This window comes from Clostridium punense (assembly GCF_017874425.1).
In the GTDB taxonomy this organism is placed as follows: Bacteria; Bacillota; Clostridia; order Clostridiales; family Clostridiaceae; genus Clostridium_J; species Clostridium_J punense.
In genome coordinates, this window is sequence record NZ_JAGGLL010000011.1 from 1 (window position 1) to 115,343 (window position 115,343).

The following is a 115,343-nucleotide window of genomic DNA, read 5'->3' on the forward strand; positions in this document are numbered from 1 at the left end:
TCCTTGTTTGCTTTCTTCCCATAATAATAACTCCTTTGATAAGTCTTAGAGTTATTATTGGGAAGATTAAGCTTGTTAATACTTTAAATTTCGGAGTGGTAAATCTATATATCATAGAAAGTATAAAATTAACATTGTACTCGTCTTCTATAGTATTATGAGAATTTAATAGATTTAATCTACAGTTTTGATCTTAATTTTAAGTTTATATATAATAAAAATACTTCATACATTAAGATAAAGTTAATCATTTTCGTACTTTAAAGAAAAATACTTTAACTTTTGATGTAACTAAGGCCTTCCAAAATGAGAATGTAGTTTATTCTTCTCCATAAAATTTTAGGGGAACTACCATAGAAGTAATCAATAAATTAAGTTTAAAATTTAACTCTATACATAGGTTGAATAAAATCCATAAATATAATTATAAACCTTATTTATTATCGGTGCAAATTTACTGGATTAAACTCAAAGAATTCATTATAATAATTATAGAGGGTAATGAGAGAATTTAAGGGATTTAAAATGCTTCACCATATATAATTAACTTATAGTGAAACTGAAAGGAGTTAGGTACATGGAAATATCAAAGATAAGAAGAAGCACTCCTGTGAAACAAGAAGGGATTTCTATAAGTAGCAAAAGTGATTTCTCTAAAAACTTTAACTTTGCACGTCAGCAAAAGTCAGAAGAAGAATTAAAGCAAATGTTTAAAGACATAAAAAACAAAGGAAATAGATTAGCAGTTTCTAAATGTTATGCAGATGTTAAGGCTTATAAAAGAGCTATAAAAGAATACTTAGAATCTATGCTAGCTTTTATGTATTCTGTAAAAAAAGACATAAGTTTTTGGCAAACTCAATATTATGTTACAGTTGAAACAGTTGATGAGAAACTAGAAGAGTTAACAGCTATGCTCCTTAGTGAGGAGAAAGAGAACCTAGATATTGCAGGAACTATTGATGAAATAACAGGTCTTATAGTAGATATATACAAATAGGCAAGTTTATCTATAGATTTAGCTTATAGCTTCATAGCTACTAACTTATCAAAGATTATAAAATCATAGGTTTAAAATTTTAAGAAACTCAGGGTAAAAGTGTGAGAGAATATGGGGCGTACTTCACGAAGAAAAGTGATAATATTTGAAAAATACTGTATAAAGGATGAGTTAGATGGAATTTTTACCACCAGGAAAAAGAATTAAGAAAATTAGAAAACAGCTTAAAATGAAACAAGATGATTTTCAAGATGAAAATATGACTAGAGGCTACTTTGGAATGATAGAGGTAGGTACTAGGAAGCTAAATAAGAAAACAGCAAGATTTATAGCACAAAAGTTGAATAAAAAAGCTGAGGAGTTAGGGGTAGAACTAAATATAGATGAGAACTACTTACTAATGTCTGAGGAAGATGAAGCAAGGAACTATTGTGAGGAGAAGTTAGAAAACAATCCTTCAGAAGGGGAAATTAGAGAAGTCATTTCGATTGGGGAAAAGTATTCTTTAAAGAAATCTAAGGCAGAGGCTTATAAAGCTCTAGGGGATATAAGATATAAAGAGCTTAAATTTGGAGAAGCATTTATTAGCTATAGTGAAGCCGCAGATGTATGTAAAGAAATAAATGAAAGTTTTCTTCAAGGTTATGTAAATAACAGACTTGGAATGTGCAAATACAATGAACTAGACTATGAAGAAGCTTTATTATATTATAATAGAGCAAGATTGACTGCAGCAGCTTCTAAGGATATTGAGGTTGAGACAAATGCAACCTTTAATATGGCTTTATGCTATTCAAGACTAGAAATGTCTGATGAGGCAATGGAAAGCATTGATTTATATCTTTCAAAAATTCAGGGACGAGAGGATTATAATGAAAAATATATTATAGCTAATATACTAAAAGCTAATTGTTTAGAATCTAAGGGGATGCTCCAAGAAGCTATAGAAATATTAGAAAATTTAGTTCAAGGCTTTGAAGGAATAAAAAAAATGGACGAGGCAGTTATTTATAACAATATAGGTGTGTTTTATCTAGAAAAGGATGAACTAGATGAGAGCCTTAAAGCTTTTAGTAAATCAGAGACCATAAGAATGGAATATGATGAAGAATACTTATCTCATACTATAATAGACAAGTCTAGAGTCTATATTAAGAGAGGCTTGTATACTGAGGCTATAATTCTCCTTAAATTAGGTGTTGATTTAGCAACTAGGTATAATGATAATAATTACTTACTAAGAGGATATTATTTACTTATAGATATTTATGAAAAACTAGATAAACATAAGGATGTTGAAGATATTTACTTTAAAATTTTAGGAATTGTTGAAAAAGTAAACAACTCCTGTGAAAAAATGAAGGTATACTTAAGTTTAACTGAATATTATATAAAGCAAAATAATATGGAAAAAGCTCTTAAGTATTTAGAAGAGTCTAAGAAGAATAATAGGTGTAGTTAAGTAATATAGAAGAATTAATGACCAATTAGAAAGAAACCTTAAGCTGGGAAATAAACTTTCAGCTTAAGGTTTTATATTTTTATATATCAAATTCAAACTTTTTAGATATACTGCTTAAATCCAGCCATTATAACTAGCATCTGAAGGCATTCTCAAGTCTCCTCTTGGAGATAAGCTTATAGTTCCAACCTTTGGGCCATCAGGAAGGCAAGAACGCTTAAATTGTTGAGTGAAGAACCGTCTTAAGAACATATTTAGCCATTTAGAAATTTCTTCTTCAGAGTAATAGTCCTTAAAGGCAGCCTTGGCTAAGAATAATATCTTTTCAGGAGTGGCTCCTTGTTTTATAAAGTAATATAAGAAGAAATCATGAAGTTCATAAGGACCCACTATGTCTTCTGTTTTTTGAGTTATTTCTCCATTTTTATCCTTAGGAAGAAGCTCAGGACTTACAGGAGTATCTAGGATATCAAGAAGAGTTTCTGACACTTTTCCGGAAAGCTGTTTTTCTGCTACGTATTTAACTAAATACCTTACAAGAGTTTTAGGAATAGAGCAGTTTACAGAATACATAGACATGTGATCTCCGTTATAGGTGCACCAACCTAAAGCAAGCTCAGATAAGTCGCCAGTACCAATTAGAAGGCCACCTTCTTTGTTAGCAAGATCCATAAGAATTTGGGTCCTTTCCCTTGCTTGAACATTTTCATAGGTGACATCATGAATTTCTGCTTTGTGGCCAATATCTTTAAAGTGTTGAAGTGAAGCTTCAACAATATTAATTTCTCTTAAATCCGTACCTAATTGATTACATAAATCTAAGGCATTGGTATAGGTTCTATCAGTAGTTCCAAACCCAGGCATGGTTATAGTTACAATATTCTTTCTTGGAAGTCCAAGAATATCAAAAGTTTTTACAACCACTAGAAGAGCTAAAGTAGAATCTAGTCCGCCAGAGATGCCAATTACTGCTTTCTTAGAGTTTGTATGGCAAAATCTCTTTGCAAGGGCAGAAGCTTGAATATTAAAAATTTCTTCACAGCGGACATCACGTTCATGCTCGTTGCTAGGAACAAAAGGATGTCTATCTATGTATCTATCAAAGGTGCTTATCTCTATATTATCAAAGGCAAAGTTAATATACTTTCCTTTAAAAGGACAAAAAGCTACACTATCTCTAAAACTTACATTCTTAAGTCTTTCAGCTTTAAGTTTATTTATATCAATAATTCCAGTGATAATTTCATTTTCCCTTTGGAATCTTTCATTTTCAGCAAGGGTAGACCCATTTTCAGAAATCATTAAGTGACCACTGAATAATAAGTCAGTGGTAGATTCAAAAACTCCAGCTGAGGAATATACATAAGCACTCATGCATCTAGCACTTTGATTTGAGATAAGGTTCTTTCTATAATCACTTTTGCTTACTAATTCATTTGAAGCAGAAAGGTTACAGATAATGTTAGCTCCAAGAATACTTAAATAACTACTTGGAGGAATGGTTACCCAAAGATCCTCACAAATTTCAAAGGCTATCTTAATATCACCACAGGTAAAAATTAAATTTGTTCCAAAGGGAATTTCCTTTTGAAAGGATAAATCAATAAGATCCGTATCCACATGCAAGCCACTGCTAAACCAACGCTTTTCATAAAACTCTGAGTAGTTTGGAAGATAGCTCTTAGGAACTATTCCAAGAATTTTTCCTTTGAAAATTATGTAAGCTGCATTATATAATAGATTATTGTGCTCAAAAGGAGCACCTACCGCTATTAATATATCCTTATCTTCAGAGTAATTACAAAGGTTTTCCAAGGCATTTTCACTTTTATCTAAAAGTCTTCTTTGAAGAAATAAGTCACTACAAGTATAAGAGGTTATTGAAAGTTCAGGAAAAACTATAACTTTACTCTCCTTAACTAAGCTGTCATCAATACATTTTTTTATGTTTTCTAAGTTGAAATCTACATCAGCCACTTTTGTTACCGGGCAAGCAGAGGCAACTTTAACAAAGTTCATTTTATTTCACACCTTTCACATTTTTATTCTTCTTTTTAGGAGAAGCTTTCTTTTTCATTACAGAGTAACCAAATTTCCCTAGAGGTTTATTGTTTAGAGAAAAATACTCGCCATGAGAATAAGAAATTAAATCTGCCTGCTCAAAATGTATTTTTCCTTTGTCATCAATTAAATCTTCATCTACATGGCAGCAAAGAACTTCAGCTAAAAATAAATCATGGCTTCCAAGGGGAGTTATGGATTTAACTTTGCATTCAAAGGCAATTGGACATTCTTTAATAATGGAAGAAGAAACTTCCTGTCCTGGTTCTAAAGTGAAGCCCATTTCTTTAATTTTATCTATTTGCTTTCCAGAACGCACACCACAGTAATCTACAGCTCTAACTAAGTTTTTTGAAGGTAAATTTACAATAAAGTTTTCGCTTTCTTTTATGTACTTATAAGAAAGTCTTTCTGGTCTTATGGCTACAGTGATCATAGGTGGTTTTGTACAAGCGGTTCCAATCCAGCCAACAGTAAATACATTATCTAATCCTTCTTTGCTCTTAGAAGTAATAAGCACCGCAGGAACGGGATTTAGCATTATGCTGCCCTTAAAGGTTGCTTTAGCCATTTTTATCACATCACTTTCTAATATTAGGATAAGGTATCTGAAAATAAATAAAAATTATGTTTATTCATTGTGATTTCATCTATGTATTATAACCTATATTGCATAGGTTTTCCATGTATAGTGAAATGTTAAACTAAGGGATGACTATATTATAAAAGTATTTATTAAAAGTTATTGATCTAGGTCAAAAGGTTCAAGAAGATAAGAAGTTAAAAATACAAGAATTTAAGAAGAAAAAAGGATAAGAACATAAGAAGAGAAGAAGACAACAATATAACGAGAAAAGAATATAAGAATATAAGAATATAAGAAGATATAGTGTTTATGCGGGTTTCAGCGATTGGAGAAAAAAATAGGGCTGAAAATAAGGTGTAAAATTAGGGGTATAGGATTGTTTTAAAAACAAATTAAAGTTGTGGAAAGGAGAACCTTTAAGAGGGCTATAATTTTAAATTTTATAAAATTCCGCTTATGATTTGGGGTTATAGGGTTTATAATTAGGTGAATAGTATTTTAAATTTGAGGTGTTAAGGATGAACATAAAAAAAGTAAGAGATTTAATTATTATTTCTATAGATGAAGAAAAAGCTATGGTAATTGCTTGTGATAGCTGTGGAAGTATTGGGAATAAGGAATATGATGCTTTAAAGGTTGAACCTTTTATTACTGGTAAGTATGGTGTAAGGGTTGGAATTTTAGAAGTTATGGCAGCTAATGCTCAAATAGTTACAGTTATAGATAATGTGTGTGCTGAAATGGAGCCAACGGGAAGAGAAATAATAAGAGGAATAGAAAGTGAACTTAGTAATGCAGGTCTAACTAATGTAGCTTTAGGGGGAAGCACTGAAGAGAATTTCCCAGCCTTTTCTACAGGCCTTGGAGTCACTGTCATTGGAATTGCAAATAAAAAAGATATTAAAGTTAACAGCATAGAAAAGAGTAGTGTAATTTATTCTATTGGTGTTCCTAAGGTAGGTAGTGAGTTGGACTACTATGATGATAAGGACATATTTCAGTATAACACCCTAAAGGAGTTATTATCTAAAGGTAGAGTTTATGAAATTGTACCAGTGGGGTCAAAGGGAATCTTGTATGAAGCACAGGAGCTAGCAAGAAGTAATAGTAGGATTTTCACCTTAGAGTGTGATTCCAATATTGATGTACATAGATCAGCAGGACCAGCAACTGTTGCCATAGTTTGTGTTGACGAAGCTATTGAGGAGGAGATAAAACATATTCCTAACAGCTATAAAATAGGAAGAATAAAATAGATTTCACAAAGTGGTATAAGCTCGTTTACCTTACAAGATGGTAATAGTAAAGGGCGTAGAGAGCTATGAGAAATACTAAATCTCATAAAAGTTCAGTACAATAAAAGGTGAGCTGTAAAGAAATTTGTATAGGTAACATAGGTTACATACACTTTTAATAAAAAAATATATAATTAGAATATAAAGAGTAATATTAATTATGTTCAGTAAGTTTTAATAAAAGTTTTAACTATATTGGTTTCTTAGTTAGTTTGGTTTTAGTTTATTAATTTTACTATATTGGGGGTAAAAATATATGAAAAGAAGAATTGTTGAAATAAATGCAGATAAATGCAATGGCTGTGGACTTTGTGTAACAGCTTGCCATGAAGGAGCTATCGAACTTATAGATGGAAAAGCAGTTTTAATAAGTGATATTTATTGTGATGGACTTGGGGATTGTCTTCCTAACTGCCCAACAAATGCAATTGAAATAATAGAAAGAGATGCAGAAGCTTATGATGATGATGCAGTAAAAATGAGAATCAGGGCTAAAAAGGCTATGGAAGCTCAAGGGGAAGAGGAACCACAGCAGGTTGAAAAAACATTGCCTTGTGGATGTCCTGGAACTATGGCTAAGACCATAGAAAAGAAGATAACCCTAACTCCTCAAATTCAAACTAAAGCGACAAATGAAGAAGGCTCTCCTTCTGAATTAATGCAATGGCCAGTGCAACTAAGGCTTGTACATCCAAATGCACCATATTTTAATAATGCTAATTTGTTAATTGCAGCAGATTGTACAGCTTATGCTTATGCAAATTTCCATAGAGATTTTATTAAAAGTCATATCACTGTAATTGGATGCCCAAAACTTGATGACAATGATTACTACAGACAAAAAATAGCTGAAATACTTATGAATAATAAAATAAAAAGTATTACAGTGGCAAGAATGGAAGTACCATGCTGCGGTGGAATTGTAAGTGCTGTTAAAACTGCAATGCTACAAGCAGGAGTAATAGTTCCTTATAGAGAAGTGACCATAGGAACCAATGGAGAAATTAAAGAATAAAAATTAATAGAGCATAATGCAACTGTAAAAAGGCAGGTAGATGTTTATAAACATCTACCTGCCTTTTTTTACTAGAATAGTAGGAATAACTTCTTAAATTTAAATTGCTAAAAATATAATATAAAAGGATTTAAGCATTTAAGTTCATGAAGAATGTTGTTTTAATACAAAATTATAATAAGGTGGAATATGAATAGGATTTAATTCAATATAAGTCAAATTTAATTAAAATTAAAACTAAAATAATGTAAATTATGTATTAATTAAAACAAGTAAGTGTTAATTTTATAATATAATACATGAGTAAGTAAATAAAATGTGACTAAAAGTGGAATATAAAATTATATGTTAATCGTGTAAAAAAATAATATCCATAAAAATGACGATAAATAGGGAAATAACAATAATATTGTTGAACATGTAAATTATGTTATTTAGATTTCGCGTATTTTAAATATCTATTAACTTATTGAGAAAATGTTGTATAAATACAAAATAACTTATAAAATTTATACATATAATGTAATTTTATATAAAAATATGTATAGATAATACATAATATGGAATAAAATGGTTATAATGCATTTAATGAACACTAGCATTAAAAACATAAATAAATTTGTAAGATGTTGCTGTGAATCCATAGGATTAAATTCCTAGTAAATATAATAAAACAACATATATTAGTTTAAAAGGGGTGGCAAGATGGACGTTATTCAACAAACAAATAGGACGATCCTATTTGAGGAAATAAATCCTCAAAAGTTAGATTTAATCACATTAATTGGGGACACCAAGGGGCTAAGTAGTTTAAATGATGACAAAATTAAGGAAATAAATGAGGCACTATTAGTTAGGAGCTTTGATGAATTTCTAGACAAATTTTCACCAGTTGTATATTCCTTTTATAATGCAACCAATCAAAAAGTTATGTACACATTAAACAAGCCAGAAAACCTTCCAGAGGGATATGTAACAGAAATACCCATAAACCAGTCCAATGACTTTCTAAAAATGTTATTTACTTTAATTGATACGAAAAGTGCCCAAGGAATTGCTAACGTAGATTTTAAGTTTGAAAAATTATTGGATATGATTTCTCCAAAAAAAGTAATGGATGATATTAGACAATCAAGAAAGGAAATCCAATATCTTTATTCAAAGTATGAAAATCTAGAGGAAGAAGATCCAAGTAAACTAGATTTAGGGGACAAGCTTAATTATATGTTTGAAGAAGCAAGTAGTAACTATAACAATATAATGGCTATGATTCCACTAGCTATTGAGGATATTAAAACAAGACTACTTCTAGGGCAAGAAGATAACAAAGCAGATAATGTAGAGCTTAAAATTGGAGCTTTAAGCATGGGTGAAAATGGAGAACTTAAAATTTTAGAAGCTCCTAAGAATGAAGAAACTTCTTTAGTAGTTTTAGATGATAATGCAAACTTAGGTTTAATAGAAGCTTTTGAAGAAGACTATGATGCAGTTAATGATGTTAAATCAGATTATGTGAAAAGTCTTGTGGTAAGAACCTTCTGCCCATTAGCATCAACTATGGAGAGTAGAATTGATGTAGAACTAGAAGTTGCAAATTATAATACGTATCTTGAGTTTTACAAAAGTGCTAAAGATGACTTTGTGAAAACAGTAAAACCTTTAGTTGAGAAGCTAGTAGGAGTAAAGATGTTCTTTGAACAATATAAAACTAAAAGTAAAGGAATGCAACCTTCATTACTAGTTACTAATACACCAGTAAATAGATTAATTAATTCAAATAACCTACCTAGACTTACTACCTACCTAAACACAGTTAATGATAAAAATGATTTTACTAATACAATTTGGTTTGGAATAGTTCCTTCTGTGGAATTAGAAGGGTATGGAAAGAGCAAGGTTAGAAGAGAAAGATTTAAAGGAAATACTCAATCAAATAAGGCAGAGGGAAATTCTATGGAGGATTTAGCACTGCTTTTAAATACAGTGAAAAATTACAGGATACAGGTATTCTTTAGTTTCCAAACAGGAGAAGATACAACCTTTAATCATGTAGCAACTGCAGGAATTGATAGATTTATGGAGAAATGCCTGCCATTAACTCGTAAAGATTACAGTGAGTTTGCAATACCTTGTGTACCAAACTTTACAATAATTCCAAAGGATAAGTCAGGAGTTGTATTAGACAATAAGATGATAATAACAGATGGTGGTACAGCTCAGTTATCAAAGGAAAAAGAAGATATAATGAAGCTTTGGATTGAGGGGGTATATATAGGAGGAGCCTATGTTGCAGCAGGAATTGTGGCTGCATACCAGTGTCCAGAATTCCTAAGAGAAGCCTATAAAAATACATCCTATGAATACCCAGGGGTAAGGTTTGACATTGAATCAGGAGACAACTCTTTAAGGGTAACTACTACCTTAGCAAAAGAGATATCAGGGTTTACCAATGAAATAAAGAGTTCAATAAATAGGAAAAACTTTGGTTTTGTGTTTTCTTCAGACAATGCACAAGTACAAGGAAAAGATATAAAACAAATAACTGTTTACAAATCAAGAAGTTTACTTACAACAGGTACTGATTATGAATCTATGTATAAAACCTTAGTTACCACTTATATAGAAAGAATGCTAAGATTCCATACTAATGATTTTAAACAAGATAACATTGTGAAGTTCTTTAGTAATAACCCAAATAGCATGAAGAGCAAGTGGTTAGCAAATAAAGGACATATAAATTCTATTATTCAAGAGGGCGACGATATTAGCTTCTCTATGGATGAAACTAGTGGTACATGCAATATTAACATTGTATTTAATGGAAATGTTAAGAATTTAGAAGTTGAGATAACTAGAAGCGTAGCAAGTTAGCAGGTAATCACTAAAAATTAATTTAGTTAATTAGTGATAGCAGCTTTTGCTGCTATCACAAATTATAAATATCAATATAAAGGGAGGAAAAGAGTATGGGATTTAAATTAAAAGTTGAAGGTGCAGAAGCTATTGACTTAGGCATTGAAAACATCCTTACAGTAGAATTTAAAACTGATACACCAGACGATTCAAATGCACGTTCTACTGACCTTGGGACAACTTTAGTTGTTAAGGGGAAAATATTAACACCAGTGGATGGTGAGGCTGCTGACAGCACAATGAAGTTAGCACAATGGTCACTTGTTCCAGCTGAAAAAGCAGATTGTTATAGAAATGTAACAGTAGATGTTATTTCAGCATCACAAGTAGTAAGACAAATTAACCTACCAAATGCTTTTGTTGTAAATTACATTGAAAGCTATGGGGATGAAGAAGGGGTAGGAACTTTCAGTCTTTACCTAAAACAAAAGAAAGACAAAACTGCTATGGTTAAGTTCCAAGGCGGATTTGGAGAATAATAAACAAGAAGAGGAAATGTTATGTACGACATAGTTAAATATGGTTCTGTAGCAGTATGTGCTTTGGTATTAATTTATGCCTTTGCTAGTTCTGCAAAAAAGAAAAAGAACAAATAAGAAAGAAATTTAAAATTAATAAAGGGGAGTGAAAAAATGGGATTTAAAGTTACTATTGAAGGCGCAGAAAAAATTGAACTTGGTATTGAAAGTGTAAGAAAAGTGGTTTTAAAGACTGATACACCAGAAGATTCAAATGCACGTTCTAAAGATGTTGGAAGCACTATGGTTATTAGTGGAAAAATACTAACTGCTTTAGATGGAGAAGAATTTGATGGAACAAGACAAATGGGAGTTTGGTCTTTAATTCCAGCAGAAAAAGCAGATTGCTATAGAAAGGTAACTGTAGAGGTACTTTCAGCAGATCAAATAATTAGAAAAATATTCTTCCCAAATGCTTTTGTAGTTGATTACAAAGAGCATTATGGAGATACAGAAGGCGTTGGTACTTTTGAGCTTGTAGTTAAGCAAAAGAAAGACAAGCTAGATCAAGTAAAAATTGAGGGCGGATATAGCGCTTAATTAAATTAATTATAGGAGAGTTTCTCTCCTATAATTTCTCATACAGGCTTAATTTAAAGAGTCTAGAGAAAAGTTCTAGCATCATAGGAAAAGCTTTAGTTGGAAAGTTAACTTTTATAATATAGAAACCTAATTTGAAGTCATTAGGGCTTACTGATAAAAAGCCCAAATTTAAAGAGGTAGACTATGAAAAATTATTATGAAATATTAGAGGTATCAAAGGATGCCACTCGGGAGGAAATAAAAAAGGCCTTTCGAAAACTTGCTAAAAAGTATCATCCAGATACCAATGTTAATGATGCTACTTTAACAGAAAAGTTTCATGAGATAAATGAAGCATATAATGTGCTAAGTGATGAAAAATTAAGAAATGAATATGATGATAAACTCGTAAATAAAGGATCTAAAAGGGAAGACCAAAAGAGCAAAAGGGGTAATGGTAATCAAGGGGCTAAGGCTACAGATATAAAAAGTGCCATGGAAAACTTAAATGCCCAATTTGAAAATTTCTTTGGTTTTAATGCCAATAGTAGTGAAGTAAAGGAAGACTTTTTAAATAAAGACCAAAAAAATCCTTTAGATACATCACAGATTTTTAACAGTTTTTTCAGTACTAAAAAAAAGTAATGGAGTGAGTTACTTTGGAAGATTTAAATTTAAAAAAGAAGACTAGGGAAAATGGATTATATGCAGGAATAGAGTTAATCAATTTGTGCATAGGAATTATTCTAACTTTAATATGTATTTTAATTTATATAACTATTGATTCAGTATTAATTAGAAGCTTATTAATAATAGCTTTTATTGCTTTTGCAGCAGTAGTATTTTATCTGCTATTTAAAAGCACTCATAAACAAATGGTTTATTCTCCTGAGAGGATAAAAAATATAGCTTTAGTAAATGAAGATAATGAAATTATAAAACAATGGGAAGTTAACGATAAAGTCTCAGTGCTTATTGGGAAAAAACAAGCAAATAGTGATATTGATTTAAGTTCTTCTATATATTCAAATTTTATAGAAGAGGAACATGCAGTGTTAAATTATGCTGGAGGACAATGGTATGTGGAAGATTTATCCCTTAATAATGGAGTCACCATACAAAAAAAAGAGGATGGAATCCAATATAGGGTAGTTAAACACAGTCCCTGCAAAGTTAAAAAGGGAGACATATTATTTATTTCAAAAGCAAAGCTTTTACTTAGATGAAATGGAGTGAGATAAATGAGCCTTATTAGATGTCAAAATGGACATATGTTTAGTGAAAGACGCTATGGAACAATATGCCCATATTGCAATATTGAAACTGCAACAAAGGAAAATAACATACCACAACCAGACCCTCTAGAAGTAGAAACGGATCTTTTATATCAGGAAATTAATCCAGTTTGTGGTTGGCTTGTATGTATTGAAGGTGCTAGGGTAGGAAAGGACTACAAAATTAAAGCTGGAAAAAACTTCATAGGAAGAGCGGAGGACATGGATATACAAATACTAGGGGACAATGGGGTATCAAAAAGAAACCACGCAATTATAGTTTATGATCCAAAAAAGAAAAACAGTGTACTACTTCCAGGTGATTCCTCAGGAATTGCATACTTAAATGGGGAAGCGGCGTACATGCCTACAGAGTTATCGCCCTATGATGTTATTGAACTTGGGAAAAGTAAATTTTTATTTGTAGCCTTTTGTGGAGAACACTTTGAGTGGGAAGATAATGGTTAGGAGAAAAGGCTATGGTAGATATAATAATTAGAAATAACTATTTAGTTTTAGTATCATTAATAGCTTTATTAATAATTTTGCTTTTAGTTAAAAGTATCCTTATTAAAGCATTAAATAAAGAAAGTTTACAAATTCAAACATCATCTACCATTGGTAAAGAAGAAATTCAAGAAAACTGCTTAGATGTTATAAGAGGAGAGTTAGGTACTTTAGCAGTGTTAGGGGATGGTCTTGGAAAAAATGAAGCAGGAAGAATCTCCAGCATCATTAGCGTTAGAACTATAGGTAAGAACTTTTTAAAACTAGAGACTATGGATAAATTAGAATACTTCTTTAAAAGAGCTTTCAACGAAGCAAATAGAGAAATTTTAAAAAGAGTAGAGAACAACCAAGGCGGTACTAGCATTGCAGCTGCAATTATAAAGGATAATCTTTTATATTATGCTCTAGTTGGCAATATCAGTATAGCAGTGTTTAGGCAAGGGGAACTGTTTAAATTAACAGAAGGCCACACCATTAATGTGTTAGCAAAAAATAAATTTTATGAAGGAAAAATAAGCAAAGAAAGTGCATTACAAGTAATAAAAGAGAAAAAACTTTTATATTACTTAGGCCAAGAGGAGTTTGAAAATATGGAGATGTTTGAAACTCCTGTAAGGTTGCAAAAGGGCGATATAGTGGTGTTAATGAATAAGGGGATTTATGAGGGAGTAACTTGGACTCAACTTGAAAATATTATTGGTGGAAACAAAAAAGATTTATCATTAGCAGCCGCTAAAGTAATTCAAAGTATTAGGAGAAAGAAAAACCAATATTGTAATAATGGAAGTATCATACTGATGAAATATGTGTAATTAAATAAGTTTAGGGCGTGAAGAAATGAGAAAATTGAATTCAAAATTTAAAACCAATTTTATATCAGAACCTGGTACCTTTCTACAGAACAAGGATTACTTTGGGTATGTGGAACTTGATGACTTTGCTTGTTATGTTATAGCAGATGGCATAGATGATGCCTTAGAGATGGAAAGTGCCCAAATAGCTGTAGCAAGCATTATAAGAAATTTTACAGAAAAGCCTTCTATGAATAGAAGGTATATGAAAAAAATCCTGGATAAGGCCAATGAAGAGCTAATAATGCAAAGTAGAGAAGTGAGATTAAAGGCTTCTCTCACAGTGGTTATCACTAACTACAATAAAATTAGATATGCAACCATAGGAAACACTAGATTTTACTTATTTAGAGCAGGGTTTTTAAGACACAAAAGTGAAGACCAATCTGTAACTAGTATTTTATCCCAGGAAGAAGATATTTCACTGGATAAAATATCAAAGCATAGTGAAAGAAATAATTTATATTGCTATTTAGGACAAAATAAATTAAATAATCCTTACATATCAAAAAAGTTAAAGTTAATTGATGGGGATATTATTGCACTATCAACTAGAGGCTTATGGGAAAATGTAGATGAGCAAGAATTTACTGATGCCATAGATGGAGCAAAGGATCCTAAAGAATTAACGGATAATATTGAAGATATGCTGCTTTCAAAGCAGCTTGATACTATAGAAAACTATACCTTAGTAGCAACTTATGTGGACAAGGTGTATATAGAGCCTAATAAAAAGGCTTGGATAAAAAAAGCTATAATTGCAGCTATACCAATTTTGATAGTTTTAATTATTGGGTTAGTTATATGGAACATAAATAGGCATAAAAAGATAGATAATATAGAACTTATGAATAATCACAAAGTCAATGCAGCTGAATATGTGGAAAATGGGAATATTACAAAAGCTAGTGAGGAATATAAGTTAGCTTTAGATATTGCTAATAAATATAAACTAAAGAAGGATAAAGAGAAACTTGATAGTTGGCATAAGCATATTGAGCTTATTTTAGATGCTGACGGCAAGCTAAAGGAAAAGAAGTATGAAGAGGCTTTAGAAAAGTATTTAACTGCCATGGATAAATCTAATAAGGTAGATAATGTGGCAGAAAAATATGTATTGCAAAAGCTTGAGGTTACAAGAAATTCAATCAAGGTTATGGATTATATGAACCTGGGGGATAAAAGCCTTGAAGCAGGAAATTTAGTAGATGCAGAAGCTGCATACAAACAGGCAAAGAACTTAGCAACGGATTATTACCTTAATGACGAGAGAAAAGAGGCAGTTGAAAGATTAGAAAAAATCTATGCCCAAAAGGCAGAAGGAGAAAAAGACGCTAAGGATAAGGCTGAAAAAGAAAAGAAGGAAGAGGAAGATAAAAAGAAGGAGAACCTAGCTAAGGAAGACAAGGCTGTGGAGCATATAAAAAAGGGAGACATAAGCTACAGTACAGGGGATTATATTAGTGCAAAAATGTATTACATTATGGCTAAACAAGTTTATAAAGAAGCAGGTTCTAGTGAAGTTATTGCCAAGGATTTAGAAGCAAAAATACAATTGATGGATAAAAAAATCAGTGAATCTTCAAGCAAAAGAGCCAAAGCTGATAGGTACGAAAAGGACGGAGATGAAAAATATATTAAAGAAGAATATAGTGCAGCAAAGGTATTGTACCAATTAGCAAAAGATATATATGAAAGTGAAGGAATGACAGAAGAAGGAAGAAAGGTTCAAGAAAAGCTACAAGCAGCAGAAAGAGCTATGGCTAAAAGCTAGGGTGATAATATGGAAGAGGAAATCTATAAAAAATTAAATAGTATACAAGATTTAAAGGATAGGGCTCTCCTTAAAAAGGTCTTAGGTAGTGTGTTTACTTCCCTTCAGCAATATGGAGAAGACAGGTATAACCAACTAGAACACAGGGTTTTTAATGAATGTGAATACTGTGAGGAAGATTACAATTTATTTTGCACCATAGTAAACAAGGAAGAAATAGACCCTACTGACGAGTTCTTATATCCAATGATTCAGGAGGATTTGAGGGATAAAATATATGATGCTAGTGAAATCATTGATAGCATAAAAAATAAGGAAGAAATTAATATTTTCAAAGTATTTTTAAAGTGCAATTATCCGACATTTAGGGACATAATTTCCCAGGAAATTGTTTTTAACGGCACCATTGAAACCCAAGGAAGAACCTATGAGGGAAGATTTATTTTAAGAGAAAATAAAGAATATTGGAATTTAGTGGAGACGCTGTACAAAGGGTTCATAGATAACAATGTACCTTGGACCACAATAAACAATCCCTATATTTCAAAGATGGCAGATGTGGTTCTGGTAAGCTGTGAGGAGGCCATAGAAAAGGAAAAGACAATAACTAAAATATCTGTAGATTTTGGAGAATACGCCAAATTTATTAACTATAATATGGTTCCTCTATGGAATGTGAGGGCGTTAAGACTAAAAAGCATTGGGTTTCCAATGCCCTGTGAGGATAAAATTAACTATGAACATACAATTATGCTAAAGGAAGAGTACAAAGATCATAGCTATATTGTAGAGTATAAAAATTACAATATAGACAACATAATTAGAAGAAAAGATTCCTTAGTAATATGCTGCCCAAGTGAAGAAACACAGCTATGGGATGTATGGCAAATAAGATCAAGGCCTAAAACCACCTTTGAAAAATATAGTGAACCCTTAATTTCTAATAGTAGGGGTACTAGCTTCACTCATAGGTTTATAACAAAAAATGCACGAGTAATAAAAACAAAGGGAGAAATTATAAGAATTATAAACTCCTTTGAGGCTTCTAGTATTGTTGAGTTTCAGTATTTAACTCTAGAACAGGAAAAGGATAACAGAACTTGTGACACCTATGAACTAAATTATTTTATCCAGGATGAAATAAGAGAAGAGGAAATAAAAAAGCATATGATCCTATATTTTAAGCAAAAGGATAGAAATAATTATTTGATTTACGATATTTTAAGCTTTTTGGTATCAGAAATTCAATTACACTATCCAGAATATAAATGTGAAGGTAGATTAATATGAATTATATATGGGATGTACTGTTAAAAGCCTACAATGAAGGCATACCAAGAGAAAACATAAAGTTTTTGCCAGCAGCTGTGTATAGCCCTTATATGGAAATAGCATTTACAGATGTTAATACAAATTCTCTATTAGAAGAAACCGCCATTGAAATAAATCCCTACTACAGATTCTATGAGATTTTTAAGGATTTATTTCATGTGGACTTAGAAGAAAGCAAAGAACTAAGAGAAGTGCTTTTTGATATAGTAATTCATTACCTAGGTGAATTAGATTTAAAACAGGGATTAACTAAACAGGAGTTTTATAAAAGGTTCATAATGACAGATATTATGAAGGGTTTATATGGGGAAAAGTTGCGAGAGACTGCTGAGGATTTAAATTCTTATGAAGTGAACTCCTTGCTTAATTCTATGATAACCCTATATTCCACAGGAACCTCTTTACATTTATTTAAGAAAATAACAAGAACCATGTTTAAAAATAGCATTATTTATGTAAGTCAAGATAACCCTAAGGAGCTATTAATATATTTAGGTGAATATATTAATGAAAAATCCAAGAAGAAAATAGACATGATAATTAACTTATTCCTACCTATTAATATGAAGGTAGATTTGTATTGGGAAAAACACTTTGGAATTCTTGGGGTAGAAGAAACTATGAAAATTAATGAAATAGTAATAAATTAGTAGAAAGTTAAGGATGATAGAATGAGCACATATTCATACAGGCTTTTGAAAGATAATAAAAATGGAGAAGTTACAAGAAGAACTTATAAGGAAAGAGAACTAAGGGTAATGACTACCTTTCAGCTAAGGGAAATATGTAATAGGGAAAAAATTGTTAAAAGCATTATTAATCCTTTGGATAAAGAAGAATTAATAAGGCTTATTATGAGATATAGAGGAGAAGAAGAAAGTCTTTTTATAAGGGAATATGCAGAAGGTGGAATAGATAGAGTTGAAAGTTTTCTAAAAAAGGTAGATAGGATAGAAGTTTTTGGGGAACCCCTACAATATCCAACCAAAATCACAGCTTATGAAGATGTGAATATGGAGATTTTTGATAATTACCTCTTGAGTAGTAATAAAGAATTAAAAGAAGGAAACTTGCTACTAGTAGACAGCAATTTTCACCTTTGTGGAATCTTTAATGTGATAAAAGATAACTTAGAAGGAAAAGAAAAGTTTTATATTACAAGAAGCTCTTCTATTCCTCTAAAGGAAACTAAAAATAAGCACTATAACTTATTATACCTAGAGGAAAAGGATTCAGAAAATATTTATCACATTTACTATAATGAAGAAGATTTAATACCAAGTAATATAAAGTTTCATTCTTTGCCCCTTCTACAGTTTGAAGTAAGGAAAATTGAAGATACCACTCTTCCCTTAGCCATTGATTTTGGAACCTCTAACACCACTGCTGGAATTTATTCAAGTAGTGAGGCAGCTTATGGGTTAATGGGTAGTATCAATGAAGCTTCAAAAGAAATTCAGTTTGTAAAGGTGGTGGACTCAACCCAAAAACAACTGGAAGTCACCCCTTTAATTCCAAGTGTGGTAGGAGTTAAAGCCGTAGAAAATGAAAAGGTGAAGTACTATTTTGGGTATGAAGCCATAAAAATATCTCAAAAGTCCTATATAGATGATGGATTAACAGTTTTTTATGACATCAAAAGATGGATAAATGACTTTGAGAGAATGGAAATAATTACAGACAGCACAGGGAAACGAGCATTTATTCAAAGAAAAGAAGTAATAAAAGCTTATTTAGAATATGTGATAAACCTGGCAAAGCAAAGATTTAAATACAACTTTAAATATATACACATCTCTGCCCCTGCAAAGCAAAAATACAAGTTTAACATGCTTTTTAAAGAAATACTAAAAGATTATGAAATTGAAAGTGAAAATACCCTAGAAGAAGGGGCAGCAGTGTTATTTAACACCATATCAGAACTTATTGAAAACAATAAGTATTCAGAGGGAGAAAGATATAAAGCTTTAATAATTGATTGTGGCGGTGGCACCACAGATTTATCCTCCTGTGAGTTTAGCATACACAACAATAGAGTATCCTATCAAATAAACATTGAAACTGCCTATGAAAATGGGGATACAGACTTTGGAGGAAATAATCTTACTTATAAAATACTGCAATTTATAAAGGTTTTAATGGCAGAAAAACTTACAAAGGGCACCCTAGAAGCTAGGGCTTCTATCTTAGAAGGTTTTGATATAGATATATTCAGAGCAGTAGACGAAAATGGAGTTTTGCCTCTTTATCATAGGTTAAATGAAGAATACCTTAAGGCAGAAACAGTAATTCCAACAAGATTTAAAGAGTATGAAAACAGAAGCACGGAAGATTATTATAAGGTAAAAAGTAATTACTACCTACTCTTTGATATAGCTGAAAGGGTAAAAAAGGAGTTTTTTGATAATCCAAGTTTATTAAGGGTATTTTTAACCAGTGAGGACAGAAAATTATCAGAAGAAACCACTACCATTACCTATGATAAATGGAAGCTGTATTCTTTGAAAAATAGTATTTTGGAAGTTCCTAAGGAAGGTCCAGAAATAAATTTAAGTGTTTTTGAAATTAATACCTTATTTAAAGCTGATATATATAGCATCATAAAGAGGTTTTTAGAAAAATTAGATAGGGAAAGAAGACTCTTTGATTTTTCTATAATTAAGCTTACAGGACAGTCTTGTAAGGTAGAGATTTTTAAGGAAGCCTTAAAAGAATTTATTCCTGGAAGATTTATTCAAGCTAAAAGAAATAAGAAAAATACTAAGGGAGATTATGACTTAAAGCTTGCCTGCCTTAAAGGATCCTTGAAGTATTTGCAGGGGAAAAAGTTTGGTTACACTAAGGTTACTTTAAACACAAAAAAACCTACCTTACCTTATGTGATAACTGCTTTTACCCATAGAGGAGAAGAAAAGGTATTAATCCATGGAACTGAAAGAGGAAGAAATAAGGGAACCATCTCTAGGTTTATGGAAAGGATAGTTTTAAAGCTATATCTTAAGGATAACAATGGACTCATTAGGCATGAGTATGATTATAACGTAAATATTGAGGACTTTAAACCTGTTACGGCAGAAGAAATACTAAGAAAGTATGGACATGCTATAAGTCAGCAGGAAACAGACACTATTGTCAACGATGAGGTTAAATTCTTCCTATGGTCAGTACAGGAGGAATGGGGTTTTTCACTAGTACCAGTGTTAAGGCAGGAAGAAGGACTATTTATTGGAAAAGAGGGATTTTTCTCCTTTGAGAATGATCAATGGGAAAAGAACTTTTTCGACGGATTAAAATAAGGCAGCTGAAAATAAATAACAAGTGAAAGCTAGGAAGGATATTTCCAGTTACACAAGGATACTGATTTGTTTTTCAACATGCCTAAAGGGGAAGGAGGAGATAAGTTGTTTTTAAATACTTATCCATTATTTAACCATGGTAGAATACTAAAACTTGAGATGCTAGAACAACTTAGAGATTTCCCAAGGGATTTATTCAATATATACAGCCTTCAGTATTCCAATGGAGTAATAAGTGGCTGTGATATAGGGGTGAAAGGGGAGTATATAGTTGTTACTAAAGGCATAATTAAGTATGAAAATGTGCTTTATGTATTAAAAGAAGACTATATGATTCCCTACAGATACACAAACAGTCTAGCCTTACTAAAATTAAGGTTTCTAGGAGAAACCAAAAACAGTGATTTTATAAGGTATACTACTGAAATATTTATTGATGATAATTTAGACCTTAATGAGGATGAAATGGAACTTTGCAGATTTAAAGTAAAAGAAGGTGCCATATTAAGGATAGACTATGTAGACTTTGAGGACATGTCAACAGAATATGACACTGTTAACCTCATTAACTGTCCCTATGCTGGAAGTGGAAAAAGCACCTTATCCCCCCGCATATTAAAAGCCTTTGCTAAAGAAGCTTTTAAGTATGAATTAAGTAATAGCTTAGATATAAGTTTTTCTATGATGTGTCTGCAAGAGGGACGTGCTATTGAAAGGGATTTAATAACAAGCTACATTTCCTCAAGACTAAAAATTAGTAATAGGGATTATTCAAATAGTGAGATTTATGAGTACTTAGTAAGAATTTTAAATCACATTAAACAGGGGAGAGAAACATTTGGAGGCTATGGAAGTATTGAGTATAAGAGAATATTAGTGGATTAGATGGGATTTATGAGAGGGTAGATAAAGATAAGACATTTGCAGAAGAGTAGACTTAATATGATTCTTGCAGGTGTCTTAATTAATAATATGAGGAGTGACGGAATATGTCTATAGATGAGAAAATTGCCCAACTGGAAATGGCAAAAAAGGTACTAGAAAAAGAAAAAAGAGAGGCAGCATTAAAAAAAGAAGACCTTACAGATGGGGAACATCAGTTAGAAGAGCAAAGGCAAATTAAAGAAGCCATAGAAAATGGATACTTAGAAATGTACGGGAAAAAACTCAAATTTTCAAGAAGAAAATTACTTGGAGAAAATATTGAAATGCCTGTAATAGAAGACTATTTCAAGTTAATAGCTGATACTGAAGAAAACTTTATCCAGAGCCAGGAAGAAGAAGGAGTTTCAGTTATGATTAATGCTTTGCCTTCAGATGGTCCAATGAATTCTAAAGATTTTAAAAAGGGAATGGAAGATAATTTTAAAACTATGGGTCTTTATGTTGAGTGGGTAAGGGAAGATGAGGTGAAGTTAAAAAATAATAGTATAAAATACTTTACATTTACAACACCTACAGCCTTAGGCACTGTTTATAATATGATTTTCTTCTATAAGAAGAAAAATAAAATTATTGTAGGAAACTTTAATTTCCCCAATAAGGATATTTCCATATGGGAGAAAATATTCACCGGAATGATAGAACTTATAAGTATATAAATTTAAGGAGGGATTGTATGTCTATGAATGTTATAGCTTACGACAATCTTAGAATAAGCACTTTTGATCTTGAATATCTAAAAGAGTTAAAAATAACTAATGAAATTAATAACCATGCAACTTTGGAGTTAATAGGAATATTACCATCAGATAAAGGAGAAGAAGACTTATATTCTACGGAAGAGGAAACTCCAATAGATGTATATTATATTGACAATGGAGAGAAAAAATCAATTTTTAATGGGGTAATTTCTAAGGTTAAAGTCACAGTAACTAAAGAAGTATATTACCTTTATGTTAAAGCATATAGCAACACTTATTTAATGGATATTACAAAAAGAAGCGGTTCTTTCCAAAATATCAAGATGAGCTCCCATGAGCTCATCAATAAAGTCATGTCTAGGTATAGTAAATCAGATGTAATAATAAACATTCCCAATAAGCCTATAGGAGAATTAGTTGTACAGTACAATGAGACAGATTGGGAATTTTTAAAAAGGTTTGTATCAAGATATAATGCTGGAATACTTCCGGAAATTCATGTTCCTAATACTAAATGTTACATTGGGGCAGAAAAGAACTCCAAGGAAGAGAAGGTTGATGTTCAAAGTTATACAGTTTATAAACAGTTAGATGTATTTAACCTTATGAAGAAAAACTATCTTAGTGATGCAGTGGAATCAGATTATGTAATTTATGAAATACAAACTCCAAACATTTTGAAGTTAGGAAGTAGAGTTAACTTTAAAAATTCAGTTTTTTATGTTGGAGCTTGCAATGAGGAATTAATTAATGGGGTTCTTTGCAACACCTATAAAGCTCAAAAACTAAATGGATTAAGACAGAAGCAGCTTTTCAATATGGAAATCGTTGGAGCATCTCTTGATGGCCAAGTTATAGATGTAAAAAGAGATAAATTAAAAATAAAACTAGACATAGATGAGAATCAGAGCAAAGAAAGCGCTTACTGGTTCCCTTACTCTACCATGTCTGCTTCCCCTGATGGTAGTGGATGGTATTGTATGCCAGAAATAAATGACACCGTTAGGGTTTATTTACCTACTAAAAATGAGAAGGAAGCCTTTGCTATAAGCTCAGTAAGTAATTACGATGGGGCAGGGGGAAGCGATAGGATGGAAGACCCTAGTAATAAGTATATTAGAACAAAAGATGATAAAGAAATGAGGTTTACTCCTCAGGGAATTGAGATAAATTCTAATAGTGGTCAAGCTGTTGTTAAGTTAAATGAAGATGGATCTATAAGCATCATTGGGAGAAATACTGTGAACATCACAGCGCAAGAAACAATAAATATAAGAGCAGAAAAAACTCTTACTGTTACAGCAAAGGAAAGTGTAGCCTTAAGTTGTGATAAAGGGGGAAGCATCACCTTAGCTGAGTCAGGAGACATTTTACTAAAAGGAACTGAGGTTAAAAACAATTAAAAGGAGGCTGTAATAATGACAAGGGAAGAAGCACTCCTCCATTATTATGATAATTATGTAAATGAAGCTTTGGAAAAGAATAAGGAAAAGTTTCTTAAGACTTTTGAGGAAAATAAGCTTTGGATAAAAGAAATAGTAATAAGCTCTACTAGAAAAATCAGTGAGGCAGTATCAGCAAAGCAATTAGATAGTTCTTATGATACCATGTATATTAATTTTTCCTTGCTTAGAACTAGCGTTATAAACAAACAGTATAAAGTTTTAATTAGTGCTTACAACAGAAATTGGTATTTAGATGAAGACCCTACCCACATGACAATAAGTTTCTATCCAATATTAAGTGTTGTTGATGAGCTAAGGGAGTATTTAGAAGAAAAAAGAAAAATTTATGTTAACAAAATAGAAAACTTTCATATTAATGAAATAGTGTTAAAACAAGTATTTGAATACTTTACACACATGGAATTGTTTGTTACCACATTTCTTCAAGATTTAGATGATGAACGTTGGTTTCAGAGTTTAAATAAAACAGAAGAGTTTTTTATTAGGTGGGGAGAATACAGAGATTTAACCCATATTGTTTATAAGTTTGATAAGAAAGAAAAAAATCAAAGTGATTTTGAAAAATTAATTATTCAACAGCAGGAGAATGATGAGGAATTGATATTTTCATCATGGCAGAATCTTAGTTTTGAGAATATTGGATGTTTTGAAAAAAATCTTATGTTTTCAAACTTTAAAAGAAGCACTTTAGAAAATTCTGAATTTATAGGGTCAACTCTTTTAGGGGTTAACTTCAAGGAAAGTAAACTTTTAAATTGTGATTTTTCAAGGAGTTTATTAGACAATGCTAATTTTAATAATTCCACCCTTGAAAAAGTTACCTTTAAAAACTCAATATTAAAAAATGCTGATTTTACCTATGTAAATCTTAAAGAAGTGGATTTTGAAGATTGTGATTTAACGGGAGCAAAGTTTTTAAAAAAGGATATACCCTTTATAGGCTTATCACCATGGCAACTTCAAACCATAATCATAGAGGAGGCGTAATATGCAGTATTTTTCAATAGGCCAAGACAAACAAGTACAGAATTGCATTTCCTTTACTGATTTTAAAACTGATGAACATGCAATTTTATTAAAAGAAGATGCAGATACCTTCAATGATATAACCACAATTTTTGTAGAAGGACAAGGTGACAGTTTATACCCAGACTTCATTGAAAGTCCAGTCTTTCTAGTATCTGATGAACTTAAAAAAGTATTAGCAATGTATGATGATACCTTAATATTTAAAACAGTAATTTTGTCAAACTTAAAGGAGCAAAGCCAAAAGATATATTGGCTATTGCTAACAGACATTTTAGACGCTTTAAGTGAGAAAACAGAGTTCTATAAAAATGGGTGGGAAAAGCATATTGTTATAGATCATAAAAAAGTTCAAGGATATAAGGTGTTTCAAATTAAGGGGTTAAAGAAAAGTCGGTTGTTTATACATTTGGATGTGGCAGAAAGCATGCTGAGAAGAAACTTCAAATGTATAGAGTATAGGGAAATTGAAACTGAGATAGATGAGGTGATTTAGATGGAAGAAGCAATGGTTGAAGGGGGCGGCACCCCCGCAGAAACCTACGTAGTTCACGGAGCACAAATATATTGCACTTGTGGATCACGATTAAGTAGGCTGGTAGTACCATTAAGCCATGGCACTTTTATACATGATATACCACAGCTTAGAATATCAGATAGTGTTCCTATAAAAAATGTTCAAGTATTTGGGGTATGCAATAATCCTAATAACCCAGCTGTAAAAGCAGCAGCACAAAATATCGTAAATAATATTCAAAATAGAAAAAAGGGATTCATGGATAGGGTTTTAGACTTGTTTACTAAAAAGCCAAAACTTGAGGTAAATGATGACCTAGTAAAAAAATGTGTTGCTCTATGCACTCCCATAATTACAATACAGTGGATTGGTGGAAAAGATGATGTGAAAATTGACGGAGAAAAAGCATTACTAAGTACCTGCAAACTATCTTGTATTTATGGAGGGGAAATCCAAATTGCTTGTGATGGGCAAAGAAAGTAGTAAAGGGAAGGAGGGATCCTATGCAATATAATTTTAAGGGTTTAAAAATTGAGCTACCATACCAGCTAGAACATATAGAAGATGTAACTTTAATAGAGACATTAAATGATCATATCAGAGTTTCTATTAAGGCTTTACTTTTAGAAAATAAACAGGATGAATATATAAATAGCAACACTGAAAATCATAATATTATAATTTACCAGTATGATGAGAAAAAAAATAAAGAGGAAGTTATATTTAAGGGGAATGTAATTAACTTAAAGTTGAACCATTATGGAAATCTAAGTGAGGTAGATATTCAAGCTATTTCCTTTACTTATCAATGGGATATAGAAAAGAAGAGTAGATCTTTTCAAAACTTGGATTTAACCTATAAAACTTTAGTAGATAATGTACTAGCCTCATATGAAAAAAGCAGTTGGCTGGATTTTAGTACAAATGGAGAGGTTATAAGGGGATTAATCGTTCAATATGATGAAACGGACTGGGAATTCTTAAAAAGAATAGCTACTCATTTTAATACTGTGCTCGTGCCTGAGGGCACTGCGGCCTTTGGAAGAATTACTTTTGGTATACCAGAGCTATTAAAGTATAACACTTTAAATCAGGAAGATTATGAAGTAGTTAAAGATTTAGAGCTTCTTAAGAATAATAATCTAGGTGAAACTCAGGATTCAATAAGTTGGAAAATAAGAGGGGCTGATAGGCTTCATTTAGGTGAAAATGTCATATGGCAAGGAATCTTATGTCAAGTTACAGAGGTTCTCCTAAAAACAGAGAAAGAAGAGCTAATTTTTACTTATACCGTTAAACCTAAGGATAGCATAAAACCTATACTAAAGTTTAATCCAATACTTAGTGGAATGAGTATCTCTGCAATAGTAAAGGAAGTAAAAGGTACCTCTATAAGAGTGCAATTATCCATAGATGATAAATATGATGATTCAGTAAATAATAAGTTTTTCTCCTATGCAATAGAAAGTAATGAGTGGTATTGCATGCCTATAAAAGGAAGTAAGGTTAATATATACTTTCCAACAAGAGATGAAAAGGATGCTATAGCTGTAAATGCTATAAGAACTATGAGTAATGGAAGTAAAACACAAGATCCTAGATGTAAGTCCTTTTCTAACGATTCAGGTTCTGAAATGAAAATGGATGGAGAAGCTATTAACTATTCCACAGGTGGAGTTAATATTAAGCTAGATGAACAGGGAAATGTAAGTATTAGTGGAGATAGTATTATTATTAATGCAGCTGGGAAGCTTCAATTAGGAATAAAGGACGTAGCACCAGATGAAACTCCCTTTATACCAAATAATATAAGCTTATCTGCTAAGGAAGGAATATACTTAAGCAAAAGTCCTTTTGACGGAGTAGATGAAGCTTTAGCCATATCTGTAGCTGACAGGACAGATTTAATAGCTGCTAATATATTTTCAGATGGTTCTACAAAAAATCCTCCAGCTGAAACCTTTGATGACTCAGAGTTAAGGGCACAGGATGCTAAGGATATGCAGGCAATTAACCAACAAGCTCAAGCTGAAGTAGAAGCAAAGCTTCAGGCTGGTAAAAGTAAGTTTGGCTTCGGTGCAATTGCCCTAGCCATAGGAGGAGCTGCCTTATTTGCAGCAGCAACTGTATTAACAGGGGGAGCTGCTATAGCCATAGCAGTGGCCGCAGGAACTACAGCTATGGCAGTAGGTGCTAGTGAAATGGCTGAGGGGGCTTCAGACTATACAAAAGCACAAAGTGGAGATATGTCAAAATCCTATAATTTCATGAGAGATACGGTATGTGGAGGAAATGAAACACTTTATAACATTATAAAGTATGGTTCAGTTTGCATATCAGCAGGGGTAGTATTAGTCGCCTTTGGGGCCCCAGGGGCTCTTACTAAAGCTATAGGAGACGGCGGATTTAGAACCGCCTTTAACTTGGTAGGAGACCTTCTTGATGATGGAAAAATAAATAAGGGCTTAGAATATTATGTTAAAGACGTTACTCTTTCTTTAGCAACAGCAGGACTTACAGTAAAGGCCACAAAAGTAATAAAAGCAAATGAAAGCATGAGTTGCAAACAAAAGTTATTTGCAAATACAGGATTAGATACTCTTACAGATACTGTATATCAGTTTGGATGTGGAGAAGATATAACACCAATCAAGAACTTTGCAAGCTCATTTTTAAGTAATTTTATTTTCTCTGGTGACCCAATAAATGTTGCTACTGGAAGCCTTTATATACCATCAGTGGATTTAGTATTGGCAGATTTGCATGGAGATTGGAAGCTGGAGAGGCAGTATAATTCGGGTCTAGAAAGAGTAGGAGTATTTGGTAAGGCATGGACTTTCTCCTATGAAAGCAAGCTTCAAAGAAAAGAAGAAAACACAATCTCAATGCTTTGTACAGATGGACATTTAGAAACCTTTAACCTAGAAGATAATCTTTGGAAAAGTGAGAAGGGTAATAGTTTAAGATACAGATTAAGAGAAGATAAGATAAAAAATCAGTGGTGTTGTGAGGATTCTGTAGATAGATTAACCTATATTTACAATTCCATGGGACAACTAATTAGTGTGGTGGATAAAAATAATAATAAGATTGCCATAGATTATGAAGGAGAAAATATTAATACTCTTACAACATTTTCAGGACATGTACTTAGGTTCACTTATGAGGATAATAAGATAATACAAGTTGAAGATGTTTTAGGAAGAAAAATACAATATAGATACCATGGAGAATGTTTAACTCATGTATGTCATGTGGACCACGGTATTACAACCTATACCTACAATGAGGAAGGTTATATAAGTGCTATAAAAGATCAAAATGGAAACACCTATACTAAAAACTATTTTGATGAAAAGGGTAGGGTAATAAAACAAAGGTATCCTGATAATAGTGAATGTATAGTAGAATATGAGGATGAAAATAGAAAAAGCTCCTTCTATTTCCCTATAAGCGGCAGAGTAGAAACCTATCTTTATAATGAAAATAATCTAGTGACAAAAATAATTTACGAAGATGGTAGTTCTACTGAATATGAGTACGACCAGTGGGAAAACCGCATTTTAGAAAGAGATAGAAAAGGCAATGAAAGCCGTAAGGCTTATAACCAGTATGGAAATCTAGAAAAAGAAATAAGTGCTGAGGGACTTATAACTAACTATATTTATGATGAAAATAATAACTTAATAAAAAAATATGACACCTTAGGTGGAGAAACTCAATATTTTTATGATGATAATGGAAACATTATAGAGGAAAACATAAAAATTGAAGTAAACAAGTGGCAAAGTATAAAGTATGAGTATGATTTATATGGAAGGATAACAAAGGTTAAAGATCCTTTAGGTAATATAACTACTTATGAGTATGAAGGAGAAGGAATTAAACTCCAAGAACCAAAGGTGGTTAAGGACCCAGAGGGAAACATATATGCCTATGAATATGATGAAGTAGGAAGAAATACAGCTATAACTACAAGCTATGGCACCGTAGAGTTTGGCTATAATACTTTAAACTATGTAACCTTCATTGAAGATGCTAAGGGTAACATTACAAGAAAATACTACGATAAGATGGGTAACTTAATAAGACTTGTAATGCCAAAGGATTATAATCCAACCTATGACAATGGAAATGCTTACGAATATAGATATGATTACTTAGATAGGTTATTAGAAATAAAAGATCCTTTAGGAAATGTAAAAAGAAATCTAAGAGATAGTGAAGGAAATATTATTAAGGAAATAAATCCAAACTATTATGACCACTCCTTAAAAGATGGCATAGGACTTCAATATGTCTACGATAAGGACAACAGAAGAATAAAAACCATATACCCAGAGGGTGGTGTAGAAAGAGTATTTTATGATGCTAATGGAAACATAGTAAAAAGGGTAACTCCAGAGTATTATGAGGAAGAAAAAGATGATGGAGTAGGCTTTACTTACACCTACGATAGTGAAAATAGGCTTACAAAAATCATAGCACCAGATGGAACCTTAGAAAAAACTTATGTATATGACAGCTATGGAAATATAATTGAAGAAATAGATGCTAAAGGAAATACAACCTACTATAAATATAATTTAATAGGACAAGTTATAGAAAAAAGAGAACCTGTGGAAGAAGAAAATAATGTGGTGTTATATAGTTTAACCCTATTTATTTATGATGAAGCAGGAAATAAAATCACTGAACGAAGAAGCAGAGATTTTGTAGATAGTAAAAGCTATTCAAATTATTATCATGAGCTTCACTTTGCCTATGATAAAAATAATAGACTTATAGAAGTTAAAGATAATAGCGGAGCAAAAATTAAATATGGATATGATTGCTTAAATAATAAAACCTATGAAGCTTCAAGGATAAATGAAGATAATTACAGAAGAATTTACTATAAATATGATAGTATAGGAAACCTAGTTGAAAGAAAGCAAGAAATCAAAGAGGAAGACACAACAAGGAAAAATAGTGGCAGAGCAGTTTTTGCAATTACCACCTATGAGTACGATAAAAATGGAAATATAATCGGCATAAGCACTCCTAAGGGACACAAAATAAAGCAGTGCTATGACAGCTTAGATAGAGTTACAGTTAAAGAGGAAATAGATAAGGAAAGTGGAATATTTAGAAGGTATGAGTATGGGTATGATAAGTCAGGAAATATAACTTTTATAAAGGATACCAATAATAACACTAGAAATTATAACTATGACTATCAGCATAGACTAACTCATTTTACAGATGAAAATGGGCACACTACTAGATTATTTTATGATAAAAACAGCAGAATAATAAAGGAAGTATTGCCAGAACAATATGATAAAGATATAGATGACGGAGCAGGAGTTACTATAAAGTATGATCCATGGGATAGAGTTATAGAAATAAGAAATCCTTTAGGACAACTTACTAAGGAAAATCATTATGATAGCTTAGGAAATATAAAAGAAGCAGTGGATGGCTTAAATAACAAAGTGGAATTCACCTATAACTTAGCTGGATTAATGAAGAAGGTAATCACTCCAAATAGCAGAGAAAAAGGAAGAGCAGCTCAAAGCTATAACTATGATTCAAGAGGAAACATCATAGGAATTTGTGATGGAAATGGCAATGAGACAAAGTACAACCTAGATCACTGGGGAAGAATAACAGAAATAATAAACCCAGATGGTTCTGTAGAAAAATACACCTATGATTATGCAGGAAATATAAACAGTACCCAAGATGGCAATGGAAATATCATAGAATATGTTTATAACAGCATAAATAAGGTAAAAGAAATAAAGGACCAACAAGGGGAAAGTAAATACTTCTATTATGATCTAGAGGAAAACCTAAAGGAAACTGTAGATAGAAATGGAAATTATCTATACTATGGCTATAATATAGATAGAAACATAACCTACAGGAAAGATGGACAAGGAACCCTATGGGAAACCTTTGAATACAACAAGGATGGAACCTTAAGCCTCGCAAAAACTCTAGGCATGGCCTATAGCTATAGTTACACAAAGGATTTAAAACTAAAATCAAAAGCTACCTGTGGAAGAACCCTATTAGCTTATGAGTACAACAAAAATGGCAATATTGAAAGTATAGAAGATATAAGTGGTAAAGCTGCAAGATATAGCTATGACAATGCAGGAAGAGTAGAAACAGTCTATGACAATGATAAAACAATGGCTTCCTATAGCTACAACAGTGATGACACTATCAGTTCCATAGTTTATGGAAATAAAGTTACAACTAAATATAGTTATGATGGAGATAAAAACATAACTAGCCTTTTAACTGAAACCTCAACTGGAGAAGTTCTCCTAGACTATAACTATGTTTATGACTTAAATGGAAATAGACTTCAAAAGGTAGGCAGTAAGCACCAGAGCCATTATACTTACGACAGCTTAAATAGATTATCTTCAGCAAGATATAAAACACCAAGTAAGTCTTTAGAAGAAAGCTTCACCTACGATAAGGCAGGAAATCGCTTAAGTAAGACTTCAAATAACATAGTAGAAAAGTATAAATACAGTGCTAAAAATCAATTACTAGAAGTAGAAAGACCTACAGGTACAATAAAATTCTCCTATGATAAAGAAGGAAACTTAACTAAGGAGCATCACCCAGAGGGAATAACTTCTTATAACTACAACAGCTTTAACCAAACAACAAAAGTAGAAACAAAAGAAGGAAATACCCTAATAAGTAGATATGATGCAGAAGGTCTAAGAGTAGAAATAGAAGAAAATGAAAGACTTACAAGATTTATATTTAACAAAGAAAATATAATAGCAGAACTTGATAAAGATAACAATGTAATAGTAAGATTAACTAGAGGGCATGAAGTAATAGGTAGTGAAATAGAAGAAACCAGATTCTACTATCATCAAGAAGACCAAGGAAGCACCGCCTATATAACCAATGAAAAAGAAGAAATAGAAAACAGCTACTTCTATGATGCCTTTGGAGTTTTACTTGAAGCAACTGAAAAAGTTCCAAATAGAATAACTTACACTGGTCAGCAATATGACTCAATAACCCAGCAATACTACCTAAGAGCCAGAAACTACAACCCAGTAATAGGAAGATTCACACAAGAGGATACCTATAGAGGGGATGGGTTGAATCTATATGATTACTGCCATAGTAATCCAGTGATTTATTATGATCCTAGTGGGTATATGTGTAGTAAATCTCAAGCTTCTGCTGGTGGTGGAAGTAAGGGGGTTACGCAAGATGAGATAGTAGAGGGTAAAAAGGTAGTTAATAATAGAATAAATAATATGATTGAAAACATGACAGAAGGAGAAAAGTCAAGGACTACTTATGGCTCAGCATTAGTAAAATTAGAAGATGGTACTACTGAAATGTGGGTTAGTTCAGCAGGTAAAAAAGGATATGTACCACCAAGGATTAGAGGAAATGATAAAGTTATAAAGAATAAATCTTTAGAAGCAAATAGTATTAACAGATTTAATGATGCTGAACAAACTATGATCAGAGAAGCAAATGAAGTAGGTGCTGAAATAATATCAATAGGAGCAACAAGAGATATGTGTCCTGCATGTCAGGCTGTTGCAAAGGAAAATGGAATAATTGGTAGAGTTACAACACCATTGAAGAAGATTAAAAAGTAGGAGGAAGAAATATTATGAATGAATTATATAAACAAGAGGTATTAGAATTAACAGAACTACTTAGGGATGATGAAGAATGGGGAGATTTAAGAGATATATTAACTGAAAAAGGATTTAATCTAAGTCAGATTGCATTAGTTTCATTCATGGAAGATGATAAAGAAAATGAGTATGGAGTAATAGTAACTAAGGATATAAAGATTAGTGAATACTCAAGGTCAACTCAAGAAGGAAAGAATGATGTAGATAGTTTTAAATTAAAAGATATTACAAATCAAAAGGATGAAATAGATAAATATCCTCAAATTTCTGTAGCTATCGATATGATAAAAAATCAAGAGATATTATAATGAATGAATAGTTTAATAGAGCTTAACTGCATAATAAAAGAGGTTTTATAGATTAAGCACTTATCAGAAAGATTCATAAATACCAAACTGCATAATCTAAATATGCAGTGAAAAAGATGGAATGAACCAGCAGAAATTTAAGTAGGCTGGTTCATTACTTTTAGGTGGATAACATATACCAGACAATCATATTTTTCTAGAGGATATGTAAGAGTTAACTGAAAGAATGTTTAACCCAGTCGGTGTACCAGAACATGCTAGAATAGAGTGTTACAAGAAATTTTACAAGTTTACCTATGGTTTAAATTGATTAAAAAGGAGTTAAAAAATGCGTAAAGATGATTATGTTTCATTGTGGTTAGGAAATTTAGAATCACCAAAAATTTTATAGAAATACTTGGATATAAGATATACAAGAGATGGTGATATGATACCATCAAAATTTGCTAGAATATTTGGTATAGATAGATATGATGATGATTTTAGGGAGGCAAAGTATTTTAAGGAGCCTCTTAATAATATAAACAAGATATTAGAGAATTTTTCATACGATCACATTTTAATAAAATATTTTAAAGGGGTGGTCGGAGATAATTTAACCCAAAATTACAATACTATCATTTTGCTATATAATTTTGACTATGATGGAGAAATTCGTGAATATTCTAATGGAAATGAAATGATTAGCTTTATAGGTAAAACTAAGTATAAAAATTTGTATACTTAAGGAGATGTAGAAGTGAATAAGTTCAATTTTATGAAACAATATGTAGTTGAAAATGAGTCAGATGACATATGGAATAATAAGCATGTTTTTTTAAAGGTTGATGAGTTAGAAATAATAGAATCAGAATTTAGACTACAAAAAAAATTGCCAATGGAACTCAAAAAGTTTTATAGAGAAATAGGATATGGTTTTATTAATTGTGGAATGGGAAGCAATATAAATAGAATTATCTCACCTATTGAGATATATGATTTTTATGCAGGTATAAATGATTATGAAAATGACATTAGAAGAGAATATTATAAGGATTTTGACAAAATTATATTTTACGAAGTATCTGCAGATACGTTTATTACTATTGATATGAGAGATGTAGATAATGAAGGACAGTCACCAATATATTATTTTGATAAAAAAATTGCTAACTCATTATACGAGTTTATTAAAAACATAGATCAAGAAAATAATTTTTATTTAAAACACAGGAGTTGATTTTAAATAGGAATATTTATCAAAATAAATATAGCGGAAGTGTTTAGATAATTAGAATGAAGAATAACGTAGCTAGATATAACTTACTAGTGAAAATAATGAGAAAATATAATATTCCAAGAAGCAGATGGAATGTACAAGTGTATAGGAGGAATTAAAATGGAAGCACAAAATGAATTTAATAAGGCTTTAAAGTATTTAGATTTTGGTAAACTTGAAAAAAGTGAGGAGTGCTTAAAAAAAGCAATCCAGCTTGCTGAAAATGAGAATGATACAATAACTTTAATAAAAGCATTCTGTTGTTATGGGGATCTTTTATGCTTTATGGGAAAAAAGGTTGAAGCTAAACCATATCTCGAACGTGTAGTATCCTATAAATCAGATGATGATGTACTTGATTATGAAGTAAGTCGTGCAAAGGAGCTGCTTCTAGATATTTAACCTTGATGCTTTTGAACAATATGTTTAAGTAATATGGGATCCAGAAAAAGGTTGGATATTTAAGCCATATAAGTAGAAAGGAGAGAAAATAAATTATGGATAAAAATAATGAGCTTATTAATGAGTTTATTAATGCTTCAATAAGTTATGGAGAATACCAAAAGCAAGGAAATTCAAGAGGAATGGACAAACAATCTAAAATTATAAGTAAAGTTGTTGAAGATATAAAAAAACATGGACTGAATGAACTAAGAGCATTGAGTGGATATCTAGAACATAAAAACATATATGTAAGATTACAGGTAGCATTAAGCATTATACCTATTGAGCCCAATAAAGCTAAAAAGGCGCTGAATGAACTCAGAAATGAAAAAAGTTTAGTAGCTGTGGAAGCTGAAATGATATTAGAACAGCTAGAAAAAGGCATGCTATAAGTTTAAACCATTTTAAGTTTAGTAGAAATATGGCAGAGAAGAGAGAAATTATGGTTCAGAAAGAAAAAATGTGAGTTTATAGAAGAATGGTCTTTGATGCATAGCCACCAAAATATGATTAACTCTTGAAATAGTGAAAGCGTTAAAAATAATAGCAATTCAAATATAGAGCTAATAGCATGATTAATACCTAACTTTAAAGGCTAGCACATAGTTCAAAGGTTACTGAGTTTCAATAGAGAATAGACTAGATATTAAAACTTTTCATATAATTATTCTAGTTAAAGTATAGAAATTAAAGCTATTAAGGTTGATAAAGCTTAATTTCAAAAGGAAATAGGTAAATTTTACAAATAGTTAATAAAGTAGAAATAACAAAATGTTAAAATGGTAGTAATAGTAAAGAACTGTTGCTACCATTTTTAGACTACAAATTTTGTTCTAGTTGTTGGTTTATACTTAAAAACCGAATGAATTCACAATTCATAGTGGCAAAGAGGGGAGTTATTATGGATGGTTTAAACTGGACTCAAACTAAACGAAATGCTTTTTCTGCAATCTCAAGAGGGGAGTTAAAAACATTAATTAATATGATTGAAGATTGCCCTAAATTGCTAAATGCATTTGATACAAGTGGATATTCGCTTTTACACGTTGCTGCAGAGCAGAATAACAAAGATATTTTAGAATTTTTACTTAATAAGGGCCTTGATGTGAATATAAGTAGAAAAAACGATAATGGACACGTAACACCTTTGCATAGAGCAGTTAATAAAAATCTCATAGAAAATGTAACTTGGTTGCTTAATCATGGTGCTAAAATTGATGCAGGTATAGGAATTCATGCAACTCCGTTAATCGAAGCTGCTTTCAATGGATCTCTTGAAATGATTGAACTATTGGTTAAGTCAGGAGCAAATATAAATGCTTATTATTATGTAGGAGATGGAAAAACAAGAATGAAAGTAACTGCACTTGTTGCTGCTGAAATGGAAGGACATGACAAGATTGCTGTATATCTTAGAAACCAAGATATAAGTGAGGATAACCAAAATGAGGATAATGAGTCTGAGTTAAAAAGTAAGCATGATGAAATTCAAAATCATGTAGAAATGGTTTTTGGGAAGGTTACTAATACTTTATCAGAGATTGTTCCAGGTAGTAATGTAGCAATTAATCTAAATGTGATAGAAAGTTCAAATGATACTGACTTTATAACTGTTTTTACTACTGGCATGAGCGATATTCCTATGGATGATTCCATTGAGGCGTACGAAGAACGTTTTGCTGAATTAATTATTAAGTTACCTTCAAACTGGCCTATTAAGAAAAAAGATATTAATGATATGAACAATTATTGGCCACTAGGGTGGATAAGGAAGATTGCTCACATTCCACATATGTATGATGGATGGATTGGTGAGGGGATTATTATTCCTAATGGGGAGCCACCTAAACCATTTTCAGAAAATACAAATTTATCATGCATGATGATTTGTAAGCCAAATGGAAATATATTAGATAGATTAATTGATTCTAGTGGTAATATAATTAATTTTTATGTTCTTATCCCCGTATATAAGGAGGAACGAGATATGGCATTAAAAAATGGATATAAGTATTTAATGCAAAAAATGGTTGATGAAGGTATTACAGATGTTATTGATATAAAAAGAAAAAATGTGGCTTATTCATAATAAGAATAGTATATATTCACTTGGTTTAATTAAAGACTAAAGATAGTATCAATGGTTATTATAATTTTATAGGATAACTAATTAATCTGTGGGATGAAAATAATAATAAGCTCATCATGGATTATGAGGAAGAAAACATTAATACACTTACAATATTTTTAGGATATGTAACCAAATTCACTTATGAAGGCAATAAAATAATATAAGTTGAAGATGTTATACGAAAAATACAATATCGATACAATGAGGAATGTTTAATTCATGTATGTTACGTGAAAGACGGTAGTAAAGATTAGTAAGATGATTTGAAAGGCTTAAAATAAAGGGATTTTCCAGATTTGAGTTAAAACTTCAAAATCCAGAAAGTCCCTTTTAGTTATTTATTGGAAATAAGTCTACAAGGGATATATTTTATGTAAGCGGTGGAGGTGGAATATGGAGCTATATATAATTGGAAATGGATTTGATTTAGGCATGGACTACCAACAACATATTGGGATTTTAGAACATATTTAGAAAACATGTATCCTGAATTTTTATGTGCATTTGAAGAGCACTATTATATATACCCTGGAATGATAAATGAAGCAAAAAAGAAGTTATTATGGAATGAGTTAGAGGCTAATCTGGCCAATATAGATGAGGATATTATTATAGAAAATGCTTTAAGTATTGATATGAATTTGGAAAGTGGAGACGTTGGAATAGAAGATACTCTATATCCGTATTTTAAGGATGAGTATAGTTATATTCAGCAGTTAGCAAAATATCTTAAACAATGGGTTCGTACTATACGAATCCGAGATGTAGGGAGAAAAACTTCTCAGATAGACAATTCTAAAGAAGCTTTGTATATTACATTTAATTATACTGCGGTGCTTGAAACTGTATATAAAATCGCATTGGATAAAATTATTCATATTCATGGTTCTTTGCGAGAAAGAGATAGTGATCCTATTTTAGGTCATGGTAACAAGAGGAGAATAGAAAGAATACAAGAAAATAAAAAAGAAGCTGAACGATTATTTGATGAAAAATGGTCAAGTATTTGTAAAGTAGTGGAAGATTACTATAATCAAACTTATAAGGATGTTGGAAGGTATACTTTTAAGCTTATTAGTTTAACAAAAATAAAAATAGAAAAAGTCCATGTTATTGGGCATTCTGTTGCTGGTGTAGATCAGTTGTATTTTAAAAATATTGATATTTTTACTAAGAGAAAAGCGAAATGGAAAGTCTATTATTATAAAGATGATGAAAGACAGAAGTTATATAATAATTTACTAAATTGTGGAATAGGTAGTAGTAGAATTGAAATGGTACCATCTAATCAATTTTATGATATGCAAAACCACTGATACTAAAAAGTTGCAGGGGCAGGGCAAATGGATAATGTCCATAATTTTTTACAATATTTAAAAAGTGTAATGAGTATTATTTGGAAATTACTACTGGAGTGACCCAGTAGTAATTTTTTTTGTTTTAATAAATGACTAAATAATGAGATAGTGTAGTTTGTTAATGAGACCGATTGGGAATTTATTAAAAGATTAGCCTCACACTTTAACGCTCCACTTATTCCAGATAGTAAGATTCAGGGTGGAAAATACTATATAGGAATTCCCAAGTCAGGAAATACCTTTAACCTTGATGAATTTAATTACTCCGTTAAAAAAGACTTAAAATCCTACAAAATTAAATCAGAAAATCATATAAGTAGTTTAAATGAAAATGACCTTATAAGTTATGAAATATATAGCAATAAAGTGCTAGATTTATGCAGTAAGGTTAATTTTAAACAAAGGAGCCTTTATGTATATAAAGCAGAAATAGAAATACAAAACAGTGTATTTTTAAATAAATATGAATTGCGAGAAATGAAGGGTATATACCGTAATAAGCTATACAATTATCAACTAACAGGCGTATCCCTTTTTGGAAAGATTTTAGATGTGTCTAAGGATACCGTAAAGGTAGAGTTAGAAGTGGATAAAAAGCAATCCAAAAGTGAAGCCCAGTGGTTCCCTTATTCTACAGTGTACTCTTCACCGGATGGAAGTGGATGGTATTGCATGCCTGAAATTGCAGATAAAGTTAGGCTTTACTTTCCAGACCAGGATGAAAAGAATGCCTTTGTAGCAAGTTCAGTAAACCTATCTTCTTCAAAGGCTGAAAAGCGAAGCGACCCTGCTGTAAAAAGTATAGGAAATAAACACGGAAAAGAAGTGGTATTTAAAGAAGGCGCAGTAGAAATCATAGGCAATGGTCAGCTTCTAGTAAGGCTAACAGATGACGGTGGTATAGAAATTAATAGTAATAAAAAGATAGTGTTATCCGCAGAAGAGGATATAGAAATTAATGGTGGTGGAAAAATCTTAATTGAGGGTAAAGAGGGAGTAGATTTAACACAAGCAAGCACTAACCTAAAAATAAAAGATAATGTAACCATCAGCGGATCTAAGGTGAATATAGAATGATAAATGAAACGGAAAAAACAAATGCCCTACAGGACTTAATAAAAAATCATATATTGCCCTATGTAGAACAGGGAATTACAAGGATTGATGAAAGATACAAAAATGATAAGGAGTACATTGAAGGAGAATTAATAGCTTCTTTTCAGCAGCTTTGTAAAAGGGCTATAACTCTACAAAGCCATGGTAAAAAGGGAAATATTAAATATATATACATTTCCTTTTTACGTACAAGCATCATGGATAACACCTGCACCTATAGGTTAGATGCCTATGACGAAAAATGGTTTTTAGATAAGGAAGAATGTTATTCTCTATGGACTCCAGACTTTATATATGCTTCACTGTTTAGTCATATGGAAAAACTAGAAGAAAAAATAAAACACTATGGAAGAGCAATAACCCTTATGGATATTGAAAAGATAAAGTTCTTTGAGGCGGAGAAATACCATATTTTGACCCTTGAGTTTGTAAGAGAAATACTGCCAAGGCTTCTAGAAAGCTCAGTATTTAAGGACATGGAAAAGGCAGAGGATCTATGCATTATCATGGGAGAATATATGGATAAAGGTGAAGTTCTATACATAGGGAACCAAAGTAAAGAATTAACTTAAATATAAACCTACCTTGGTTCCCTTAAGGCTTTTAAAGATGCATAAGGGAAGTTTTTACAATGGAAGCCTATAGCAATAGTAGAATGGAAGGATAAATATGGATTACTTTTTATTAAAACAAGATGAAAGATATAACAATGTTCCTATGGTTTTAGATGTTATGAACAAAATTGATAAAAGGAACATAAATCTATTAAAGGCTGATAAAATTCAGGACACAATTATATTTTATGTTAAGGCTGATGAAGAAACTAGTTACTTAGACATTCTTCATAGACAGTTATATTTAGTATCAGAAAAACTAAAAAAGCTCTTGGAAAAATATGATTCTAATATAATCTTCAAAGCAATGCCCCTAATTGATTTAGAACATGAAAACCAAGAAAACTACTTCCTTCCCATATTTGAAGAAGTGGAAGCTCTTAGTGACAAGTGCGAATTTAACCTAGACAAAAGCGTAATTAAAAAATTAATATTGGACGGAAAGAAGATACAAGGAAAGAAGATCTTTAAAATAAGCCATGATAAGCAAACCTTAGTGGTTGTTAGGTTAGATATTGCTGAAAGCATACTAAGGAGAGATTTTACAGGAATTAAATTAGAAAAATTATCTATTGAGTAAAGAGGAGAGGTTAATAATGGGAGATAAAAGTGCTTATATCGTAAGAGGCGCAAAAATGCAATGCAGCTGTGGAACCCATAAAAGAAAGATTAATCTTCCAACTAGTCATGGTTCCTATGTTAATGGAAAACCAATGATGAATGAAAACGACAATGTAGTAGAGATAAACGTTCCCTATATGGGTATATGCACAGGGGGATGTCAAGTATCAGCACAAGTTGTGCTAATAGGAGAACATGGAGAAACCCTTACGGGGAAAAGATGTATACCAATGATTTTGAAAAAGTGGATGAACACAAAAGAAAATACCTTAGTAGATGGAAAGCCAGCCTTAACTACGAAATCTCAATTGATATGTGCTTATGGAGGAGTAATAACCTTTGTAACTGACGGACAACATGAAGAGTGAGGAAAGGCATCTTCAAAAAATAAATAAGTCAGTATGCTGGTCTATTTTGTGTTATACTGCGTCAACAGAACCTTTAGATAGCGCTGCTATCTGCGGAACCTGTTTTCTTGTCTAACCCAAAATATCCTTCACATCTTTGACTTATTATTTATTTTCAGATGCCTAAAGAAGTAAAATAGGGGGTAGCATGGGGATGATAGGGTTTCATAATATAAGGGTGAAATCACCCTATAATATAAAAATAATAGAAGATATAAAAATAGAATGCAGGTTAAATAACCACGGAAAACTTTATTTAAAAGCCATAATAGATGAAAAAGAGGAATTTAACCATGCAGTGCAAGCTACACTAAATGATGAAATACACCTATATGAGAAAAATGGACAAGAAGAAAAAACTATTTTTAAAGGATTAGTAGCCAGTGCTAAGGTGAAAAAAGAAAGTAATGTTTACCACTTAGAAATAGAGGGTATATCAGGGTCTTTTAAACTAGACACAAAACAAAAAAGCAGATCCTTTCAAGATATAAACAAAAAATATGCTGAAATAGCAAAAGAAGTGGTAAAAGACTATCCACAGCACAACTTTGCAGCTACCATAGGTGAGGGAGTTAAAATTCAGGTGCCTATTATACAGTATCAAGAAACGGACTGGGAGCTTTTAAAGCGGTTAGCTAGTAAGTTAAATTCTGTAGTGGTATGTGATATAATGGAAAAAGGTCCAAGGGTATACTTTGGGCTGCCAAAGGGGGAAAGTTACACCCTAGGAGATGATACCTTATATAGTGCTAAAAAGGATTTACTAGCTTTCAAAAAAGCCGGAGGCTATGAAGAAGGTCTTCATGACACTGATTTTTTCACCTATGAAATAGAAAGTTTAAGTAAGTATAACATAGGAGATGAAATAAACTTTAAGAAAAAGAAACTCTATGTAACAGAAATAAATGGTTATATGGAAGGCAGTATACTAAAGTTTAAATATATCTTATCAAGAAAAAATGGTATTGTTCAAAGAGAAATATACAACAATAAAATCAAAGGAATGTGTCTAGAAGGAAAAATACTAGAGGTGAAGAATGAATTAGTAAAGCTTCATCTTAATATAGATAAAACCCAAGAAAAATCAAAGGCATACTGGTTTCCATTCTCACCACCTACGGGGAATGTAATGTACTGCATGCCAAAGGTAGGAACAGATGGTACTTTGTATTTCCCAGAAGCTACAGCAGATAAAGCAAATGTCATAGGCTGTTCAAGAAAAAATGGAGGAAGTTGTAGTAAAACAGGAAATCCAAACAATAGATACCTAGGCACAGAACACGGCAGTGAGTTAGAAATAACCCCTTCGGCAATAAACATAGACTCAGGATCTAAAAAACCTTTAAAAATCACCATAGATGATAACACAGGAATCACCATAACAAGTCATAAAAAGCTAACTCTAAATGCTAGTCAAAACATAGCATTCTATACACCTAAAAAAGTAGTAATCAATGCTAAAACTCAGATATTAGCCAAGAAAAAGGATGCATTAAGTGGTTTTTCAATAGATAATGAGTTCCACTTCTTAGGCACTGATGTATCAGAAGAAGGTAGGGACAGAGAAACTTATAATAAATATACTGATGATGAACCACTACAAGGGCAACCTCCAAAAGCAAAAAATGAGGGGAAAAAGAAGAAGGGCTTTGATTGGGGGAAGTTAGCTAAAAATGTAGTTGCAGGTATTGCTGTAGTAGCTGTAGTAGCACTATCGGCAGCATTTGTTATATCTACATGTGGAGCAGGAGCAGCGGCTATTGCAGGTGGGGTTGCAGCAATTGCTACAGCAGCTGATGGTATTGCCACAGCTGCAGCTATAGGAGCAGCAACTATGGGGGCCATGGGGATTTATAACAAAGCAAAATCAGATATAGAAAGAGGAGAAGTTAGTGACGGTGAGGAGTTTGCAGATTCTGTTTTTAAAGATGCCTTTATAGGTGCTGTATGTGGAGCTTTATTTGAACCGCTTATAGCTGTTGTTGCAGGGGGAGGACTTGTGGGATTGCCTTCAACAGCACAAGTACTTAAAAACTTTCTTAGAGCCGCAGCAATTGGTGGTGGTTACAATTATACTTACTATGGATTAAGAGAAATGGTTGATGGACGTACCCCTACTATGCGCGGATACTTTAATGCCTTTAGTGAGGGAGCAGTATTTGGAGCAGGTTTTCATATTGGAGGAGCCTTAATTTCTAAACCTTCTCCATTTATTGAAAAAGGATCTAAGGGGGTAAGTAATGCTAGTAATACAGTGTGGGATAATATAAAGATTACTCAGCCTATGTATGAAGGAACTAAAATACCAAAATCATTTGAAATTACATCGGGTGGAGAAAAGTTCTGGGTACATCCAAATGGTACAAAACATATGGTTGAATATATAACAAAAGACGCAATGTCACACGGAATGCCTATGAATAGTCAAACTCTACTTTCAAGTTTTGAAAATTCAGTTTCAGGTGCAGTTAAACAAGGAATTAACTATGATAAAATTATGAATGTAGGAAATTGGGAATTGATTTTTAGTAAACCAAGAGGAGATGGATTATTACCAGTAATAAAACATGCTGTTTACAGACCATAACCAAATGAAAGGTAGATGTACAAGATGTTAAAAGTATTTAAACTTGAAGAAATTAAAAAGGAGAATGTTGAATTTGATATATATACACCAGTAAATATAGAATTTGGAGTGTGGAATATTTCAGAAGAACCAACTATATATTGGAGAACGGGAGATTTTTGTAACTCGTTAATAGAAATAGGGATAGGAAAATATAAGAAGGATATACGTTCCATAACGCTAACTATATGTAAAGATGTGTATGTAGTAGATAACTATGGCGAGAATAGCTTTAATAGATTTAAAGGAAGTCCAATATTAGAATTAGAAAATACTAATGATGAAACATTTACAGATGAAAATGGTACATTAAAAGTATATATAGAAAATACAAGTATAAGTGTAATATTTTCAGATAATAAAATTAATGATTGCTTAGAAAATGGTAGCGTTGATTTTTATTTAGATGACAATAAATCACTTATAGGTCTAAGAATTAATAATATTAGTGAGGATAATAAGGCTATGCTTAAAGAAGCATTAGAATAGTCTATAAGTTACTGCAGAACTAATAGATTTCTTACTTCACAATAAGGCATATTTTATTATCTTATTAAACGAATAAAAGAGAGACGGTAGGTTCACTGCATAATCTTAATACTGCAGTAAGCTGTAACAAAGGTAAAAATCAAATATATATTAGAGTAATAATGAAGGCTAATGCTGATAAAAAGGCGTTAGTCTTTTTTCTATGCCAAAAACATTGAAAGGGGTAAGAAGCAATGATAAATAAATTTGTATAGAGATTTAAAATAAATCTGGAGGTATGCGATGGTCAATTAAGGATGCCTTGAAATTATATAAGCAAATATAAAATCGCTGTAATCTGTTAGTGGTAATATAAAGGGTTACAGTGATTTGTAGTAGTGGCTTTATGTGTAAACTATACTACCTTGCACATAAGAGGTAGCAAGGCTCTATGCCCCCTAGTTTTAGTACACTCCAAAAAGCAGCAGGATCAATATCACTAAGATAGCACTCTAAATTACTGATATTTAACCTCTTAGCATACCTAATATCTGCTTTACCTGACTCTGTGATAGGGTGACGCTCTGAACAACTTATCGCTGAATAGGTGTAATCACTGATACACTTATCATAATCCACCGTGTGGTACTCATAAAGAATGCTGGTAAACAGGAGAAATGCTATTGTAAAATCAATAACTACATTAACTAATCAGCTACATGGACAAGTCTACTACAATTATCCAAGTTACAAGAAATTTTTCTGTGATGTCAATAGTAAAACTGCTTTGGTATTCTGGGAGAACTATCCTTCACCACGCCATCTAAAAGGAGTAACAGATGAAGATTTGGCAGAACTACTAAGAAAGCCAAGTCATAATAGTTGCTCAATAAGAAAAGCTAAGGAGATACTAGAGCTTGTTGAATCTGATGGTCATACTTTTAGAGATTATCATGATTCAAGAGATTTCATAATTCAAAGCATCGTAAGAGATATTAGTTTTAAAAGTGAGGAAATAAAAAAGGTAGAAGTTGAAATGGAAAAGTTATTAAAGCTATTGGGCTATAAGTTAGAAAGTATTCCCGGTATAGATATTGTAACTGCTACTAACCTTGCTGCAGGAATTGGAGATATCAATAGATTTCACAATGCTGACAAGCTAGCAAGATTTGCAGGGATTGCCCCCGTGAACTTTAGTTCAGCAGGTAAAGGGAAGGATAAGCAAAGCAAGCAGGGAAATAGACAGCTCTACGCAACAATCTACTTCCTAGCAGTACAACAAATACAAGTATCTAAAGGAAAGAAAACACCTAGAAATCCAGCATTCCTTGAATACTACAATAGAAAGGTCTCTGAGGGTAAAACTAAGGTACAGGCTCTAATTTGTGTAATGAGAAGACTTGTTAACATATTATACGGAATGATGAAGAACAAAACTGAATATGTAATGCCAACTGTAGAGTTGAAAGAAGCAGTGTAATACAATGGTGGTAACTGGTGGTAAAAGCTAGTTACCACCAAAAATTATTCTATATATAGTTTCAGCCCCAAGGGAGAGGTTAACACTGGGAATAGACCTCCTAATTTAAGTCCAGATGGAGCAGGGAGAAATGGTGCATTTAGAGAAGCTAAAAGAAAGATGGGTGTTCCAGTTAGTGAACAGCCAAAACAGGTTAAACCAAATGTTGATAAAAAAACAATAAGTCTCCAGGAAAACAATATGATTTTGGTGATGGTAAGATAATTAGAGATGATTCAAAAGGACATATTTTCCCAGATGACCCAACATAAAATAGAGGACCACATTTTAATGATCCAGATGGAAATCACTACGATTATTAGGAGTTATGAAATGAAGATATGGAAAGAATATGAATTAAACATTTTAAATTATTTCAAATATTTTAATGATGAATTAGATAGAAGAGGTAATAACATAGTACCAGATATGAGTGTAATTAGTCTTAATGCAAGTGGAATAGTAGGAAACGATGATAAACTTAGATTTATAACTGTATGTAGTAGTGAGATAAATTCCTTAGTTAATACTAATAATATATTAAAAGAGTATAAATTTTATCTCGTAGTTAATAAAAAAATAAAAGATATAAATTCAAAAGTAGAAAGTTACAAAAAAAATATGGAGGGATATGGATAGTAAGTGGAATTTAGGAGGCTTCGTTAAGGGGCCTGAGATGAAAATGGAAGCTGAAGGAGTTCCTTACTTTTCTAGTATTGCAGAATTTAATATAGAGAATTTCCCTCTTGCACTTGAAATTGTTTCAATTAATCCAAAACTTAATACAATCATTATTAGTAAGGCTAATGATATATTAACTGAAAAATATGTAGATAAAATATTCCACATATTATTTAATTGTGAAGCACAAGATTTAAAAGAAATTGATTATTATAACTTATCTATGCAATGTTGTAATGAAGGGGATATTGCAATTAGATGGGGGACTTCTTTTGAAGAGGTAGAAGCAGCTTTAATTTATAATTCTAAAATAACAAACATATCAATATAAACATAGCATCTTTTGAATTTGAAAAGGTAATAAGTGGAGTAATAATTTGTTAGATTAAACCTAGCACACCACTAACAATGGTCACTGCTGGGTTTCTTCTTTTAGCCCATCAATTGGTATACAAAATATTTAGAAATATATTTACAAGTAATAAAAATAGGTATATATCATAATTAACAAAACATAAAGGAGGTCATACATATATGGCAGATATTATTAACATCAGATTAACCAAAGATTGCCCAGAAGTATCAGCAATGGATGAGGCTGCAAAGGCTCTTGGCATATCAAGAAATGAAATGATTGTAAGGGCAATTACTATGATGGTGAACTTTGACACTACCTTCTACAAGAAACTTGAAAAATACAGTGAAAATATCAGAGTTCCAATACATCTAACAATCAAAAATACCATTATTAAAAGATGGGCACAGGATAATGCTAAAAAGGCTGTGTGGGTAACTAACAATGACTTACTTCTGGAATAGGCTTATAACGAAGATGGTGTTATTACCACAAAGGAACTTTACGAAATGATCTATAAGCTATCCTTTGAGGAAGAAGCTAGGGAAAGATTTAGATTGATTCAAGAGGATATTAACCATGGCATTGAGTTACGAGGAGAAGATAAAGCATTCTATGATGAATTCAAGCCAAAGATGGAGAAGGAAAGCCTAAGTGAAGGTAGTACATTTTGGGAAGGTGAAGCAGATGGAACAACCAATCAGATGTCTCCACTGCAACCAAAGACTTCTAGACGGTGAGTATGTTGTCGGAACAATGAAATGTTTTAGATGTAAAAGTATAGTTAATCTAAAGAAGGTAAGCTAAAAATGAATAGAGAGCATAGAGCCAATAGCATCCGCATAGACGAGATAGCAAGAGCCTAGCACAGAGTAATTCTAATCAAGGATTAGGATGAAATGATGTTAGACTCTTTTTTATTGGCACTACTGACTCTTGGAAAGGAAGTGAAACGAATGAGCGAGATACTGGAAATGGCATTAAGATATTCAGAAGTAGGAATAACAGTTATGCCGCTGCATGGTATTAAGGAAGATGGTTCTTGTACTTGTAGGAATGGCAGCAACTGTGCCAGTAAAAGCAAGCATCCCATGTTTAATGTATAACTGAAGAAATAGATGCTAAAGGAATTTCAACCTACTATAAATACAATTTAATAGGACAAGTTATAGAAAAAAGAGAACCTGTGGAAGAAGAAAATAATGTGGTGTTATATAGTTTAACCCTATTTATTTATGATGAAGCAGGAAATAAAATCACTGAACGAAGAAGCAGAGACTTTGTAGATAGTAAAAGCTATTCAAATTATTATCATGAGCTTCACTTTGCCTATGATAAAAATAATAGACTTATAGAAGTTAAAGATAATAGCGGAGCAAAAATTAAATATGGATATGATTGCTTAAATAATAAAACCTATGAAGCTTCAAGGATAAATGAAGAGAATTACAGAAGAATTTACTATAAATATGATAGTATAGGAAACTTAATTGAAACAAAGCAAGAAATTAAAGAAGAAGATCTAACAAGGAAAAACAGTGGAAGAGCAGTTTTTGCAATTACCACCTATGAGTACGATAAAAATGGAAATATAATCGGCATAAGCACTCCTAAGGGACACAAAATAAAGCAGTGCTATGACAGCTTAGATAGAGTTACAGTTAAAGAGGAAATAGATAAGGAAAGTGGAATATTTAGAAGGTATGAGTATGGTTATGATAAGTCAGGAAATATAACTTTCATAAAGGATACAAATAATAACACTAGAAGTTATAACTATGACTATCAGCATAGACTAACTCATTTTACAAATGAAAATGGACATACTACTAGATTATTTTATGATAAAAACAGCAGAATAATAAAGGAAGTATTGCCAGAACAATATGATAAAGATATAGATGATGGAGCAGGAGTTACTATAAAGTATGATCCTTGGGATAGAGTTAAAGAAATAAGAAATCCTTTAGGACAACTTACTAAGGAAAACCATTATGATAGCTTAGGAAATATAAAAGAAGCAGTAGATGGCTTAAATAACAAAGTGGAATTCACCTATAACTTAGCTGGATTAATGAAGAAGGTAATCACTCCAAATAGCAGAGAAAAAGGAAGAGCAGCTCAAAGCTATAGCTATGATTCAAGAGGAAACATCATAGGAATTTGTGATGGAAATGGCAATGAGACAAGGTATAACCTAGATGATTGGGGAAGAATAACAGAAATAATAAACCCTGATGGTTCTATAGAAAAGTATACCTATGATTATGCAGGAAATATAAACAGTACCCAAGATGGTAATGGAAATATCATAGAGTATGTTTACAACAGCATAAATAAGGTAAAGGAAATTAAGGACCAACAAGGAGAAAGTAAATATTTCTATTATGACCTAGAGGAAAACCTAAAAGAAACTGTAGATAGAAATGGAAATTATCTATACTATGGCTATAATATAGATAAAAACATAACCTACAGAAAAGATGGACAAGGAACCCTATGGGAAACCTTTGAGTACAACAAGGATGGAACCTTAAGCCTTGCAAAAACTCTAGGAATGGCCTATAGCTATAGTTACACAAAGGATTTAAAACTAAAATCAAAAGCTACCTGTGGAAGATCCCTATTAGCCTATGAGTATAACAAAAATGGCAATATTGAAAGCATAGAAGATATAAGTGGTAAAGCTGCAAGATATAGCTATGACAATGCAGGAAGAGTAGAAACAGTCTATGATGAAGACAAAACAATGGCTTCCTATAGTTACAACAGTGATGATTCTATCAGTTCCATAGTTTATGGAAATAAAGTTACAACTAAATATAGTTATGATGGAGATAAAAACATAACCAGTCTTTTAACTGAAACCTCAACTGGAGAAGTTCTTATAGACTATAACTATGTTTATGACCTAAATGGAAATAGACTTCAAAAGGTAGGCAGTAAGCACCAGAGCCATTATACTTACGACAGCTTAAATAGGTTATCTTCTGCAAGATATAAAACACCAAGTAAGTCCTTAGAAGAAAGCTTCACCTACGATAAGGCAGGAAATCGATTAAGTAAGACTTCAAATAACATAGTAGAAAAGTATAAATACAGTGCCAAAAATCAACTGCTAGAACTAGAAAAGCCTACAGGCACAATAAGGTTCTCCTATGATAAGGAAGGGAACTTAACTAAAGAGCATCACCCAGAGGGAATAACTTCTTATAACTACAACAGCTTTAACCAAACAACAAAAGTAGAAACAAAAGAAGGAAATACCCTAGTAAGTAGATATGATGCAGAAGGTCTAAGAGTAGAAATAGAAGAAAATGAAAGACTTACAAGATTTATATTTAACAAAGAAAATATAATAGCAGAACTTGATAAAGATAACAATGTAATAGTAAGATTAACTAGAGGACATGAAGTAATAGGCAGTGAAATAGAAGAAACAAGATTCTACTATCACCAAGAAGAACAAGGAAGCACCGCCTATATAACTAATGAAAAAGAAGAAATAGAAAACAGCTACTTCTATGATGCCTTTGGAGTTCTTTTAGAAGCAGAGGGAGAAGTTCCAAATAGGATAACCTATACCGGTCAGCAATATGACTCAGTAACCCAGCAATACTACCTAAGAGCCAGAAACTACAACCCAGTAATAGGAAGGTTCACACAGGAGGATACCTATAGAGGGGATGGGTTGAATCTATATGATTACTGCCATAGTAATCCAGTGATTTATTATGATCCTAGTGGTTATATGTATTGTGGATCTAAGAAGAATAGTTTTGATAAAAAGGGTAACATAAAGAGATTTGAGGTAACTGATTATGATGATTTTAGAAATAGATCTATAAAAGGTGACAACTTAGAAGGTCATGAGTTATTACAACATGCGTATTTAAGGGATCAATATTTGGCACCAAATAATTTATCTAAAAATAGACTTTCAAGTAATGCATCAAAAAATAATCCAGTTATTGCACTAGACAGAGAAACACATAAAATAGTTAATAAGCTGCAACAAGAAATCGTTCCAGTAACTGGAGTAAAAGGAAGGCAGCATATTGAAGCGAATATAAGAGTTTTAAGATACTTAAACATTCCAAGGAAAAAAGTTAATAAACTAGCTAAAAAAGCTGTGAAGCATGCTCTGGATTTAGGAATATTTTAAAATTTATGGAGGTACTTTGATATAAATGGAAAAGGAAAAATTGATAGCAGAACTATATAAAAATGTAAGAACAAGTGATTTTCTTAGTCAATCTTATGATATACTTGATAAGTTAAACCAATACAATGATTTAGATGATACTATAGAACCACTTATAAAACTAATAGAATCAAATTCAGATGTTGATTTTGGGAATCCAGGACCATTGGTACATTACTTAGAAGAACTAAATGAGGAGATTTATTTAGTTAAATTAATTGAATCAATTAGAAGAAATCCAACAGAGCATACACTATTTATGTTTAATAGAACAATAAACAGTTTAAATGATTACTTAAAGGAAGAATGTATTGGTATATTACAGTCAGTTGTTGAGTCGGCAAGTATACCATTAGATTTAAAGAATATAGCAAATCATTATCTTTCCTTCCAAAAGGGAAAAAATGAGGTCAACGAAACAGTGGAAGAAGTTGACATAGTCTTAGCTAAATCTTTAAATAATAAAAGTGATTTAATTAAAATAAAGAATATATTAGGTCTTGACATATCTATTAGAGAATTATTTGATTGTACAGGTAATTTACCAGTTACTCTTCTTAAATCAATTCCAATTGGGAGGGCAAAGCAAAAGATGAATGAGCTTGGTGATATAAGTTCAAAAATTCAACTTGTAAGAGTAAGTGATAACCAAAGTTAAAGTGCTGAATATAAAAAATATAAATGTAATTACAAAATCATATATTCGGTTTTAAATACTTAAAAATGCTGAGTTTAAGAGTTCTTAAGTCAGCAAGAAGTGTCCTTGTTATGCAACTACAACAATATAGTGGTATGAAACTAAAGCAAAATTTAAACGTATATTATAACAATAAGAGTCAATGATTCCTATAAAGAAGTATTGGCTCTTTTCTCATGAGAAGAAATGAAAACAGCTACTTCTATGATGCCTTTGGAGTTTTACTTGAAGGAATAGAAAAAGTTCCAAATAGAATAACCTACACTGGTCAGCAATATGACCCAGTAACCCAGCAATACTACTTTAGAGCAAGAAACTACAAACCAGTAATAGGAAGGTTCACACAAGAAGATGCCTATAGAGGAGACAGATTAAATCTATATGATTACTGCCATAGTAATTCAGTGATTTATTATGATCCTAGTGGGTATATGTATTGTGGATCTAAGAAGAGTAGTTTTGATAAGAATGGGCTAAGTGAAGCTATTGATGCTGGAAGTAACTCTCACCATCAAATGAATGGTAAAGTCATTAGAGGAGGAAATGTAATATTTGAACAAAACTATACAAGTGGTGGCGGTGTAGGAGGACATAGAGATGGTCTATTACATCATACTGAAAGAAAGTTTTTAAATGATGCTGACATGATAGTAGATGCTGGCGACCATTTAAGTATGGTGGGATCATTAGACCCGTGTAAACCAGGTTGTCAGCCAACAATAAGAAAATTCATTCAAGATAATGGAGTTACAGCTGCTTATAAAGCAACAGATACTGGAAGAGTTTTTACATGGAAGCCTTTTAATGATGTAAATTTAAAAGGAACAGTACTTCAAACTGTTACCGACAATAATGGAAATGTAATTGGGAAATGGAGATATTGGCAAAATAGTAAAGGATACTGGAAGAGAGCAAAATATTAGAAGTGAGGTAAAAGTATGCTACAAGAGATGTTTGATGAATTAAATAAGTATTTAATTGAAGTTCCCCAAAAAGTTGAAATATCAAAGATAAATCAAAAGGAGAAGCAATTAGGTTTAACTATTCCAGAAAGTATGAAAGATTTTTATGAGTATTATGGAAGTGATGGCACTATATTAAATGCGTTTTATATTTTTGATAAGTTGGAAAATGTTTGTATTGAAAATAAAGCATTAACATTTGGATATACACATCAAAAAATAAACAGATTAGGAGTAACTTTAGAAAGGTTAAACAGTAAATTTCAATCTATTAGTTTCTTTTCTGAGGAACTACATGATTGGTTTTCAGAAGGAGCAGTTTTTCCAGAAAGTTTTTTCTTTAACATTGCAGCATGGCAAATTTTAAATTTATTACCTGCAGTAGTTAGGATGGAACTTAAAAATGATGAATTTGAAAAATTGTGTCAGAAGAAGTTTGAATTTTTTAATGAAGATAAGAAGTATGTTAAAGGGTATAAGATAATAGCATGTAAATATAATAGGATATTAGGGTGTTATTTACGTGAAGATGAGGAACTTTATTTAGGTACACAAGACGATGAATTACTTGAAAATCTTAAAAAAGAACTAGAAATGGATTTTAACTGGCTTTAGAAGTTAACGAAAACTTTCATGCAAACTAGGAATGAAAGGGTGTTGACATTAGAGATTAAATCAACTAATTACTAAATGATATATTCTATAATATTAAAATAAATAAAACATTAAAAGTCACAAATCCTCCCAGAGAAAAATCTAGCTGGGAGGATTTAGTGATGATAAGAGAGAAGAAATTTTAAAATGCAAATTAAATATGCTATTTTAAAAGCAAATCAAATGAGTATTAGCTTCTTTTTTTACTAAGGAGCATTAACTAGATGGAATAACTTCTTATAACTACAACAGCGTTAGCCAAACAACAAAAGTAGAAACAAAAGAAGGAAATACTCTTGTAAGTAGATATGATGCAGAAGATCTAAGAGTAGAAATAGAAGAAAATGAAAGACTAACAAGGTTTATATTCAACAAAGAAAATATAATAGCAGAACTTGATAAAGACAACAATGTAATAGTAAGATTAACTAGAGGACATGAAGTAATAGGCAGTGAAGTAGAAGAAACTAGATTCTATTATCACCAAGAAGAACAGGGAAGTACCGCCTATATAACAGATGAGCAAGAAGAAGTACAAAACAGCTACTTCTATGATGCCTTTGGAGTTTTACTTGAAGAAACTAAAAATGTTCCAAATAGAATAACTTACACTGGTCAACAATATGACGCAATAACCCAGCAATACTACCTTAGAGCCAGAAACTACAACCCAGTAATAGGAAGATTCACACAAGAAGATACCTATAGAGGAGATGGATTAAATCTATATGATTACTGCCATAGTAATCCCGTGGTTTATTATGATCCTAGTGGGTATAAGAAGAAAGGAATGGATTGCGGGGGTAAGGGAGATAGTTTTGGTAAAAATGATAAGGATGAGATTATAGAGGACTTAGGAGATGGTACATTTAAAATAAAGAACTGGGATGGATATCCTAATGGACCAAAACCAGATGGACCATTTAAGATATTGGAAGGGGAGAAGTATGATTCTGCAAGAAAAGAAGCAAACAAGGCAAATGCCAATATACACAAACAAAATCCTTCGGTAAAAGGTATGCAGATTCATGAGGTTCATCCAGTGAAATTTGGAGGTAGTCCAACCAATATTACTAATAAGATACCTTTGACGCCAAAGGAACATGCTAAGTATACAACTTGGTGGAATAGGTTACTCAGAAAAATAAAAAAATAAATACAGTGGAGGGAAAATATATGAGTGAAAGTATAATTAAATATCTTGGTAAAATGAATCTTAATGCACCAACAACTACAGCAAATCTTGAGAATACAGAGCAAATTTTAAATATACAGTTCCCAATGAATTATAAAGAATTTATAAAAGAATTTAATGGTGCTGAAGGTGAAATTGGTCCAAATAAATATGTAGTATTTTGGTCTTTAGAAGATATTGTAGAGTTAAATGAAGCATATGAGGTAAATGAGTTTGCACCAGGGTTAATTTTAATTGGTTCAGATGGTGCAGATACAGCATATGCATTTGATAATAGATATAATTCAAAACCAATTGTTGAGGTACCATTTATAGGCATGGATTTGGAAGAAGTAAAGGTGTGTACTGATACATTTGAAGAGTTTTTAGAATATCTATATAAATCATAGATATAGGCTTATGGTTTCATTATAAAAAAGGCTGATTTTATTTGTGAATAAGCTTATAATGTTGTTAAAATTTAATATAATGGTAAATCAATGCTCACTCTATAATTGTATTTGAGCAGTGATAAAAGACAAGATGAACTAGCTGAAAATTAAGTAGGCTAGTTCATTGGAGCTTATAGTGAAAAATCTGATAATATTATTCACATGGACTGTAATTAGGAGATCAGAAGGTAACACACTTACACCTACTATAAAAAAATATATGTAAATAAAGGTATAAGGAATGAAATACCTGGTGCAAAGCCAAATAATAGACCTGATATTATGGGTGTAAGAAAGGATGGCAAGATAGATCAAGTAGAAGTTCCAAGCAAGACAGACTCAATAGAAAAGTTATTAGAAAGAATGGGAATAAATAAAGATATTATGGGAGATAGAGCTGGAACTTCAAAGATTAAAAAAATAAGAAAAATAAAAAAGATTAATAAGTAGAAAGCAAAAAGTAGGAGGATAAGATGCTGGAAGATATACTAGTATCAATAACACTATATGGAGAAATAGAACACAAATACTCTTGGTTAGATTGGTATAAACATTGTAAAAGGTTAATTTTTCAACTTGGATATCAACCTAATTATATTTCAATTGAAAGCGATTCAATTAAATCAGATAAAGTATTAAACTTAGAAAAAAAAGAGAAGAAAATATTATCTTCAATTAATAGTAGTGATAATATTAAATGGTTGTCAGTATATTCATTACCAGATGACTTCACTACTGCCGCATTTGATTATAATGTACTTCTTACTAGAAATAGTAAGTTTTTGAGTATGATTGTAAATAAAGAGGTTTATTTGAACCTAAGTCTAGATAGTACCTTATCTGAATTGGAAAAGTTTATTAAGCTTAACAGTGGAGAGATTTATGAGATGCATAGGGATGAGAGTCCATTACTTTATGCAGCTGGATTAAATGAGGCATCTGAATTTGACACATTAAAAATAATTAAGAAACTATAATAGAGTTAAAATCCAGTTAAATTATGTAATTTAATTGGATTTAACCTTTAAAGGACAAAGTAACTTTTTTTAGGAGGTTTTATAATGAGAGAAGATGGAACAGTATCTTTATGGGTTGGGAAAGCTTATTCTGAGGAGGAAGTAGAAGCTTATGTAGAAATACCTTATATAGAAGATGATGATGAAATTCACACATCAAGATTTGGTGAAAATTTTAAAATATAGTACTATGATGAAGATTTTATTGAATCAAATTATTGTAAAATTAACAGCAAAGGTCTAAAAGAATTACTAAATGGTCATTCATACGATGAAATAATTATTCCAAGATTCTTGGACCTCTGTGGTAATGAACCTTTAGAAGAAGCAAACACTACTATACTTTTATATAATTATAAATATTACGGAAGAGTGAAAAAGTTTGAAGATGGTAAAATGAAGTTTATGTATGTAGGTTCAGTACAATATGTGTAGTAGGATTCAATATGTTATGAATTTTATGAAATAATATGTAGTTCAACAAAAGATTCGACAGATGCAATATATAATGCTTATTGTTAAAGCTATGGGAATTAAGTATTGATGTTGCCTAGGTATCATAGCGGAGGTTAATTTATTAGATATTTGAAACAGTTGGAGGAAAGATAAAATGCATTTGTATAATGATATTATCATTAAATTTAGAAGCAGATTCCTTGAAAATGGAAGAAGTGAAGAGGAAATAAATAATACTTTTATTAAAGCCAAAACTCAAGAGATTGAGATAATGAAAAATCTTTACGATACCTATGTATCATCTTCATCGTTTTATGAAGATGAAGATTTACGATGTCTAAAAAATTATGAAGTTCCCGAAAAAGTTATTTATTTTTATAAAGAGTATAATCCTAAGGGAAATCCAATGCTGTTTGGCGGAATAAATTTATTTGATCTAAATACAATAAGAGAATATAACTCAACAGCTTTTCCAGATGCATATTTAATTAAATATGGAATAGCTGTTATAGGAAATACTATAGGAGGTAACTTAATTTGTTTAGACTTAAATTGTGTAACAAATGGTGAGCCAAGAGTAATAGGTGTTGATCATACTATAATATATTGCTCAGATGAACATAATAAACCGGAAGTGGTTGCTAGTGAAATATCAGAAGAAGAAATAAAATTGCTTGAAGCTGGAGTTATTAAAGAAGAAGATTTAATTGAATGGCTATCATATGAAACATTAGTCAAATACACTCCTGTGATAGCAGAAACATTTTCTCAATTTTTGTTAGCATTATCAAATGAAGATGCGGAGTTTGAAGATATTGAAAATGAATATTTTTCTAGTTAGCTGTGTATTATATTAAATTGCATATATTATAGGAATAAAAATGGTTAGTACTGATAAAAGGTATTAGCCTTTTTAAAAAGTTATTTTTGGACATAAAATTAGCTAGTAGAAATAGAAAACAGCTACTTCTATGATGCCTTTGGAGTTTTACTTGAAGGAACAGAAAAAGTTCCAAATAGAATAACTTACACTGGTCAACAATATGACTCAGTAACCCAGCAATACTATCTTAGAGCCAGAAACTACAACCCAGTGATAGGAAGATTCACACAAGAACATATCTATAAATGGCATGGTGGTAATTGACAGAATGATACATCTGGAGTTCCAATTAATCCACATTTTGAGGAGGAGTTTTAATGAATAAAGGTGTAGAATTATATTTTAAGGAGTTAATTGGGATATATGGTGAAGAAGTGAGTTTAAGTGACCCTGAAGGAACTAATAATAAATTAGAACAGATACCAGTTCCATTACGTTCACTTTACAAATTCACATCTAGCGTTAAGCTTCCTTTTGGTGAAATATTTGACATAGACAAAGAATTAATGCAATCAGAGAGGATGCCCTTTAAGCCTAACTGGTTTGTTTTTGGTAATGAAGGTAAACACATGTGGTATGGGGGAGAAAATAAATGAGTGAGGAACTTTTTAAAGAATTAAAGAAAGAGCTAAAACTAGCTATTGTTAAACATTATAAAGAAATTGAGGAAATGTTTAGAGGTAAAGATTTTTATGGTTATGCATTATACACAAGCGATGATGTATCAAGTATAGTGGCTGTGGCGAATACAAGCGATAGCATACCAGTTGATGTAAGTGATGAGATGTATATTTACTATAGGTATAGTCCTGATGAATGGAGCCAGTGGGATGATTTTGAAATATTTGATACAGTGAATAAGATAATTGAGGAAAGCTATTGCTTGCCAAATGCTGAATTTAGCAGAGTTAAGAGCAAGATATTAAGTAGTTCACTAGAAACTATGATGGAGCTTCAGAGGGAAGGTTTATTTGGAGTAAAAAGTGATGAAAAGTATCTTATTATATGGGTATCTGATTCAGATGATAGCATAATGGAGATTTCAGCAAAGGAACTTAATACAAGCAAGGTGTATGAGGACTACACTGAGGAATTTGAATAATGGTTAGAAAATAAGTAGGTTAATTTAAAAAATATTAAAATATTAATAAGTAAAGTTGCTGAAGCTAAAACTGGAACTAATGATAATTGGAGAAAAGATAGGTAAATAAAGCATATAATAAAGCCATCCAAGAAATAGAGAATTTGTTTTCTTCTATTTGTGGATGGCTTTCCTATTATTTAGGACTTTCATGCATTAGGCATTTTCAAAAAATAAATTAGTTAGTATGTTTGTCTACTTTCAGTTATTATTTATTTTCAAAGGCCTTATGCAAGGTTCCTTAATTTTATTATGTGAAGTAGTTATGTGAAATTAAAACTTAACAACATTTTGTGTGCTTCAACCCTAAAATATTTTTTAGTGAAAGCTACTGAGACTAAGTAAGTTGCTTTGGTGTAACAAACGCAGTTTGCTAACAAAGATGCCTTTGATTAGACCAAATATGTTTTCAAAGTTACTGTACAAAATGAACTTGTTTTCTATTTAATTTTTAATAACTACTGATTTAAACAAATATTAATGAAGAATACTCTCCTAATTTATCTATAATGGCAAAAATAAAGCTAGAATGTATTGACCTGGTGTGTAAATAATAAATAAGTAAGTATTCTAATATTAATATGATAAGTAAAGTTATAAACATCTTTTTAAATAATTTCATATACACCACCTCAATGTAGTATATGAGATTAAAAGCTATAAAGTTACAAAAAATACAAGGAACTTTAATCCTTTTTTAAATAGAAAAAAAGTAGGTGCTCATGGGCATATTAAAGAAAGCAGCTATTATTTATACTTCTTTTATGTAATTAGAAACCTGATGAAACCAGGGGGTTACCATGATTTTTTGAATTAAAAAGCAGGATTACCTTATATAATAAAAGAAGCAGCAAAGGACAAATATAAATGTCCTAGCTGCTTTTAAATTATCTTCTTTTTTTATTGGAAATTTCGATGTTTACTTTTCTCTTACCAATTTTTTTGCCGTTACAGTTAGAGATTATTACATCTACTAAACTTTCAGGAACATCTATAAATGAGAATTTATCTAGAATATCAATTCTTCCGATTTCTTTGCTCTTAACTCCAGCAGAGTCATCTAAGAATTGGATAATATCCTTTGGTGTTGCTTTATCTAGCTTTCCTACAGACATAAATAATCTTACAATGTCATCAGTAAATGAAGTATTAGTATCTGTATCGCCATCATACTCGTAGTTAGTTTCTTTATCAAAAATTAACTTAACAAGAGAAGCTGTAACGTCTTCTGCACCATATTCATTTATTAATTCCTTAGCCATTGGAAGGAAGTTTTCATAAAGGTTTTCCTCTAAGGTTGCTTTAATGTTATCAAGGATACTTCCTGATTTTGCAGAGAAAATATCTGCAAGGGTAGGAATTTCCTTTTTGTCTATTTTACTCTTAGTATCATGCTCAATTTGTCTAATAGAAGAAACTTCTTTTCTTGATACAAAGCTATAAGCAGTACCTTCTTTATTAGCTCTTCCAGTTCTTCCTATTCTATGAACATAGGATTCAGTATCCTGTGGTAAATCATAGTTTATTACATGAGTAACATCTTCTACATCTATTCCTCTTGCTGCTACATCTGTTGCAATAAGGAAGTTAAGGTTTCCACTCTTAAACTTTTTAAGGGTGTTCATTCTTTGAGTTTGCTTCATATCTCCGTGCATACCCTCAACAACGTAACCTTTACTTTGCATTGCCTCAACTAATTCATCTACACCTTTTTTAGTTTTGCAGAATAATATTCCTGATTTAGGATTATCAACATCTAAAACCCTACATAAGGATTCAAATTTGTTTGCAGAGTTAACTATAAAGTAGTATTGCTTTATTTTTGAAACTGTCATAGATTTTTTAGCTATGGTGATATGCTCTGTATCAGGTTTCATGTAGTTTTTAGCAAGATTTTTAATCTGTCTTGGCATAGTTGCAGAGAATAAAAGTGTCTGTCTATCTTCACTTAAGTGACTAAGAATGCTTTCGATATCTTCAATAAAGCCCATATTAAGCATTTCATCAGCTTCATCTAAAACTAGGAATTTAACATTTTCAAGTTTTAAAGTTCTTCTGTTAATATGGTCAATTATTCTTCCAGGAGTTCCAATTACAATATCTACTCCTTTTTTTAATGGACCAAGCTGTTTATCAAAGGATTGACCACCATATATAGGAAGGATTTTATATCTCTCATACTTTGAAATTTTAGCAAGTTCTTCGCTAACTTGAATTGCAAGTTCTCTTGTAGGTGCTAGTATAAGTGTTTGTACTTTTCCGCTAGGGGGAGCCATTTGGCTTAAAATAGGAGCACCGAAGGCTAAAGTTTTACCAGTACCAGTTTGAGCCTGCCCTATTAGGTCGCATCCTTGTAAGCTTACAGGGATACTTTTTGCTTGTATATCACTTGGATTTTCAAATTTTAAGTCATTTATAGCATTAAGGACTGTGTCTTTAAGTCCTAATTCATCGAATCTAATTTTGTTCATTCATATTCCTCTTCTCTAATTTTCTAAAATACATCTAATAGTAACACAATATGATAATAATAGCAAACACAAATAAATATAACTTCTGTTTTCTACTATTATTAACATATTTATAACAAAATATTAAGCTCTATAATAAATTTTTTAAATAAATCATTCATAATTTTGTAAAAAAGCCAAATAAACCCTGAGGCACATTACCTTACAAAATAATAATTAAGTGGTATAATATATTGTACTATTTTATATAAGTATATTTCTAATAGGTAACTTATTTTTACTTAGTAGTGAAATACTAGGTATTACTATTTGCAAAGCGTTAGTAGATGGGGCTTTAAAGTATTCTTATAGATTTATATTAATATAGTATAGAGATGGATTTATAAAGGAGATTCTATGAAAAAAGCAGTATTTGATACGTTACAAACTAAACTTAATAATGGATTAACATTAATTTCAATAAAGAAGGATACTCAAATTGCGTCTTTGCATATAGGGGTTTCCATCGGAGCTTTATACGAAAGCCCAAAGGAGAGAGGAATTTCACATTTTATCGAACATATGGTTTTTAAAGGAACTAAACATCGTGATAATGAAAGACTAAATAGTGAGCTTGAGAATTTAGGTGGAGAATATAATGCCTACACCGATTATTCTTGTACAGTTTTTAATACCACTACTCTAAATGATGAACTAGAAAACTGTGTTGAATTACTAGGGGATTTAGTTCAAAACTCTATATTTCCAGAAGAAGAAATAAAGAAGGAAAGAGGAGTTATTTTAGCAGAAATAAGAGGCAGTAAGGATGATATAGAAGATTTAAGCTTTCAAAGAGTAAATGAAGTTGCTTTTGATAAGAGCCCTCTTAAGTGGGATATTATTGGTAAGGAATCTATTGTAAAAAAGCTCAATAGAAAACAGTTAGTAGAATTTTATAACAAGTATTACGCACCTAATAACACCACTGTTACTATTGTGTCTAACTATAATCATGAAGATGTTTTAGCTATGGTAAATAAGTGTTTTGGGAAGTGGGAAGAAAAATCTATAGATAAACCAAAGGCTATATGTGAAGAAAATAAAAGTGGGTTTAAGACTACCTATAAAAAGGATATTGAGCAAAGTACTGTAGTTTATTTATATTCCTTATCTGGTTTAAGCAAAAAGGAAGAACTAGCACTTAGAATATTAAATAATAAGTTTGGAGAAAGTTCCAACTCAATTCTTTTTAGAGAGCTAAGAGAAGAAAGAGGCCTTGCATACGATGTTTATACCATGTTAGATTTAACAGAAAACATTAAAACCTTATATATTTACACTTCTGTTGCCAGTGAAAATGTAGAAGAAGCAATAAATGTTATCGATGAGTGTATACAAAGTGTAAAAGAGGAAAAGATTGTATTTGATGATAGTACAATAATGCTAATGAAAAAGATCTTTAAAACAGCTGTAGCGTCAACCTTAGAAGACTCTACAGATCTTGGAAACTACGTTCTTCACCAATCTATGGAGGATGAGTATATTTATCAATTTAATGAGGATATGAAAAATATGGATAATATAGCTAGTGAGGACTTATATAATGTAGCAAGAAAAGTTCTAAACAAACCAACTATTCATGTTTTGCTATCTCAAAGGGATGAAGATTAATGAAAAATATAATCACATCAATAGAAGTCCAAAAAAAGAATAAGGACAGAGTAAATATCTTTATAAATAATGAGTTTTCCTTTGCTTGTAGCAATGAATTAATTTATAGTCATGGGCTTAAAAAAGGTTTACAAGTAGAACCTAAAAGTTTAGAAGAAGTTGTTAAAGCAGATGAGTATATAAAGGGAAAAACAGCTGCTTTAAGGTATATAGAAAGAGCTATGAAAACTAAAAAACAGGTGGAGGATATGCTCTACAAGAAGGAAATGTCAGAAGAGACAGTTAGTAGAGTGATAGAATTTCTTAAGAATTATAGCTTTATTGATGATAAAAGATATGCTGAAAGCTTTATAAAACAAAAGCTAAAAGAAAGTGGAAAAAATAAAATTAAGTATGACCTTTTAAAAAAAGGCATAGATGAGGAACTAATCAAGGAATTGCTGGATAAGGTTTCTTCTGAAGATGAAAGTACAGTAGCCCTAGCTTTAGCTGAAAAGAAGGTAAGAATTTTAGGAAAAAGTGAAAGGGATAAAGGAAAACTTTTAGGAAAGGTGACAAAATACCTGTTATCAAAAGGATATACCTATGATTTAATTAATCAGGTTGTAAACAAGGTAGCCTTAACTATTGCTGAAGCTGAAGAAGCCCTTGAAGAGCCAGAAGTGGACTTTGAAGAATTATTAGCCTTAGCACAAAAGAAATATAACCTACTTAAAAATAATGAGGATAATCCAATGAAGCTGAAAAAGAAACTTCAGGACTTTCTTTTAAGAAGGGGTTACGGCTATGAGGAAATAAAGAGTGTATTAACCCAAGTTATTGAAAATAAAGAGGATTTTTATTAAAAGTTAACAAGTTCATTTTATTGAGTTGCTTTGGAATCAATTTTAGGATGGTACTTAAAAGTTTTCTTGGGGTGAGAAACTACAAGGCTGTTGAGTAGCACTCTATAGAAGTTGTGAGATTTGAAGATTCCAAAGTGTTGTTAAATTTATATGGAAGAAGGTGAGGTTATGAGTACGAATATTTTAAGCACAATTACTAGTGATATATTTACATTGTTTAATGGAGTAAATTTAATTAGCTTAATGATTTATACTGTGTTGCTTTATCCTTTAGTTATTGGATTTTTATTCAAGCTAAATAGCGATGCCTTATTGAATACTATAAAAAGTTTATTTAGTACTTTAGCCTTATTATTGTCTCTTATGATAAGCTCAACTATAGTTAAAGGGGTATTTATTAGTGATAAGTATGGCATAATGGATTATATTAATACTAAGGCAGGGCCATCAATTTCAGCTTTAATACAAAATAGACCTCAAATTTTTATGGGAACTATACTAGTAATTCTTATAGTGATTATACACCAATTATTAAAGCTACTAATTCATTTAATTAGTGAGATAGGATTATCTCCACTGTTACAGGCTTTAGATAACTTAATAAAGAAGGGTGGAGGAGTTCTAAGAAGAATATTTGGAGTAATTTTTCAAATTCCAAGGGCTTTATGCTATGCTATTATTCTTACATTTTTGCTGAATTATATTTCTATGTTAAATGTAAGTAAAAATCTAGATACTACTTTAGAGAATTCCAAAATATATAATTATTTTTCAGAAAAAGCTGTAATGCCTATAACTAAGTCTAAGCTTGCCAAAAGTTTACCTAATATTGTTGGAGACTCCTTTAAAATTTCTAATAATGAAAAACAAGCTATAGATTTAAGTAATCTTGGATTAGATAATATAGGAAGTAATGAGCTAGTTTATTATAATGGAGTTACCCTAGCCCAAGGAGTTAAATCTAATGATGAAATAAATGCTACAGGTGTGACTATTGCAGCTAAAGAGAGAAATACCTATGATAAAGCTAAAAAAATTTATGAGTGGGTAGGGAGTAAAATAACCTATGACCATGATAAGGCAGTTCAAGTTATGAGTAATAACAGAAATATAGAATCAGGAGCAATTCCAACCTTTTATTCTAAAAAAGGAGTATGCTTTGACTATGCGTGTCTATTTGTAGCTATGGCTAGAGCTAATGGTATGAAGGTTAGACTTATAGTTGGAGAAGGTTTTAACGGTAAAACTTGGATAAGTCATGCTTGGAATGAAGTGTATATCCCTGAAGAGGACAGATGGGTAAATGTAGATCCTACCTTTTATATTGGAGGAAATTACTTTGATAACGAAGGTTTTAATTTAGAGCATAAGAATAGAAAAGTAGCTGGAGAATGGTAAGTTACCATAAACTAAAGACCTGTATCCGAATTACTAGAGAAAACTCCTAAATGTAGGATTTGTTTAGAAGAAGTTATTTGCATAAAGAGTCATGCTTGTTGTAGAAAGTTATTAAATGGTAAACATGCAAAATGCTATAAACTAAAAGCAGTTAAGGTAAAAACTCCTTAACTGCTTTTTCTATAACCTTGAAGTATTAACTTTATAGCTCTATCACATTCATCATCAGAGTTGTCTAAGGCCCAAGCAGTATTGAAGTAGTTGAGAGCTTTGCCATTTTCCTTTAGAATGGCATAGCAATAAGCTAAGTTGAAGTAATATTTACTTTCACGTTTAATTTTTAATGCGGCTTGAATTAGTGGAATAGCACTAGTATATTCCTTTAACTTAATGAAGCAAACAGCAGAGTTGTAGAGAGAAGCTGCTTCATTTTCCTTTACCTCCGCAGATTTTTTATATAAATCAATAGCTCTTTTATAATCTTTCAAATTATAAAGTTCATTGGCTTTGTTAAAATAGCTCAATTTATGAGACCTCCTAGACAAATAAAATAATCTATCTAAATAATTTCCAATAAACCTAGATTTATACAAGAAAAGTATTAACTTTTGATTAATATGAATAATATTAAGGATATGACATATAATAATATTTCCCCATTAAACAATAACACCAAAAGTAAGTTAACAGAGATAAGCAATTGTTATTTATAAAAGAAGGCTACTTTAACCTTAGAAGATGTTGTAAAAATGTTGAATATTTAGTAATAAAATGTATAATAATTATATGATATGTAAAATAGGCCTTAAAAGTATGCAATTTATTTTACTTGCTGTAATGATAAGAGTATTGTTGGTAAGATAGAGGTGTTATTAACTATTAGTTTAATTTAGCCAAATATCTAATCAGCTTATCATAAGTAGAATTTTTTAATTACAATGATGACAAATTTTCAAGCTATTAATTATCCAGTTTTCGGGGGATGGGGATAAAATGAGGAAAAAAGAGAAAAAAAGGGAAAAGGTTTTGATTATTGGACTAGCATTGACATTAATATGTGTTATTTTAGTGGGTACATTTATGTGGAAACCAATTATGTTATCACCAAAGGGAGAGTTAAGCTATAAGGAAAAGAAAGAAGATGCAAAATATCTTGTGAATTTTTTGGTAGAGAATTATCCTTTTTTCGAAATTAAAAAGGACACTATGGGATATGATTTTGTTAAACATAAAGATGAACTCATTCAGAGAATAGCTAACTCCAAAAATGATGAGGAGTTTTATTTAAATATAAATAGAACAATGAATTTACTAAGCAATGATCATAGCAATATATTAAATGAATATATGCTTAATTTTTATGAAAATGCTTCAAAAAATAGTTATCAAGGAATATTTGATGATAAATCCTTAGAGAAAGCGTCATATTGGGACAAGATAGAATTAAACTTTATAACTGTACCAGATGTATTGTGCCAGTATATGGAAGGAAAATATGTGGTGATATCTTCACTAAATACTGGAATTAAAAAAGGTGATGTTATAACACAAGTAGAAAGTTTAGAACTTGAAGAATATATTAAGCAAAATAGAGATAAGTACATTTTAAAGTATGATTTGCATAATAAAAAATGCTATGTAGATAAATTATTTGTTGAAACAGATCCAAGTACTAATAAAAACTTGAAAGTAAGGGTATTAACAAAGTCGGGTGAAGCTAAGGAGGAAACTATAAATATAGGTGCTTATGATGAGGAACGGACTATGAAGCTTACGAGGGAACTGTCAGAAAATCTAGGCAATGAAGTTATTAACACAAAAATTATTGAAGAAGGTAATATTGCCTATATTAAAATAAATCATATGATTGAAGAAAACAATACAATAGAAAAAATTGATACTTTCTTTAAAGATATGAAGAGTTATAAAAATATAATTATTGATATTAGGGGCAATGATGGTGGAACTGAGAGCGTATCAAGGGCTATTATTAGAAATATTAACTCAAAAGAAGTGTCAATTCTTGATGAATATCATGGATATAGAAAAAGTGAGTTTATGGCAGATTATCTAAGTAAAATTTACGGGAACTCAACTTTTTCAAAGGAAACTCCAACTAATTTAAAATCACAATACACTGAAAAATATAGTTTTATAAAGGATAGTTACCTGTTACCCTATAGCAAAGAGGCTTTTAGAGGAAATGTGTATCTACTGGTGGATAAAAATGTTTTTTCTGCATCAGAAAGACTTTCAGTAATAGTAAAGTCTGCTAACCTTGGAACAATAATAGGACAAACTACTGGCGGAGATGGAATTGGTAGGAATCCTGTTATTAACACACTGCCTAATAGCAAAATATGTGTTAGAATTCCAGGTCTATTAGGTATAAATAAAGATGGAGAAATAAATGAGGAGCTTCGTACATCACCAGATTTTTATACTGAACAAAGCTATGAAGATTTTAAAAAGGCAATAAAAGAAAATGCAAAAAATATAAGTTTAACTGAGTATGATACAATTTTTAATGAGTGTATGAAAATTATAAAAAAATAACTTCTTTATTACGTAAATCTCTAACCTTATAAAATAAATTTATAAAAAAGAAATTATTTGACATAATTTTGGTTAAAGTATATAATATATTAAAAATTAATATTTATTAAGCAAAGATGAAGAGGAGTAAAGTGGGATAGTATTAAGAGAGGAAGATTCACCGGCTGAAAGGTCTTCCATATGAATACACTTGAAGGTAGCTTCGGAGCTTCTTTATTGAAATTTAGTAAATAAAGACGGGTCAAACCGTTAAAAAAATGAGCCTGTTACATTGCAGGAAATAAAGGTGGTACCACGAGTCTTTCGTCCTTTTTCCGGATGAAGGCTCTTTTTTATTTGCGCAAAAAAAATTTATTTACAGAACAAGCTGAGAAAAAAAAACTTTATAATGATGCATTATATGTATGTTAAGCAGATTTTCCTATTGTATAGTAGATGCTTGTAATAAGTGGGATAACTCTATATGAATAGTGGGGAAGTAGTGTAATTTAATTTCTTGGCAATAATTTTAACTAAGGCATCTTCAAAAAAATAAATAAGTCAGTATGATTATCTGTTTTGAGTTGTTATTTATTTTTAGATGTCTAAGAAAAACATTAACTATGTAACAAATTTATCAAATATAAAGAAGACAGGAGGAAGAAAAATGGAGGATAACAGAGATTTAGCAAAAACCTATGATCCTAAAGAGTTTGAAGAAAGATTATATAAATGGTGGGAAGAAGAAGGGTTTTTTACGCCAGAAATAGATAAGAATAAAGAGCCTTATACTATTATAATGCCACCACCAAATATTACAGGACAATTACACTTAGGTCATGCTCTTGACAACACTCTTCAAGATATTTTAATTAGAACAAAGAGAATGCAAGGGTATAGCACTTTATGGTTACCAGGAGAAGACCATGCAAGTATCGCTACTGAAGTAAGAGTTGAAAAGTCTTTACTTGCTAAAGGACTTAAGAAAAAGGAAATGGGCAGAGAAGCTTTCTTAGAGAAAGTTTGGGAATGGACAGATGAATACAGAGAAAGAATAAGAACCCAGCTTAAAAAGATGGGCTGCTCAGCAGATTTTACAAGAGAAGCATTCACTATGGATGAAAACTTAAACAAAGCTGTTAGAGAGGTTTTTGTTAAGCTATATAACGAAGGGCTAATTTACCAAGGTAATAGAATTACAAACTGGTGTACAAAATGTATGACAGCAATTTCAGATGCAGAGATTGAATATGAAGAGCAAGCAGGACACTTCTGGCATATTAACTATCCTGTTATAGGAAGTGAAGAAGTAGTTGAGATTGCAACTACAAGACCAGAAACACTACTTGGAGATACTGCAGTTGCTGTTAATCCTAAGGATGAGAGATATACTCATTTAATAGGAAAGAAAATTAAATTACCGCTTGTAGGTAGAGAAATAGAAATTATAGCTGATGATTATGTAGATATGGAATTTGGAACAGGCTGCGTTAAAATAACTCCTGCTCATGACCCTAATGACTATCAAGTAGGAAAGAGACATAACCTAGAGGAAGTAGTTGTACTAGAGGAAAATGGAACTATATCTAAGGGGTATGGAAAATATTCTGGTCTTGATAGATATGAAGCTAGAAAGCTTATGGTTAAAGATTTAGAAGAGCAAGGCTATCTAGTTAAGATTAAGGATCATAGTCACAATGTAGGAACTCATGATAGATGTGGATGTACTGTTGAGCCAATGCTTTCAAAGCAATGGTATGTAAAAATGGAAACTCTTGCAAAGCCAGCAATTGAGGTTGTAAAAGAAAAGGAAATTAAATTTATTCCAGAAAGATTTGAGAAAATATACTTTAACTGGATGGAAAATATACAAGATTGGTGTATTTCAAGACAGTTATGGTGGGGACACAGAATTCCTGTTTGGTACTGCAAAGATTGTGGAGAAATAATAGTTCAAACAGAAGCTCCAACTCATTGTAGTAGATGTAAATCAGAGAACTTAAAGCAAGATAGTGATGTATTAGATACTTGGTTTAGTTCTGCACTATGGCCTTTCTCAACTTTAGGATGGCCAAACAGCACTGAGGATTTAAAATACTTCTATCCAACAAGCACTCTAGTTACTGGTGGGGATATAATATTCTTCTGGGTTGCTAGAATGATATTCTCAGGCCTATATAATATGAAGGAAGTTCCTTTTAACACAGTATTTTTCCATGGAATGGTTAGAGATGACCAAGGAAGAAAGATGTCTAAGTCTTTAGATAATGGAGTGGATCCTCTTGAAGTTATAGAAAACTTCGGAGCAGATGCTCTAAGATTCTCCCTTGCAACAGGAAATGCTCCAGGAAGTGATATAAGATTCTATGAATCAAGAGTAGAAGCAGCAAGAAACTTTGCAAATAAGATTTGGAATGCATCTAGGTTTGTTATGATGAACTTTGATGAAGCTTTAATGGATAAGTATACACAGTGTAAAAACTACTCAACTGCAGATAAATGGATATTATCTAGATTAAATACAGTAGTAAAAGAAGTTACTGATAACTTAGATAAGTTTGAAATAGGAATAGCGCTTCAAAAGGTTTATGACTTTATGTGGACAGAATTCTGTGACTGGTATATAGAGCTTGTAAAACCTGTACTTTATGGAGATAATGAGGAAGCTAAAGGTGTTGTATTAAATGTATTAAATAAGGTATTAATAAGTGGTTTAAAACTTCTTCACCCAGTAATGCCGTTTATTACAGAAGAAATTTACACTCACTTAAAGGCAGATACAAAATCTATAACTATAGCTCAGTGGCCAGTATATGAAGAAGAGCTAAAAGATGTTAAAGCAGAAGAGTATATGAATTTCATAATAGATGCTATTAAAAATACAAGAAATGCAAGAAGTGAAATGAATGTACCACCTTCAAGAAAAGCAAAAACCTTTATTTATGCTACAGAAGCTAGGGAAGCCTTTGAGCAAGGTAAAACTTACTTTGAAAAGTTAGCCTCTGCTAGTGAAGTTGTTCTACTAAACAGCAAAGAACAGGCTCCAGAAAATATAGTAACTGTAGTATCTATGGGAGCAGAGATTTATATGCCGCTTCTAGAACTTGTAGATGCTGAAAAAGAGCTTGAGAGACTAAATAAGGAAAAAGAAAAATTAGAAAAAGAAATTGCTAGAGTAGAAGGCAAACTTAATAATGAGAAGTTCACTGCTAAAGCTCCTAAAGAAGTAGTAGAAGAAGAAAGAGCTAAGGGTGAGAAGTACAAGGAAATGTATAAATCAGTACTTGAAAGTATTGAAAACCTAAAGTAAGCAACAGTTGGTTTATTAGGTGTAAGGTAATTTTAAAAAGTTTATATATTATTTTCAAGGGAGGGCTTTACACCTTCTTTGGAAGTAAAGTAAGTTTTCTTAAAAATTACTCTTTAAAATAGATTAGAAGAAATAACTTATGAATGTTATTTTATTGTGGATAACTTCAATGGTATAATAATTAAAGGTGGATAATTTTTGGTATTATCCACCTTTTAACGACATTTTGGAAGGAAAATTCCCGAATTCCTCTTTAGGTATGAGTTTTTCGCTGAAAAATGAATTTTGGTGAGAGTTGAATCTACTTCCAAAGTTGTTAAACAAAATGAACTTGTTCATTATTTAAAAGTGGGGAGGTATTTAAATGAATTATCAGGAGGCTATAAATTATATTGAAAACACAGCTAAGTTTGGTATGAAGCTGGGACTTGAAAGAACAGAAAAGATTTTAGAGCTATTAGGAAATCCTCATAAGAAAGTAAAGATGATACATATAGCAGGAACTAATGGAAAGGGCTCTACCACAGCTATGGTAAGTCAAGTTCTCATAGAAGCAGGATATAAGGTAGGAACTTATATATCTCCATATATTGAAGAATTTGAAGAAAGAATACAAATTAACAATAAAAATATTCCTAAGGAAGATTTAGTAGAAATTATTACTGAAGTTTCTAGAGCTATTGATGAAGTAGTTACTTTAGGGTATCAGAATCCAACTCAGTTTGAAATAATAACCTGTGCAGCATTTTTATACTATTATAAGAAGAAGGTAGATTATGCAGTAATAGAGGTTGGGCTTGGAGGAAGGCTTGATTCTACTAATGTTATAACACCAATACTTTCAATTATAACTTCTATTAGCTTAGATCATGTGGCTATCTTAGGAGATACCTTAGATAAAATAGCCTTTGAGAAAGCAGGAATAATAAAAGAAGGAATCCCAACAATATTATTTCCACAGCATTTTGAAGCAGAAAAGGTTATTGAAAAAGTAGCTGAGGAAAGGAAATCTCTACTAATTAAAGTGTCTAAGAAACAATCAGAATTTATTGGAAGTCATGACACCCAAGTTCGTGGAGAAAGTAAAATAGTTCAAAGAGTGAAGATAAATACAGAAAAAAATAACTATGAGCTTGATTTAGCTCTTTTAGGAAAACATCAAATAATGAATGCCACAGTAGCTGTATATGCCTGTGAAAAACTTATGGATTTGGGAGTTAAAATAACTAGGGAAAATATTATTAATGGGATGAAAAATGTAAGATGGCCAGGAAGGCTAGAAATAATGAAAAGAAATCCTATGGTAGTTATTGATGGCGCACACAATATAGATGGAATATCTAAACTTACAGAAAGTGTAGATATGTATTTTAAGTATGATAAGTTAGTATTAATTCTAGGTATTTTAGCAGATAAGCAAGTTAAGGAAATGATTGAAACTATAGTACCTAAAGCTTCAACAGTAATTGCGGTAACCCCTAATAGTGAAAGGGCAGAGCTAGCTGAAGATTTAAAGAAAGAGATTGAGAAGCTTGGAGTGAACTGTGAAGCTATTGAAGATTATACAGAGGCTTATAAAAAAGCATTAGCCTATTGCACAGAAAAGGACTTACTCTTAATTTCTGGTTCTTTATATATGATAGGAGATATGAGGAAAAGTATAAGACTTTAGGTAGCTTGACTTATTGCTTATTTTCAGATACCTGGTGTTAAAAAACAAAAGGTTAATCTGAGTTATAGTATAGGGAACCAGATTTAAAGCTTAACTTATACATTAGTCCTACACTGGTTCCCTTAAGGCTCTTAGGATGTGAATAAATTAAACTTTTACAAAGGAAGCCTATAGCTTTTTATTATGTACAGAACAGGATAAAGATACTACATAAATATATCTAATTCTATTTTGTAATTTCTTTAATATAAGTTATTTAAAATTATCTTACAATGTAGAAGTAATATTGCAACTCATATATAAAGTGAGTATTGGCAAACTGAATATTAGCACACAAAGTTACACCTCCTCATACTATATCTTGAGGAGGTGATTCCATTGAGGCATTTATATGTATGTAATACAACTTGCGATTCTATTGATAAAATAAATATTGAAAGTTTTACAGTGGAAAATACCATACCATTAACAGGAGTGAATAGAGGTAGAATAGGACCACATGGGCTTTGGATTCATGACAAGCTATTATTTACTTCTAACTGTTATGATGATTCTATTTCTATTGTAAGTTTAGAAAACGGTATGGTTGAAACCTTGTATTTAGGGAGTAATTGCAGGGATATTTGTGTACTAGGAAATCATGCATATATTATTTGTGGGGACTCTAATAACATAGTATCCTTTGATATTACTAGAAGGGAGATTGTAGAACTGATACCTTGTGGCAACTCACCTCATAGCATTGATTGTTGTAGCAAAAATAATGAAATAGTTGTGGCTAATATAAATAGTGACAGCATTACTCTGTTCGATGCTTTATATGGTTCTAATATCTATAGTATAGATGTTGGGCCATATCCAACAAAGGCTATTATTACATTGGACGGAAATTATATATTAGTCTGCGAAAGTAATATGGGGTATGGAGGAAGAGGATCAGTTAGTATGATATCCACTAAAACCCGAAAAGTAATTCATAGAGTACCTGTGGGAAGTTGCCCTTTTGATATGTGCTGTGATGAAAAGTATTGCTATGTGACAAATTATGGGGAAGGCACCATAAGTGTAATAGATATATACAATCATGAGGAGATTAAAAGAATTAGAATCGGTGGAATGCCAAGGGGAATTTTGAGTGACAATAAACATATTTTTGTAGGAGATAGCTATAACAATCTCTTGGTAAAGATTGACAAGAACACAGAAAATAAAAAAATCATTCCTATAAATGGGGAACCCACAGGAATGATTTTAGGTTAAGGCTTTGACTTATCATTTATTTTCAGATGCCTGATCTTCAAATAATAAATTAATTACTTTATTGTACAAGTCAGAGGAATTGCTTTTCCATTTTTGGCAAAGGTCTCTGGCTTGTTTATTTGATGCCACGCTAATCTTTAAGTCCATAAGAGTTATGTTGCCTTCAGATGCTATTAAGTTAACTACATAGCTATTACCATTTTCAATAGTATAATCCGCAGTGACAGTTAATTCATTTTTAATTGATAAAATTCTAGTTTCTATATAGTTATTTAGTTGTAAAAGCCTATCTTCTGATATTCTATTTTTAAATAAGCTTAAAACCTTCCTACCATTATCAGATATAGTTATTCTATCTTTTCCCTTATCATTAACATTCTTTAGAAGCTTTGACTCTCCTAATTCAGTAATATATTGCTGAAGGGTAAAATAATTCATAAAATTATTTTCTAGAATAATTTGAGCTAGTAGTATATTAGAAACAGGTAAATTTATTTTTTCTAATATATATAGTACTATAAGCTTATTTTCTGCTAAGTCCAAAGAATTATCAAACAATTAACCCTTCCTCCTTTAAATAAGATAATAGTTTAATACCTAATTTGCAATAAACACTCATTAATCATTATAGCACAAAATAAATTATAGGTAATTATCTTTAATTATAATATATAACATATATTTTTAAATAGCATATATTTTTTGAAAGTGAATATAGTTTAATGAGATAAATATAGTATGGGGGGAACTATGGAGGCACTTAGAAGAATGAAAAGAAAGATATCAATAATAGTATTTATATTATTAGGGACAGTAATAATAATGAGTGGGTTAAATTATTTTACACAAGGAGCTTTTAAACCAGAAGCAAAAGCTATTCCAATATACTCAGTAGATGCTGAGGAAAAGAAGGTGGCATTAACCTTTGATAGCAGCTGGGGCACTGATAAAACAGAGGCTATTCTTAATACTTTAGATGAGTATAATATAAAAGGTACATTTTTTTTGGTAGGGCAATGGTGTGATGATTATCCAGAAAAAGTTAAGGATATTGCTAAAAGAGGTCATGAAATTGGAAATCACTCGAATAAACACCCAAATTTCACAGCAATTTCAAAGGAAACAATGATTAAGGAATTAGAGGTTACTAATGCAAAAATTTTAGAACTTACAGGTAACTTACCTAGATTGTTTAGATTTCCCGAGGGGGCTTATAATGATGAAGTGGTAGAAACAGTACAGCGGGCTGGATTTACAACGGTTCAATGGGATGTAGATAGTACTGATTGGAAGGGTTATGGCGTTGAAAAAGAATATAATACTGTAATAAGTAAAACGAAACCAGGTTCTATTGTTCTATTTCATAATGACGGTAAATACACAGAAAAAACTTTACCACAAGTTATAGAACATTTTAAGAAAGAAGGCTATGAATTTGTTAACGTATCTGACTTGTTAATGAAAGATAATTATTATTTAAATAGTGAAGGAAGGCAAATGAAGAAATAGAATGAATTTTTAAAAAATTTAACTTGTAATCTGTTCATAAATATTTTATAATTTTATGTATAGGAAATTGGGGAACTTACAAAGATGCAATTATTTTCACAATTTTAGTTATAATTTACCTAACTGTGAAATATAAATGTAGTGAAAATGTATTAAAGAACTAAGGGAAAGAGGGGTTACAATGGACAATGTTATGTTAAACAACAAAATTTATTTAGAGGGTAAAGTGATTTCAGAATTACAGTTTAGCCATGAAATGTATGGTGAGGGATTTTATAACTTTAATTTTGAGGTTCAAAGACTAAGTGATGCTACAGATATTTTAATCATTACAGTTTCTGAGAGATTAATTACTGGAATGGATGTGAGCATTGGTAGTGAACTTATAGTAGAGGGACAGTTAAGATCTTACAATAAATTTGTAGATGGATCAAATAGACTGATTCTTACAGTGTTTGCTAGAGATGTAAGAGAGTTAAAAGAAAGAAGTAAAAATCCAAACCAAATATTCTTAGATGGATTTATATGTAAAGCACCAGTTTATAGGACAACTCCTTTTGGACGTGAAATTGCAGACATGCTTTTAGCAGTTAATAGATTATACAATAAATCAGATTATATCCCAACTATAGCTTGGGGAAGAAACTCAAGATTCTGTAAGAGCTTAGAAGTTGGGGATAATATAAGAATTTGGGGAAGATTACAAAGCAGAGAATATCAAAAGAAAGTCTCAGAAACAGAAGTTATTAAGAAAATAGCTTATGAAGTATCAATTTCTAAAATGGAAAGAGTTACTGATGAGAATAGGGACAATATAACAGAGATTCAAATAGGTGAAAATTGCACAATTGATTCTCTAGATATTAATATGGAAGATGCAGTTTAAGAATAATATAGGCTTTTAGATAGAATGAATTTTATCTTATTCATAATGAATTTATTCATAATGAATAGATTCATTATGAATAGATTCATGATGAATAAATTCATCTTTAAAGCCTTAAAGGATTTAAGGTAGGCTTTATAAAATTTCAGTCATAACTTTTGTTCCATATATAAAGGATATTTAGAACTTCTAAATATCCTTTAATTTTTATGTTTTTTATTTTCTTAAATCATCTAGTATTTCAGTTTTACTTTTAGTTTTATCATCTACATGTTTTATTATTTTTGCAGGAGAACCAGCAACCACAACATTTTCAGGTACATCCTCAGTAACTATTGCACCTGCTGCAACTACTGAGTTAGCACCTATTCTAACACCTTCTAAGATTACGGCATTAGCACCAATAAGCACATTATCTTCAATGATGCAAGGATCTTTGCTTGGTGGTTCAAGAACACCTGCAACTACAGCTCCAGCGCCAAGGTGAACTCTTTTTCCAAGCTTTCCTCTTGCACCTATCACTGCATTCATATCTACCATGGTTTCTTCGCCGATTTCTGCGCCAATATTTATTACAGCTCCCATCATAATAACTGCATTTTTGCCAATGGAAACTCTATCTCTAATTATAGCACCTGGTTCAATTCTTGCTTCAATTTCACGGGTATCCAGCATTGGAATAGCTGAGTTTCTTCTATCATATTCAACTTTAAAGTGATTTACTTTATCTTTGTTGGTTTCTAAAAAGGAATTAACCTCCCCATTATCACCAAATAATATGTAAAAGTTTCCTTCTCCGAAGTGCTCAATATTTCCAAAGGTGCAACCTTCTAAATTACCATTTACGTAGACTTTTACTGGAGTAGATTTTTTCGAATCCTTAATAAATTTTGCTAATTGATAAGGATCAGTTAAGTTGTATTCCATATAATTCGCTCCTTTCATTTATAATTATTGTTTAATATATTGGTTTTTATACAATAGAGCTATATTGTATAAAACCGCATTATTTTTATGAATAATTGGAATAATTTATTATAAATGTTATAATTGTATAATGCAATAGGTTAACAATATTTTGCAGTATTGATTTCTATATTATAATACTTATAGAAGTTTGTGCTGAAAAGTCAATGTATAACTTATAGAAACTTTAGGTGGCTAAAGTGGGTTAGATATAAGTTAGTTTAACTAATATTTTAGGAGGTCATGAAATGGGAAAATTATCGAAGGGATACATACAAATATATACCGGAAATGGCAAAGGAAAAACGACAGCTGCAGTAGGTCTTGCTACAAGAGCTGCAGGAAATGAGTATATGGTTACTATGGTACAATTTCTTAAGGGTGGGGCTACTGGAGAGTTACAAAGTGCTAAAAGACTTCAGCCTTATTTCAATATATATAGATTTGAAAAGCCAAGAGGGTTTTTCTGGACACTTAATGATGAAGAAAAGGCAGAATTAAAAGAAGAGATTCAAGAAGCCTATAGATTTTGTTTAAAGCAATTTGAAGAGAAAGCTTGCGATATTTTAATTATGGATGAGGTTATGGGAGCATTATCAAATAAGCTTCTTACAGAAGAGCAAATTTTAGAGTTAATGGATAAAAAACCAGAGAATATAGAGCTTATTATGACAGGTAGAAATGTACCAGAGAGAATTATAGAAAAAGCAAATTTAGTTACAGAAATGAAAGATTTAAAACATTACTTTAATGAAGGGGTTCCTGCTAGAAAAGGAATCGAATTTTAAAGAGGTATTTATAATGGATAATATATTCTCAAAAAAAGTAGAGGGTATCGAAATCTCTGGTATTAGAAAGTTTTTTAATAAGGTAGCAGAGTACCCTGGGGCTATTTCCCTCACCTTAGGAGAACCAGACTTTAAAATTCCAAAAGAAGTTAAGGAAGCTATGAAAAATGCCATAGATGAAGATAAAACTACCTATACACCAAATGCAGGAATTTTGGAGTTGAGAACAGCTATATCACAGTATCTCTTAAAAGATAGCATACGTTACTCTGAAAATGAAATTTGCATCACGGTAGGAGGAAGTGAAGCACTGTTATGTGCCTTTAATGCGTTGATTAACGAAGGAGATAAAGTGTTAATTCCAACTGTTGCATATCCAGCTTATGAGAGCTGTGCAAAGCTTGTAGGGGCAGAGATACTAACATATAAGCTTAAAGAAGATTTTTCTATAGATATGGACAGCATTAGAGAAATAATAAAAAAAGAACATCCAAAGTTATTAGTGGTTTCCTTTCCATCAAATCCTACAGGAGCAGTGATGACGAAGTTACAGAGGGATGAGCTATATAGTATAGTAAGGGATGAAGATATTTTAATTATTAGTGATGAAATATATAGTGCCATATCCTTTGAAAATCATTATTCTATAAGTCAGTATGATGATATAAAAGATAAGGTAATACTAGTAAGCGGATTTTCAAAAATGTTTTCTATGACAGGTATTAGAATAGGATATATTTGTGCTAGTGAAAGTATTTTGAAGGAAGTTGTTAAAGTTCATCAATATAATGTATCTTGTGCTCCATCTATAGGGCAATATGGGGCTTTAGCTGGACTTAAAGAAGCTCTTTACCATTGTGAGATTATTAAAAATGAGTTTAAGATAAGAAGAGATTATGTTTACGGTAGATTAAAGGCTATGGGTCTAGAGGTTGAACTACCGAAGGGTGCATTTTATATTTTACCCTCCATTAGAAAATTTAATTTAACAAGTGAAGAATTTTGTAATAAGTTGCTACAGAATAAAAAAGTTGCTATTGTACCAGGCAGTGCCTTTGGTATTGGGGGAGAAGGATATATAAGAATCTCCTATTGTTATAGTACAGAAAACTTAAAAAAAGCCTTGGATTCTCTAGAGGAATTTATTAAAGAACTCACTAACTAGAGAGTTCTTTAATAAAAAATAAACCACTAAATTTGCTGTATAAAGGCTAAATTTAGTGGTTTTTATAATGATTATCGAAATTTTAGGTTTGTTGTAATAATATGATGCTTTGTTTTGAAATTAAAAATATGAGTTTTTAATATTAACGGAAAACTATATTCTTACTACATCTTCCATAGAATACAAGCCTTTTTCTTTGCCATAGATGAACAAACACGCTTTAATAGCACCTACTGCAAATACTTCTCTAGAGATGGCAGAGTGTTTTATTTCAATAACTTCACCTTGACCAGCAAAGATTACTTCGTGGTCGCCAATAATGTTTCCCCCACGAATAGCATGAACACCAATTTCTTTATGGTGTCTTTTAGAAATACCTTCTCTACCGTGAACTAAAAGTGTTTCTTCTTCTATAGAATTTTTTATTGTGTTAGCAAGAAGAAGAGCAGTTCCACTAGGTGCATCTACTTTTTGATTATGATGCTTTTCAATTATCTCAATGTCAAAATCTTTATAAAGAATATTACTTAAATTTTTTAATAAATTATTAACGATATTTACTCCAATGGACATATTCGCTGAATAAAAAACAGGGATATACTCCTTTAAAGCCTTAATCATAGTAACCTGTTCCAATGAATATCCAGTGGTACAGAAGATAACTGCTTTATTATTTTTTATAGCATAGCCTGATATTTCTTCAAAAGCATCAGGGCGCGAAAAATCTAAAATTACATCAATTTCCTTGTCGCAATCTAAAATAGAAGAGAAAACAGGGTATCCAAAAGAACTTTCAGTGTATCTATCTACACCAGCAGCTATAGTTATATCTTCAAATTTTTCTATAGTAGAAGAAATCATTTTCCCCATTTTACCATTGCAACCAACTAGTAGGACTTTTATCATTTTAATCCTCCTTTAGGGCTATACCATAATTTATTAATTCTGTTTTTAACACCTTTAAAGTATCTTCAGCCATATCTACTAATGGAAGTCTTAGTGTTCCAGCATTTTTCCCCATTAAATTTAGGGCAGTTTTTACAGGTATTGGATTGGTTTCAATAAATAATCCATTAGTTAAAGGAATAGTTTTTAAGAATAAATCTTGTGATTTTTTTATTTCTCCGTTCATGAAAAATTCACAAATGTCATGAACATCCTTTGGAATTATATTTGCAAGCACAGAAATTACTCCTATACCGCCGATAGCTAAGGTAGGTAGTATTTCATTATCATTTCCTGAATAAATATCCAACTTATCACCACATAAAGCTTTAATTTCAGCTATTTGGCTGATATTTCCACTAGCTTCCTTTACTGCAACTATATTAGGTAGCTGGCATAACTGATAAAGAGCTTTAGGTGTAATATTCATACCAGTTCTCGAAGGAACATTATAGACAACAATTGGAGTTTTAACGCTGCTTGCTATAGCTCTAAAGTGTTCAATTAGGCCCTTTGGTGAAGTTTTATTATAGTAAGGATTAATAACTAAAAGTCCGTCAGCACCTACACTTTCTGCATATTTACTCATTTCTATAGAGGCTAGAGTGTTATTAGAACCAGTTCCAGCAATGACAGGAATACGCTTATTAACAGTGTCAATAACAAACTTAATTGTTTCCTTTTTTTCAGTTTCACTCATAGTAGAAGCTTCTCCGGTAGTACCGCAGACAATAATAGCATCAGTTTTATTTTCTATATGCCATTCTACTAATTCTTTTAATTTCTTAAAATCTACCCCACTCTCATTAAATGGAGTAACAATTGCAACTCCTGAACCTTTAAATATACTCATAAATACCTTCCTTTCAATGTTATAAACATTAACATCTAAGTTATATTATATAGAGAACCAAAGTCAAAATTTAACTAATGCATTACTTTTGAACTGGTTCTCTTAAGAATTTTCATTAAGCAATAAAATGATTTTCAAGATTTATATTAAGTTATTTTCTATAAAGGTTTCAGCAATTTGAACTGCATTTAAGGCAGCTCCTTTTCTGATATTGTCAGCCACAACCCAAAGATTCAAGCCATTTTCTAAGCTGAAGTCTCTTCTTACTCTTCCAATATAAACCTCATCCTTACCAGCTATTTGAAGTGGCATAGGATATATATTTTCTCTAGTATTATCCATTAAAACTATACCTTTTGCAGCATTGAATGTATTTAGAACTTCTTCTAAAGAGAAGCTTTTTTCTAATTCCACATTAATACTCTCGCTATGACCATGAATAACGGGTACTCTTACTGTTGTAGCAGTTATCCTCAAATTATCATTGTGTAAAATCTTTTTTGTTTCCTCAATCATCTTCATTTCTTCTTTAGTATATCCATTATCTAAGAATACATCTATTTGTGGAATTACATTATAGGCAATTGGATATTGAAACTTCTTAGGGGATGCCCCAGATATTCCATCTTTTAGATCATTGAATCCCCCCATGCCAGCGCCTGATACAGCTTGGTAAGTGGAGTATATAATTCTTTTTATTCCATAGTCATCAAGTAAAGGTTTAAGGGCAACCACAGCTTGAATAGTAGAACAATTTGGGTTTGCAATTATTCCATTATGCCACTTTAAATCTTCAGGGTTAACTTCTGGTACAACTAGAGGTACCTTAGGATCCATTCTCCAAGCACTGCTATTATCAATAACTATAGCACCGCACTCAACAAATAAGGAAGCAAACTTAAGACTAGTATCACCACCGGCTGAAAATAGAGCGAAGTCTATTTTTTTATTTATAATATTCTCCTGCTTTAATTCTTCAACAGTTACTTCTTTTTCATTAAACATAATTGTAGTACCAGCAGAGCGGCTAGAAGAGAAAAAGTATATAGTATCTATTGGGAATTGTCTTTCTTCTAATATAGATATAAATTGTCTTCCTACCATTCCAGTAGCTCCAACAATAGCAACATTGTATTTCATATCATCACTCCTTAAAAGTTCTATAATATATTATATAACTTCGCAGTATAAAGTTATATAATATATTATAAAAATTTCATTAATATTGTTATAGGCTTAATTAGGTAAAATTCGATTTATTAATTTCTAAAGAGTCTTAGGATAATCAAGATAGACTTAAATATAGGTGAAGTTTGGTGTCGCTTAACTATATTCAGTTTGAGAATTAAAATATTCATAAAAACCACTACGATTATTACATATAATTTCAAGATGTATTCATTTAGTTTATATACTAAAGTAGAAAAGTATGAATAAAAAGTACTATAAATTGTAAACCTATAAGTAAATATAATTAAATTATAAATTGTTCAAAAAATGTTCATGAAATGGTATACATTATGGGCTTATTATACGACAAAATAGTTTGACAACTTACAATAGTCTATGATAATATTATAAAAAATGAATTTTAGATACCTAGTTACTTCAAAATTCATATTGTTCTATAATTTACTAAAGAGATAACATTTTAACTACGAAGGAACTTATTTAAGTGTGATTTGTAAACCAAAATACTTATTTTAAAAATTTAATAAGATTTAAAACTTTGAAAAAATATCGAGGGTTTTCTTTAAAATTGTCGAAATATTTTAAAGTTAATAAGTATTTAAATTTATCATACATACTTAAGCAAACAATAAACTAAGGGGGAATTTAAATGAAAAGCAAAAGAATTTTAGCAACATTATTAACTCTATCTTTAACAGCTGGACTACTTGTTGGCTGTGGTCAAAAGGCTACTAATGAAGGTGGCGGAGCGGCTGCAACTAACATGGACAAAGAGCAATATCTAAATGTTACTTTAGCAGCAGAGCCTAAATCACTTGACGCATCAAAGTCTTCAGACATGTATTCTTCTCAAGTACTAGTTGAAGTACAAGAGGGCTTAACAAGAATTGAGCAGGAAAATGGTAAGGATGTAATAAAAGCAGCTGGAGCTACTGAGTGGAGCACTTCAGAAGATAAACTTACTTGGACTTTTAAATTAAGAGATTATAAGTGGAGTGATGGAAAACCAGTTACTGCAGCGGATTATGTGTATGGAATTCAAAGAACTCTTGATTCCAAGACAGGTTCTCCTTATGCATTCCTATTATTCCCAATTAAAAATGCTTCAAAGGTTAACAGTGGAAAAGCTTCTATAGAAGAATTAGGAGTTAAAGCAATTGATGACAAAACTGTACAATTTACATTAGAGTCACCAACAGCATACTTCTTAGATTTAACTTACTTCAAAGTAATGCATCCACAAAGAAAAGATATTGTTGAAGCAGCAGGAGAAAGATACGGTTCTGAAGCTGATACTATGGTATTCAGTGGACCATTCAAAATTACTGAATGGGTACACAATAACCAAGTAGTTTTAGAGAAAAATGAAAACTATTGGGATAAGGATTCTGTAAAGCTTAACAAAGTAACAATGAAGATAATTAAAGAAGAAACTTCAAGAATGAATGAGTTATATAACGGTTCATTAGATATCGCTGCAGTTACAAAACAAGAGTGGATAGAGAAGTTCAATCAAACTGGTAAATTCAATGTTTTATCAAGTTATGATGCATCTACAGCATATACTTTCTTTAATGCAAAAGATAAGTATTTCAGTAATGCAAAAGTAAGAAAAGCATTCATTATTGCTCAAGATAGAGCAGGAGCAGCTTCAACATTATTTAGAGGTTTAGCTGACCCAGCACTAGCATGGTGCCCACCAGCAGTACAAATTGGTGGAGAGGAGTATAGAACTCTAAATACTGAAAAGCCAGTTCAAAAACTAGCTGACGAATTTAAAGATCCAAAAGCTCTTTTATCTGAAGGATTAAAAGAATTAGGATTAGATCCAGATCCAGCTAAACACACATTCAAATACTTAGAATCAGGTACGGCTGCTAGAAATAGAGAATTTGCTGAATTCTATCAACAAAACTTCAAATCAGCATTAGGAGTTAACGTTGAAACTGAGTATGTTGAGTGGCCAATATTCCAAAAGAGAACTGATGAGCTAGATTTCCAAATAGCTTCTCAAGCTTGGACAGGAGACTATAACGATCCAATGACATTCTTTGATATGTTCATGACTGGTGCAGGAGTTGTTCCAACTGGATGGACAAATGCTGAATACGATGCCTTAATAAAAGAAGCTCAATCTTCAACTGATAGCAAAGTAAGACTTGAGGCATTCAAAAAAGCTGAAGATATCCTAATATACAAAGAAGGTATTGTATCTCCTACAGTATTCAGAAAGAAAAATACTTATGTTGCTAAATATTCAAACAATGTAATGACTCCATTATTCGGAGTATCTGAGTTCAAATACGCTTATACAAATGGAAGAAAATAAGATTTAATTTTATTGTTGCAACAGATGGAAAGTCTGTTGCAACAACTTTACGCTAAATGGAGGGATGATGATGTTAAAATTTACTCTTAAAAGGTTTGGGTATATGCTACTTACATTATTTATAGCGGCATCTATAACATTTATGCTTATTCACGCTATACCAGGGGATCCGTTAGCTAGTTTAGCTAGAAACTTACCACCACAAATAAAAGCAAACTACTATGCTAAATACGGTTTGGACAAGCCAGTTATAGAACAATATGGACTATTTGTTAAAAATGCAGTTTTACACGGGGATTTAGGACAATCTCTACTATATCCAGGTAGAGAAGTTACAAAAACAATATTAAAATATGCTCCAATTTCAGCTAGAGTTGGATCACAAGCTATTTTAATGGGATTCACAATTGGTATCACACTTGGAATTATAGCAGCTCTTAATAGAGGAAAATGGCCAGATTACTTAGTTATGTTTATAGCTATACTAGGTATTTCTATACCAAGTTTCGTTGTTGCGGCATTATTACAATTTACATTTACAGTTCACTGGATGGTTTTACCGTCAACAGGATGGGGACAATTTAAACATACAATATTACCAACTATAGCATTAAGCTTTAACTCAATAGCTACTTATGCAAGATATATGAGAGCTAACTGTCTGGATGTTGTTGGACAAGACTATATTTTAACAGCAAAGGCAAAGGGCGTATCGAAGCTAAGCTTAGTATTTAAGCATATTATAAGAAACGCAATACTTCCAGCAATTACATTATTAGGACCACAAATAGCAGGTATTTTTATAGGATCATTCGTTATAGAAAGTATTTTCGCTATACCAGGTCTTGGACAATATTTCGTAGCTTCAGTTAATGATAGAGATTACCCAATGATTATGGGACAAACTATATTCGTTGCAATATTATATATAGTTGCTTTATTCGTAGTTGATATTGTATATGGATTAATTGACCCAAGAATCAGAGTAACTGGTAAGAAGAGATAGGAGGAGCAACTATGGCAGAGCTATCAAGAGAGAAATTTCAGATTATAGGCTGTGAAAATTTAGACTCAGAGGGTATATTAAGACCTAGTATGACCTACTGGCAAGATGCTTGGAGAAGATTAAAGCAAAATAAAATTGCTACTTTTTCTCTAATATTACTAGTTTTAATTTCAATAATGACAGTCATTGGACCTTTTATTGCTAAATATTCTTATGAAGTAACAGATAATAGTTTAATTAACTTAAAGCCAAATGCAGATCATTGGTTTGGAACAGACAACTTAGGTAGAGACTTATTCGCCAGAGTATGGAAAGGTGGAAGAATTTCTATCGCTATAGGTCTAATCGGTGCACTTTTTGATACAGTTATAGGTTCTATTTATGGAGGTGTTGCTGGTTTCTTTGGAGGAATAGTAGATGACATCATGATGAGAATACTTGAGATATTAGTGAGTATTCCATACCTTGTAATAGTAATTCTTGTTAGATTAATTGTTGGACCTGGAATACAATCCCTTATAATTGCCATGACTATCACAGGATGGTGCAATATGGCGAGACTTGTAAGAGGACAATTATTACAAATAAAAGAACAAGAATATATTCTAGCAGCAAAAGCTCTAGGAGCTAACCCATCAAGAATAATAGCAAGACACTTAATACCAAACACATTAGGTATTATGATAGTATCTATTAGTTTTACTATACCAGGATATATATTTAGTGAAGCATTCTTAAGTTTCTTAGGACTTGGAGTTCAATCACCAAATACAAGCTGGGGAGCATTAGCAGCTATAGCACAACCTAACTTAATGTTCTACCCATACCAATTATTCTGGCCATCGTTATTTATTTCTTTAACGATGTTATCATTCCAATTACTTGGTGACGGCTTAAGAGATGCCCTAGATCCAAAAATGCGTCAATAGGGGAGGGTTAGCAATGGAAAAAATATTAGATGTACAAGACTTAAGAGTATCATTTCATACTTATGCTGGAGAAGTAAAATCTGTAAGAGGCATAAGCTTCCATTTAAATAAAGGTGAAACTTTAGCGGTAGTTGGAGAATCGGGATGTGGTAAAACTGTTACATCAAAAGCTATCATGAGATTGCTTCCTGAACCAATGCCAGCAGAAATAAAAGAAGGTTCAAAAATAATTTTCGAAGGTAAAGATATATTAGCGATGGGGGATAAGGATTTAAGAGAGTTAAGAGGAGCGGATATATCTATGATATTCCAAGATCCGATGACATCCTTAAACCCAACAATGACTATTGGAAAGCAAATTGCTGAGAGTTTAATTATACACAGAGGAATGAGCAAAGATGAAGCTATTAAAGAAGCGACTAAAATGCTTCAGCTTGTTAATATTCCAAATGCAGACAAAAGGGTTCATCAATATCCACACGAGTTTTCAGGTGGTATGAGACAAAGAGCTATGATTGCTATAGCACTAGCTTGTAATCCAAAAATATTAATAGCTGACGAGCCTACAACAGCACTTGACGTTACAATTCAAGCGCAAATCATGGACCTTATTGGAGATCTTCAAGAAAAATTAGGTACAGCTGTTATACTAGTTACTCACGACCTTGGAGTTGTTGCGGACGTTGCTGATAGAATTCAAGTAATGTATGCTGGACAGATTATAGAAAGAGGAACTGTTGATGAGATATTTGCAGATCCTCAACACCCATATACTTGGGCATTATTACAATCTGTACCAAGATTAGATACTAAAAATAAAGATGTTTTATACTCTTTACAAGGAACACCACCAGACTTAATTAAGCCACCAGTGGGATGTCCGTTTGCTGCAAGATGCGAATATTGCATGCAAGTATGTTTAGAAGAGATGCCAGAAGCTACTACAATTTCTGATACTCATGAAGTTCTTTGTTGGTTAAAACACCCAATGGCTCCAAAAGTAGAAGTTCCTGAAGCATTGAAGAGAGGTGTATAATATGGCTAATCAAAATGTGAACGAGAAAAAAGATGTTTTAATTGAGGTTAAAAATCTTAAAAAATATTTCCAAGTTGGAAAAGATGCTACATTAAAAGCAGTTGATGATGTAAGTTTTGATATATATAAAGGTGAAACATTAGGATTAGTTGGAGAATCTGGTTGCGGTAAAACCACTTGTGGTAGAACTGTTATGGGACTTTATGAAGCATCAGGTGGATCAATTCTTTATGATGGCCATGATGTTAGTAAATTAAATAAAAAAGAAAAGAAAGAGTTCGCAAGAAGAGCCCAAATCATATTCCAAGATCCATATGCATCACTTAATCCAAGAATGACAGTTGGAGATATTATTGGTGAGGGTATAGATATTCACAATCTTCATACTGGACAAGAAAGAACTAACAGAATATACGAATTACTACAATTAGTTGGATTAAATAAAGAGCACGCATCTAGATTCCCACACGAATTCTCAGGTGGACAAAGACAAAGAATAGGTATTGCTAGAGCACTAGCTATAGAGCCAGACTTTATAGTGTGCGACGAGCCTATATCAGCTCTAGACGTGTCTATCCAAGCTCAGGTTGTTAACTTACTTATAAAGTTACAAAACGAATTGGGATTAACTTATCTGTTTATTGCCCATGACCTTTCAATGGTTAAGCATATTTCAGATAGAGTTGGAGTTATGTATCTTGGCACAATGGTTGAATTAGCTTCAAGTGCTGATCTATATGACAAACCACTGCATCCATATACTCAAGCATTACTTTCGGCTATTCCAGTACCAGATCCAGAAGTTGAAAGAAATAAAAAGAGAATTCCTCTTGAGGGGGAAGTTCCGAGTCCAATTAACCCTAAACCAGGCTGTAGATTTGCTCCAAGATGCAGATATGCAAAACCTGTATGTAGTGAGAAATCACCTGAGTTTAAGGAAATTGAACCAAATCACTTTGTTGCATGTCATTTATTATAGTAAATTAGAGATAGGATTAAATCCTATCTCTTTTTTTTATATAATAGTCAAGACCACCCGTAAAACGAGTGGTCTTGACTATTATATAAAAAATTCAAGTTTTCAAATTGGAAAAATTCTTATTAAGCCTAAGAATTAACTGAATTTAGATTTAATAAGAAAGAATGCAAATATGGCAGAAACTTAAAATGATTTATTAATATATTTGGTTGTTCTACTTATAATTAATGTTATTGGCTTAAATGAACGAACTTAGTTATATTTTATTTGTACTTAAGATTTGTAGTAGCAAGGAAAGTAAAGTTTTACGCAGAAAAGCCTATTATTTTAGTTTGAAGGTGCTATACCAAGTTAATTTTAAAAGAGAGAGTGAAAAGTAGTACTAACAATGAGGAACTATTGATTTTAGGTGATTAGATTCAGCGTGATTTACAAAAATGAATAAATGAAAATTAAATTATTCATAAATTCAAAAATTGGTAAAAAATTAAAAAGTTCCACTTAAAAAATGTTAATTTATATAAAATTACAAATGTTAATAAATGCATAAATAAATTATGAAGGAGTTAGTTGGAAGTTATAAATTTAGCCACAATATAGAGATGCAAGATGTGTATATTGTAATTAAAATTCATGTTATATTCATAAATTAATGAAATATTAATAGAATATGTCCAAAAAATAAACTAAAAAACAAGAAAAACAGTTGCTTAATTTTTGCAAAATGTTTCTGTCAAAAAAATTAAATTTCATTTTTCAGAAAAATGTGTTGATTTATTCTCGAATATATTATATTATATAAATAAGTTAATCGGGGGCAGACATAGAACATATACACCATTTAACTTTAAAATAAAAATTCTAAATTTATGGAATTGTGCATTAAGAAGAATAATAAATGGAGCATAGGTTAAATGACCGAGCTAAACAAAAAGGGGGATTATCTGTGAAAAGTAAAAAATTATTAGCTGCATTATTGGCTTCATCAATGGTTGCAACAGCATTAGTGGGATGTGGACCAAAGGACGATAAAAAGCCTGCTGATGGTGACAAAGCAGCAGAAACATCAAAAATAGACAAAGAACAATATTTAAACGTTGTGTTAGGTGCAGAGCCAAAGACTTTAGACCCATCTAAAGCGACAGATTTATATTCATCTCAAGTTCTAGTAAACGTTATGGAGGCTTTAACAAGACTTGAAGTTGGCCAAGATGGTAAAGATGTTATAAAGCCAGGGATAGCTAAAGAATGGAAAAAGTCTGATGATGGATTAAAATGGACATTTACTTTAAGAGATGCAAAATGGAGTGATGGAAAAGCTATTACTGCAGACCAGTTTGTTTATGGGATTCAGAGAACACTAGCTAAAGAAACAGGTTCTCAATATGCGTTCTTATTATATCCAATTAAAAATGCTAATGAGTTCAACACTGGTAAGGCAAAAGCAGAAGATGTTGGAGTTAAAGCAGTAGATGAGAAAACCATAGAGTTTACATTAACTGCACCATGTGCATACTTCCTTGACTTAACATATTTCAAAGTTATGGAACCACAAAGAAAAGATATAATTGAAGCTGGTGGAGATAAGTATGGTACTGAGCCAAATACAATGGTATTTAGTGGTCCATTTACTATCGGTGAGTGGGTTCACAATAATAAAATAGAATTAGTTAAAAATAAAGAATACTGGGATAATTCAAATGTTAAGCTTGATAAAGCTACAATGAAAATAATTAAAGAAGAAACTTCTAGAATGAATGAGTTACTTAATGGTTCGTTAGATGCTGCGGGAGTTACAAAACCAGAGTGGATTCAAAAATTTGATGAGACTAAGAAATTTGATGTTAAAAAAGGATATGACTCTTCATCAACTTATACTTTCTACAACCAAAAGGATAAATACTTTGCTAATGCTAAAATTAGAAAAGCATTCTTAATAGCTGAGGATAGAGCTGGTAAAGTATCCACACTATATAAAAACTTAGCAGAACCTGCTACTGCGTGGTGTCCACCAGCTATTCAAATTGATGGAAAAGATTATAGAGAAAAAGTTGCTTATAAGCCAATTGAAGATTTAAAAAATGAGAACAAAGATGCTAAAGCTTTACTTGTTGAAGGGCTTAAAGAATTGGGATTGGATCCAGACCCAGCTAAGCATACTTTCAAGTATCTACAATCAGGTACTGATGCAAATGCTAAGATGTTTGCTGAGTTTGCTCAACAGAACTACAAAACAGCTCTTGGTGTAAATGTTGAGTGTGATTACGTTGAGTGGGCTATATTCCAAAAGAGAACAGATGAATTCGATTATCAAGTAGCGTCTATGGCATGGTCAGCTGACTACAATGACCCTAACACCTTCTTTGATATGTTTATGTCAAATGCAGGTATCTGCCCAACGGGTTGGAAGAGCGACAAGTATGACAACTTAATCAAAGATGCTGGTAATACTATAGATCCAGCTAAGAGAACTGAAATCTTCAAACAAGCTGAAAAAATATTGGTTTATGAAGATGCAGTAATCAGCCCAGGAGTATGGAGATTCAAGAATACTTATGTTAGAAAACATGTTAAAAACTACATGTCTCCAACATTCGGGGCTCTTGACTTAAAATACACTTATACTGAGGGTAGAGAATAATATAACAGTTATCAAAGTGTAAATTAATATGAAATAAGTAAAAAGCAGTACAGTGAAAATTGTACTGCTTTTTTCGCTTTTTTTCGCTGTTAGTGATATAATTCAAGACAAAAAAACAAGATATTTTTCTCGAAAATCATATATGAATAAATATTTAAAAATAAATATAAAATGTGAACTAGATACATTAAATTTTCATTTAAACCTTATTGATTTTTAAAATCACGAAGTATATTATATAAATAACAGAAAATTATAAAAATCTTGAAATTTCATTTTTATGAGCAACTTGGGGACTGCTTCAAAGGTTTTATAATTTTAAATTATAATTCAAAAGGTAAAAAGACTCTATGATACACTAAGGAGTTTTTATCAGAGAAAACAATAAGAAGGGGGATTTTTAATGAAAAGCAGAAAACTTTTATCTGTATTATTAGCATCATCTATGGTTGCATCTGTAGCCTTGACTGGATGCGGAGGTAAAGATAAGGACAATGCAGCAGGGGGAGACAAAGCAGGAGATAAAGCTGGCGCTGTAAAAATGGACAAAGAGCAATACTTAAATGTAGTTTTAGGTGCAGAACCAAAAACATTAGATCCATCTAAAGCTACAGATTTATATTCTTCTCAAGTTCTAATAAACACTATGGAAGCTTTAACAAGACTTGAGGTTGGAGAAGATGGCAAAGATGTTATAAAGCCAGGTGCTGCTAAAGAGTGGAAAAAGTCTGATGATGGATTAAAATGGACTTTCACCTTAAGAGATATGAAGTGGAGTGATGGTCAACCAGTAACTGCTGAACAGTTTGTATACGGTATCACAAGAACTTTAGATCAAAATACAGGTTCTCAATATGCTTTCTTACTATACCCAATTAAAAATGCTTCGGAGTTTAACAAAGGGAAGGTAAAGGCTGAGGAAGTAGGAGTTAAGGCAGTAGATGATAAAACTATAGAGTTTACATTAGCTTCACCTTGTGCATATTTCTTAGATTTAACATATTTCAAAGTAATGGAGCCACAAAGAAAGGATGTTATAGAAAAACATGGTGATAAGTATGGTACTGAGCCAGAAACTATGGTATTTACAGGTCCTTTCATAATTTCTGAGTGGGTACACAATAATAAAGTAGACTTAGTTAAGAATAAAGATTATTGGGATGCAGAAAATGTTAAGCTTGAAAAAGCTACTTTAAAAATTATAAAAGAAGAAACAGCAAGAATGAATGAATTATACAATGGTTCTTTAGATACTGCTGCTGTAACTAAACAAGAGTGGGTTGATAAGTTCAACCAAACTGGTAAATTTGATGTTAAGAGAGGATATGATGGATCCTCAACATATACTTTCTTTAACCAAAAAGATAAGTACTTTGCTAATGCTAAAATAAGAAAAGCATTTATAATAGCAAATGATAGAAAAGGTACTGCGGAAACTTTATTCAGATCACTTGCTGAACCAGCTAATGCGTGGTGTCCTCCAGCAATTCAAATTGATGGAAAAGACTATAGAGAAAAAGCAGCATACTTACCAGTTGAGGAGTTAAAGAAGGCTAATCCAGATCCTAAAGCTTTATTAATTGAAGGCTTAAAAGAGTTAGGTTTAGATCCAGATCCATCTAAGCATACATTTAAAATTTTGCAATCAGGAACTGATGCTAGAGCTAAGGAATTTGCTGAGTTTGATCAACAAAACTACTCTAAAGAACTTGGAGTTAATATAGAGTGTGACTATGCTGAGTGGGCTGTATTCCAAAAGAGAACAGATGAATTTGACTATCAAATCGCTGGGCAAGCTTGGGGTGCAGACTATAATGACCCTAACACCTTCTTTGATTTGTTCATGTCAAATGCAGGAATCTGCCCAACTGGCTGGAAGAGTGATAAGTATGATGAACTAATCAAAGAAACAGCAAACACTATAGATCCAGCTAAGAGATTAGAGAAGTTTAAAGAAGCAGAAAAATTATTAATATTTGAAGATGGTGTTATTAGCCCGGGTGTTTGGAGATTTAAAAATACTTTCATAAGAAAGTATATTAAAAATTACATGGCACCAACTTTCGGAGCCCTTGATTTAAAATACACTTACACTGACGGAAGAGAATAATTTATTTAAGAGCAGTATAGCTAAGGTTATACTGCTCTTAATTTTTATATCCATGAATAAAAAATCTCCCCTTGTAGAAAATACTAATATAAACAAGGAGGGGTATTATGGGAAAAACACCACTTAAAAAGGTGATAAAGTCAAAACTAAAAAGTAATAGAGAGTTAACTCCCCAAGAAAAAATGAGAGAAGAAATAAAGTATGAAATAGCAGAAGAGTTAGGATTAATAGATAAGGTAAGAGAGTTAGGTTGGAGTGGACTTACTGCTGAAGAAACCGGAAGAATTGGTGGACTCATGACGAAAAAGAAAAAGATTATGAATTTACCCAAAAATAAAGATATGTTATAAAATTTTAGACAAAGTTAGTTTTTTAATGTAAAATATGTAAGTACCTATAAAGGTTTGTGAGATTTTGATATGTTCTCTGGATGTCTTGTTAAATATGCTTAGAAGAAATTCAAGGTAGCTAAAGGAGAATTAGTGGTTAATTTTCAGATTATAGGTGATATTATATTTATAAGATAAGTTGGGTGATTTTATGGAGTGTTACAATAAGTTTGCAAATATATATGATGAACTTATACATGGAGATGTAGACTATGGGTTTTGGTCTGAGGTTATAATAAATCTTTGTAATAGAGAGGGGGTAACCAAAAAGGACTATTTAGACTTAGCTTGTGGTACTGGAAACTTAACTGTTGAAATTGGGAAGAGTTTCAAATCAACCACAGCGGTGGATTTGTCTGAAGAAATGCTTTCTGTTGCCTCAGATAAGCTTAGGACTAGTCGTATAAGAGCAAAAGTAGTATGCCAAAATATAAGTGAGTTAAATTTAAGGAAGAAGTTTGATTTGATTACCTGTGCCCTGGACTCTACTAATTATATCTTAGATGAAGAAGCTTTGATGAATTATTTCGATTCGGTTTATAATCATCTTAATGATGAAGGACTCTTTGTTTTTGATGTAAATTCTGCCTATAAACTTAGGGAAGTATTAGGAAATAATATTTTTAATTATGATGATGATAAGGTTGTTTACATATGGGAAAATGAAGTGGAAGATAGTGTTTTAAATATGTACTTAACTTTCTTCGTAAAAGAAGGACAAGTTTATAAAAGATTTGACGAGCATCATAGGGAAAGAATTTATACGGAAGAGTTTTTAGAAAGAATTTTAAGTAACATAGGATTCAAGGTTATAGAAAAACTAGATGACTACAAGGAGAATAATATAACCATTAATACAGAAAGAATAGTTTATGTATTAAAAAAGAACATATAGGAGGTAAAGATAAAATGGATAAGTTGGTTAGAGCCACTGCTCAAAATGGAGAAATAAGAATTATTGGTGCCACGACTACAGATTTAGTTCAGGAGGCAATGGATATACATAAATGCACACCCACAGCAGCTGCAGCTTTAGGAAGGATGCTCACTGTAGGGAGTTTGATGGGAGCTCTTTTAAAGAATGAAAAAGATAGTTTAACTATTCAAATTTCTGGAGGCGGTGAGGCTAAAGGGGTAGTTGTAACAGCTCATGCCGATGCTTGTGTAAAAGGATATATTGGAAATCCTGATGTAGATTTACCTCTAAATTCTATAGGTAAACTAGATGTAGGAGGAGCTATTGGTACTAATGGGTATTTAAAGGTTATTAGAGATATGGGTCTTAAGGAACCTTATATTGGTCAAGTACCTATTCAAACAGGAGAAATTGGAGATGATTTAGCCTACTATTTTACAATATCAGAGCAAACACCATCTGCAGTAGCTTTAGGAGTATTAGTAGACACTAACTTAACAATAAAAGCAGCTGGGGGCTTTATAATTCAAATGATGCCTGGAGCTTCTGAATTTGTTGCAGATATATTATCTTATAGATTGCAGGAAATTCCATCTGTAACCTCTATGATAACTGAAGGTATGACTATTGAGGATATATTGAAATACATATTTGAGGACATGGACTTAAAAATCCATGAAGAATTAAAACCTGAGTATAAGTGTGATTGTTCAAGAGAAAGAGTAGAAAGAGCTTTAATAAGCATAGGTAGAAAAGATCTTCAGGAGCTTGTTGATGAAGGGAAAAGTGAAGAAATATTGTGTCACTTCTGCAATAAGTCTTACATATTCACTAATGAAAATATAAGTGAGTTGTTAAAAAGCTTACATTAAAGGCTGATAGGGATAAGACTAAACTTCAGTTGATAAATATATTTAAGTTATATATCAGCATATGAAATAATATAAACTCAAGCGAGGATTATTGAAACTTGAATTTACAAATTAATTTTTATGAGTAAGTATGATAGAAACCAAAGTGAAATCGCTTTATAGCTTTCGCTTTGGTTTCTTTAATTGTACCCTTAAGAATCATTCTTACATACCATACACTTTATAAAGCATTTAAGGATGAAATAACTCATATTTCGCATAACTATTTTTGGTAATTTTGTAGTTTATTTTTGTAATAACTGTATCTTTATTACTGGATTTAAAGTTATTATAAAGTAATTTATATATATTATTCCATGGATAAGATGGATATGTAGCCCAAGTTATAGATAAAATTACAATTAATCAACTTTTTACAAAGTAACAAAATTACTATATTACAACTTCTTATCTAAAATAGCGTACTATTGTTAAAAGTTCAGCGGAATATGAGAAATAAATTCAAAGGGTGGTTTTTCATAAAATTACCTTAAGTTTCCGAGAGTGAATGTTTTCTTAAAGCACCTATCACAGTGGGGTGATACTACTAAGTCTTTCTGGGTGTAGTAATTAAATTAATGGAGAAATTAGAACAAAATAAGGATTAAAACCTTGTATAACAAAGTGTTAAACATAGGTTTAAAATGTAGCATTTTATAGAAAATAAAAGCAAAATAAGAATAATTGTGAAAAATAATACATAAAACTGTTGACATTAAGGCTTAAGTTTTGTATATTATATGTGTGCCACGGAACAGTAATTAAAAATAAAAAACTGTTGACACAATGATAACAACATAGTATAATAATATTTGTTGAAACGAATGGTCGCATAGCTCAGCTGGGAGAGCATCTGCCTTACAAGCAGAGGGTCACAGGTTCGATCCCTGTTGCGACCACCATATATGGCCCAGTGGCTCAGTTGGTTAGAGTGCCGGCCTGTCACGCCGGAGGTCGAGGGTTCGAGTCCCTTCTGGGTCGCCATTAATTCAATTCAACAAGGCTCGATAGCTCAGTCGGTAGAGCAGAGGACTGAAAATCCTCGTGTCGCTGGTTCGATTCCTGCTCGAGCCACCAATATCTGCGGGAGTGGCTCAGTGGTAGAGCGTCACCTTGCCAAGGTGAACGTCGCGAGTTCGAATCTCGTCTTCCGCTCCAGATGGCGCCATAGCCAAGTGGTAAGGCAGAGGCCTGCAAAGCCTTTATCCCCAGTTCAAATCTGGGTGGCGCCTCCAAAAAGAACATTGCATATGCAATGTTCTTTTTATTTTTTGCAAACTTATCTACATGGTAGAATAAGTTTATTTAGATATAATAGAAGGTTGAATTTGTAATCATACTTGTAATTGTGAGCTTATCCTCTCAATGGTAAAATTTTATCATTGAACAGTAAAACTATAAATTTAGAACTTACCATGATAGGATCAATTGATTCTATTATGGTAAGTTTTATTTTTATAAGAATAATATACTCCCTCTGTCTATTAAGGGGGTATCACTTAAGTAAAAAGGAGTCATCTGATGTTTTTTTAAAAAGTCTAAAACCATATCACCATACTTATACTTTTCAAGTGTTCCATAAAACACTATTTTATCGTCTATGCTTCCGCAAGTTCCTCCGATAAATCCATAGTTAAGTCCAGGGAGAATTATATCTCCAGCGGGAAGTAGAAGTACATCTATAGGTTCGCTTTTAAGTGCTTGATAGATTGAATTATCAGAAGTTATAATAGCGTCATCTTTTATTACTGCTGTGGAACATTTAGTATACCCTTGATTAACATTTATAAGTTTTTTCTTAGATGAATTATTTAATAGATTTTTATCTGTAAATTTTAGATTATGGATAAAATAATCCTTTAAGTTAACAGCATTTAAAATAATGTCGTAGGGATAGGCTTCCTTAAGTGAATTTAGGCTGTACTGAACTTCTAAATTTAGGTTTTTAAGTAGTTGAATAAAATTTAAATCTATATCCTTATGAACTATAACATTTTTATTATTGATTAAATGAATTAAAATATCTGGGTGACCAGATATCGCTTCATATAACAAGGGAGAAGGTGGACAAACTATCACTGTACAATCTAAGGATTCTAAGTTATATTTTTCTTCTTTTGAAATTCTATAATCAACAAATGCGTATTTCAATATATTCACTTCTTTCAATGAAAAAATATAAGAGTAGTTTATGAAGTGCTAACATAATTATTATAAATAATTATTTTCTACATATTGCACCATATATTATTATGGCACTGTCGACAATTGTTTTCAATTAAGTGAATATACATTTTATTAAAACACATAATAAAATATAAAATATACTATTTTAAAATAAACCAAGTTATATAGGTGATTAAGGTTAAGAGTTAACTTATAAATGTTACCTATATGGGTTTATATAAAGCTTTTCAAGATGAATGACAAAAATTTTCACCAGTGAAGGGTATAGTGTATCTAACAACATTTTGGAAGCTTAAACTTTACCACCTTCTTTAAGTGGCAGTTGCTTAGTGTGGATAAATTGCTTTGGTGGTAGTCAAAATCTCATCCAAAGTTAATGAACAAAATGAATTTGTTCATTATTTAATAATTTTTATATTGGATTTTGTTGTGACATAAAACTCAAAGGATAAAATCCATCTTTATGGATAAAAAGGGGTGAACTAGATGTTACTATTAGAACTAATAAATAATAGCAATAAGAACTATGTGGCAGAGGATATTAAAGATATGGCACCATACTTTAATAAAAAGAATGTAACATTAAGTGTCTCAGAAAGTTTTGAGGATGATAAGCAGCTTATAAGAATACATTGTGAAGACGAAGAATATGATCAAAAAATGTTAAAATTATTGAGTTTGCATGTTGGAAACATATTATACAAAGTAGTAATAGATGAGTTTTGTGGCGAGAACATGGGAAAATCATTAACTAAGAATTATCCTTTCTTAAAATATGATGATATAAAAGCTTTGAAGGAGATGATTTTTAAAGCCTTAAGAGATGAAGAAGAAGGCATTGATGAAGCAGTAATTTACTTCATGAATAGAAAGAATAGTATAGTAGAGAAAATTGCAAAGTGCTTAGAAGAAAATAAGGAAGTAAATATTCAGGGATTAGTAACTTTTAGAATGAAGGAATTTAAAGAGGACTTAGAAAGTATTGTTGAAAAAGTAGTAGAAAAGTATATGGTAGAAAAAGAATATAATGAGTTTATTAAATTATTAAAATACTTTGTTGAAGTTCAGGAAAGTAAACTTAAAGAAGTTCACATTATGATAGATGAAAAAGGCGACTACATTGTTAAGGATGAATATGGCAATGATATACTTAATAATTTAATGGATGAATTATATGAAACTAAGTATACTTCTAAAGTAACTTCTGAGGATTTAATAATAAGCGGTCTTATAACCACAGCACCGGAAAAAGTGATTATTCACTCTGTTCATAACTGTATTAATAAAGAACTGATAGAAACTATAAGAAATGTATTTGAAGACAGAGTGAGTTACTGTGAGGATTGTAAACAGTGTGAAGCTTTAAAAAGTAAAACAAAAATTTAAAAAGTTATTGACATAGGAGTTATATAATAGTATAATTCATCGTGTTGAGTTATTTAACATAAAGTTAATATTGATGTTTTGAAGAAGAAACTGCCGTTTCTCACCTTACAGTTATGCTAGTAAGGTTAAAGATAATTTGTTAAAAAGTAACAATAGGACGGCGTTTGTCGTCCTTTTTATTTTATATATTTTTCCTAAATACACCTGGAGGTGAATATTATTAGCAAAAATAAAGACTTCATGATGAATGAAGATATACGAGAAAAAGAAATAAGAGTTATCGGTGCTGATGGAGAACAACTTGGAATTCTTCCAACAAAAGAGGCGCTTAAGATGGCTGAAGAGAAAGAACTTGATTTAGTTGCTATATCACCAAGTGCAAACCCACCAGTTTGCAAAATAATGGACTTTGGAAAGTTTATTTATGAGCAACAAAAGAAAGACAAAGAAGCTAAGAAAAAACAAAAGGTTATTACAATTAAAGAAATAAGATTGAGTGCCACAATAGAAGAGCATGATATTGAAATCAAAGCTAATAACGCAAAAAAATTCTTAGTTGATGGAGACAAGGTTAAAATTACTGTGAGATTTAGAGGAAGAGAAATTGAAAACTCACATGTAGGACGCAAGATATTAGACCATTTTGTTGAAAAGCTTGGAGATGTCTATATAGTAGAAAAACCAGCTAGACAAGAAGGTAGAAATATGATAATGATATTAGCTCCAAAAAGAGCATAACTGAGAGGAGGACTTTATTATGCCAAAAATGAAAACTCATAGAGGTGCAGCTAAAAGATTCAAAAAGACAGGAACAGGTAAGTTAAAAAGAGCGAAAGCTTTCAAACGCCATATATTAACTAAAAAAAGCTCAAAGACTAAGAGAAATCTTAGAAAGACAGGATATGTTTCTGCTTCTCAAGAAAAAGTAATGAAAAAATTACTACCATACTTATAATAGGAATTGTCTAGGAGGTAATTATAAATGGCAAGAGTAAAGAGAGCTGTCAACGCTCGTAAAAAACATAAAAAAATATTAAAACTTGCAAAAGGATACTACGGTGGAAAAAGCAAGTTATTTAAAACTGCTAACGAGTCAGTTATAAGAGCATTAAGAAATGCTTATGTTGGAAGAAAATTAAAGAAGAGAGACTTCAGAAAATTATGGATAGCAAGAATTAACGCTGCTACAAGAATGAGTGGCCTTTCATACTCAAAATTCATGAATGGAATGAAACTTGCTGGAATAGATATAAACAGAAAAATGCTTTCTGAAATAGCTATTAATGACCCAAAAGCATTCGCTGAATTAGTTGAAGTAGCTAAGAAGCAATTACAAGCTTAATATATAATAAAACTAAATTATATATACATAAAATGTAGCCTATGGCTGCATTTTTGCTTTATATAAATTTTTTTTTATTGGAAATACTAATGTTGGAGTTAAATACGCATTAAGAATGTTAAGTTTGTAAAATTTAGTAAAGTGTATATACAATTGCAGATTAGGGGTATATAGTATTTATATACTTTACGAGTTAATGAAGGATTCGAGGTGTTTTCTTTGGAAATTAAATTAAAGGATAGCTTAAGAAAGTTTAAATTTACTCCTGTGCAAATCGTTGTAATTGGATTTGCTTTAACAATTTTAACTGGAGCTCTGATACTTAAGCTACCAATTGCAGCTGCAGATGGAAAATCTACTCCTTTTATAGATTGTCTTTTCACAGCCACCTCTGCGGTTTGCGTAACAGGGTTAGTAACTGTTGATACAGGAACTCACTGGACTTACTTTGGAAAAACTGTAATTATGATGTTGATACAAATTGGGGGACTAGGTTTTATGTCCTTTGCTACATTAGTATCTTTAATTATTGGTAAGAAAATTACATTAAGAGAGAGATTAGTAATGCAAGAATCTCTGAACTATAACTCGTTACAAGGGTTAGTTAAACTAGTTAAATATATATTAGTATTTACTTTTTCAGTGGAGTTTGCAGGAGCTGCGTTATTTGCAACACAGTTTATACCGGACTTTGGTATTGGAAAGGGATTATACTATAGTATGTTCCATGCAGTTTCCTTTTTTTGTAATGCAGGTTTTGATGTAATGGGAGATTTTAAGAGTTTAACTGAGTATTATAATAACTCTGTAGTAATATTGACTACATCTTCCTTAATTGCTATTGGAGGATTGGGATTTATTGTTTGGGATGAAATATATCACTATAAAAAAATCAAGAGATTTTCTCTTCATTCTAAAGTTGTTATTTCAATGACAGCTATTTTAATTGTAACCGGTGCAGTATTATTCTTTATATTTGAATACACCAATCCTGATACAATGCAACCAATGAGTTTGAAAGGAAAAGTGTTATCTTCCATATTAGCTTCAATAACTCCAAGAACAGCAGGGGTTAACTCAGTTAATCTTTCAGCAATGACTTCTGCATCGATTCTTTTAACAATAATACTTATGTTTATTGGAGGTTCACCGGGATCCACAGCAGGGGGAATTAAAACTTCTACCTTTGGTATATTATTGATGACTATGATATCAGTAATAAGAGGACGAGAAGATACTGAATACTTTAAAAGAAGAGTTAATAAAGACATAGTGTATAAAGCTTTAGCTGTAACCATGATAGGCTTAGGCATTGTTATAACTGTAACCATGATACTTTCCTTTACAGAAAGAGGTAGCGGAATGCCTTTTGAATATTACTTGTATGAAGCTACTTCAGGCTTTGGCACCGTAGGATTATCATTGGGGTTAACTCAAAAGCTTACTACTTTTGGAAAAGCACTGGTTGCATTAACTATGTATGCGGGTAGAGTAGGACCATTAACAATAGCTGTAGCGCTTACTATAAGAAAGCATGATAAGGGGAATTCTATTAGATACCCAGAAGATAAAATTTTAGTTGGATAGAAGAGAAGGTGTTAGAAATGAGAAAGAAACAATTTATGGTTATTGGATTAGGAAGATTTGGAACTTCAGTAGCGGAAACGCTATATGGACTTGGAAATGATGTTTTAGCGGTGGATTCAGATGAGGAAATAGTTCAAAATATATCAGAGAGAGTTACTCATGCAGTTCAGTTAGACGCTAATGATGAAAATAGTTTGAGAGCACTTGGAATTGGTAATTTTGATGTAGCGATTATAAGCATAGGTTCAGATATTCAAGCTAGTATTTTGGCTACCCTATTAGTTAAGGATATGGGGGTTAAACATATAATTGCAAAGGCAAATGATGCGCTTCATGCAAAAGTGCTTTATAAAATAGGAGCAAATAGAGTTATATTCCCAGAGCGAGATATGGGAGTTAGAGTTGCACACAATTTATGCTCTTCAAGCATATTAGATTATATAGAACTTTCACCTGATTTTAGCATTGCAGAAATTGCAAGTCCTAAAGAATGGGAGAATCGAAATTTAAAGGAATTAAACTTAAGAGCAACCTACGGCATAAATGTTGTTGCAATTAAAAGAAGCAATGAAATAGATGTTTCACCATCACCAGATGAGGTTATACAACCAGGAGATATTATAGTGGCAATCGGGGGCACTCAAGAGTTAAACAGTATAGAAAGCCTAGTTAGATAAGGAGAGCTTATTTTGCAACATATAACCAGCAAAGATAACAATCTTATTAAAGAGACAAAAAAGTTAAAAGAAAAAAAGTATAGGAATGAAAAAGGGTTATTTGTAATTGAGGGTTTTAGATTCTTAGAGGAAGCTCTAAAATCTTCTTTTACAATTGATACCATATTCATAAATGAAAATTCCTTAGAAAAGTTTAATGAATACTATTCAAATATATCTATAAAAGATGATGTTAGATTAATTCTAGTTGGAGATAGTATCTTTAAAAGTATAAGCTGCACTGATACCCCACAAGGAGTGTTAGCTTTAGTGAAAATGAGCAAAGAAGAGGACTATGTAGATAAGGGTACCTATATTTTAATAGATAAGGTTCAAGATCCAGGAAATTTGGGAACCATCGTGAGGACTGCCCATGCAGCAGGATGTAGTGGAGTAATTCTAACAAAAGGTACTGTAGATTTATATAATGAAAAAACTTTAAGATCTACCATGGGATCCATTTTTAATATTTCAATAATAGAAGATTATGATTTATCTTTTACAAGAAACTTAAAATCGCAAGGTTATAAATTGGTATGCAGCTCCTTAGATACAGAATACAACTTTTATGACATTAATTTTAGTGAAAAACTAATTATTACTGTGGGCAATGAAGGTAATGGAATCAGTGAAGAAATTTTCAACATAAGTGATATAAAAGTTAAGATTCCCATGCCTGGTGGAGCAGAATCATTAAATGCTGCAGTAGCTGCTTCTATAATGATCTATGAAGGTGTTAGGCAAAGTTTATCTAATAAGTAAGGCCATTTATAAAAAATTAGCCTTATTGGAAAACTTTAAAAAGAATACCCAGAAAGCTTCTTATAAGTTTATTTGAATAAAAGTTTTATAATAGCTAAAAGGGAATTTTATTATTACCCATAAAAAACATCAGTAAATAGGATTTTTTTATCACATTTTTACTTGAAGTTTTCTAATTAAACATGTATAATATAGAGAACTAAATTAAGGAGTTTAGAAACCTAATATTCCTTAATTATGGGATTATCAATTATACAATGGTTAATAAGTCAGTGATGATAAATTGTTATCACTCATGGACTGTGATTAATTATAAATAACTTAAACTATGATGGAGAGAGTAAGTATGTAAAAACAATCAGGGAGAGAAGGTCGTGGACTGTAAGCCTTCTTTTGGGAATATATACTGAAGTTCACTCCGGAGTTCTAACTATGAAATAATAGTAGTAGTTAGCGGCCAAGAGTCGATAAAAAAGCTAAGTGGGTCTTTGTTTAAAGTCCAATTAGGGTGGTACCGCGGATAATCCGTCCCTTTTTAGGGGCGGTTTTTATTTTTTTGTAGTATTTTGTTAATAATTTAAGTAAGGCATCTTGAAAAAATGAATAACTCAGTATGCTAATCTATTTTGTGTTATACTGCGCCAATAGAACCCTTAGATAGCTACCATTATCTAAGGACCCTGTTTACTTGTCGGCATAAGCTTGCTTGTGAACCCAAAATATACTTCACATCTTTGATTTATTATTTATTTTCAGATGACTAACACATAAAAATATTATTTATGAAGGGAGAAAAGAAAATGAAAGAGCAATTAGAAGCTATAAAGGTTTCTGCTTTAGAAGAACTTAGCAATGTAAATGAAAAAGCAGAGTTAGAAAATATTAGAGTTAAGTATTTAGGGAAAAAAGGAGAACTTACTGCAATATTAAGAGGTATGGGTAAGTTATCCGCTGATGAAAGACCACTAGTAGGAAAAGTGGCAAATGAGGTTAGGGAAGCTCTAGAGAGCGAAATAACTGCTAAAATGGAAGAAATGAAAAACAAAGAGAAGGAAGAAAGACTAAAGAGCGAGATTATAGATATTTCTATGCCTGGGAAAAAGCAAGTTATAGGAAAAAGGCATCCTCTAGATTTAACTCTAGAAAGGATAAATGAGATATTTTTATCTATGGGCTTTTCTATAGAGGAAGGACCTGAGGTAGAGTACGATTACTACAACTTTGAAGCTTTAAATATTCCAAAGGATCACCCAGCAAGAGGAGAGCAAGATACTTTCTATATTAATGATAATATGGTGTTAAGAACTCAAACTTCTCCAATTCAAATAAGAACAATGGAAAATCAAAAGCCACCAATAAAAATGATAGCACCAGGAAAAGTATATCGTTCAGATGCAGTGGATGCTACTCACTCACCGATATTTTATCAAATTGAAGGCTTAGTGGTGGATAAGGGGATTACTTTTGCTGACTTAAAGGGTACTCTTGAAATGTTCACCCAAAAAATGTTCGGAGATGAGATGAAAACTAAATTCAGACCACACCACTTCCCATTTACAGAGCCATCTGCAGAACTTGATGCTACATGCTTTGTATGTATGGGTGAAGGCTGCAAGGTTTGTAAAGGCAGCGGATGGATAGAACTTTTAGGTTGTGGAATGGTTCATCCAAACGTTTTAAGAAATTGTGGAATAGATCCTGAGGTTTACAGTGGTTTTGCCTTTGGATTCGGATTAGATAGAATTACAATGTTAAAATACGGAATTGACGATATAAGACTTTTATATGAAAGTGATATGAGATTTTTAGATCAATTCTAGGCATATGAAAATAAATAATAAATGAAAATAGATGAGGATATTGACTTATTTATTTTTGAAGATATAGGCTTCCTTAGTGAAAGTTTAATTTATTCAAGTTCAAAAAGCCTTATGGGAACCAAGGTAGGACTCATGTATAAGTTAAGTTTTAACTCTGGTTCCCTATAACTTAATTTAAGAATTACTTAATTAAAGGAGGAAGAAACATGAAAGTTCCAGTAAAATGGCTTAAAGATTATGTTGATATAAAAGTTTCACCAAAAGAGCTAGCAGATGCTCTAACTTTATCAGGATCAAAGGTAGAGGAGCTAATTACATCAGGAGAGGAAATCACTAATGTAGTTACAGGTAAAATAATAAAAATTGAAAAGCATCCTGATGCGGATACTTTAGTAGTATGCCAAGTAGATATTAATAAAGAAGAGCCAATTCAAATTGTAACTGCTGCAAAAAATATGAAGGAACAAGATATAATACCAGTAGCATTACATGGCTCTACTCTACACGGCGGATTAAAAATTAAAAAAGGAAAATTAAGAGGAGTAGTATCTAATGGGATGTTCTGCTCAGAGGAAGAATTAGGAATAGCAGGGGATGAGCCGGTTCACGGCTTAATGATATTACCACAGGATACACCTCTTGGAAAAGATATTAAAGAAGTTTTAAATCTTCAAAGTGCAGTTATAGATTTTGAAATAACTTCTAACAGACCAGATTGCTTAAGTATTGTAGGAATGGCAAGAGAAACAGCAGCAACTCTAGGGACTACTTATAAAATGCCAAATACAGACTTCACTGCTACTTGCAAAGAAGATGTAAGTGCTAGTTATAAGGTTGAAATTAAGGATGAACTATGCAGAAGATATATGCTTAAAGGCGTTAAGAATGTGAAAATAGCTCCATCACCACAATGGATGCAGGAAAGACTTCTTGAAGCAGAGGTAAGACCAATAAACAATATAGTGGATATAACTAACTTTGTTATGATAGAGCTTGGTCAGCCAATGCATGCTTTTGATGTAAGAGAGATAACTTCTAACACTATTGTAGTTGAAAGAGCTGAAGATGGAGAGAAATTTACTACTCTAGATGAAGTTGAAAGAACTTTAGATAAAAATGTATTAAATATAAAAGATGGAAACAAAACCATAGGTCTTGCAGGGATAATGGGGGGACTTAACTCAGAGGTAAAAGAAGATACAACTATGGTAGTTCTTGAGTTTGCTAACTTTGACGGAACTAATATTAGAAATTCTTCTAAAAGATTAGGATTAAGAACTGAAGCTTCTTCTAAATTTGAAAAGGATTTAGATCCAAACCTAGTAGAAATTGCTATGGAGAGAACTTGTGCCTTAATAGAAGAACTTGGAGCTGGAGAAGTGATGGAAGGGGTTATTGATATTTATCCTAACCCTAAAAAGACACATTTCTTAGAAGTTGACTCAGTTTGGGTAAATAAATTCTTAGGAAGCAATATATCTAAGGAAGATATGAAAAAACACTTAGATGGTTTAGATTTAAACACAACTATATCTGGGGATATGCTTATTGTAGAATGCCCAACTTTTAGAAGTGACTTAAATATAAAAGAAGACATTGCAGAAGAAATAGCAAGAATTTATGGATACAATAACTTTAAGTCAACCCTACCAAGTTGTGATACAACTAAGGGTGGAAAATCCTTAAAGCAAAGTCTTGAGGATAAGGTAGTAAATACCCTTGTAAATAGTGGATTAAATCAGTCCATAAGCTATTCTTTTGTAAGCACTAAAATATTTGATAAGTTATTATTCCCAGAGGATAGCACCTTAAGAGATGCAGTAGAAATCAGAAATCCACTAGGAGAAGACTTTAAAATCATGAGAACTACAACGCTAGCATCAATGATGGAGTCCCTAGGAAGAAACTATGCAAAGAGTAATGAAGAAGCAATGCTTTTTGAAATTGGTAAGGTTTATATAAAAAATCAGGATGAAAATAAATTACCAGAAGAGAGAAATATAGTAACTTTAGGTATGTATGGTAACTTAGATTATTTAGAGCTTAAGGGAGTTGTAGAAAATATATTAAATTCTTTAGGAATAAATAGTCCATCTTTCAAAAGAGAAAGCAGTAATCCAAGTTTCCATCCTGGAAAAACCGCAGCTCTTTATGTAGGTAAGGATTACATTGGAGTTCTAGGAGAAATACACCCAGATGTAGCTAATAACTATGGTATGGATGTAAGATGCTTTATTGCAGAACTAAACTTAGATTTATTAATGAAGAATTCAAATATGGATAGAAAGTATAAAGCTCTTCCTAAGTTCCCAGCTATGACTAGGGATATCGCACTTCTTGTAGATGATGAAGTCCTTGTACAGGATATTGAAGACACTATTAAAAAGCAAGGTGGAGGAATTCTTGAAAGCGTTAAGTTATTTGACGTTTACAAGGGTAAACAAATTCCAGAAGGTAAAAAGAGTATAGCTTACTCAATAGTTTATAGACACAGTGAAAAAACTTTAACAGATAATGAGGTTGCTAAGGTTCACGACAAGATATTAAGAAGTCTTGAGCATAAACTTGGAGCAGAGCTTAGACAAGTTTAATAAAATCTTGAAAGATTATTTTCTCTAGGATATTTTAGATTCTGGTTAAGTAGATTTCCAAAGGCCAAATTAAATTATTAATTATTTAGCAAAAACTATAAATTAATAAGCATTAGAAATATTTTAATGGGCACTTGAAACATCAAGTGCCCATTAATTATATGTAAGGATATTAAATTATAAGAAAAAATAAGCTAGCTTTAAATATTAATGATTAATTTTAATGATGATTAGCTGAATTTATGAGAATTAAATTTAACATTCTAGTGAATTTTGTAATAATATTGTTCAACAAAAACACTTTCTATGTTAAAATATAAATAACTATATATTTAAGAGGGTGTTTTTGTGAACATTATTACTGTTAGGATAAATGGAATGGAGTATAATCTGAAAGCAGAAGAAAACGATGCCTATTTGCATATGGTAGCTCGTTATGTGGACAAGAAGATATCCACTCTAATGGAAAATAATTCGAAAATAAGCCGCCCAGATGCAACAATCCTTGCTGCACTTAATCTTGGGGATGAAGCTTTTAAAAGTAAAGAAGCCTATGAAAGAATTAATGAAAATTACAAGGCTTTAGTTAATGAGCAAAAAAGCCTTATATCTGAAATAGAAAAACTGAAAGCAGCCTTAGAACAAGCTTCACTAGAAAATCAGGAGCTTAAGTTAAAGGCGTGTAATTTAGAAACCTTACAACAGTACTCTTCAAAGGAAGAACTGAAAAAAATGGATGAGCAAATGGACATAATGGAATCCCTAGTTAAAGAAGTTCAAGAAGAAAACAAAAAAATAAAACAAGAAAATGAAAAGTATGTAACTGTTAACAAAAAGTTGTTTTCTGAAAAAAGAAGACTAGGGGATGAAGTTTGCGATAAAAATAGAAAAATAAAAGAACTTCTAAAAGAAATTGAAGTTAAAAATATTGAAATATTACATGAAAAACAAAGAAAAAATTCCCTTCTTAAAATAAATGCATAGAAAAATGCCTGCTTAGGTATTTTTCTATGCATTTTATTTTGAATTTGTTTGTATAATTAAAACCTAATCCGCATAGTTATATTTTAAAGGTATGATTACTAGGGGGATATGGAATGAAGGTATTACTGTGTGCAAGAGGGGATTATCTGAAAAATACTGCAGGAGACACAACTATCCTGCTAAAGATATATAAACACTTAAAAGATTTAGGAGTGGGAGTGGATATAGCCTGCAGTGATGATGATAACGATTATAGCAGTTATGATATTATCCATTTATTTGATGTGAAGGGCATTTTTGATTCTTACAAGCATTTTAAGGGAGCCACTAATTATAAAAATAAGCTTGTAGTATCTCCTTTTTATTTTAATATGAGTAATTTTTATACTCATATTGAAGATATGGATAGATTAAAGCTGTGGAATAATTGTAAGATATACAGAGAAGAACTGCTAAATAGGAGCAAGTTAATAATTTGTAATAGTAATTATGAAAAGGATGCTCTATTAAAGGATTTTCAATTGAGTGATAAGTTTAAGGTGATTCACAATGGAGTTGATTTAGAATATGAAGATATACCATTATATAATTTTAAAGAAAGATATAATTTAGATAAGTATGTGGTTTCTGTCGGTAGAATATGTGCTGCCAAAAACCAGCTTACTTTAACTAAATTATGCCATGAACTAGGAATAACCTTAGTTTTAATTGGACCAGTTGCTGAAAAAGCTTATTTAAGAAAATGTTTACAATATCCTAATGTAAAGTATTTAGGTTTTATGGATAGCTATAATGTTTATAATGCTTATAAGTTCGCAAGGGTTCATGTACTACCCAGCTTTGCAGAGGTAACTAGCCTATCCTCTTTGAAAGCAGCAGCTAGCGGCACCAATATTGTGGTTACAGAAGAAGGCGCTTCAAGAGAGTATTTTAAAGATATGGGCATATATTGCAATCCTTATGATGGAAATAGTATAAAGGAAGCGATTATTAAAGGCTATGAGAAGAGAAAGACTAGCAAATTAAAGGATTATATAGAGGAAAATTTCACCTGGAAAAAGGCTATAGAGGAAATATATAAAAGCTATTTAGAATTGTAATTGGGTTATGTAAAGTAGAAGAATTCTTCAGATAGATTTTAAATTTATATAACTAGGAGTATAACAAAATATGTTATACTCCTAGTTATATACTTACATGGAGAGAATATACAAAATGCTGGAAAAATGGGCTACTCCCTTATTGTAGGGAATAGCATTGGTGGTGTAATCCTCTTTCTTATTTCTCCAGAATACTTGAAAAATGTTGATAGATCTTCTCAATTATTTCTCCATAAGGCTATTGAGATAGCATACTTATCTCCCTGGTTGGACTCTAGGCTATCTAACTCAAACAATGCACACTCTTCATTTGGTGCAGTATAAACTAATTTTAAATCTTCACAAAAATTTTTTTGTCTTTATAAGGTAAATATTTTATTGAGTTTTGTATTTGGTGAACAATACAGCGTTGAGTTTAGGTATATGAGAAAAGAACTTTTATAGCATCTTTAAAGCCTATTAACTAAATGATTGTAGATCTCTATTCCAAGCATCTTTTAAAAAATGTAAAAGCATCATGTGTCCTCCTTTGGATAACTATTTTAATTATAGCTATCTGAAGGGGGACACATGCTTGTTTACACTCTCAAACTTAAAAAGTTCAAATTGACAGAGGACTTAATTAATGAAGTAAGAAAGAATGGTGCTGGTCTAATGCCGGCCCTAGTAGACATATGGATTTACTTAGTATGAGAATCCGCGATGTATAAAACTTAAAAAATATAGGTTTGGACACTAAACAACTCATGCTAACTGTGCCTAATGTAAAAAAAGTATTAATGAATACTGTCACAAATAACATGATAATATATGTTACTGGTAGAGAGGGATGTAGTAATAGCAATATTATGCAGTTGAGTTCTTGATAGACAACACTTGTAGTAATTCCTGCTTTAGTTAAGTAAAAAAAATGTTTCACATAATTTAAATTTGAACTAAGTATTAAAGATTAGTAAAACATTAAAAAGGTTTATAATACCTCTAATAATAGCCAGATAAAAAGGTTTGATACAGGAGTTTGAAATTTGGATTCTCTCTAGTATGATAGGGCTTGTTCTTATGAAAAAGGTAAAATAATTGACATGCAACTTATGTAATTTTAAAATACATATTATTTAAATTGGGAAGTATATTTGAAGTTTAACTGTAAAAACCTTAAATATTAACTTCGCATAGAGTCAAAAATATATAGAATTATAAAACTAAATTATTTGTAAATACTGTTTTGTTTGTTAAAATAATGCATAAAAATAGCATAAACAAGTTAGGCAACTAAAAAAAATAAAAAAATGTTGGCATGTATGTAATAAAATGTAATAATATCTATATAGTGAAGTAAGATGTTTGATAAATAATAATTGCAGTGGTAATTAGTTTAGTTAAATAAGGATAAGATATTAGATGTATTTTAAAGTATGTCTATGCCGCAGGGTGTAAAAATTTAATTGGTAAAATAGGAGGTATGACAGTTATAAAAAAGATATTCAGTCATTAATACTTGACTTCATCAAATGGACAAATTAATTTTATGAGGTGAGAAAATGGAGATTACTATTGAAGATATTATAAGTTTTTGGACAAAAATTGTCCCAGAAGCAAGTAGTAAACAGGAACTACGAGAGCTATGTATTAAGGCTTCTGGAGAGGATATTATAGACCTAGCTAATAGAGTACTAAAGCCTGATAGGGATTATAAAGATATTCTACATATTTTAGATGAAGAAAAGTTTTATAAGTTAGACGAGATCGTTTCTGAATATAGAGATACAATCCCGTTTTTCTTTTTCTACGAGCCATATATTAATACAAGCTTAAGAAAATGGTTTGATTCAATATATAGTCTAGACATCTTATATGATATAAACATGTTTCTGAAGCAATGTATTTACAATTTGCTAAGACAGCTAGCTAGCATGGCAGCTAGAACGTTGATTCTCGAAATTAATATAGCTAGAATGAGTGAGAAGCTACAGGGGAATACAGAGAAGGAAAGGTTTTCGTACTTTCATTATAAAATGTTAACTAATAGGGAATATTGCTCTAGTTTATATTTTGAATATTATGAATTGTCAAAAATAATGGCGCAAAAAACCAATGACTATTTTGCATATATTTATGAGATGTTGACAAATATCAAGAGTGAAGTTGGAATAATTTCTCGTCACTATAATATAGAAAAAGAAAAGTTAATTATAGAAAGTATTAGTACAAGTGCTGGCGATGAGCATATCTCTGGAAAAGCAGTTGCAATTATTAACTTTATTGAAAACTTCAAATTAGTATACAAACCTAGAAACTTAGGCTTTGATATTGGATTTCAAAATATTTTAGAGTGGATAGAAATTAAATCAAAAGGATCAGTGCTCCCAATGAAAAAACTTAAGATTATAGAGCGAAGAGAATTTGGACTTGTTGAGTATGTAGATAATAATGAATGCTACTCAGTGGAAGAAATCAAAGAGTTTTATATAAAAATAGGACAATATATCGCAATATTACACTCTCTAAATGCAGTTGATTTTCACAGTGAGAATATTATTGCAGATGGAAAAGACCCAGTACTAATTGATTTAGAAACATTGTTCCACCCATATGTAAAAATACATTCTGAAGAAATGTATACCGAATCCGAAAAAGTTGCTAATGAAGTGATTGAGAACTCAGTTCAGTCAATAGGCATACTGCCATTTTACATAATGAATGAAGCAGTATCTGATGCAAAGATGGATATAAGCGGACTTGGGGGAGCAATGGAACAGAAATCCCCATATAAATCTTATGTAGTGAATAATGAATATACAGATAGAATAGAGGTTAGCAGAGAACATTTAAATATTGAACCAGATAAAAATAATCCGAAACTAAATGGGGAAATACAAAAGTCAGAAAATTTTGTAGATAGCATAATTCAAGGATTTAAAGCCTGCTATGCTACAATTCTAGATAATAGAATGGACTATTCTAGAAAAGTGAATAATGCCTTTATTGGTAATACTAATAGAATAATTATAAGGCCTACTAGAGATTATACGCAGCTTCTTAATACCAGCTATCATCCTGATTTGCTAAGAAATGAAGAAGATAGAATTGTTTTCTTCAGTAGATTAGGTGGTAATGTAAGCGAAGAAAGAGTTAAAATTCTTAGACTAGAGTTAAAAAGCCTTCTAAATGGTGAAGTTCCATGTTTTAATTGTAAAATAGATTCAAAACACGTATATGATGTCAGGAATGAGGTTTATGTAAATTTTATAGAAGAATGCCCTATAGATATAGTTAAAAAAAGAATTGCGAGTTTTTCAGATGAAGATTTAGTTCGTCAAATAAAGTTTATTGAAGTAGCGTTTAAAACAAAAGAAAGCGATTATGAAAAAGATAAGACTTTTATAGATTTTAACAATGTCGAATTAGGAAGTAGTAATATTTCTAAAGAAAAGTATATAGAATTAGCTGTCCAGATGGGGGATTATATCCTGAAAGATAGCATACTCGACAAAAGTGAAACCAACAATAGAACTTGGATTAGTGCTATTCTCAAAGGTAGAAATGAAAGCTGTTTAGTTCTAAATCCTATAGGAGATGACCTATACAATGGAAATGCAGGAGTGGCATTATTTTTAATATACCTTGGGTACTCAACTGGCCAAGATAAGTATGTAGAAGCCGCTAGTCAGGCGCTTGAGTCAAGAAGAGTATTTATAGATAAAGCGCCTAAAAGCTATCCTTTCTCAATAGGAGCCTTTAACGGACTAAGTGGAACAATATATACTCTTGATAAATTGATCACATACGGGAAAAGAAGCTGTGACATAGAATACATTGGGAAATATGTTAGATATCTTGATGACATAATTTACATGGACAAGCAATATGACCTTATGGGTGGTGCTTTAGGCTGTATAGCTGTATTACTGCCAATGATCAGAAGGAAGGCTTATCCCCAATTTGAAAGTATAATGAAGTCAGTTGTGACTAAGTGTTGTAAGCATTTAATTAAAAATGGTTATAAAGCCGATGTTGGGGGTATTACTTGGGGAGACATAATGAAATCTACTGGGTTCTCACATGGTAATGCCGGAGTTGTCGCATACTTAAAACAATTAGCTAATGAGAATTGGCTACAGGATGTTAAAAATCTAGATTTTGTTATAGATGAAGCACTTCAATTTGAAAGAGCATTATATGTGCCAGAAGTAAGAAACTGGTATAAGACAAATGAAAAAGAAGAGGTTGCATTTGGGTGGTGCCATGGAGCACCAGGAATATTGCTAAGCAAGTGTTTACTAAAATCTTTTGGATTCCATGACAATAAACTAGATGATGAAATTGAACATGCTATACAAACAACTAAGAATAATGGCTTTGGCAATAACCCATCTTTATGCCATGGTGATTTAGGCAATCTAGAGATTTTATACATAGCTTCCAAGGTTCTAAAGGATGAGAAACTTCAAGAAGAATGCATGCATGTGTTTGATGATATATTTGAAAAAGTAATTGCAAAAAGGTGGAATGGTCAATCCTACAGAGGTATTGAATCTTTCAGCTTAATGGTTGGATTAGCTGGTTTTGGATATTCCTTATTAAAATTTTACAAACCAGATAGCATACCATCTATACTATGGCTAGAATAGTGATTTTAACTTGTTACAAATTTAATCTGCTATAGATATTTAGGCTTAGCTAAATATTAGTAGCATGAAATTTCATATATAAAAAATAAAAGGTTGATTATTGAATATTAGAGAGGGGGGGGAGGATTTTATGGCAGATTATCAAAAGGTTACAGGATTTGTTTCAGTACAAGAATTAGAAGAGGTAACAGAGGTCGATAATGGTGCAATTGCTTGGGTTTCTGTTTTAGCAACAGCTGCTTTTACAGTTAAACTTGCCAGTGCAGTAGTTTGTGAAACTGGTGCATGTACAGGATATTGCAATTAGAAAATTAAAGTTAATTAAACAGAGATTTTAAAAATCATGTTTTATTAACTTATTATAATAGTATTAAGATTTTAACTTGAATGGAGGGGAAATCATGAAAAAATATAATGATATAACAGGTTTTGTTTCAGTAGAAGAGCTTGAAGAAGTTTCTAATGAAGCTCAAGGTGGAATAGCATTAAGTGCAATTACATTTGTTACAGGAACCGTCATATGGATAGCTACAAGGGCCGTTTGTGAAACGGGTGCCTGTACAAGCTATTGTAAATAGAAGAGAGGTGAATTTTATTATGCAAAATAACTACAACTTAAGCACTGGCTTTGTGTCTATAGAGGAACTAGAAGAGGCCTCAAATGACATAGGAGTAGCAGGTGCATTTACTACTATAGCATGTGCAGCAATAGGTCTTAGTATCGCAATACTTACAGTAGCTGCATGTCCAACTGAAAGTGGTGCATGTACAGGGTATTGTAGATAATTCTATAAGGAAATGAGATTATTGCAGTAGTTTAGTTTTGCAACAATATCTTAGCTGATAAGTTTGTATTTTAGTAATCTTAATACTATTATAACGCTTTTTAAGAGGGGAAGTATAAAATATGATGGAAGTTGATTGTATTGCTAAAGTAAAAGAAATATTAGAACATTTTAATGAAACACAAATAGAAGGGATCTTACAAACTGATAAACTTGATAAGACCAATATATTTGATAACTTTTATAAGGAATATCTATGGTATTTTGAGATAAATCTAAAAAGTATTTTATCAGATTTGAAAAATTTAGACTTTGGTATGAAAGAGGACAAGATTGTTTTCAGCTGTCTGCAGTCTCTTCGTAACGATTTAATAGATATAAGCAAGAAAATACTAATTTCTGAATTATATAAAATGAAGGAAAAAGATCAATTGATAGGAAAAAATAAATATGAAAGATATGAATATTTTAATA

The 115,343-nt window shown here is 31.5% G+C and carries 102 protein-coding genes, 5 tRNA genes, 3 pseudogenes and 3 other annotated features (1 of these 113 running past the window's edge); of the genes and pseudogenes, 99 read left to right on the forward strand and 11 right to left on the reverse strand.

The features are described from left to right. Positions 1 to 577 precede the first annotated feature (577 nt). Positions 578 to 1,000 carry a YaaR family protein gene (locus tag J2Z44_RS08195; RefSeq protein ID WP_021281323.1) on the forward strand — a complete coding sequence of 141 codons (423 nt, stop codon included), beginning with the start codon at positions 578 to 580 and terminating at the stop codon, positions 998 to 1,000. A 175-nt stretch (positions 1,001 to 1,175) separates the two neighbouring features. Further along, positions 1,176 to 2,462 carry a helix-turn-helix transcriptional regulator gene (locus J2Z44_RS08200; RefSeq protein ID WP_209649483.1) on the forward strand — a complete coding sequence of 429 codons (1,287 nt, stop codon included), beginning with the start codon at positions 1,176 to 1,178 and terminating at the stop codon, positions 2,460 to 2,462. A 114-nt stretch (positions 2,463 to 2,576) separates the two neighbouring features. Here the strand turns inward: J2Z44_RS08200 and J2Z44_RS08205 are convergent, their stop codons facing one another. Next, positions 2,577 to 4,481, reverse strand: coding sequence for an NAD(+) synthase (locus J2Z44_RS08205; protein WP_021281326.1), 1,905 nt, complete (start codon positions 4,479 to 4,481; stop codon positions 2,577 to 2,579). A gap of 1 nt (position 4,482) precedes the next feature. Then, positions 4,483 to 5,094: a flavin reductase family protein gene (locus J2Z44_RS08210; protein ID WP_021281327.1), complete on the reverse strand. Its 612-nt coding sequence runs from the start codon at positions 5,092 to 5,094 to the stop codon at positions 4,483 to 4,485. Between the two features lie 533 nt (positions 5,095 to 5,627). Here J2Z44_RS08210 and J2Z44_RS08215 point away from each other — a divergent pair. The 33 genes from J2Z44_RS08215 (at position 5,628) to J2Z44_RS08375 (ending at position 44,115) form a co-directional block, all read left to right on the forward strand. After that, positions 5,628 to 6,365: an AIR synthase related protein gene (locus J2Z44_RS08215; protein WP_021281328.1), complete on the forward strand. Its 738-nt coding sequence runs from the start codon at positions 5,628 to 5,630 to the stop codon at positions 6,363 to 6,365. 295 nt (positions 6,366 to 6,660) lie between these two features. Further along, complete coding sequence (locus J2Z44_RS08220) at positions 6,661 to 7,419, forward strand: ATP-binding protein (RefSeq protein WP_021281329.1); 759 nt, start codon at positions 6,661 to 6,663, stop codon at positions 7,417 to 7,419. Positions 7,420 to 8,124: 705 nt separating this feature from the next. Beyond that, positions 8,125 to 10,290 carry a hypothetical protein gene (locus tag J2Z44_RS08225; protein ID WP_021281330.1) on the forward strand — a complete coding sequence of 722 codons (2,166 nt, stop codon included), beginning with the start codon at positions 8,125 to 8,127 and terminating at the stop codon, positions 10,288 to 10,290. Between the two features lie 95 nt (positions 10,291 to 10,385). Further along, positions 10,386 to 10,811, forward strand: a complete 426-nt coding sequence (locus J2Z44_RS08230) for a hypothetical protein (protein ID WP_021281331.1) — start codon at positions 10,386 to 10,388, stop codon at positions 10,809 to 10,811. Between the two features lie 153 nt (positions 10,812 to 10,964). Continuing rightward, positions 10,965 to 11,390: a hypothetical protein gene (locus J2Z44_RS08235; protein ID WP_021281333.1), complete on the forward strand. Its 426-nt coding sequence runs from the start codon at positions 10,965 to 10,967 to the stop codon at positions 11,388 to 11,390. Between the two features lie 186 nt (positions 11,391 to 11,576). Continuing rightward, complete coding sequence (locus J2Z44_RS08240) at positions 11,577 to 12,017, forward strand: DnaJ domain-containing protein (protein WP_021281334.1); 441 nt, start codon at positions 11,577 to 11,579, stop codon at positions 12,015 to 12,017. 14 nt (positions 12,018 to 12,031) lie between these two features. Next, positions 12,032 to 12,598 carry an FHA domain-containing protein gene (locus J2Z44_RS08245; RefSeq protein WP_021281335.1) on the forward strand — a complete coding sequence of 189 codons (567 nt, stop codon included), beginning with the start codon at positions 12,032 to 12,034 and terminating at the stop codon, positions 12,596 to 12,598. 15 nt (positions 12,599 to 12,613) lie between these two features. Next, positions 12,614 to 13,114, forward strand: coding sequence for an FHA domain-containing protein (locus J2Z44_RS08250; RefSeq protein ID WP_021281336.1), 501 nt, complete (start codon positions 12,614 to 12,616; stop codon positions 13,112 to 13,114). 11 nt (positions 13,115 to 13,125) lie between these two features. Beyond that, positions 13,126 to 13,968, forward strand: a complete 843-nt coding sequence (locus J2Z44_RS08255; protein ID WP_021281337.1) for a PP2C family protein-serine/threonine phosphatase — start codon at positions 13,126 to 13,128, stop codon at positions 13,966 to 13,968. A gap of 25 nt (positions 13,969 to 13,993) precedes the next feature. Continuing rightward, the gene (locus J2Z44_RS08260; RefSeq protein WP_021281338.1) at positions 13,994 to 15,781 is read left to right on the forward strand and encodes a PP2C family protein-serine/threonine phosphatase; all 1,788 of its coding nucleotides are present in this window, start codon (positions 13,994 to 13,996) and stop codon (positions 15,779 to 15,781) included. A gap of 9 nt (positions 15,782 to 15,790) precedes the next feature. Then, a complete protein-coding gene (locus J2Z44_RS08265) occupies positions 15,791 to 17,071 on the forward strand; it encodes a hypothetical protein (protein WP_021281339.1) in 1,281 nt (426 codons plus the stop codon). Then, positions 17,068 to 17,763: a hypothetical protein gene (locus tag J2Z44_RS08270; RefSeq protein WP_021281340.1), complete on the forward strand. Its 696-nt coding sequence runs from the start codon at positions 17,068 to 17,070 to the stop codon at positions 17,761 to 17,763. The genes J2Z44_RS08265 and J2Z44_RS08270 overlap by 4 nt, the downstream gene beginning before the upstream one ends. 21 nt (positions 17,764 to 17,784) lie before the next feature. Then, positions 17,785 to 20,409: an acetate and sugar kinases/Hsc70/actin family protein gene (locus J2Z44_RS08275; protein WP_021281341.1), complete on the forward strand. Its 2,625-nt coding sequence runs from the start codon at positions 17,785 to 17,787 to the stop codon at positions 20,407 to 20,409. 105 nt (positions 20,410 to 20,514) lie between these two features. Further along, positions 20,515 to 21,294, forward strand: a complete 780-nt coding sequence (locus tag J2Z44_RS08280) for a hypothetical protein (RefSeq protein WP_021281342.1) — start codon at positions 20,515 to 20,517, stop codon at positions 21,292 to 21,294. Between the two features lie 104 nt (positions 21,295 to 21,398). Next, positions 21,399 to 22,010: a hypothetical protein gene (locus tag J2Z44_RS08285; protein ID WP_021281343.1), complete on the forward strand. Its 612-nt coding sequence runs from the start codon at positions 21,399 to 21,401 to the stop codon at positions 22,008 to 22,010. A gap of 17 nt (positions 22,011 to 22,027) precedes the next feature. After that, on the forward strand, positions 22,028 to 23,455 hold the full coding sequence (locus J2Z44_RS08290) for a contractile injection system protein, VgrG/Pvc8 family (RefSeq protein ID WP_021281344.1): 1,428 nt from the start codon (positions 22,028 to 22,030) through the stop codon (positions 23,453 to 23,455). Positions 23,456 to 23,470: 15 nt separating this feature from the next. Beyond that, positions 23,471 to 24,505, forward strand: coding sequence for a pentapeptide repeat-containing protein (locus J2Z44_RS08295; protein WP_021281345.1), 1,035 nt, complete (start codon positions 23,471 to 23,473; stop codon positions 24,503 to 24,505). A 1-nt stretch (position 24,506) separates the two neighbouring features. Continuing rightward, complete coding sequence (locus J2Z44_RS08300) at positions 24,507 to 25,040, forward strand: hypothetical protein (protein WP_021281346.1); 534 nt, start codon at positions 24,507 to 24,509, stop codon at positions 25,038 to 25,040. After that, positions 25,041 to 25,544 (forward strand): DUF4280 domain-containing protein, encoded by a 504-nt coding sequence (locus J2Z44_RS08305; protein WP_021281347.1) that lies wholly within the window; start codon positions 25,041 to 25,043, stop codon positions 25,542 to 25,544. It begins immediately after the preceding gene. 20 nt (positions 25,545 to 25,564) lie between these two features. Beyond that, positions 25,565 to 32,701 (forward strand): RHS repeat-associated core domain-containing protein, encoded by a 7,137-nt coding sequence (locus J2Z44_RS08310; protein WP_209649484.1) that lies wholly within the window; start codon positions 25,565 to 25,567, stop codon positions 32,699 to 32,701. Between the two features lie 14 nt (positions 32,702 to 32,715). After that, entirely contained in the window at positions 32,716 to 33,051 is a 336-nt protein-coding gene (locus J2Z44_RS08315) for a hypothetical protein (RefSeq protein ID WP_021281721.1), read from the forward strand. 397 nt (positions 33,052 to 33,448) lie between these two features. Beyond that, positions 33,449 to 33,778: an immunity 22 family protein gene (locus J2Z44_RS08320; protein WP_152513212.1), complete on the forward strand. Its 330-nt coding sequence runs from the start codon at positions 33,449 to 33,451 to the stop codon at positions 33,776 to 33,778. A 12-nt stretch (positions 33,779 to 33,790) separates the two neighbouring features. After that, the gene (locus tag J2Z44_RS08325) at positions 33,791 to 34,270 is read left to right on the forward strand and encodes an SMI1/KNR4 family protein (protein WP_209649485.1); all 480 of its coding nucleotides are present in this window, start codon (positions 33,791 to 33,793) and stop codon (positions 34,268 to 34,270) included. Between the two features lie 159 nt (positions 34,271 to 34,429). Further along, positions 34,430 to 34,711: a hypothetical protein gene (locus tag J2Z44_RS08330; protein ID WP_021281724.1), complete on the forward strand. Its 282-nt coding sequence runs from the start codon at positions 34,430 to 34,432 to the stop codon at positions 34,709 to 34,711. 95 nt (positions 34,712 to 34,806) lie between these two features. Further along, positions 34,807 to 35,145, forward strand: coding sequence for a DUF2019 domain-containing protein (locus J2Z44_RS08335; protein ID WP_021281725.1), 339 nt, complete (start codon positions 34,807 to 34,809; stop codon positions 35,143 to 35,145). Between the two features lie 509 nt (positions 35,146 to 35,654). Beyond that, the gene (locus J2Z44_RS08340) at positions 35,655 to 36,842 is read left to right on the forward strand and encodes a suppressor of fused domain protein (protein ID WP_021281726.1); all 1,188 of its coding nucleotides are present in this window, start codon (positions 35,655 to 35,657) and stop codon (positions 36,840 to 36,842) included. Positions 36,843 to 37,363: 521 nt separating this feature from the next. Next, positions 37,364 to 38,200, forward strand: a complete 837-nt coding sequence (locus J2Z44_RS08345) for an AbiH family protein (RefSeq protein WP_021281727.1) — start codon at positions 37,364 to 37,366, stop codon at positions 38,198 to 38,200. 519 nt (positions 38,201 to 38,719) lie between these two features. Beyond that, positions 38,720 to 39,319, forward strand: a complete 600-nt coding sequence (locus J2Z44_RS08350; RefSeq protein ID WP_209649486.1) for a phage baseplate assembly protein V — start codon at positions 38,720 to 38,722, stop codon at positions 39,317 to 39,319. Further along, positions 39,316 to 39,930 carry a hypothetical protein gene (locus J2Z44_RS08355; RefSeq protein WP_021281729.1) on the forward strand — a complete coding sequence of 205 codons (615 nt, stop codon included), beginning with the start codon at positions 39,316 to 39,318 and terminating at the stop codon, positions 39,928 to 39,930. Before J2Z44_RS08350 ends, J2Z44_RS08355 begins: the two co-directional genes overlap by 4 nt. A 97-nt stretch (positions 39,931 to 40,027) precedes the next feature. Beyond that, the gene (locus tag J2Z44_RS08360; RefSeq protein WP_021281730.1) at positions 40,028 to 40,552 is read left to right on the forward strand and encodes an imm11 family protein; all 525 of its coding nucleotides are present in this window, start codon (positions 40,028 to 40,030) and stop codon (positions 40,550 to 40,552) included. A gap of 16 nt (positions 40,553 to 40,568) precedes the next feature. Beyond that, the gene (locus J2Z44_RS08365; RefSeq protein ID WP_021281731.1) at positions 40,569 to 40,961 is read left to right on the forward strand and encodes a DUF4280 domain-containing protein; all 393 of its coding nucleotides are present in this window, start codon (positions 40,569 to 40,571) and stop codon (positions 40,959 to 40,961) included. Positions 40,962 to 41,154: 193 nt separating this feature from the next. Next, the gene (locus tag J2Z44_RS08370; protein WP_161624439.1) at positions 41,155 to 43,587 is read left to right on the forward strand and encodes a type VI secretion system Vgr family protein; all 2,433 of its coding nucleotides are present in this window, start codon (positions 41,155 to 41,157) and stop codon (positions 43,585 to 43,587) included. 24 nt (positions 43,588 to 43,611) lie between these two features. Beyond that, positions 43,612 to 44,115 carry a hypothetical protein gene (locus J2Z44_RS08375; RefSeq protein WP_021281733.1) on the forward strand — a complete coding sequence of 168 codons (504 nt, stop codon included), beginning with the start codon at positions 43,612 to 43,614 and terminating at the stop codon, positions 44,113 to 44,115. A 399-nt stretch (positions 44,116 to 44,514) separates the two neighbouring features. Here the strand turns inward: J2Z44_RS08375 and J2Z44_RS08380 are convergent, their stop codons facing one another. Beyond that, positions 44,515 to 44,733, reverse strand: coding sequence for a hypothetical protein (locus J2Z44_RS08380; RefSeq protein WP_021281734.1), 219 nt, complete (start codon positions 44,731 to 44,733; stop codon positions 44,515 to 44,517). A 16-nt stretch (positions 44,734 to 44,749) separates the two neighbouring features. On the opposite strand from J2Z44_RS08380, the pseudogene J2Z44_RS08385 reads away from it, so the two are divergent. From J2Z44_RS08385 to J2Z44_RS08475, 21 genes and pseudogenes are all read left to right on the forward strand, one after another. Next, positions 44,750 to 45,574: pseudogene (locus tag J2Z44_RS08385) on the forward strand (transposase); the annotation flags it as partial. 372 nt (positions 45,575 to 45,946) lie between these two features. Next, on the forward strand, positions 45,947 to 46,252 hold the full coding sequence (locus J2Z44_RS08390; protein WP_209649487.1) for a hypothetical protein: 306 nt from the start codon (positions 45,947 to 45,949) through the stop codon (positions 46,250 to 46,252). Then, complete coding sequence (locus J2Z44_RS08395) at positions 46,245 to 46,625, forward strand: hypothetical protein (RefSeq protein ID WP_021281738.1); 381 nt, start codon at positions 46,245 to 46,247, stop codon at positions 46,623 to 46,625. The genes J2Z44_RS08390 and J2Z44_RS08395 overlap by 8 nt, the downstream gene beginning before the upstream one ends. A gap of 203 nt (positions 46,626 to 46,828) precedes the next feature. Further along, positions 46,829 to 47,113, forward strand: a complete 285-nt coding sequence (locus J2Z44_RS21485) for a hypothetical protein (protein WP_021281739.1) — start codon at positions 46,829 to 46,831, stop codon at positions 47,111 to 47,113. A gap of 45 nt (positions 47,114 to 47,158) precedes the next feature. Next, positions 47,159 to 47,389 carry a hypothetical protein gene (locus tag J2Z44_RS21490; protein WP_021281740.1) on the forward strand — a complete coding sequence of 77 codons (231 nt, stop codon included), beginning with the start codon at positions 47,159 to 47,161 and terminating at the stop codon, positions 47,387 to 47,389. A 216-nt stretch (positions 47,390 to 47,605) separates the two neighbouring features. Continuing rightward, a complete protein-coding gene (locus J2Z44_RS08405; RefSeq protein ID WP_161624440.1) occupies positions 47,606 to 47,755 on the forward strand; it encodes a hypothetical protein in 150 nt (49 codons plus the stop codon). Between the two features lie 80 nt (positions 47,756 to 47,835). Further along, on the forward strand, positions 47,836 to 50,814 hold the full coding sequence (locus tag J2Z44_RS21935; RefSeq protein ID WP_209649488.1) for an RHS repeat domain-containing protein: 2,979 nt from the start codon (positions 47,836 to 47,838) through the stop codon (positions 50,812 to 50,814). A gap of 25 nt (positions 50,815 to 50,839) precedes the next feature. Then, on the forward strand, positions 50,840 to 51,511 hold the full coding sequence (locus J2Z44_RS08415) for a hypothetical protein (RefSeq protein ID WP_021281352.1): 672 nt from the start codon (positions 50,840 to 50,842) through the stop codon (positions 51,509 to 51,511). Positions 51,512 to 51,726: 215 nt separating this feature from the next. Further along, entirely contained in the window at positions 51,727 to 52,473 is a 747-nt protein-coding gene (locus J2Z44_RS08420; protein ID WP_021281353.1) for an RHS repeat-associated core domain-containing protein, read from the forward strand. Between the two features lie 15 nt (positions 52,474 to 52,488). Then, positions 52,489 to 53,127, forward strand: coding sequence for a hypothetical protein (locus J2Z44_RS08425; RefSeq protein WP_021281354.1), 639 nt, complete (start codon positions 52,489 to 52,491; stop codon positions 53,125 to 53,127). 550 nt (positions 53,128 to 53,677) lie between these two features. Continuing rightward, positions 53,678 to 53,929 (forward strand): annotated as a pseudogene (locus J2Z44_RS21805) (RHS repeat-associated core domain-containing protein); the annotation flags it as partial. 27 nt (positions 53,930 to 53,956) lie between these two features. Further along, positions 53,957 to 54,322, forward strand: coding sequence for a hypothetical protein (locus J2Z44_RS21510; protein ID WP_245353130.1), 366 nt, complete (start codon positions 53,957 to 53,959; stop codon positions 54,320 to 54,322). A 20-nt stretch (positions 54,323 to 54,342) separates the two neighbouring features. Further along, positions 54,343 to 54,750, forward strand: a complete 408-nt coding sequence (locus J2Z44_RS08435; RefSeq protein WP_021281356.1) for an SMI1/KNR4 family protein — start codon at positions 54,343 to 54,345, stop codon at positions 54,748 to 54,750. A 324-nt stretch (positions 54,751 to 55,074) separates the two neighbouring features. Next, positions 55,075 to 55,242 (forward strand): hypothetical protein, encoded by a 168-nt coding sequence (locus J2Z44_RS08440; RefSeq protein WP_209649489.1) that lies wholly within the window; start codon positions 55,075 to 55,077, stop codon positions 55,240 to 55,242. 23 nt (positions 55,243 to 55,265) lie between these two features. Further along, complete coding sequence (locus J2Z44_RS08445; RefSeq protein ID WP_209649490.1) at positions 55,266 to 55,769, forward strand: hypothetical protein; 504 nt, start codon at positions 55,266 to 55,268, stop codon at positions 55,767 to 55,769. Positions 55,770 to 55,853: 84 nt separating this feature from the next. Further along, positions 55,854 to 55,994, forward strand: coding sequence for an immunity 22 family protein (locus J2Z44_RS08450; protein ID WP_021281360.1), 141 nt, complete (start codon positions 55,854 to 55,856; stop codon positions 55,992 to 55,994). A gap of 12 nt (positions 55,995 to 56,006) precedes the next feature. After that, positions 56,007 to 56,243 (forward strand): annotated as a pseudogene (locus J2Z44_RS22055) (immunity 22 family protein); the annotation flags it as partial. Between the two features lie 175 nt (positions 56,244 to 56,418). Continuing rightward, the gene (locus J2Z44_RS08460) at positions 56,419 to 57,105 is read left to right on the forward strand and encodes an SMI1/KNR4 family protein (RefSeq protein WP_021281361.1); all 687 of its coding nucleotides are present in this window, start codon (positions 56,419 to 56,421) and stop codon (positions 57,103 to 57,105) included. A 111-nt stretch (positions 57,106 to 57,216) separates the two neighbouring features. After that, complete coding sequence (locus tag J2Z44_RS21515) at positions 57,217 to 57,411, forward strand: RHS repeat-associated core domain-containing protein (protein WP_082206843.1); 195 nt, start codon at positions 57,217 to 57,219, stop codon at positions 57,409 to 57,411. A 53-nt stretch (positions 57,412 to 57,464) separates the two neighbouring features. Then, positions 57,465 to 57,743: a hypothetical protein gene (locus J2Z44_RS08470; protein ID WP_021281362.1), complete on the forward strand. Its 279-nt coding sequence runs from the start codon at positions 57,465 to 57,467 to the stop codon at positions 57,741 to 57,743. After that, entirely contained in the window at positions 57,740 to 58,249 is a 510-nt protein-coding gene (locus J2Z44_RS08475) for a DUF4303 domain-containing protein (protein WP_021281363.1), read from the forward strand. The genes J2Z44_RS08470 and J2Z44_RS08475 overlap by 4 nt, the downstream gene beginning before the upstream one ends. 926 nt (positions 58,250 to 59,175) lie before the next feature. Here J2Z44_RS08475 and J2Z44_RS08480 read toward each other — a convergent pair. Next, positions 59,176 to 60,759, reverse strand: a complete 1,584-nt coding sequence (locus J2Z44_RS08480) for a DEAD/DEAH box helicase (protein ID WP_209649491.1) — start codon at positions 60,757 to 60,759, stop codon at positions 59,176 to 59,178. A 396-nt stretch (positions 60,760 to 61,155) separates the two neighbouring features. Between J2Z44_RS08480 and J2Z44_RS08485 the strand changes: the two genes are divergently transcribed. The 3 genes from J2Z44_RS08485 (at position 61,156) to J2Z44_RS08495 (ending at position 64,652) form a co-directional block, all read left to right on the forward strand. Then, entirely contained in the window at positions 61,156 to 62,409 is a 1,254-nt protein-coding gene (locus J2Z44_RS08485) for a M16 family metallopeptidase (RefSeq protein ID WP_021281366.1), read from the forward strand. Then, positions 62,409 to 63,254 carry a recombination regulator RecX gene (gene recX / locus J2Z44_RS08490; RefSeq protein WP_021281367.1) on the forward strand — a complete coding sequence of 282 codons (846 nt, stop codon included), beginning with the start codon at positions 62,409 to 62,411 and terminating at the stop codon, positions 63,252 to 63,254. Before J2Z44_RS08485 ends, recX begins: the two co-directional genes overlap by 1 nt. 168 nt (positions 63,255 to 63,422) lie before the next feature. Beyond that, positions 63,423 to 64,652: a transglutaminase-like domain-containing protein gene (locus tag J2Z44_RS08495; RefSeq protein ID WP_021281368.1), complete on the forward strand. Its 1,230-nt coding sequence runs from the start codon at positions 63,423 to 63,425 to the stop codon at positions 64,650 to 64,652. Positions 64,653 to 64,819: 167 nt separating this feature from the next. Here the strand turns inward: J2Z44_RS08495 and J2Z44_RS08500 are convergent, their stop codons facing one another. Continuing rightward, entirely contained in the window at positions 64,820 to 65,227 is a 408-nt protein-coding gene (locus tag J2Z44_RS08500; RefSeq protein ID WP_082206844.1) for a tetratricopeptide repeat protein, read from the reverse strand. 418 nt (positions 65,228 to 65,645) lie between these two features. Here J2Z44_RS08500 and J2Z44_RS08505 point away from each other — a divergent pair, with 418 nt between their 5' ends. The 4 genes from J2Z44_RS08505 (at position 65,646) to J2Z44_RS08520 (ending at position 73,429) form a co-directional block, all read left to right on the forward strand. After that, a complete protein-coding gene (locus tag J2Z44_RS08505) occupies positions 65,646 to 67,208 on the forward strand; it encodes a S41 family peptidase (RefSeq protein WP_021281370.1) in 1,563 nt (520 codons plus the stop codon). Positions 67,209 to 67,312: 104 nt separating this feature from the next. Further along, positions 67,313 to 67,522, forward strand: a binding site (T-box leader). Positions 67,523 to 67,854: 332 nt separating this feature from the next. Then, on the forward strand, positions 67,855 to 70,497 hold the full coding sequence (locus J2Z44_RS08510; protein WP_209649492.1) for a valine--tRNA ligase: 2,643 nt from the start codon (positions 67,855 to 67,857) through the stop codon (positions 70,495 to 70,497). Between the two features lie 364 nt (positions 70,498 to 70,861). Then, positions 70,862 to 72,169, forward strand: coding sequence for a bifunctional folylpolyglutamate synthase/dihydrofolate synthase (locus J2Z44_RS08515; RefSeq protein ID WP_021281373.1), 1,308 nt, complete (start codon positions 70,862 to 70,864; stop codon positions 72,167 to 72,169). A gap of 378 nt (positions 72,170 to 72,547) precedes the next feature. Further along, positions 72,548 to 73,429 (forward strand): YncE family protein, encoded by an 882-nt coding sequence (locus J2Z44_RS08520; RefSeq protein ID WP_021281374.1) that lies wholly within the window; start codon positions 72,548 to 72,550, stop codon positions 73,427 to 73,429. Positions 73,430 to 73,441: 12 nt separating this feature from the next. Here the strand turns inward: J2Z44_RS08520 and J2Z44_RS08525 are convergent, their stop codons facing one another. Beyond that, positions 73,442 to 73,987, reverse strand: a complete 546-nt coding sequence (locus J2Z44_RS08525) for a DUF4364 family protein (protein ID WP_021281375.1) — start codon at positions 73,985 to 73,987, stop codon at positions 73,442 to 73,444. A 192-nt stretch (positions 73,988 to 74,179) separates the two neighbouring features. On the opposite strand from J2Z44_RS08525, the gene pdaB reads away from it, so the two are divergent. Both pdaB and J2Z44_RS08535 read left to right on the forward strand, forming a co-directional pair. Beyond that, positions 74,180 to 74,938: a polysaccharide deacetylase family sporulation protein PdaB gene (pdaB, locus tag J2Z44_RS08530; protein ID WP_021281376.1), complete on the forward strand. Its 759-nt coding sequence runs from the start codon at positions 74,180 to 74,182 to the stop codon at positions 74,936 to 74,938. A gap of 181 nt (positions 74,939 to 75,119) precedes the next feature. Further along, positions 75,120 to 75,824 carry a single-stranded DNA-binding protein gene (locus tag J2Z44_RS08535; RefSeq protein WP_021281377.1) on the forward strand — a complete coding sequence of 235 codons (705 nt, stop codon included), beginning with the start codon at positions 75,120 to 75,122 and terminating at the stop codon, positions 75,822 to 75,824. Positions 75,825 to 76,040: 216 nt separating this feature from the next. Here J2Z44_RS08535 and dapD read toward each other — a convergent pair whose 3' ends face one another. Continuing rightward, on the reverse strand, positions 76,041 to 76,751 hold the full coding sequence (gene dapD, locus J2Z44_RS08540; RefSeq protein ID WP_021281378.1) for a 2,3,4,5-tetrahydropyridine-2,6-dicarboxylate N-acetyltransferase: 711 nt from the start codon (positions 76,749 to 76,751) through the stop codon (positions 76,041 to 76,043). Between the two features lie 287 nt (positions 76,752 to 77,038). Here dapD and J2Z44_RS08545 point away from each other — a divergent pair, with 287 nt between their 5' ends. Beyond that, positions 77,039 to 77,578, forward strand: a complete 540-nt coding sequence (locus J2Z44_RS08545) for a cob(I)yrinic acid a,c-diamide adenosyltransferase (protein WP_021281379.1) — start codon at positions 77,039 to 77,041, stop codon at positions 77,576 to 77,578. A 13-nt stretch (positions 77,579 to 77,591) separates the two neighbouring features. Further along, positions 77,592 to 78,743 (forward strand): pyridoxal phosphate-dependent aminotransferase, encoded by a 1,152-nt coding sequence (locus J2Z44_RS08550; RefSeq protein WP_209649493.1) that lies wholly within the window; start codon positions 77,592 to 77,594, stop codon positions 78,741 to 78,743. Positions 78,744 to 78,896: 153 nt separating this feature from the next. Here the strand turns inward: J2Z44_RS08550 and dapB are convergent, their stop codons facing one another. The 3 genes from dapB to J2Z44_RS08565 all read right to left on the reverse strand — a co-directional run bounded on the left by dapB (position 78,897) and on the right by J2Z44_RS08565 (position 81,681). Next, positions 78,897 to 79,649: a 4-hydroxy-tetrahydrodipicolinate reductase gene (dapB, locus tag J2Z44_RS08555; protein ID WP_021281381.1), complete on the reverse strand. Its 753-nt coding sequence runs from the start codon at positions 79,647 to 79,649 to the stop codon at positions 78,897 to 78,899. 1 nt (position 79,650) lies between these two features. Then, on the reverse strand, positions 79,651 to 80,541 hold the full coding sequence (dapA, locus tag J2Z44_RS08560; RefSeq protein WP_021281382.1) for a 4-hydroxy-tetrahydrodipicolinate synthase: 891 nt from the start codon (positions 80,539 to 80,541) through the stop codon (positions 79,651 to 79,653). A 141-nt stretch (positions 80,542 to 80,682) separates the two neighbouring features. Further along, complete coding sequence (locus J2Z44_RS08565) at positions 80,683 to 81,681, reverse strand: aspartate-semialdehyde dehydrogenase (RefSeq protein ID WP_021281383.1); 999 nt, start codon at positions 81,679 to 81,681, stop codon at positions 80,683 to 80,685. A 700-nt stretch (positions 81,682 to 82,381) separates the two neighbouring features. On the opposite strand from J2Z44_RS08565, the gene J2Z44_RS08570 reads away from it, so the two are divergent. The 15 genes from J2Z44_RS08570 (at position 82,382) to J2Z44_RS08640 (ending at position 96,213) form a co-directional block, all read left to right on the forward strand. Beyond that, a complete protein-coding gene (locus tag J2Z44_RS08570; RefSeq protein ID WP_209649494.1) occupies positions 82,382 to 84,061 on the forward strand; it encodes a peptide ABC transporter substrate-binding protein in 1,680 nt (559 codons plus the stop codon). 70 nt (positions 84,062 to 84,131) lie between these two features. Next, entirely contained in the window at positions 84,132 to 85,067 is a 936-nt protein-coding gene (locus J2Z44_RS08575) for an ABC transporter permease (RefSeq protein WP_021281386.1), read from the forward strand. 11 nt (positions 85,068 to 85,078) lie between these two features. Beyond that, on the forward strand, positions 85,079 to 85,996 hold the full coding sequence (locus tag J2Z44_RS08580) for an ABC transporter permease (protein ID WP_021281387.1): 918 nt from the start codon (positions 85,079 to 85,081) through the stop codon (positions 85,994 to 85,996). Positions 85,997 to 86,009: 13 nt separating this feature from the next. Beyond that, entirely contained in the window at positions 86,010 to 87,032 is a 1,023-nt protein-coding gene (locus tag J2Z44_RS08585; protein ID WP_021281388.1) for an ABC transporter ATP-binding protein, read from the forward strand. Between the two features lies 1 nt (position 87,033). Continuing rightward, a complete protein-coding gene (locus tag J2Z44_RS08590; protein WP_021281389.1) occupies positions 87,034 to 88,011 on the forward strand; it encodes an ABC transporter ATP-binding protein in 978 nt (325 codons plus the stop codon). A 946-nt stretch (positions 88,012 to 88,957) separates the two neighbouring features. Beyond that, the gene (locus J2Z44_RS08595) at positions 88,958 to 90,652 is read left to right on the forward strand and encodes a peptide ABC transporter substrate-binding protein (RefSeq protein ID WP_021281390.1); all 1,695 of its coding nucleotides are present in this window, start codon (positions 88,958 to 88,960) and stop codon (positions 90,650 to 90,652) included. A 403-nt stretch (positions 90,653 to 91,055) separates the two neighbouring features. After that, positions 91,056 to 92,762, forward strand: a complete 1,707-nt coding sequence (locus tag J2Z44_RS08600) for a peptide ABC transporter substrate-binding protein (protein WP_021281391.1) — start codon at positions 91,056 to 91,058, stop codon at positions 92,760 to 92,762. A gap of 107 nt (positions 92,763 to 92,869) precedes the next feature. Next, the gene (locus tag J2Z44_RS08605; protein WP_021281392.1) at positions 92,870 to 93,112 is read left to right on the forward strand and encodes an alpha/beta-type small acid-soluble spore protein; all 243 of its coding nucleotides are present in this window, start codon (positions 92,870 to 92,872) and stop codon (positions 93,110 to 93,112) included. A 190-nt stretch (positions 93,113 to 93,302) separates the two neighbouring features. Then, positions 93,303 to 94,046 (forward strand): class I SAM-dependent DNA methyltransferase, encoded by a 744-nt coding sequence (locus J2Z44_RS08610; protein WP_021281393.1) that lies wholly within the window; start codon positions 93,303 to 93,305, stop codon positions 94,044 to 94,046. Between the two features lie 14 nt (positions 94,047 to 94,060). Then, the gene (gene hslO / locus J2Z44_RS08615) at positions 94,061 to 94,939 is read left to right on the forward strand and encodes an Hsp33 family molecular chaperone HslO (RefSeq protein WP_021281394.1); all 879 of its coding nucleotides are present in this window, start codon (positions 94,061 to 94,063) and stop codon (positions 94,937 to 94,939) included. An 865-nt stretch (positions 94,940 to 95,804) separates the two neighbouring features. After that, positions 95,805 to 95,880, forward strand: a tRNA-Val gene (locus J2Z44_RS08620). A gap of 5 nt (positions 95,881 to 95,885) precedes the next feature. Beyond that, positions 95,886 to 95,962: transfer RNA gene (locus tag J2Z44_RS08625), tRNA-Asp, on the forward strand. 17 nt (positions 95,963 to 95,979) lie between these two features. Beyond that, a tRNA-Phe gene (locus J2Z44_RS08630) sits at positions 95,980 to 96,055 on the forward strand. Positions 96,056 to 96,061: 6 nt separating this feature from the next. Continuing rightward, positions 96,062 to 96,136 (forward strand) — tRNA-Gly (locus J2Z44_RS08635). A 3-nt stretch (positions 96,137 to 96,139) separates the two neighbouring features. Continuing rightward, positions 96,140 to 96,213 (forward strand) — tRNA-Cys (locus J2Z44_RS08640). 220 nt (positions 96,214 to 96,433) lie between these two features. Here J2Z44_RS08640 and J2Z44_RS08645 read toward each other — a convergent pair. Further along, on the reverse strand, positions 96,434 to 97,129 hold the full coding sequence (locus J2Z44_RS08645) for a DUF6873 family GME fold protein (RefSeq protein WP_021281395.1): 696 nt from the start codon (positions 97,127 to 97,129) through the stop codon (positions 96,434 to 96,436). A 522-nt stretch (positions 97,130 to 97,651) separates the two neighbouring features. Between J2Z44_RS08645 and ytxC the strand changes: the two genes are divergently transcribed. The 17 genes from ytxC to J2Z44_RS08725 all read left to right on the forward strand — a co-directional run. Continuing rightward, positions 97,652 to 98,551, forward strand: a complete 900-nt coding sequence (gene ytxC / locus J2Z44_RS08650; RefSeq protein ID WP_021281396.1) for a putative sporulation protein YtxC — start codon at positions 97,652 to 97,654, stop codon at positions 98,549 to 98,551. A gap of 75 nt (positions 98,552 to 98,626) precedes the next feature. Continuing rightward, positions 98,627 to 98,736, forward strand: a sequence feature (ribosomal protein L20 leader region). Positions 98,737 to 98,761: 25 nt separating this feature from the next. Continuing rightward, the gene (gene infC, locus J2Z44_RS08655; RefSeq protein ID WP_209649495.1) at positions 98,762 to 99,289 is read left to right on the forward strand and encodes a translation initiation factor IF-3; all 528 of its coding nucleotides are present in this window, start codon (positions 98,762 to 98,764) and stop codon (positions 99,287 to 99,289) included. A 19-nt stretch (positions 99,290 to 99,308) separates the two neighbouring features. Further along, a complete protein-coding gene (gene rpmI / locus J2Z44_RS08660) occupies positions 99,309 to 99,506 on the forward strand; it encodes a 50S ribosomal protein L35 (protein ID WP_017414706.1) in 198 nt (65 codons plus the stop codon). Positions 99,507 to 99,533: 27 nt separating this feature from the next. After that, positions 99,534 to 99,893, forward strand: a complete 360-nt coding sequence (gene rplT / locus J2Z44_RS08665) for a 50S ribosomal protein L20 (protein ID WP_209649496.1) — start codon at positions 99,534 to 99,536, stop codon at positions 99,891 to 99,893. Positions 99,894 to 100,112: 219 nt separating this feature from the next. Beyond that, on the forward strand, positions 100,113 to 101,480 hold the full coding sequence (locus tag J2Z44_RS08670; protein WP_031270895.1) for a TrkH family potassium uptake protein: 1,368 nt from the start codon (positions 100,113 to 100,115) through the stop codon (positions 101,478 to 101,480). 17 nt (positions 101,481 to 101,497) lie between these two features. Further along, a complete protein-coding gene (locus J2Z44_RS08675) occupies positions 101,498 to 102,157 on the forward strand; it encodes a potassium channel family protein (RefSeq protein WP_021281402.1) in 660 nt (219 codons plus the stop codon). 12 nt (positions 102,158 to 102,169) lie between these two features. After that, positions 102,170 to 102,958 (forward strand): TrmH family RNA methyltransferase, encoded by a 789-nt coding sequence (locus J2Z44_RS08680; RefSeq protein WP_209649497.1) that lies wholly within the window; start codon positions 102,170 to 102,172, stop codon positions 102,956 to 102,958. 319 nt (positions 102,959 to 103,277) lie between these two features. Then, positions 103,278 to 103,494, forward strand: a binding site (T-box leader). A gap of 264 nt (positions 103,495 to 103,758) precedes the next feature. Beyond that, positions 103,759 to 104,778, forward strand: a complete 1,020-nt coding sequence (gene pheS, locus J2Z44_RS08685; protein ID WP_209649498.1) for a phenylalanine--tRNA ligase subunit alpha — start codon at positions 103,759 to 103,761, stop codon at positions 104,776 to 104,778. 206 nt (positions 104,779 to 104,984) lie between these two features. After that, on the forward strand, positions 104,985 to 107,369 hold the full coding sequence (gene pheT, locus J2Z44_RS08690; RefSeq protein ID WP_021281408.1) for a phenylalanine--tRNA ligase subunit beta: 2,385 nt from the start codon (positions 104,985 to 104,987) through the stop codon (positions 107,367 to 107,369). Positions 107,370 to 107,717: 348 nt separating this feature from the next. Beyond that, positions 107,718 to 108,353 (forward strand): cell division protein ZapA, encoded by a 636-nt coding sequence (locus J2Z44_RS08695; protein WP_021281409.1) that lies wholly within the window; start codon positions 107,718 to 107,720, stop codon positions 108,351 to 108,353. A gap of 113 nt (positions 108,354 to 108,466) precedes the next feature. Continuing rightward, positions 108,467 to 109,453 (forward strand): glycosyltransferase, encoded by a 987-nt coding sequence (locus J2Z44_RS08700; RefSeq protein WP_021281410.1) that lies wholly within the window; start codon positions 108,467 to 108,469, stop codon positions 109,451 to 109,453. Positions 109,454 to 110,023: 570 nt separating this feature from the next. Continuing rightward, positions 110,024 to 110,146, forward strand: coding sequence for a hypothetical protein (locus tag J2Z44_RS21810; protein ID WP_021281412.1), 123 nt, complete (start codon positions 110,024 to 110,026; stop codon positions 110,144 to 110,146). A gap of 848 nt (positions 110,147 to 110,994) precedes the next feature. Continuing rightward, positions 110,995 to 114,084 carry a type 2 lanthipeptide synthetase LanM family protein gene (locus J2Z44_RS08705; RefSeq protein WP_021281413.1) on the forward strand — a complete coding sequence of 1,030 codons (3,090 nt, stop codon included), beginning with the start codon at positions 110,995 to 110,997 and terminating at the stop codon, positions 114,082 to 114,084. Positions 114,085 to 114,214: 130 nt separating this feature from the next. Beyond that, positions 114,215 to 114,391 carry a hypothetical protein gene (locus J2Z44_RS08710; RefSeq protein WP_021281414.1) on the forward strand — a complete coding sequence of 59 codons (177 nt, stop codon included), beginning with the start codon at positions 114,215 to 114,217 and terminating at the stop codon, positions 114,389 to 114,391. A gap of 94 nt (positions 114,392 to 114,485) precedes the next feature. Then, positions 114,486 to 114,662, forward strand: a complete 177-nt coding sequence (locus J2Z44_RS08715) for a hypothetical protein (protein WP_021281415.1) — start codon at positions 114,486 to 114,488, stop codon at positions 114,660 to 114,662. A 19-nt stretch (positions 114,663 to 114,681) separates the two neighbouring features. After that, a complete protein-coding gene (locus J2Z44_RS08720; protein WP_021281416.1) occupies positions 114,682 to 114,870 on the forward strand; it encodes a hypothetical protein in 189 nt (62 codons plus the stop codon). 121 nt (positions 114,871 to 114,991) lie between these two features. Then, positions 114,992 to 115,343, forward strand: the 5' end (the start) of a protein-coding gene (locus J2Z44_RS08725; protein WP_021281417.1) for a type 2 lanthipeptide synthetase LanM family protein. It continues 2,573 nt past the right edge of the window; 352 of the gene's 2,925 nt are visible here — the first part of the coding sequence; the start codon lies at positions 114,992 to 114,994; its stop codon lies beyond the right edge, outside the window.

Excerpts from the sequence above, each read along its gene's own strand:
- J2Z44_RS08195 (WP_021281323.1), top strand. The coding sequence starts at position 578 with ATGGAAATATCAAAGATAAGAAGAAGCACTCCTGTGAAACAAGAAGGG.
- J2Z44_RS08200 (WP_209649483.1), top strand. The coding sequence starts at position 1,176 with ATGGAATTTTTACCACCAGGAAAAAGAATTAAGAAAATTAGAAAACAG.
- J2Z44_RS08205 (WP_021281326.1), bottom strand. The coding sequence starts at position 4,481 with ATGAACTTTGTTAAAGTTGCCTCTGCTTGCCCGGTAACAAAAGTGGCT.
- J2Z44_RS08210 (WP_021281327.1), bottom strand. The coding sequence starts at position 5,094 with ATGGCTAAAGCAACCTTTAAGGGCAGCATAATGCTAAATCCCGTTCCT.
- J2Z44_RS08215 (WP_021281328.1), top strand. The coding sequence starts at position 5,628 with ATGAACATAAAAAAAGTAAGAGATTTAATTATTATTTCTATAGATGAA.
- J2Z44_RS08220 (WP_021281329.1), top strand. The coding sequence starts at position 6,661 with ATGAAAAGAAGAATTGTTGAAATAAATGCAGATAAATGCAATGGCTGT.
- J2Z44_RS08225 (WP_021281330.1), top strand. The coding sequence starts at position 8,125 with ATGGACGTTATTCAACAAACAAATAGGACGATCCTATTTGAGGAAATA.
- J2Z44_RS08230 (WP_021281331.1), top strand. The coding sequence starts at position 10,386 with ATGGGATTTAAATTAAAAGTTGAAGGTGCAGAAGCTATTGACTTAGGC.
- J2Z44_RS08235 (WP_021281333.1), top strand. The coding sequence starts at position 10,965 with ATGGGATTTAAAGTTACTATTGAAGGCGCAGAAAAAATTGAACTTGGT.
- J2Z44_RS08240 (WP_021281334.1), top strand. The coding sequence starts at position 11,577 with ATGAAAAATTATTATGAAATATTAGAGGTATCAAAGGATGCCACTCGG.
- J2Z44_RS08250 (WP_021281336.1), top strand. The coding sequence starts at position 12,614 with ATGAGCCTTATTAGATGTCAAAATGGACATATGTTTAGTGAAAGACGC.
- J2Z44_RS08255 (WP_021281337.1), top strand. The coding sequence starts at position 13,126 with ATGGTAGATATAATAATTAGAAATAACTATTTAGTTTTAGTATCATTA.
- J2Z44_RS08260 (WP_021281338.1), top strand. The coding sequence starts at position 13,994 with ATGAGAAAATTGAATTCAAAATTTAAAACCAATTTTATATCAGAACCT.
- J2Z44_RS08265 (WP_021281339.1), top strand. The coding sequence starts at position 15,791 with ATGGAAGAGGAAATCTATAAAAAATTAAATAGTATACAAGATTTAAAG.
- J2Z44_RS08270 (WP_021281340.1), top strand. The coding sequence starts at position 17,068 with ATGAATTATATATGGGATGTACTGTTAAAAGCCTACAATGAAGGCATA.
- J2Z44_RS08275 (WP_021281341.1), top strand. The coding sequence starts at position 17,785 with ATGAGCACATATTCATACAGGCTTTTGAAAGATAATAAAAATGGAGAA.
- J2Z44_RS08285 (WP_021281343.1), top strand. The coding sequence starts at position 21,399 with ATGTCTATAGATGAGAAAATTGCCCAACTGGAAATGGCAAAAAAGGTA.
- J2Z44_RS08290 (WP_021281344.1), top strand. The coding sequence starts at position 22,028 with ATGTCTATGAATGTTATAGCTTACGACAATCTTAGAATAAGCACTTTT.
- J2Z44_RS08295 (WP_021281345.1), top strand. The coding sequence starts at position 23,471 with ATGACAAGGGAAGAAGCACTCCTCCATTATTATGATAATTATGTAAAT.
- J2Z44_RS08300 (WP_021281346.1), top strand. The coding sequence starts at position 24,507 with ATGCAGTATTTTTCAATAGGCCAAGACAAACAAGTACAGAATTGCATT.
- J2Z44_RS08305 (WP_021281347.1), top strand. The coding sequence starts at position 25,041 with ATGGAAGAAGCAATGGTTGAAGGGGGCGGCACCCCCGCAGAAACCTAC.
- J2Z44_RS08310 (WP_209649484.1), top strand. The coding sequence starts at position 25,565 with ATGCAATATAATTTTAAGGGTTTAAAAATTGAGCTACCATACCAGCTA.
- J2Z44_RS08315 (WP_021281721.1), top strand. The coding sequence starts at position 32,716 with ATGAATGAATTATATAAACAAGAGGTATTAGAATTAACAGAACTACTT.
- J2Z44_RS08330 (WP_021281724.1), top strand. The coding sequence starts at position 34,430 with ATGGAAGCACAAAATGAATTTAATAAGGCTTTAAAGTATTTAGATTTT.
- J2Z44_RS08335 (WP_021281725.1), top strand. The coding sequence starts at position 34,807 with ATGGATAAAAATAATGAGCTTATTAATGAGTTTATTAATGCTTCAATA.
- J2Z44_RS08340 (WP_021281726.1), top strand. The coding sequence starts at position 35,655 with ATGGATGGTTTAAACTGGACTCAAACTAAACGAAATGCTTTTTCTGCA.
- J2Z44_RS08345 (WP_021281727.1), top strand. The coding sequence starts at position 37,364 with ATGTATCCTGAATTTTTATGTGCATTTGAAGAGCACTATTATATATAC.
- J2Z44_RS08350 (WP_209649486.1), top strand. The coding sequence starts at position 38,720 with ATGAAGGGTATATACCGTAATAAGCTATACAATTATCAACTAACAGGC.
- J2Z44_RS08355 (WP_021281729.1), top strand. The coding sequence starts at position 39,316 with ATGATAAATGAAACGGAAAAAACAAATGCCCTACAGGACTTAATAAAA.
- J2Z44_RS08360 (WP_021281730.1), top strand. The coding sequence starts at position 40,028 with ATGGATTACTTTTTATTAAAACAAGATGAAAGATATAACAATGTTCCT.
- J2Z44_RS08365 (WP_021281731.1), top strand. The coding sequence starts at position 40,569 with ATGGGAGATAAAAGTGCTTATATCGTAAGAGGCGCAAAAATGCAATGC.
- J2Z44_RS08370 (WP_161624439.1), top strand. The coding sequence starts at position 41,155 with ATGATAGGGTTTCATAATATAAGGGTGAAATCACCCTATAATATAAAA.
- J2Z44_RS08375 (WP_021281733.1), top strand. The coding sequence starts at position 43,612 with ATGTTAAAAGTATTTAAACTTGAAGAAATTAAAAAGGAGAATGTTGAA.
- J2Z44_RS08390 (WP_209649487.1), top strand. The coding sequence starts at position 45,947 with ATGAAGATATGGAAAGAATATGAATTAAACATTTTAAATTATTTCAAA.
- J2Z44_RS08395 (WP_021281738.1), top strand. The coding sequence starts at position 46,245 with ATGGATAGTAAGTGGAATTTAGGAGGCTTCGTTAAGGGGCCTGAGATG.
- J2Z44_RS21485 (WP_021281739.1), top strand. The coding sequence starts at position 46,829 with ATGGCAGATATTATTAACATCAGATTAACCAAAGATTGCCCAGAAGTA.
- J2Z44_RS21490 (WP_021281740.1), top strand. The coding sequence starts at position 47,159 with ATGATCTATAAGCTATCCTTTGAGGAAGAAGCTAGGGAAAGATTTAGA.
- J2Z44_RS08405 (WP_161624440.1), top strand. The coding sequence starts at position 47,606 with ATGAGCGAGATACTGGAAATGGCATTAAGATATTCAGAAGTAGGAATA.
- J2Z44_RS08415 (WP_021281352.1), top strand. The coding sequence starts at position 50,840 with ATGGAAAAGGAAAAATTGATAGCAGAACTATATAAAAATGTAAGAACA.
- J2Z44_RS08420 (WP_021281353.1), top strand. The coding sequence starts at position 51,727 with ATGAGAAGAAATGAAAACAGCTACTTCTATGATGCCTTTGGAGTTTTA.
- J2Z44_RS08425 (WP_021281354.1), top strand. The coding sequence starts at position 52,489 with ATGCTACAAGAGATGTTTGATGAATTAAATAAGTATTTAATTGAAGTT.
- J2Z44_RS21510 (WP_245353130.1), top strand. The coding sequence starts at position 53,957 with ATGGATTGCGGGGGTAAGGGAGATAGTTTTGGTAAAAATGATAAGGAT.
- J2Z44_RS08435 (WP_021281356.1), top strand. The coding sequence starts at position 54,343 with ATGAGTGAAAGTATAATTAAATATCTTGGTAAAATGAATCTTAATGCA.
- J2Z44_RS08440 (WP_209649489.1), top strand. The coding sequence starts at position 55,075 with ATGGGTGTAAGAAAGGATGGCAAGATAGATCAAGTAGAAGTTCCAAGC.
- J2Z44_RS08445 (WP_209649490.1), top strand. The coding sequence starts at position 55,266 with ATGCTGGAAGATATACTAGTATCAATAACACTATATGGAGAAATAGAA.
- J2Z44_RS08450 (WP_021281360.1), top strand. The coding sequence starts at position 55,854 with ATGAGAGAAGATGGAACAGTATCTTTATGGGTTGGGAAAGCTTATTCT.
- J2Z44_RS08460 (WP_021281361.1), top strand. The coding sequence starts at position 56,419 with ATGCATTTGTATAATGATATTATCATTAAATTTAGAAGCAGATTCCTT.
- J2Z44_RS08470 (WP_021281362.1), top strand. The coding sequence starts at position 57,465 with ATGAATAAAGGTGTAGAATTATATTTTAAGGAGTTAATTGGGATATAT.
- J2Z44_RS08475 (WP_021281363.1), top strand. The coding sequence starts at position 57,740 with ATGAGTGAGGAACTTTTTAAAGAATTAAAGAAAGAGCTAAAACTAGCT.
- J2Z44_RS08480 (WP_209649491.1), bottom strand. The coding sequence starts at position 60,759 with ATGAACAAAATTAGATTCGATGAATTAGGACTTAAAGACACAGTCCTT.
- J2Z44_RS08485 (WP_021281366.1), top strand. The coding sequence starts at position 61,156 with ATGAAAAAAGCAGTATTTGATACGTTACAAACTAAACTTAATAATGGA.
- recX (WP_021281367.1), top strand. The coding sequence starts at position 62,409 with ATGAAAAATATAATCACATCAATAGAAGTCCAAAAAAAGAATAAGGAC.
- J2Z44_RS08495 (WP_021281368.1), top strand. The coding sequence starts at position 63,423 with ATGAGTACGAATATTTTAAGCACAATTACTAGTGATATATTTACATTG.
- J2Z44_RS08505 (WP_021281370.1), top strand. The coding sequence starts at position 65,646 with ATGAGGAAAAAAGAGAAAAAAAGGGAAAAGGTTTTGATTATTGGACTA.
- J2Z44_RS08510 (WP_209649492.1), top strand. The coding sequence starts at position 67,855 with ATGGAGGATAACAGAGATTTAGCAAAAACCTATGATCCTAAAGAGTTT.
- J2Z44_RS08515 (WP_021281373.1), top strand. The coding sequence starts at position 70,862 with ATGAATTATCAGGAGGCTATAAATTATATTGAAAACACAGCTAAGTTT.
- pdaB (WP_021281376.1), top strand. The coding sequence starts at position 74,180 with ATGGAGGCACTTAGAAGAATGAAAAGAAAGATATCAATAATAGTATTT.
- J2Z44_RS08535 (WP_021281377.1), top strand. The coding sequence starts at position 75,120 with ATGGACAATGTTATGTTAAACAACAAAATTTATTTAGAGGGTAAAGTG.
- dapD (WP_021281378.1), bottom strand. The coding sequence starts at position 76,751 with ATGGAATACAACTTAACTGATCCTTATCAATTAGCAAAATTTATTAAG.
- J2Z44_RS08545 (WP_021281379.1), top strand. The coding sequence starts at position 77,039 with ATGGGAAAATTATCGAAGGGATACATACAAATATATACCGGAAATGGC.
- J2Z44_RS08550 (WP_209649493.1), top strand. The coding sequence starts at position 77,592 with ATGGATAATATATTCTCAAAAAAAGTAGAGGGTATCGAAATCTCTGGT.
- dapB (WP_021281381.1), bottom strand. The coding sequence starts at position 79,649 with ATGATAAAAGTCCTACTAGTTGGTTGCAATGGTAAAATGGGGAAAATG.
- dapA (WP_021281382.1), bottom strand. The coding sequence starts at position 80,541 with ATGAGTATATTTAAAGGTTCAGGAGTTGCAATTGTTACTCCATTTAAT.
- J2Z44_RS08565 (WP_021281383.1), bottom strand. The coding sequence starts at position 81,681 with ATGAAATACAATGTTGCTATTGTTGGAGCTACTGGAATGGTAGGAAGA.
- J2Z44_RS08570 (WP_209649494.1), top strand. The coding sequence starts at position 82,382 with ATGAAAAGCAAAAGAATTTTAGCAACATTATTAACTCTATCTTTAACA.
- J2Z44_RS08575 (WP_021281386.1), top strand. The coding sequence starts at position 84,132 with ATGTTAAAATTTACTCTTAAAAGGTTTGGGTATATGCTACTTACATTA.
- J2Z44_RS08580 (WP_021281387.1), top strand. The coding sequence starts at position 85,079 with ATGGCAGAGCTATCAAGAGAGAAATTTCAGATTATAGGCTGTGAAAAT.
- J2Z44_RS08585 (WP_021281388.1), top strand. The coding sequence starts at position 86,010 with ATGGAAAAAATATTAGATGTACAAGACTTAAGAGTATCATTTCATACT.
- J2Z44_RS08590 (WP_021281389.1), top strand. The coding sequence starts at position 87,034 with ATGGCTAATCAAAATGTGAACGAGAAAAAAGATGTTTTAATTGAGGTT.
- J2Z44_RS08600 (WP_021281391.1), top strand. The coding sequence starts at position 91,056 with ATGAAAAGCAGAAAACTTTTATCTGTATTATTAGCATCATCTATGGTT.
- J2Z44_RS08605 (WP_021281392.1), top strand. The coding sequence starts at position 92,870 with ATGGGAAAAACACCACTTAAAAAGGTGATAAAGTCAAAACTAAAAAGT.
- J2Z44_RS08610 (WP_021281393.1), top strand. The coding sequence starts at position 93,303 with ATGGAGTGTTACAATAAGTTTGCAAATATATATGATGAACTTATACAT.
- hslO (WP_021281394.1), top strand. The coding sequence starts at position 94,061 with ATGGATAAGTTGGTTAGAGCCACTGCTCAAAATGGAGAAATAAGAATT.
- ytxC (WP_021281396.1), top strand. The coding sequence starts at position 97,652 with ATGTTACTATTAGAACTAATAAATAATAGCAATAAGAACTATGTGGCA.
- rpmI (WP_017414706.1), top strand. The coding sequence starts at position 99,309 with ATGCCAAAAATGAAAACTCATAGAGGTGCAGCTAAAAGATTCAAAAAG.
- rplT (WP_209649496.1), top strand. The coding sequence starts at position 99,534 with ATGGCAAGAGTAAAGAGAGCTGTCAACGCTCGTAAAAAACATAAAAAA.
- J2Z44_RS08675 (WP_021281402.1), top strand. The coding sequence starts at position 101,498 with ATGAGAAAGAAACAATTTATGGTTATTGGATTAGGAAGATTTGGAACT.
- pheS (WP_209649498.1), top strand. The coding sequence starts at position 103,759 with ATGAAAGAGCAATTAGAAGCTATAAAGGTTTCTGCTTTAGAAGAACTT.
- pheT (WP_021281408.1), top strand. The coding sequence starts at position 104,985 with ATGAAAGTTCCAGTAAAATGGCTTAAAGATTATGTTGATATAAAAGTT.
- J2Z44_RS08700 (WP_021281410.1), top strand. The coding sequence starts at position 108,467 with ATGAAGGTATTACTGTGTGCAAGAGGGGATTATCTGAAAAATACTGCA.
- J2Z44_RS21810 (WP_021281412.1), top strand. The coding sequence starts at position 110,024 with ATGCTTGTTTACACTCTCAAACTTAAAAAGTTCAAATTGACAGAGGAC.
- J2Z44_RS08705 (WP_021281413.1), top strand. The coding sequence starts at position 110,995 with ATGGAGATTACTATTGAAGATATTATAAGTTTTTGGACAAAAATTGTC.
- J2Z44_RS08710 (WP_021281414.1), top strand. The coding sequence starts at position 114,215 with ATGGCAGATTATCAAAAGGTTACAGGATTTGTTTCAGTACAAGAATTA.
- J2Z44_RS08715 (WP_021281415.1), top strand. The coding sequence starts at position 114,486 with ATGAAAAAATATAATGATATAACAGGTTTTGTTTCAGTAGAAGAGCTT.
- J2Z44_RS08720 (WP_021281416.1), top strand. The coding sequence starts at position 114,682 with ATGCAAAATAACTACAACTTAAGCACTGGCTTTGTGTCTATAGAGGAA.